Origin of the sequence: Nocardia sp. NBC_01009, from assembly GCF_045208035.1 — a bacterium.
GTDB lineage: Bacteria > Actinomycetota > Actinomycetes > Mycobacteriales > Mycobacteriaceae > Nocardia.
In genome coordinates this window covers 1,083,906-1,199,248 of record NZ_CP108695.1, presented here as the reverse complement: position 1 = coordinate 1,199,248, position 115,343 = coordinate 1,083,906, and the positions used below count along the sequence as shown (strand labels likewise).

At 67.6% G+C, this 115,343-nt stretch carries 84 protein-coding genes and 3 tRNA genes (2 of these 87 cut by a window edge); 62 read left to right on the top strand and 25 right to left on the bottom strand.

The genetic code is table 11. The features are described 5' to 3' along the window. On the bottom strand, nucleotides 1-1,680 hold the 5' end (the start) of the coding sequence (gene gltB, locus OHA42_RS05365; protein ID WP_406235063.1) for a glutamate synthase large subunit. 2,973 nt of this gene lie to the left of the window's left edge; only the first 1,680 of its 4,653 coding nucleotides appear in the window; its start codon is at nucleotides 1,678-1,680; its stop codon lies beyond the left edge, outside the window. Nucleotides 1,681-2,437: 757 nt separating this feature from the next. Next, the gene (gene aroQ, locus OHA42_RS05360) at nucleotides 2,438-3,043 is read right to left on the bottom strand and encodes a gamma subclass chorismate mutase AroQ (RefSeq protein WP_406235061.1); all 606 of its coding nucleotides are present in this window, start codon (nucleotides 3,041-3,043) and stop codon (nucleotides 2,438-2,440) included. Between the two features lie 480 nt (nucleotides 3,044-3,523). Between aroQ and OHA42_RS05355 the strand changes: the two genes are divergently transcribed. After that, entirely contained in the window at nucleotides 3,524-5,320 is a 1,797-nt protein-coding gene (locus OHA42_RS05355) for a DUF4407 domain-containing protein (protein ID WP_406235059.1), read from the top strand. A gap of 346 nt (nucleotides 5,321-5,666) precedes the next feature. On the opposite strand, the gene OHA42_RS05350 is transcribed toward OHA42_RS05355, so the two are convergent. Continuing rightward, a complete protein-coding gene (locus OHA42_RS05350) occupies nucleotides 5,667-7,217 on the bottom strand; it encodes an MFS transporter (protein ID WP_406235057.1) in 1,551 nt (516 codons plus the stop codon). An 86-nt stretch (nucleotides 7,218-7,303) separates the two neighbouring features. Between OHA42_RS05350 and OHA42_RS05345 the strand changes: the two genes are divergently transcribed. The 5 genes from OHA42_RS05345 to OHA42_RS05325 all read left to right on the top strand — a co-directional run bounded on the left by OHA42_RS05345 (nucleotide 7,304) and on the right by OHA42_RS05325 (nucleotide 12,517). Then, nucleotides 7,304-7,849, top strand: a complete 546-nt coding sequence (locus OHA42_RS05345; RefSeq protein WP_406235056.1) for a TetR/AcrR family transcriptional regulator — start codon at nucleotides 7,304-7,306, stop codon at nucleotides 7,847-7,849. 60 nt (nucleotides 7,850-7,909) lie between these two features. Beyond that, entirely contained in the window at nucleotides 7,910-8,776 is an 867-nt protein-coding gene (locus OHA42_RS05340; RefSeq protein WP_406235054.1) for a hypothetical protein, read from the top strand. Beyond that, nucleotides 8,773-9,858 carry a DUF4129 domain-containing protein gene (locus tag OHA42_RS05335; protein WP_406235052.1) on the top strand — a complete coding sequence of 362 codons (1,086 nt, stop codon included), beginning with the start codon at nucleotides 8,773-8,775 and terminating at the stop codon, nucleotides 9,856-9,858. Before OHA42_RS05340 ends, OHA42_RS05335 begins: the two co-directional genes overlap by 4 nt. Nucleotides 9,859-10,213: 355 nt before the next feature. Further along, a complete protein-coding gene (locus tag OHA42_RS05330) occupies nucleotides 10,214-11,200 on the top strand; it encodes an AAA family ATPase (protein WP_406235050.1) in 987 nt (328 codons plus the stop codon). A 3-nt stretch (nucleotides 11,201-11,203) separates the two neighbouring features. Further along, nucleotides 11,204-12,517, top strand: a complete 1,314-nt coding sequence (locus tag OHA42_RS05325) for a DUF58 domain-containing protein (RefSeq protein WP_406235048.1) — start codon at nucleotides 11,204-11,206, stop codon at nucleotides 12,515-12,517. 18 nt (nucleotides 12,518-12,535) lie between these two features. On the opposite strand, the gene OHA42_RS05320 is transcribed toward OHA42_RS05325, so the two are convergent. Next, complete coding sequence (locus tag OHA42_RS05320; RefSeq protein WP_406235046.1) at nucleotides 12,536-13,330, bottom strand: RDD family protein; 795 nt, start codon at nucleotides 13,328-13,330, stop codon at nucleotides 12,536-12,538. A gap of 42 nt (nucleotides 13,331-13,372) precedes the next feature. Here OHA42_RS05320 and OHA42_RS05315 point away from each other — a divergent pair, with 42 nt between their 5' ends. Continuing rightward, nucleotides 13,373-14,380, top strand: coding sequence for a stage II sporulation protein M (locus OHA42_RS05315; protein WP_406235044.1), 1,008 nt, complete (start codon nucleotides 13,373-13,375; stop codon nucleotides 14,378-14,380). Between the two features lie 766 nt (nucleotides 14,381-15,146). Here the strand turns inward: OHA42_RS05315 and OHA42_RS05310 are convergent. Then, nucleotides 15,147-17,312, bottom strand: coding sequence for an MMPL family transporter (locus OHA42_RS05310; protein WP_406235042.1), 2,166 nt, complete (start codon nucleotides 17,310-17,312; stop codon nucleotides 15,147-15,149). A 91-nt stretch (nucleotides 17,313-17,403) separates the two neighbouring features. Here OHA42_RS05310 and OHA42_RS05305 point away from each other — a divergent pair, with 91 nt between their 5' ends. Beyond that, entirely contained in the window at nucleotides 17,404-18,048 is a 645-nt protein-coding gene (locus OHA42_RS05305) for a WHG domain-containing protein (RefSeq protein ID WP_406235040.1), read from the top strand. Nucleotides 18,049-18,429: 381 nt separating this feature from the next. Here OHA42_RS05305 and OHA42_RS05300 read toward each other — a convergent pair whose 3' ends face one another. Next, nucleotides 18,430-19,842 (bottom strand): hypothetical protein, encoded by a 1,413-nt coding sequence (locus OHA42_RS05300; RefSeq protein ID WP_406235038.1) that lies wholly within the window; start codon nucleotides 19,840-19,842, stop codon nucleotides 18,430-18,432. A 118-nt stretch (nucleotides 19,843-19,960) separates the two neighbouring features. On the opposite strand from OHA42_RS05300, the gene OHA42_RS05295 reads away from it, so the two are divergent. After that, nucleotides 19,961-20,599: a methyltransferase domain-containing protein gene (locus OHA42_RS05295; protein WP_406235036.1), complete on the top strand. Its 639-nt coding sequence runs from the start codon at nucleotides 19,961-19,963 to the stop codon at nucleotides 20,597-20,599. A 3-nt stretch (nucleotides 20,600-20,602) separates the two neighbouring features. Here the strand turns inward: OHA42_RS05295 and OHA42_RS05290 are convergent, their stop codons facing one another. Continuing rightward, the gene (locus tag OHA42_RS05290) at nucleotides 20,603-21,370 is read right to left on the bottom strand and encodes an SDR family NAD(P)-dependent oxidoreductase (RefSeq protein ID WP_406235035.1); all 768 of its coding nucleotides are present in this window, start codon (nucleotides 21,368-21,370) and stop codon (nucleotides 20,603-20,605) included. 93 nt (nucleotides 21,371-21,463) lie between these two features. On the opposite strand from OHA42_RS05290, the gene OHA42_RS05285 reads away from it, so the two are divergent. The 3 genes from OHA42_RS05285 (at nucleotide 21,464) to OHA42_RS05275 (ending at nucleotide 24,253) form a co-directional block, all read left to right on the top strand. After that, the gene (locus OHA42_RS05285) at nucleotides 21,464-22,663 is read left to right on the top strand and encodes an NADH:flavin oxidoreductase (protein WP_406235034.1); all 1,200 of its coding nucleotides are present in this window, start codon (nucleotides 21,464-21,466) and stop codon (nucleotides 22,661-22,663) included. Between the two features lie 166 nt (nucleotides 22,664-22,829). Continuing rightward, nucleotides 22,830-23,315: a hypothetical protein gene (locus tag OHA42_RS05280; RefSeq protein ID WP_406235032.1), complete on the top strand. Its 486-nt coding sequence runs from the start codon at nucleotides 22,830-22,832 to the stop codon at nucleotides 23,313-23,315. A gap of 641 nt (nucleotides 23,316-23,956) precedes the next feature. Beyond that, complete coding sequence (locus tag OHA42_RS05275; protein ID WP_406235031.1) at nucleotides 23,957-24,253, top strand: hypothetical protein; 297 nt, start codon at nucleotides 23,957-23,959, stop codon at nucleotides 24,251-24,253. A gap of 25 nt (nucleotides 24,254-24,278) precedes the next feature. On the opposite strand, the gene OHA42_RS05270 is transcribed toward OHA42_RS05275, so the two are convergent. From OHA42_RS05270 to OHA42_RS05245, 6 genes are all read right to left on the bottom strand, one after another. Further along, nucleotides 24,279-25,859 carry an MFS transporter gene (locus tag OHA42_RS05270; protein ID WP_406235029.1) on the bottom strand — a complete coding sequence of 527 codons (1,581 nt, stop codon included), beginning with the start codon at nucleotides 25,857-25,859 and terminating at the stop codon, nucleotides 24,279-24,281. An 8-nt stretch (nucleotides 25,860-25,867) separates the two neighbouring features. Next, complete coding sequence (locus OHA42_RS05265; protein ID WP_406235028.1) at nucleotides 25,868-36,697, bottom strand: type I polyketide synthase; 10,830 nt, start codon at nucleotides 36,695-36,697, stop codon at nucleotides 25,868-25,870. Beyond that, complete coding sequence (locus OHA42_RS05260; RefSeq protein ID WP_406235027.1) at nucleotides 36,694-47,562, bottom strand: type I polyketide synthase; 10,869 nt, start codon at nucleotides 47,560-47,562, stop codon at nucleotides 36,694-36,696. Before OHA42_RS05260 ends, OHA42_RS05265 begins: the two co-directional genes overlap by 4 nt. Beyond that, the gene (locus OHA42_RS05255) at nucleotides 47,559-62,279 is read right to left on the bottom strand and encodes an SDR family NAD(P)-dependent oxidoreductase (protein ID WP_406235026.1); all 14,721 of its coding nucleotides are present in this window, start codon (nucleotides 62,277-62,279) and stop codon (nucleotides 47,559-47,561) included. Before OHA42_RS05255 ends, OHA42_RS05260 begins: the two co-directional genes overlap by 4 nt. A gap of 57 nt (nucleotides 62,280-62,336) precedes the next feature. Beyond that, nucleotides 62,337-68,522 (bottom strand): type I polyketide synthase, encoded by a 6,186-nt coding sequence (locus OHA42_RS05250; protein ID WP_406235024.1) that lies wholly within the window; start codon nucleotides 68,520-68,522, stop codon nucleotides 62,337-62,339. 1,274 nt (nucleotides 68,523-69,796) lie between these two features. Next, nucleotides 69,797-69,879, bottom strand: a tRNA-Leu gene (locus OHA42_RS05245). Nucleotides 69,880-70,107: 228 nt separating this feature from the next. Here OHA42_RS05245 and OHA42_RS05240 point away from each other — a divergent pair. The 8 genes from OHA42_RS05240 (at nucleotide 70,108) to OHA42_RS05205 (ending at nucleotide 80,653) form a co-directional block, all read left to right on the top strand. Beyond that, a complete protein-coding gene (locus tag OHA42_RS05240) occupies nucleotides 70,108-71,526 on the top strand; it encodes an FhaA domain-containing protein (protein ID WP_328407805.1) in 1,419 nt (472 codons plus the stop codon). Nucleotides 71,527-71,727: 201 nt separating this feature from the next. After that, nucleotides 71,728-72,195 carry an FHA domain-containing protein gene (locus OHA42_RS05235; RefSeq protein ID WP_364904974.1) on the top strand — a complete coding sequence of 156 codons (468 nt, stop codon included), beginning with the start codon at nucleotides 71,728-71,730 and terminating at the stop codon, nucleotides 72,193-72,195. Beyond that, nucleotides 72,192-73,697, top strand: a complete 1,506-nt coding sequence (locus tag OHA42_RS05230; RefSeq protein WP_406235021.1) for a PP2C family protein-serine/threonine phosphatase — start codon at nucleotides 72,192-72,194, stop codon at nucleotides 73,695-73,697. The genes OHA42_RS05235 and OHA42_RS05230 overlap by 4 nt, the downstream gene beginning before the upstream one ends. Further along, on the top strand, nucleotides 73,697-75,187 hold the full coding sequence (locus OHA42_RS05225; protein WP_406235019.1) for an FtsW/RodA/SpoVE family cell cycle protein: 1,491 nt from the start codon (nucleotides 73,697-73,699) through the stop codon (nucleotides 75,185-75,187). The genes OHA42_RS05230 and OHA42_RS05225 overlap by 1 nt, the downstream gene beginning before the upstream one ends. Further along, nucleotides 75,184-76,650, top strand: coding sequence for a peptidoglycan D,D-transpeptidase FtsI family protein (locus tag OHA42_RS05220; protein WP_406235018.1), 1,467 nt, complete (start codon nucleotides 75,184-75,186; stop codon nucleotides 76,648-76,650). The genes OHA42_RS05225 and OHA42_RS05220 overlap by 4 nt, the downstream gene beginning before the upstream one ends. Before the next feature lie 37 nt (nucleotides 76,651-76,687). Continuing rightward, entirely contained in the window at nucleotides 76,688-78,211 is a 1,524-nt protein-coding gene (locus tag OHA42_RS05215) for a protein kinase domain-containing protein (RefSeq protein ID WP_406235016.1), read from the top strand. Then, entirely contained in the window at nucleotides 78,208-80,112 is a 1,905-nt protein-coding gene (pknB, locus tag OHA42_RS05210; RefSeq protein WP_406235014.1) for a Stk1 family PASTA domain-containing Ser/Thr kinase, read from the top strand. The genes OHA42_RS05215 and pknB overlap by 4 nt, the downstream gene beginning before the upstream one ends. 121 nt (nucleotides 80,113-80,233) lie before the next feature. Beyond that, nucleotides 80,234-80,653, top strand: a complete 420-nt coding sequence (locus OHA42_RS05205; protein WP_379062422.1) for a CBS domain-containing protein — start codon at nucleotides 80,234-80,236, stop codon at nucleotides 80,651-80,653. 4 nt (nucleotides 80,654-80,657) lie between these two features. Here OHA42_RS05205 and OHA42_RS05200 read toward each other — a convergent pair whose 3' ends face one another. Genes OHA42_RS05200 through OHA42_RS05190 form a run of 3 tightly spaced genes read right to left on the bottom strand, consistent with a single transcriptional unit; the run spans nucleotide 80,658 to nucleotide 82,467 of the window. Then, entirely contained in the window at nucleotides 80,658-81,128 is a 471-nt protein-coding gene (locus OHA42_RS05200; RefSeq protein WP_406235011.1) for a deaminase, read from the bottom strand. Beyond that, nucleotides 81,128-81,826 carry a RibD family protein gene (locus tag OHA42_RS05195; RefSeq protein ID WP_406235009.1) on the bottom strand — a complete coding sequence of 233 codons (699 nt, stop codon included), beginning with the start codon at nucleotides 81,824-81,826 and terminating at the stop codon, nucleotides 81,128-81,130. Before OHA42_RS05195 ends, OHA42_RS05200 begins: the two co-directional genes overlap by 1 nt. Beyond that, nucleotides 81,823-82,467: an aminodeoxychorismate/anthranilate synthase component II gene (locus tag OHA42_RS05190; RefSeq protein WP_406235007.1), complete on the bottom strand. Its 645-nt coding sequence runs from the start codon at nucleotides 82,465-82,467 to the stop codon at nucleotides 81,823-81,825. The genes OHA42_RS05195 and OHA42_RS05190 overlap by 4 nt, the downstream gene beginning before the upstream one ends. Before the next feature lie 205 nt (nucleotides 82,468-82,672). Between OHA42_RS05190 and crgA the strand changes: the two genes are divergently transcribed. Both crgA and OHA42_RS05180 read left to right on the top strand, forming a co-directional pair. Then, entirely contained in the window at nucleotides 82,673-82,936 is a 264-nt protein-coding gene (crgA, locus tag OHA42_RS05185) for a cell division protein CrgA (RefSeq protein ID WP_328407784.1), read from the top strand. Nucleotides 82,937-83,035: 99 nt separating this feature from the next. Beyond that, the gene (locus OHA42_RS05180) at nucleotides 83,036-83,509 is read left to right on the top strand and encodes a PH domain-containing protein (protein WP_406239100.1); all 474 of its coding nucleotides are present in this window, start codon (nucleotides 83,036-83,038) and stop codon (nucleotides 83,507-83,509) included. A 54-nt stretch (nucleotides 83,510-83,563) separates the two neighbouring features. Here the strand turns inward: OHA42_RS05180 and OHA42_RS05175 are convergent, their stop codons facing one another. Both OHA42_RS05175 and OHA42_RS05170 read right to left on the bottom strand, forming a co-directional pair. After that, complete coding sequence (locus OHA42_RS05175; RefSeq protein ID WP_406235004.1) at nucleotides 83,564-84,436, bottom strand: rhomboid family intramembrane serine protease; 873 nt, start codon at nucleotides 84,434-84,436, stop codon at nucleotides 83,564-83,566. Between the two features lie 4 nt (nucleotides 84,437-84,440). Then, a complete protein-coding gene (locus OHA42_RS05170) occupies nucleotides 84,441-84,968 on the bottom strand; it encodes a peptidylprolyl isomerase (protein WP_406235002.1) in 528 nt (175 codons plus the stop codon). A gap of 212 nt (nucleotides 84,969-85,180) precedes the next feature. Between OHA42_RS05170 and OHA42_RS05165 the strand changes: the two genes are divergently transcribed. Beyond that, nucleotides 85,181-85,393: a hypothetical protein gene (locus OHA42_RS05165; RefSeq protein WP_406235000.1), complete on the top strand. Its 213-nt coding sequence runs from the start codon at nucleotides 85,181-85,183 to the stop codon at nucleotides 85,391-85,393. 13 nt (nucleotides 85,394-85,406) lie between these two features. Here the strand turns inward: OHA42_RS05165 and OHA42_RS05160 are convergent, their stop codons facing one another. The 3 genes from OHA42_RS05160 to OHA42_RS05150 form a co-directional block, all read right to left on the bottom strand. Beyond that, nucleotides 85,407-86,225: an ABC transporter permease gene (locus OHA42_RS05160; RefSeq protein ID WP_406239099.1), complete on the bottom strand. Its 819-nt coding sequence runs from the start codon at nucleotides 86,223-86,225 to the stop codon at nucleotides 85,407-85,409. Between the two features lie 35 nt (nucleotides 86,226-86,260). After that, the gene (locus tag OHA42_RS05155; protein WP_406234998.1) at nucleotides 86,261-87,280 is read right to left on the bottom strand and encodes an ATP-binding cassette domain-containing protein; all 1,020 of its coding nucleotides are present in this window, start codon (nucleotides 87,278-87,280) and stop codon (nucleotides 86,261-86,263) included. 889 nt (nucleotides 87,281-88,169) lie between these two features. Further along, nucleotides 88,170-89,108, bottom strand: coding sequence for an acyl-CoA dehydrogenase family protein (locus OHA42_RS05150; protein ID WP_406234996.1), 939 nt, complete (start codon nucleotides 89,106-89,108; stop codon nucleotides 88,170-88,172). 135 nt (nucleotides 89,109-89,243) lie between these two features. Here OHA42_RS05150 and OHA42_RS05145 point away from each other — a divergent pair, with 135 nt between their 5' ends. After that, nucleotides 89,244-89,954, top strand: a complete 711-nt coding sequence (locus OHA42_RS05145) for a YoaK family protein (protein WP_406234994.1) — start codon at nucleotides 89,244-89,246, stop codon at nucleotides 89,952-89,954. A 359-nt stretch (nucleotides 89,955-90,313) separates the two neighbouring features. Here OHA42_RS05145 and OHA42_RS05140 read toward each other — a convergent pair whose 3' ends face one another. Next, on the bottom strand, nucleotides 90,314-90,421 hold the full coding sequence (locus OHA42_RS05140; protein ID WP_328407771.1) for a DLW-39 family protein: 108 nt from the start codon (nucleotides 90,419-90,421) through the stop codon (nucleotides 90,314-90,316). 481 nt (nucleotides 90,422-90,902) lie between these two features. Between OHA42_RS05140 and OHA42_RS05135 the strand changes: the two genes are divergently transcribed. From OHA42_RS05135 to OHA42_RS05125, 3 genes are all read left to right on the top strand, one after another. Continuing rightward, nucleotides 90,903-90,975, top strand: a tRNA-Ala gene (locus tag OHA42_RS05135). Between the two features lie 115 nt (nucleotides 90,976-91,090). Further along, nucleotides 91,091-92,527 (top strand): tyrosine-type recombinase/integrase, encoded by a 1,437-nt coding sequence (locus OHA42_RS05130; RefSeq protein ID WP_406234992.1) that lies wholly within the window; start codon nucleotides 91,091-91,093, stop codon nucleotides 92,525-92,527. 43 nt (nucleotides 92,528-92,570) lie between these two features. Further along, a complete protein-coding gene (locus tag OHA42_RS05125) occupies nucleotides 92,571-93,383 on the top strand; it encodes a hypothetical protein (protein ID WP_406234990.1) in 813 nt (270 codons plus the stop codon). Between the two features lie 21 nt (nucleotides 93,384-93,404). Here the strand turns inward: OHA42_RS05125 and OHA42_RS05120 are convergent, their stop codons facing one another. After that, nucleotides 93,405-94,172, bottom strand: coding sequence for a helix-turn-helix domain-containing protein (locus tag OHA42_RS05120; RefSeq protein ID WP_406234988.1), 768 nt, complete (start codon nucleotides 94,170-94,172; stop codon nucleotides 93,405-93,407). A gap of 220 nt (nucleotides 94,173-94,392) precedes the next feature. Beyond that, complete coding sequence (locus OHA42_RS05115; RefSeq protein ID WP_406234986.1) at nucleotides 94,393-95,268, bottom strand: SDR family oxidoreductase; 876 nt, start codon at nucleotides 95,266-95,268, stop codon at nucleotides 94,393-94,395. Nucleotides 95,269-95,484: 216 nt separating this feature from the next. Between OHA42_RS05115 and OHA42_RS05110 the strand changes: the two genes are divergently transcribed. Beyond that, nucleotides 95,485-95,649, top strand: a complete 165-nt coding sequence (locus OHA42_RS05110) for a hypothetical protein (RefSeq protein ID WP_406234985.1) — start codon at nucleotides 95,485-95,487, stop codon at nucleotides 95,647-95,649. Here the strand turns inward: OHA42_RS05110 and OHA42_RS05105 are convergent. Next, nucleotides 95,617-95,928, bottom strand: a complete 312-nt coding sequence (locus tag OHA42_RS05105; RefSeq protein WP_406234983.1) for a helix-turn-helix domain-containing protein — start codon at nucleotides 95,926-95,928, stop codon at nucleotides 95,617-95,619. The genes OHA42_RS05110 and OHA42_RS05105 overlap by 33 nt on opposite strands. A 152-nt stretch (nucleotides 95,929-96,080) precedes the next feature. On the opposite strand from OHA42_RS05105, the gene OHA42_RS05100 reads away from it, so the two are divergent. From OHA42_RS05100 to OHA42_RS04935, 34 genes are all read left to right on the top strand, one after another. After that, the gene (locus tag OHA42_RS05100) at nucleotides 96,081-96,308 is read left to right on the top strand and encodes a hypothetical protein (RefSeq protein WP_406234982.1); all 228 of its coding nucleotides are present in this window, start codon (nucleotides 96,081-96,083) and stop codon (nucleotides 96,306-96,308) included. After that, nucleotides 96,305-96,607, top strand: a complete 303-nt coding sequence (locus tag OHA42_RS05095) for a hypothetical protein (protein WP_406234980.1) — start codon at nucleotides 96,305-96,307, stop codon at nucleotides 96,605-96,607. The genes OHA42_RS05100 and OHA42_RS05095 overlap by 4 nt, the downstream gene beginning before the upstream one ends. Before the next feature lie 131 nt (nucleotides 96,608-96,738). Beyond that, on the top strand, nucleotides 96,739-96,993 hold the full coding sequence (locus tag OHA42_RS05090; protein ID WP_406234978.1) for a hypothetical protein: 255 nt from the start codon (nucleotides 96,739-96,741) through the stop codon (nucleotides 96,991-96,993). Continuing rightward, nucleotides 96,990-97,130 (top strand): hypothetical protein, encoded by a 141-nt coding sequence (locus OHA42_RS05085; RefSeq protein ID WP_406234976.1) that lies wholly within the window; start codon nucleotides 96,990-96,992, stop codon nucleotides 97,128-97,130. Before OHA42_RS05090 ends, OHA42_RS05085 begins: the two co-directional genes overlap by 4 nt. A 250-nt stretch (nucleotides 97,131-97,380) precedes the next feature. Beyond that, entirely contained in the window at nucleotides 97,381-97,824 is a 444-nt protein-coding gene (locus OHA42_RS05080) for a hypothetical protein (protein ID WP_406234974.1), read from the top strand. Continuing rightward, entirely contained in the window at nucleotides 97,821-98,090 is a 270-nt protein-coding gene (locus OHA42_RS05075) for a hypothetical protein (RefSeq protein ID WP_406234972.1), read from the top strand. Before OHA42_RS05080 ends, OHA42_RS05075 begins: the two co-directional genes overlap by 4 nt. Next, nucleotides 98,090-98,575: a hypothetical protein gene (locus tag OHA42_RS05070; RefSeq protein WP_406234970.1), complete on the top strand. Its 486-nt coding sequence runs from the start codon at nucleotides 98,090-98,092 to the stop codon at nucleotides 98,573-98,575. The genes OHA42_RS05075 and OHA42_RS05070 overlap by 1 nt, the downstream gene beginning before the upstream one ends. Continuing rightward, nucleotides 98,572-99,411 carry a PD-(D/E)XK nuclease-like domain-containing protein gene (locus OHA42_RS05065; protein WP_406234968.1) on the top strand — a complete coding sequence of 280 codons (840 nt, stop codon included), beginning with the start codon at nucleotides 98,572-98,574 and terminating at the stop codon, nucleotides 99,409-99,411. The genes OHA42_RS05070 and OHA42_RS05065 overlap by 4 nt, the downstream gene beginning before the upstream one ends. After that, the gene (locus OHA42_RS05060; protein ID WP_406234966.1) at nucleotides 99,408-100,484 is read left to right on the top strand and encodes a hypothetical protein; all 1,077 of its coding nucleotides are present in this window, start codon (nucleotides 99,408-99,410) and stop codon (nucleotides 100,482-100,484) included. Before OHA42_RS05065 ends, OHA42_RS05060 begins: the two co-directional genes overlap by 4 nt. Before the next feature lie 122 nt (nucleotides 100,485-100,606). After that, complete coding sequence (locus OHA42_RS05055; protein WP_406234964.1) at nucleotides 100,607-100,903, top strand: hypothetical protein; 297 nt, start codon at nucleotides 100,607-100,609, stop codon at nucleotides 100,901-100,903. Further along, the gene (locus OHA42_RS05050; protein WP_406234962.1) at nucleotides 100,900-101,166 is read left to right on the top strand and encodes a hypothetical protein; all 267 of its coding nucleotides are present in this window, start codon (nucleotides 100,900-100,902) and stop codon (nucleotides 101,164-101,166) included. The genes OHA42_RS05055 and OHA42_RS05050 overlap by 4 nt, the downstream gene beginning before the upstream one ends. A gap of 89 nt (nucleotides 101,167-101,255) precedes the next feature. Then, on the top strand, nucleotides 101,256-101,627 hold the full coding sequence (locus OHA42_RS05045) for a helix-turn-helix domain-containing protein (protein WP_406234960.1): 372 nt from the start codon (nucleotides 101,256-101,258) through the stop codon (nucleotides 101,625-101,627). A gap of 252 nt (nucleotides 101,628-101,879) precedes the next feature. Continuing rightward, a complete protein-coding gene (locus OHA42_RS05040; protein ID WP_406234958.1) occupies nucleotides 101,880-102,101 on the top strand; it encodes a hypothetical protein in 222 nt (73 codons plus the stop codon). After that, a complete protein-coding gene (locus OHA42_RS05035) occupies nucleotides 102,094-102,348 on the top strand; it encodes a hypothetical protein (protein WP_406234956.1) in 255 nt (84 codons plus the stop codon). The genes OHA42_RS05040 and OHA42_RS05035 overlap by 8 nt, the downstream gene beginning before the upstream one ends. Then, nucleotides 102,345-102,722 (top strand): hypothetical protein, encoded by a 378-nt coding sequence (locus OHA42_RS05030; RefSeq protein ID WP_406234955.1) that lies wholly within the window; start codon nucleotides 102,345-102,347, stop codon nucleotides 102,720-102,722. The genes OHA42_RS05035 and OHA42_RS05030 overlap by 4 nt, the downstream gene beginning before the upstream one ends. Nucleotides 102,723-102,724: 2 nt before the next feature. Beyond that, complete coding sequence (locus OHA42_RS05025; protein WP_406234954.1) at nucleotides 102,725-103,084, top strand: hypothetical protein; 360 nt, start codon at nucleotides 102,725-102,727, stop codon at nucleotides 103,082-103,084. Further along, a complete protein-coding gene (locus OHA42_RS05020; protein ID WP_406234953.1) occupies nucleotides 103,081-104,142 on the top strand; it encodes a hypothetical protein in 1,062 nt (353 codons plus the stop codon). The genes OHA42_RS05025 and OHA42_RS05020 overlap by 4 nt, the downstream gene beginning before the upstream one ends. A gap of 99 nt (nucleotides 104,143-104,241) precedes the next feature. Then, nucleotides 104,242-104,314: transfer RNA gene (locus OHA42_RS05015), tRNA-Met, on the top strand. Between the two features lie 254 nt (nucleotides 104,315-104,568). Continuing rightward, nucleotides 104,569-104,733, top strand: a complete 165-nt coding sequence (locus tag OHA42_RS05010) for a hypothetical protein (RefSeq protein WP_406234951.1) — start codon at nucleotides 104,569-104,571, stop codon at nucleotides 104,731-104,733. A gap of 4 nt (nucleotides 104,734-104,737) precedes the next feature. Further along, nucleotides 104,738-105,067, top strand: coding sequence for an HNH endonuclease (locus OHA42_RS05005; protein WP_406234950.1), 330 nt, complete (start codon nucleotides 104,738-104,740; stop codon nucleotides 105,065-105,067). A gap of 59 nt (nucleotides 105,068-105,126) precedes the next feature. Further along, nucleotides 105,127-105,528: a hypothetical protein gene (locus OHA42_RS05000; RefSeq protein WP_406234948.1), complete on the top strand. Its 402-nt coding sequence runs from the start codon at nucleotides 105,127-105,129 to the stop codon at nucleotides 105,526-105,528. After that, entirely contained in the window at nucleotides 105,506-107,257 is a 1,752-nt protein-coding gene (locus tag OHA42_RS04995) for a terminase (protein WP_406234946.1), read from the top strand. The genes OHA42_RS05000 and OHA42_RS04995 overlap by 23 nt, the downstream gene beginning before the upstream one ends. Next, entirely contained in the window at nucleotides 107,254-108,723 is a 1,470-nt protein-coding gene (locus tag OHA42_RS04990; protein WP_406234945.1) for a phage portal protein, read from the top strand. The genes OHA42_RS04995 and OHA42_RS04990 overlap by 4 nt, the downstream gene beginning before the upstream one ends. Continuing rightward, nucleotides 108,720-110,297, top strand: a complete 1,578-nt coding sequence (locus OHA42_RS04985; protein ID WP_406234943.1) for a hypothetical protein — start codon at nucleotides 108,720-108,722, stop codon at nucleotides 110,295-110,297. The genes OHA42_RS04990 and OHA42_RS04985 overlap by 4 nt, the downstream gene beginning before the upstream one ends. Next, the gene (locus OHA42_RS04980) at nucleotides 110,294-110,509 is read left to right on the top strand and encodes a hypothetical protein (RefSeq protein ID WP_406234942.1); all 216 of its coding nucleotides are present in this window, start codon (nucleotides 110,294-110,296) and stop codon (nucleotides 110,507-110,509) included. Before OHA42_RS04985 ends, OHA42_RS04980 begins: the two co-directional genes overlap by 4 nt. Before the next feature lie 96 nt (nucleotides 110,510-110,605). Next, entirely contained in the window at nucleotides 110,606-111,280 is a 675-nt protein-coding gene (locus OHA42_RS04975; protein ID WP_406234940.1) for a hypothetical protein, read from the top strand. Between the two features lie 9 nt (nucleotides 111,281-111,289). Continuing rightward, the gene (locus OHA42_RS04970) at nucleotides 111,290-112,510 is read left to right on the top strand and encodes a DUF5309 family protein (protein WP_406234938.1); all 1,221 of its coding nucleotides are present in this window, start codon (nucleotides 111,290-111,292) and stop codon (nucleotides 112,508-112,510) included. 18 nt (nucleotides 112,511-112,528) lie between these two features. Then, nucleotides 112,529-112,963 (top strand): hypothetical protein, encoded by a 435-nt coding sequence (locus tag OHA42_RS04965; protein ID WP_406234937.1) that lies wholly within the window; start codon nucleotides 112,529-112,531, stop codon nucleotides 112,961-112,963. Beyond that, nucleotides 112,960-113,265: a hypothetical protein gene (locus OHA42_RS04960; RefSeq protein WP_406234935.1), complete on the top strand. Its 306-nt coding sequence runs from the start codon at nucleotides 112,960-112,962 to the stop codon at nucleotides 113,263-113,265. The genes OHA42_RS04965 and OHA42_RS04960 overlap by 4 nt, the downstream gene beginning before the upstream one ends. Nucleotides 113,266-113,267: 2 nt before the next feature. Beyond that, a complete protein-coding gene (locus OHA42_RS04955; protein WP_406234933.1) occupies nucleotides 113,268-113,516 on the top strand; it encodes a hypothetical protein in 249 nt (82 codons plus the stop codon). Next, the gene (locus OHA42_RS04950; RefSeq protein WP_406234931.1) at nucleotides 113,513-113,923 is read left to right on the top strand and encodes a hypothetical protein; all 411 of its coding nucleotides are present in this window, start codon (nucleotides 113,513-113,515) and stop codon (nucleotides 113,921-113,923) included. Before OHA42_RS04955 ends, OHA42_RS04950 begins: the two co-directional genes overlap by 4 nt. Before the next feature lie 67 nt (nucleotides 113,924-113,990). Further along, the gene (locus tag OHA42_RS04945; RefSeq protein ID WP_406234929.1) at nucleotides 113,991-114,806 is read left to right on the top strand and encodes a hypothetical protein; all 816 of its coding nucleotides are present in this window, start codon (nucleotides 113,991-113,993) and stop codon (nucleotides 114,804-114,806) included. Nucleotides 114,807-114,883: 77 nt separating this feature from the next. After that, nucleotides 114,884-115,243, top strand: a complete 360-nt coding sequence (locus OHA42_RS04940; protein ID WP_406234927.1) for a hypothetical protein — start codon at nucleotides 114,884-114,886, stop codon at nucleotides 115,241-115,243. After that, a protein-coding gene (locus OHA42_RS04935; RefSeq protein WP_406234926.1) for a hypothetical protein crosses the window boundary here: on the top strand, nucleotides 115,240-115,343 show its 5' end (the start). The gene runs 256 nt beyond the window's last position; 104 of the gene's 360 nt are visible here — the first part of the coding sequence; its start codon is at nucleotides 115,240-115,242; its stop codon lies beyond the right edge, outside the window. The genes OHA42_RS04940 and OHA42_RS04935 overlap by 4 nt, the downstream gene beginning before the upstream one ends.

The following is a 115,343-nucleotide window of genomic DNA, read 5'->3' as shown; positions in this document are numbered from 1 at the left end:
GATGGCCCGGCGCAGGCTGGTGACGACTTCCTCGCGGATCGCGTCCAGCGGTGGGTTGGTGACCTGCGCGAACAGCTGCGAGAAGTAGTCGAACAGCAGTCGCGGCCGCGACGAGAGCACCGCGATCGGAGTGTCGGTGCCCATCGAGCCGAGCGCTTCGAGACCGGTCTTCGCCATGGGCGAGATCAGCAGGTTCAGCTCTTCGTTGGTGTATCCGAAGATCTGCTGCCGGATCAGCACGCGGTCGTGCGACATGTGCACGTGCGGGCGGTCGGGCAGGTCGGCAAGCTTGGTCACGCCCGCGTCGAGCCACTGCTGGTACGGGTGCTCGACGGCCAGCTGCGACTTGAGCTCCTCGTCGCCGACGATGCGGCCCTGCGAGGTGTCGACAAGGAACATGCGGCCGGGCTGCAGCCGGACCTTCTTGACCACCTTCGCCGGATCGATGTCGAGGACACCGACCTCGGAGGCCATCACGACGAGGCCGTCGTCGGTGACCCAGATGCGGCTGGGGCGCAGACCGTTGCGGTCGAGCACGGCGCCGACGACGGTGCCGTCGGAGAAGCACACCGATGCGGGGCCGTCCCACGGCTCCATCAGCATCGAGTGGTAGCGGTAGAAGGCCCGACGCTGCGGGTCCATCGTCTCGTTGCGTTCCCAGGCTTCGGGAATCATCATCAAGACCGCGTGGGGCAGGCTGCGGCCGCCGAGGTGCAGCAGTTCCAGCACCTCGTCGAAGCGGGCCGTATCGCTTGCCCCGGGCGTACAGACCGGGAAGATCTTCTCGAGCCGGTTGTTGCCCGCCTCGTTGGTGCCGAACACCTCGGAGCGCAGCAGCGCCTCGCGGGCCCGCATCCAGTTCTCGTTACCGGTGACGGTGTTGATCTCACCGTTGTGCGCGACCCGACGGAACGGGTGCGCCAGCGGCCACGACGGGAAGGTGTTGGTGGAGAACCTGGAGTGCACGATGCCGAGGGCGGACTCCATCCGGTCGTCCTGCAGGTCCAGGTAGAAGGCGCGCAGCTGCGGCGTGGTGAACATGCCCTTGTAGACGAAGGTCTGCCCGGACAGGCTCGGGAAGTACACCGACTCCTTGCCGACCGCGCCTTCGCCTGCACCCGCCTTGCCGAGCTCGTGCTCCACCCGCTTGCGCACGACGTAAGCGCGGCGCTCGAGATCCATGCCCGACAACTGCGCGGCCGCACCCTTCGGAGAGCCGATGAAGATCTGCCGGAAGGTGGGCATGGCGTCGCGGGCCAGGGCGCCGAGGGTGGACTCGTCGGTGGGCACATCGCGCCAGCCGAGGACCGCGAGGCCCTCGGACTCGACGATCCGTTCCAGGCCGTAGGCGGCCTTGGTCGCCTCCCGGCGGGCCTGCGGCAGGAAGGCAATACCGGTGGCGTAGGAGCCCTCCGGCGGCAACTCGAAATCGACCACGGCGCGGAAGAACCGGTCCGGAATCTGGATCAGGATGCCTGCACCGTCACCACTATTGGGTTCGGCGCCTGCGGCACCACGGTGCTCCAGGTTCAACAGAGCCGTAATAGCCTTGTCGACGATGTCGCGGCTGCGGCGGCCGTACATGTCGACGACGAATGCGACACCACAGGCGTCGTGTTCGTTCGCCGGGTCATAGAGCCCGATGGGTCCAGGGGACCTGTGGCCAGGAAGTTGCGTCATGCCTCTGCCTTCAAGAAAGTCGGCCTCGATGAGGTTGGCCTGCGTGAAAAACGGCCTTTCGTCGAATGCCTCCGTCAAGACTGCGCCCGTACGTTCCGGATCCAGCCGCGCTGATGGTCCGGCGTGCAGTCACGTCTCCAGTTGTCCACCCGCTGGTGTTACGTAGTGGGTGCTCGGCGGTAACGGAACGCTGACGAGTTCCTTACCTCCGTGCGGGTGCTCGCCCGCTAGGCTGAGCACCGGCGTGAGGTGCCCGAGCGGGCAATCGTGGCCGAACATTCTGTGTTCGACGTAAGAGCAAACGATAAGTCAGGTCCAGGGCCCAACCAACCAAGGTTGCACTAATAACCAGGTCTAGCTGGGCTTCTTCATTGGGGTCCTCCACGTGTGCGCGTTGTCCAGTGTAAAGCAGCGAACCTGGCGGGATCGATCCCCTGGCACCGAGTGCCAGGGGACGACACCCGGCGGGTCAGACCTGGCCCATAGCGCAGCTCGCACTGCCAGAACCGGCCCTCACCTGCATCGAAGATGATTTCCCCTGCTCCGCAGCGGGCAAACCATCTTGTCGGCGGCTAACTCGACAAGCGACCCGGTGAGACATTTCCGACAGGGTCATGACAAGCACAGAACCCGATCCGACCGTCCGGACTCTTTTGCTTTTTGTGGTTTTCAGCACATTTCCAGCAATCATTCCGAAGTGCTTTACGCCACACGGCGACACCGAAGCATCAGCGCGGCAGCGAAACCCGTCCGCGGGCTATGGCGCGCAGAGGGTGGCGACGGCGCGAATCAGGGCGGCCTGGTGCAGCGCGTCGGCACGCCCCGAGGTCAGGACACCGAAAACGCTGGGAGCAAGCCTTTCCATGCAGTCGGGCGCGGTCAGCTCGTCGCGCTGTGCGGCCAACTGCTCGACGATGTCCACGTTGAGCCGATCGATCCGCGGGCGCACCTTCGACAGATCCGGTGGGGCCGCAGGCGCCGCCGCAGGATCGAATCGCCAGCGTGCGACCAGTCCGCGCTGGACGATCTTGCTGGCCTCGATCTGGCCGGAAAACACCTGCCTGATCCAGTTTTCGGGTAGGTCGCGCCCGGCGCCGAGGCGGGCCATATCGTCGTAGACCTGGGCCTCGCGGCCCGGATCATCGATCGGCGGCTCTGTTCCGAGCTGCTGCGCTGTCGCCCACTTCGCCGCAGCGACCGCATCGGCGGTGTCGAGCCGATCGGCCACCAACTCGACGAGCCCGTGCAGTGACCCGGTGCGCGGCTCGACAGGCGACGCAAGAGCGCTAGCGGGAACCAGCACGACCAGCGCCACCGACAGCAGGACCAGCAGTCCCGACCTCCACGCTCGGAAACGAATCACCGTGCCAGGTTAAGCGGCTGCCCCGCCTCGCTCGGCCCGGCGCGACCGGCGACGGACTTCGTCGGCAGTGCCAACAAGCGGCCACCTCACCTCCGCTCGATTCGGCGCGACCAGCGACAAACTCCGCCCGGCAGTGCCAACAGGCGGCTGCTTCACCCCCGCTCGGCCCGGCGCGACCAGCGACAAACTCCGCCCGGCAGTGCCAACAAGCGGCTGCCTCACCGCCGCTCGATTCGGCGCGAGCGGCGACGAACTCCTTCCACGGCGTGCCACCAGGCAGTCGATCCGCTCGGTTCGACTGCGCCGGGAGCATTTCCGCTCGTGGGGAGGCATCCGGCAACCGAATCTTTGTGAACCTGAACACATCCGCAGGACCGTGCTCGGTGTGTCGGGCCGTGGCCTGTCACGCTGTGACAACGAATCTGTGACAGTTTCGCCAAGCTCGCCACAATGACTGGGACGTAGAGGATGTGAGATCCCATGACGGTCACCGGCATGGTCGCCTGGCTCGGCGGAGGTCTCGAGCGGACGCAGGATGCGACAGCACCCGGCACCGAACTCGATGACCGGCATGAGCACGCAAGTTACGCCGTCACCGGTGCTGTCGTGCTGCTGTTCGCGACGGTGTCCGGCGCGATAGCGACGCTCGCTCTCGCCGCGGCCGACACCTGGCCGTTGCTCGCCATCGTTGCCGCGGCCCTCGTCGTCGCGTTGCTGGCCGGCGCGGTCGCTCGCGCGCTCGCCACCCCACGCCCCGGTGGCACACCGGACCGGCTCGGAGTGATCGCGCGGATCGCCGTAGCGGTATTGGTCGGCGGATTGGTTGCCGAGTTGGCTGCGATCGTCGTTTTCGGTGGTTCCGTCGATCGGCTCTTGGATGAGAAGGCCCAGCGCTCGGTCGCCTCGGCTCCTGCGGTGGTGGCCGCCAACGCCGAGCTGGATCGCGCCCGCGCCGACCGGACCTCGCTGGATCAGACGATCACCAAGGCGCAAACCGACATCGATCACGCACTTGTCATTGCGCGGTGTGAATTCAACCCGAGCCCGGAGTGCCCCCGGACCCGTATCACCGGGGTGCCCGGCCGCGGACCCGAAGCACAGACCGCCAACGACATGCTCGCGGATGCCCGCAAGCAGCTGACGGCGGCACAGGACCGGGTGCCCCCGCTCGACCAGCGCATCGCCGACGACCAAAAGACCGTCCGCGCAGCCGAATCCACCGCTTTCACCGACGCTGACCGCGGCCTCGGCGCGCGCTGGCAGGCCATGAACGAATACACCGGCCACAACGCGGGCGCACTGCCACTTCGGGTGCTGACGATCGTGGCCTTGATTTTCCTGGCATTGCTGCCGCTGATCCTTCGGTGGTGGCGCGGCGAAACCTCCATCGACCGTCGCCTCGCCGCCCAGACTGTGCAGGACCGCGCCGAGCGCGCCGCCGACGCCGAGATCGCCGTCAAACGCGCCGAGGTGCGGACCGAGGCAGCCGCCCTGCGCGCCGAACACGAACTCACCGCGGCGCGACTGGCCGTCGAGGCGGACGCCGCGATCGATCGGGAACGCCAGCGCACCCACATCATCGCCGCTATCGGTGGGCTCGAGCTCGGCATCACCGAGCCGCCGCGCCGCCGCGAACTACCAGCCGCACCGGCTGGCGACCGAGAGGACACCTCCGTGTCTCACGCGACACCGAACCTGCCCGCCACCGTGACAGTGGGCGCACTCGCACCGGCGACCACCACAGCCGCATCGACCCCTGCCGTCGCAGCCCCCACCCCGGCCACTCCCAAAGGCGGCGGCCTCGAACTCCCCATCATCGGCACGGTGCCCTTCTCCGACACGGCGGCCCGTTTCATCCGCCCCCTCGTCCCCGCCTTCGTCGCCAATGCGATCGACTCCGCAACCAACCCGTTGCGCACCGCCCGCCAGGCCTTCGAGGAGGTCGAGGAAATCACCTTCACCCTCCGGCGTACCCGCAAGGTCACCGTCGACTCCCAGGACTCGCACGCACCAGCGATGAACGCCGCCCCCGTCGGCTACCAACTGCCCCCTGGTTCACCCCAGTGGCAGGCCCAGCAGATCGCCTCCACCGTCGTCGACGCGGACTACCAGCAGCAGTACGCGAGCCCGAACGACCCGCGCTATTACTCCGCACTGCCGCCCACCGGTGCGCACGGCTACGGCCTGCCCGCAGCACACACCCACAGCGAGTTGCCCGCACGACACACCCCTGAACTCCCCGGCCGCCCCCAACGCGAACTCCCACCCGGCCACTGACCCCCCACCCCGTCCTGATCCCCTCCCTCGACACCCCACCCGCCGAGCTCCGCACCACCCAATCGAGCGCAGTGAAATGGTTGCTCAGATCCCTCTCGGTAGCCACCATTTCTCTCACCGACCCGGCCGAACACCTCGTGTAGCAACCCGACGCCCACCAGACGGAGTGCCCGGTTGCCACACAGGTGGTGGGCCGGGCGGGGTCCGGGGCCGACACGGGGTGTGGATCGACACGGGTGTGGCGGCCGTCGAGATCGGGGCGGTATCGGATTCAGCGCGATCGTGGTGTGCGCCGACAGCTATCCGCCGCAGCCGGGTGCATGCCCGACAGTGGCGTGCGGCGCACCTACGACCGGACCCGCAGCCGGAACGCCACCGCCGCGGCGAGGAGCATCACCGCCGAAGTGCCGATGGCCGCGATGTGGATGCCCGACACGAACGCCTCGTGCACCGAGGTCAGGAACTCGGCACCGACGGATTCTGGTAATCCGCGCGCTACTTCTGTGGCACCGCCCAAGGATTCGGACGCGGTTTTCGCATGCTCGGCAGGGATCAGCGACAGCTCCAGGCCGTTGCGGAATACCGCCATGACCACGCTGCCGAGCACCGCAACGCCCAGCGCGATGCCGGTCTCGTACGCCGTTTCCGAGACCGCCGCCGCCGCACCGGCTCGCGCCGCAGGCGCGGAGCTGACCACCAGATCCGACGAGATCGTCAGCGAGACACCGACACCGGCGCCGGTGAACAGGAAGGCGACGATGAATGTCACGTTGCTCGTCGCATCGGCACCGAGTAGCAGGAATAGTGCCGAACCCATAGCCGCAACCAGCAGCGAACCACTGAGCACCAGGCCGGGCCGCAGATACCGCACCAACCATGCGGACCCGAGCGCCGCGATCACGTTGGCCGCAAGACCGGGCAACAGCAGCAGGCCCGCCTCCAAGGGCGAGTGGCCGAGCACGAGTTGCAGGTACTGCGAGGCGAAGAACAGCTCGCCGGCCAGCGCGAACACCGAAAGCAGGCTGGTGAGCACCGCGATGCGAAACCTCGGCAATGCAAACAGCTTCAGATCGATCATCGGGTGCTCGAGACCGCACTGCCGATGCACGAACAACACACCGGCGAGCACGCCGATCGCACCGATGCCGACCATTCCCAGGCTGGGACCGTGGGCAGCGCTCTCCTTGACCGCGTACACCACCGGCACCAGGGCCAGCATGGACAGCACGGCACTCGGCAGGTCGAACCGGCCGGGGTTCGGATCACGGGATTCCGGAAGGAGGACCGGGCCGAGCACCAGCAGTGCCAGCATGACCGGCAGGTTCACCAGGAACACCGAGCCCCACCAGTAGTGCTCGAGCAGCCAGCCGCCCAATAGCGGACCTGCCGCCGCGCCACCGCCTGCCATCGCACTCCAGACCGCGATGGCGACCGTGCGCTGGCGCGGATCGAGGAACATCGAGCGGATCAAACCCAGCGTTGCGGGCATCAGGGTCGCACCGGCGACACCTTGCAGCACGCGGGCGGCGATGAGCATCTCGGGCGAAACCGACCACGCCGCGATCGCCGACGCGACCGCGAAGCCGACGCCACCCATCAGCAGCAGCCGGCGCCGCCCGATCCGGTCACCGAGGTTGCCCATCACCACCAGCAGACCGGCGAGGACGAACGAATACACGTCGATGATCCACAGCAGCTGCGGTGTGGTCGGCGTCAGATCGGCGCTGATCGCGGGCACCGCGAGGTCGAGCACCGTGGCGTCGACGGCGAGCAGCAGCAGCGCGAGTGCGAGCACGGCGAGGCCGGCCCAGTCGCGGGTGGTGGCGCGGGGCGGGGCGGTGGTCCCCGTCGCCGGCCCGAAATCGTTCCGGGTGTCCTTCGTGGTCTGTGTGCTCATCGACTTTCCCGACTCTCGTCGCGGCTTCTTACCGTCCAGACGGTACAGTAAATCTACATTACCGTCCAGTCGGTATAGTCATCCGAGTGACGGCAACCACCCGCGACCGCATCCTGGACGCGCTCGAAACCCTGCTGCTGGAAAAGGGCATGTCCCAGGTGACGCTGGAGAGCGTCGCCGCGACCGCAGGCGTCTCCAAAGGCGGCCTGCTCTACCACTTCAAGAGCAAGGACGCCCTACTCGCCGGCCTGGTCAGACGCCTCGGCGAACGCGCGGAACAGCACCTCGGCGACGCCGTCGCGCACGGCACCTCGGTCGCCGAGTGGTACCTGCAGACCCCGAACCCCGACGACACCGCGGAAGCGGTGGAACTCGAGGTCTACCGATCCATGCTTGCGACCATGCGCACCATCGATGCCAGCTCAGGCCCGGACACCGACGAGGTGCAGCAGGCACTCACCGACATGCTGAACGCCTGGTCGACCGGCCTCGACGAGGAAATCGACGACCCGGTGCGCGCCGACATCGTCCGGCTGGTCGGCGACGGCGTGTACCTGCGGGCACTGCTCGGTTTGCCGCCCATCGAGCCGCAGCGGTACCGGGCCGTCGTGGATCGCCTACTCGAACGCTGAGCGGAGAGGTTCCCGCTCTGCTACCGGCGAAGCCGCCCGGCACGCTCTAGACTCGGCCCCGTGCAACCAGCCGCCGAGCAGGCCGGTGCCGTCGGGGCGGGAGATCATCCATCACCAGGGTCACCTGGGCCGACGGTGCCGATCCGTCCACTGCGCTTTCGTGAACTGCTCGACGAGCCGTTCGCGCTGATCCAGGCGAACATCGTCGTACTGGCCTGCTCGACGGTGGTCGGATTGGTCGTCGCCGAGCTGATCGTTGTCGCGATCACCGCTGGCGTGTCGCACCTGACGCACGGCTCCGACCAGGGCACCCGATGGGCTGCGATCCTGTCGACGGCGGCCTGCGCCTGGTTGCTGCGGTTCGTGCTGCGCGGGCTGACCGTCGCCATCGGGCTTGCCAGTGTCGCCGGATCCCCGATCGGGTGGCGCACCGCGCTGCGCAGGACGGCGACCGTCGGCACGCCCCTGCTGGTGTTCCACGTGCTGTTCACGCTGGTCGGGGTGAGCGTGCTGGCGCTGGGCAGCATTCTTGTCGTCACCTTCCCGCTCGGGCTGCTGTGGCTCGGTTATCTGCGGGCCCAGCGGTTCGTCGCGGTGCCGGTGATGTTCGTCGAGCGGGCCTCGCATGCCACGGCGGTGGCGCGTTCGCAACTGCTCGTCGCCGGAGCGGAGTGGCCGACCGCGGGGCTGTGGCTGTGCCAGCGCGGCCTGATGGTGCTGCTGGCCGTGCCGCTGCTCGGCATCCCGTGGTTCCTCTCGGATTTCTCGGGCACGCACCGCTGGCAGGTCATCGTGCTCACCACCTCGGCGGTGCTGTTGATCGTCGCCTTCGGTGAGGTCGTCGAGGCGGCGACACGCGTGGTGTCGTATGTGGATCGGCGTTGCCGCCGTGAGGGACTCGATATTCGGGTGCCGGAGGCACGATGACCGACGCCGAGCACCCAACCGACAACCTCACCCCCGAGACCTGGCCTCCGGTGCACGAGCCGGCGGCCCCACCGCCGCCTCGGCTCGGCGCGGCCGCGCATCATCGCGCCGCCGCCGAGTCGGCCGCCGAGCACCGTGACTTCGATGCCGCGCTGCGCGAACGCTTCCGCGCCGTGCTGCGCGGGCTCGAGCAGGGCGGCCTACTCGAGGTACGTCGCTCGCGCACTGCACGGGAGACCGCCGACGACGCCACCACCGTGCTACCGCTCGAGGCCGCGACCGAACTCCATCCCGCCGCTTACAGTTTCGACGAAATCGTCTACGGCGGCAGGCACGCCACCGAAGATGAATACCGCAGCCTCGAATATGCCGACCGATACTCCGGCGCCGCGCCGCCGCCCGCACCGGAACCTGCCGAAGTGGCGGTCACCGAAAAACCGCCGCGAACGCGCAGGCAACGGCCCCCACTGCCGGAACTGCTTCGCAGCCCGAAGTTCTGGGTTGGTCTCGCGGGCGTGGTCGTACTCCTGCTGCTGCTCTACGCGATGTTGAACGCCTGTGGTGCGCCGGACCCCCAGACACCGCAGAAACCGCCGCGGATGCCGCCGCCGACGGACTACCCCGACAGCCCGGACATCGACGCACCCGGTGCCGGCGCAGGCCAGGATTCCATCTTCAGCCGACTACCTGGACCGGTCGCCTTCGGCGGACTCCAGTTCCTGATCGCCGCAGCGCTATTGGTGTGGTGGCGGGCCCGCCGCCGCGGCGCGCTCGTCGGTGAGCCGCGGCCGGTCGAGGTCGCGGCGAACGAACTGCTCGCCGGGCAGGCCGCGCTGTATCGCCGATCCAAGGACTACGAACATGTCGCGTCGAAGCTGCGCGCGGCGACCCTGCGCCGCATCCGCCCGCACCTCGGCGCCACCGCCGAAACTACTCCGGACCGACTGATCGCCGCAGTCAGCACGCGCATCGGCGCAGACCCGAGCATGGTCGGCTCGACCCTGTATGGTCCGGTGCCCGACACGGACACCTTGCATCTTGTTGCCGCACAACTCGAATGGATCGAGGCGGAGGTCGGATGAGGCATCATCACCCAACGCTCGTCCACCTGGTGGGGTCACCGGATCACCCGCGCGACACCGGAGGGTGGAGGAGACATCACCACCCAGCGCCTATCCGGGTAGTCGGGTTACGGAATCACCCACACGACGCCGGAGGGCGGACGAGACATCACCACCCAGCGCCTATCCGGGTAGTCGGGTTACGGAATCACCCACACGACGCCGGAGGGCGGACGAGACATCACCACCCAGCGCCCATCCGCGCGGCCGGGCTACGGAATCACCCACACGACACCGGAGGGTGGATGGGGCATCGTCGCCGAGCGCTCATACCGCCGATGGGGTGCGGTAACCCCGGCACGACACAGGAGGTCGGATGACCAGCATGACCAACACCAACCACACCCCCACCGCCGAAGAGGCGGGTGCTGCCTTCGCCGCGTTGCGCGCCGAGATCGGTAAAGCGGTGGTCGGCAATGACACCGCGATCATGTACCTGGTTCTCGCGCTGCTGTGCCGCGGCCACGTGCTGTTGGAAGGTGTTCCCGGCGTGGCGAAAACGCTGCTGGTTCGGGCGTTGGCGACGGCGTTGGACCTCGAGCATGCCCGCGTCCAGTTCACACCGGACCTGATGCCCGCCGACGTCACCGGCTCGCAGATCTACGACCCGCACTCGGCGGAGTTCACCTTCCGGCACGGGCCGGTGTTCACCAATCTGCTGCTTGCCGACGAAATCAACCGCACCCCGCCGAAGACGCAGTCGGCGCTGCTGGAATCCATGGAGGAGCGCCAGGTCTCGGTCGACGGCAAGCCACGGCCGCTGCCCGATCCGTTCGTGGTGGTCGCCACCCAGAACCCCATCGAGCAGGAGGGCACCTACCCGTTGCCGGAGGCGCAGCTGGACCGGTTCCTGTTCAAGGTCGACATCCAATTGCCCGGTCGCGATGACGAATTCCGCATCCTGCAGCGGCACGCCGCCGGATTCGATCCGCGCGATCTGGCCGCCGCCGGGCTGCGGCCGGTCGCGGGACCGGCGCATATCGCCGCAGGCCGGGCCGCGGTCTCGCACGTCACCATCAGCCCGGAGGTGCTCGCCTACACCGTGGACATCTGCCGGGCCACCCGCACTTCGCCCGCCGTCCAGCACGGTGCGTCCACGCGCGGCGCCACCGCCCTGATGGCGGCCGCGCGCGCGTTCGCCTGGCTCAACGGGCGCGGCTTCGTGACGCCCGACGACGTGAAATCGGTGGCGGTTGCGGTGCTGCGACACCGCCTGCACCTGCGACCCGAGGCGGAGCTGGACGGGGTGACGACCGAGGGCGTGATGTCGTCGCTGCTGCTGTCGGTCCCGGTCCCGGTGTAGCTCGTGGTCGTCACCGGTCGGCTGGCCGCCGCGGGCGCGGTGGTCGCGCTGTTCGTCGTCTTCGTCATGCCGACCTGGCTCGGGGTGGCCTTGATGACGAGTGCGCTTGCCGCCGCTGTGCTCGTCGATCTGGGCTCGGTCGCGCGCCCGCGCGACCTCACTCTCAGCAGAGCACCGCTGACCGTCGTCCGCCTCGGCCGCAGCACCGAGGTGGAGCTCGTCGTGCTCAACAGCGGAACCCGCACCGTGCGCGGCACCCTGTGGGACGACTGGCCCGGCAGCGCACGCGCCGTACACCGCGCGCACCGACTGGATCTGACGCACAACACTCGGACGCGCGTGCACACCACGCTCACGCCGACCTACCGCGGCGATCGAGCGGCGGGCCCGGTCACGCTGCGTCTGATCGGCCCGTTGGGCGTCGCGGGCCGGCAGACCCGGCGCAGCGTGCCCGCGCGGGTGCGCGCGCTGCCGCCGTTCCGCAGCGAACGCCTGATGCAGTCGAAAGTGAAACGGCTGCAACATCTCGAGGGTCGCAATGTCGCGAACCTGCGCGGCCAGGGCACCGAGTTCGACTCGTTCCGTGAGTACGTCCCGGGCGACGACGTGCGGTCCATCGACTGGAGCGCCACCGCACGAGCTACCGACGTGCTGGTGCGCACCTGGCGTCCGGAACGCAACCGGCACATGCTGATGCTGCTCGACACCGGTCGCATCAGTGCCGGCCGGGTCGGCAGTCCTGGGCACATCGACGACGGCACCCGACTGGACGCGAGCATCGAGGCCGCCCTACTGCTCGGCGGGCTGGCCGCCGCGGCGGGCGATTCGGTGGATCTGCTCGCCTTCGACAGGAAGGTCCGGGCGGAGGTTCGCGGTGTCGGTGGAAAAGGGTTGCAGCTGAAGCTGATGCACGCGATGGCGGGCATCAGCCCCGCCCTGGTCGACACCGACAGCGCGGGAATGGTCCGCGCGACCATCCAACGCACCCGCCGCCGCAGCCTGGTGGTCTGGTTCACCAGCCTCGACGGCGCCGCGGTGCAGGAGAACCTGCTTCCGGTGCTGCCCGTGCTCGCCCAACGGCACCGGGTCTTGATCGTCTCCGTCACCGACCCTGAGATCGCCGCGGCCGCCGCGCGCCGCGACACCAGCGCCGACCTCTACCTCGCCGCCACCGCGGAGACCATCCTCGCCGAGCGCGCGCTGGTGCAGGACTCGCTGCGCCGCAGGGGAATCGCGGTCGTCTCCGCGCCCCCGGACCGCCTGCCGGAGGCCTTGGCCGACGAGTACCTCGAACTGAAGCAATCCGGAACTATGTGAGCGCCGCAGCGGTAGACATCAACCGCGGATAGCGACCATGGTGAACGGTGAGACAGCCGCCGGTGCGGCAGGCAGTGCCCGGCGTTGGCGTTCGGCAATCACCGCGCCGAGCACCTGCACCGGCGGATAACCCAGGGGCGGCCGAATCTGCAGCCGCTCGCAGAGCGCACTGACAAGTGCCTGGCCGAGATTCGCCTGCACGGCCGGAGTGAGCGTGCGGACCCGTGTCAGGTATTGACGCACCGAGAGTGCGAGATCCTCGGGGAGGCCGGAGAGGTCGAGCTGTCCGGCCCAGCCTGCGAGCCAGGGCGGGGCGGTGGCGAGCGCGGGCCGCGGCAGGCTCGTCTGGGCATGCACCACAACGGTTCCGGCGAGCACGTCACCGATGCGGCGCGCGTTCGGAGAACACATCGAGGTGAGCACCGCGATGGCGCCGAAACCGCCGAGGACCCAGAAATCGACGATGCCGCCCGCAAGGCCGCGGGTGAGCGCATGCCGGAAATCGATCGGTCCGCCGTCGGCGCGCACCACCCGCAGGCCGATCATCACCTTGCCGACCGTGCGCCCGTGCATCAGGGTTTCGCAGGCAACCGGGTAGCCGATGAGCACCCCGACGATCGCCACCAGCACCGCCACATCCATCCACGCCGAGTCCGCGCCCGCGGCGGCCAGCACTGCGGCGGCCGCGAACAACAGCGAGCAACCCAGCGCGAACTGCACCACGACGTCGATGAGGAAAGCAGTCGCTCTGGTGGGGATTCGTGCGATCGGCAGCTCGAGCGCGACCGCTTCGCCGGTAGTGAATTCAGCCATGTCGAATAGCATTCTTCCGACCAGTGGTGAGGGAGGCAACCAATGGACGTCGACGCGTACAGCTACACCCACCGTCGGTCCTGGGACCGGTTGGACTATCTGGCCCGACGCCGATCGCTGAGCGGCGCCGAGGCGGACGAGCTCGTTGCGCTGTACCGGCGGACCTCACAGCAGCTGGCTCGGTTGCAGTCGCACAGTCCCGACCCCGAACTCATCGCCGGGCTCAGCGCATTGCTGGCGCGGGCGCGCGGCAAGGTGCTCGGCACCAAGGCCGATACCTGGGCGGAGATCGGCAGGTTCTGCACCCACCGGTTCCCTGCGGCGGTCTATCGGGCCTGGCCGTGGTGGGTGAGCGTCGCGGCGGTGTTCCTTGTGGTGTCGGGCGGGCTCGCGGTGTGGGTACAAGGGTCCGGTGCGGCGCACAACCTACTCGGGCTCCCTGACAACACCGACGCACTCACCGAACCGGGCGGCAAGTTCGAGACCTACTACTCGGAGCATCCGCAGGGTGCGTTCGCCGCGCAGGTGTGGACGAACAACGCGTGGGTGTCGGCGATCGCGTTGTTCACCGGTGTGCTGATCCTGCCTGCGGTGTACCTGCTGTTCATGAACGCGCTCAATGTGGGTGTCAGCGCCGGGCTCATGGCCGAGGCAGGCAGGCTCGACTCGTTCTTCGGGTTCATCCTGCCGCACGGGATGCTCGAGCTGACCGCGGTTTTCGTGGCGGGCGGGGCGGGATTGAAGCTGGGCTGGACGCTGATCGATCCGGGTCGGGCCAGCAGGCTCGAGGCGGTGGCGCGGCAGGGACGAGCCACCGCGGTGATCGCGCTCGGCTTGGTCGGTGTCCTGCTGGTGTCCGGCTTCCTGGAGGGTTTCGTCACACCGAGCCCGCTGCCGGCGTCGGCGCGCATCGCGATCGGGTTCGTCGCCGAAGTCTTGTTCCTGGTCTATGTGTTCGGCGCGGGTCGGCGCGCGGCGCTCGAGCAGGAGGTGGTAGTGGTGGGGAACCCTGCCGAGGATCGCTGGCAGACAACGCCGAGCACACGGTGAGTGAAATGACTCCGGGCAATCGGTAGCAACGATGCGCTACAGCCTGGTTTTCGACTCCCCCATTTGAGTTCCGCTGGCCGCAGCGAGTCCAGCTCAGCTGCGGCCAGCGTTACCGTCAACTGTACACAATCGTTATCCGCACGCAACCCTCCACGCCGAGGTCGAGCGTATAAAGCAGCACGCCAGCAAACCCATGTGGGCGCATGGTTTTTCACTACTCCAGCTAACCCATGGCGGCACTGCGGGCGCCGAGTTACCGGCCCACAAAGGATCTCTGCCACGCGATACCGCGCGGCGATCCTTAACCACCGCGCGGCGCATCAAACATTCTCCGAACGATTAGCTGGAGCCATTCAATAGATCTCTCCATGGTCGCCAGACATGCGTCACCACCTGCGTGTTTAGTGGCCACTAATGGAGATAGCTGGACAGTGGATGAACAGAAAGCGACTCAAGGTTTGTTTAATGCGTAATAAACAAGATATGTGCCATGAGGTGCCGCACGTAGGTATACCGATGGCCCGTCAAGATCAGAAATAACCAGTTGCGCAAAGGTGGTTGCTCATGCCATCGGCTCCGCGGCCATCAGCAGCGCGACCGCAACTATGTAGCCGTGTGTGATCTTCGCCTCATCACCTCCGAGAACGCGCTCGAATCAAGCGAAATCCGCACAGTGGCAGATGTTTCACCGCGCTGCCGACAACACCCGGGAATGCGTCGGACGGCCCCCGCGCACCGAGCGCGAGGGCCGTCCGACGAACCTCGGTCAGGCCTCGGCGAGACCGACCCGAGCGTGCACCAACCGCATCGGCCGCGGGGCGTACCAGGCGGCCCGGCCGAGCAGGCGCATCGCTACCGGCACCAGCACGCCACGCACCAGCGTCGCGTCGATCAGAATCGCCAAACCCGCACCGAGTCCGAAGAACTGGATGAACCGGACATCACTGGTGGTGAAGGCGAGGAAGCTGATCGAGATCAGCGCCGCGGCGGTGGTGACGAGCCTGCCGGTCCTGGCCAAGCCCTCGACGACCGCGTCACCCGCGGACACGCCATGGTCGCGCAACTCCTTGATCCGGCTGATCACGAACACCTCGTAGTCCATCGACAGGCCGAAGGTGATGCAGAACAACAGCAGCAACATCGACACGTCCAGTGGCGCGGGTGTGAAACCGATCAGGCCGGACAGGTGGCCGTCCTGGAAGATGAACACCATCAGGCCGAGGGTCGCGGCCAGGCTCAGCACGTTCGACAGCAGGGCGCGCAGCGGCTGCACGATGCTGCCGGTGAACAGGAACAGCAGCACGAAGGTCGTCAGCACGATCCAGCCGATCGCGATGGGCAGCTTCGACCCGATCGAGGCGAGGCTGTCGCGCAGCTCGGCGGCCTGCCCGCCGACCAAGGCGCTCGCCCCGGCCGGGCTCGGCACCTCGCGCACCTTGTCGACCAGCTCACGAGCGGCGCTCGAGTTGAGGTCCAGGTCGGTGAGCACGGCCAACCGCTGCGCCTCGGGACGGGCGAACCTGGCATCGGCGGGTGAGGTCGCGGACTGTGCGCCGCGCACGAAAGTGCCCGCGCTGGAATCGACCTGTGTGACGTGCTCCACCAGTGACAGGGTGCGCGCGTAGTCCGCAAGCGGGCCTGCGGCCACCCCGGCCGTCGTGACCACCGACAGCGCGTTGGCGTCGCCGCCGCCGAAATCGTCGCGCATCGCATCACCGACCTGCCGCACCTCGGCGCTGGTGGGCAGCACCCGATCGTCGGGGGTGCCGAACTGCACATTCAGCAGCGGCGCCGCGGCAAGCAGCAGCACCGCAACCACCGGAACGCCGGCCAGCGCCGGCCTGCGCATCGCGAAACCGGCGACGCCTGCCCAGAACGGCGTCGCGTCACCACGGATCCCGCGGACGCCGGGCACCCGCCAGGCATCGGTGCGTGCACCGAGCACCACGAGCAGCGCGGGCAACACGACTACCGCGGCCAGTGCGGAGATGCCCACGACACCGATCCCGCCGTAGGCGAACGAGCGCAGGAAGTACTGCGGGAAGATCACCAGGGCCGAGAGTGCCGCGACCACCGTCGCCGCGCTGAACACGATGGTGCGGCCGGCCGTCGATACCGCCGCGACCACCGCGTCGGACGGCTCCGCGCCTGCCGCGCGCCGTTCCCGGAATCGGCTGACCATCAGCAATCCGTAGTCGACCGCGAGCCCGAGTCCGAGGCCGGTGGTGAGGTTCACCGCGTAGATCGACACATCGGTGACCGAGCCCAGGATCGCGAGTTCGGCGAAGGTACCCAGAATGGCGATTCCGCCGACGACCAGGGTGAGCAGCGCGGCGATCACATTGCCGAAGGCGAGCACCAGCAGTGCCAGGATCAAAGGCACTGCAACGGCTTCCGCGAGACCGAGATCCTTGCCGATCTGCTCGGTGATCGAATGGAAGATCGCGGAGCTGCCGCCGATGCGAATCTGCGCGACCGGGCCGTCGGCACGGTAGTCCTCGACGATCGCCTCGGCGTCCTTCTCCTTGTCGGCGGCGGCCTTGGCCGAACTGCCCGCAAGGATGACGGCCGCGGTTCCGTCGGCGGACCGCATCGCAGGCGATCCGGTCTCCCAATACGAGACGACATTGGTGAGCCTGCTGTCGGCCGCGAGTCGGTGCACCAGGTCCCGGCCGAGATCGGCGACACCGGTGTCGTCGACGGTGCCGGTCTTCGCGCCGATCAGGAAGACGTAGTCGGTGTCCGCACCGAACTTATCCGCCAATCGGCTCGTTGCGGCGCTGGACTGCGCGTGCGGATCCTCCTGCCCTCCTGGCTGCATTTTGCTGAACGCGGTTGCGCCGACCACACCGCCCGCGAGCAGCGCGAATACGCCGACGACGAGTATCCAGCGGGCGTGGCGGACGGTGAATCTGCCGAGTCTTTCGAACATGTCGGGCCTCCCCGATCGAGAATGTTTACGGTCGCAAACTTGATGGGTGTTAACTTGCCACGGGATGTGTGCGGGTGTCAACATCGAAAGGATGACGAACTCGGAATCAGCGACCAAGCGCGGCCACCGCGAAGGCCCGTACCACCACGGCGACCTGCGCAACGCGCTCGCGCGCGCCGCCGCCGAGCTCGCGGAAACCGGCGGGCCGGAGGCGGTGACCGTGCGCGCGGCCGCCCGGCTGGTCGGTGTCACGCCGACCGCGGCCTACCGCCACTTCACCAATCACGAACAACTGCTCGGCGCGGCGCAGGCCGAGGCACAGCAGAGCTTGTTCGGGGCGATGTCCACCGGTGTGCAATCCCTTGGCCCCGAGGCACACGCGATCTTGCGCCTGAATGCGGTCGGCCGCGGGTATATCGCCTTCGCCAGAGCGGAACCCGGGTTGTTCCGCACCGCCTTCTGCGAAACCGGCCCCGTCGACGGAGCACCGGAAGACTCGCCTGCGTTCACCCTGTTGTCCGCACTGCTCGACGAGCTCGTCGAGATCGGCTACATGAATCCGGCACACCGCCCCGATGCCGACATCGCGGCGTGGGCAATGGTGCACGGACTTGCCGCACTGATGGTCGAAGGGCCCATCCGCGGCCTGGACGACGCCGCACGAGAACAGGCCATCACCCACACCCTCGCCATCATCCAGCGTGGACTCGCCACCGGCCCGAACGCCTCCGGCTGATCCCCTGCACGATCGGGTATCGGAGCGAGCTCGAAGGCCGGCGGGCCGGGCTACTGCGAAATCTCCTATCGCACAGGCTGTGCAGACTCAGCACGGCACAGCCTGTGCAGACTCGTGACGCCCGGTGCGCGGCCGAACGTCACTGCCGCGCATTCGAGCCCACAATCTGGGCGTGTATCCACAAGCACTGCACTGAGCGGTCCACACACTCGACAACCACTCACAGGTGTCACGCAGGTATGCACAGGGCCTGTGGAAAGTCTCAATCATCGGTCGAGACCAAAAGTGTTGTGCCGCACTATCCACAGGCACGTCCACCGGGAACGATTCACAGGGTGCCGGCCGTGGATCCTCAGCATCGAATGGCCGTGCGGCGGCGTGTCAACGGATGCGCAGTATCCCGGTGATCGTGCCCTGCAGGACCTCGCCACCATGGGTGACCAGCGGCGATGTCTGCAGCGGGTCGTCGACGGCGGTACCGGGCAGCGGCCTGCTCGAGGTGACGGAGCCGGTGTCCGGATCGATGACTGTGAAGGCGTAACCGTCCAGCGGCGTCGTGGTGTCGAGACCGATTCGCGTCACTGTGTATATCGCACTGTCGACTGTGGATAGATGCGGAACGGCGGCGCTGCGCACCGTGTTCTCCCAGACCGTGTGGCACCCCGCGTCGTCGACGTCGACGCGAGTCATACCGCCGATGAACGGCGCGGTGGCCGGAACCGCCTGGCCCGCACCCTCGGGGACAGCGGGATACGGATAGCCAAAGGTGCTGGCGACAAACAGCGAGCGGCCGATGCCGATCGGTGAATTCTCGCTGCCTGCACCGCCCTTCGTGAGCACCGGCTGTGTGCACACCAACTGGCCGCTGCCCGAACGGAAGACCAGCGCATTGACCCGGCCGTCGGCGTTGTCCACAATCGTCAGGAAATCGGCGCCGGTGTTCGGACCGAAATAGGTAGGCGTGGAACCGGTTCCCCAGCTGAGCTGGCCGGGCTTGCGCGCCCGGCCGCGATCGTAGGCCGCACGCCAGAGCACCTCGGGTCGTCCCGCCGCGGCCCGCAATTCATAGAGGGCGTGCGTGGTCGCGACGGCGATGCGCCCGCTCGGTGCCGCGGAAATGCTGTTGGCGACCTGCTCGCCCGCGGGCAGCGCGACGACCGCCGCCCGACCCGTGGGCGCAACCAGTCCGACCAGGCCCTTGCCGGTAGCAAACCAGACATTGCCGGACCAATCCGGAACGAGCCCGGTGACGTTGTCGCCGACCGGAATTGCCGAGGAGAGATCGGTCGACGACTCGACCGCGAGCCGCCACCCGCCTGCCGCATCACGGGTGTGGGCGACGCGCAGCAACGTGCGGTTCCCGTCCACGACCACCAGCCGGTCGGCGTTGTCCAGGTAGGCGTAGACGCCGCCGAGCAGACTGCCCTTGGCCAAGGTGAGCGAAGCCAGCGAGGTACCGAGTGGTGCACCACCGGCCGGATCGAGCAGGTGTAGGACCGGAGCTTGTCCCGCGATCGCGGTGCACAGCGCGACCACGAGTCCGTCCGAGCCCTGCAGCAGCGTCGGACACGCCGCCGCAAGCGGATAAACGCCCACCGACACGTTGCCGGGTCCAGGGCCTGCCAAAGGTGTCGCGTCCGACGAGCCGGCGTCACCGTGCATGGTCGCGGTGCCGAGCGGCCCGAGATGCGGGTTGGGCGGCGCCAGCGGACCCCACTGCCCCGCCGCGTCGGCGGTGCTCGCGGGCACGAGCGCTAGTGCGCAGGCGGCCAGGAGAATCAGCGGTGATCGCATCCGGTCATCCTTCCGTTCCACAGCGTGGCCTTCGATCGAATCCGATCCGGCGTGGCAGCAACAGTATTCGAGACGCCGATGATCCAAATAGCGCCGTAGCGGTGGCGACGATGGCGCCATGAATGGAGTCCGGGCGCGACTGCTGTCCACCCTCGCCGGTCAGCTCGGCAACCCACACGGCGTGCTCGGCAAGGGCGTCGCCTTCATCCTCAACCGCGGCAACCGCCGTGCCATCGCCGGTGCGATCGACGCCGCGGCGATCACGCCGGGCAGTACCGTCGCGGACATCGGCTTCGGCGGCGGAGCGGGGCTCTCGTTGCTGCTGGAACGGGTCGGCGCCATGGGAACCGTGCACGGCATCGAGATCTCCGATGACATGCTGACACGAGCCCGCTCTGCCCATGCCCGCGAAATCGACTCGGGCCGAATGCATCTCGCCGAGGGTTCGCTGGCCGCCCTCCCGCTGGCCGACGACAGCCTCGACGCCTCGATCACGGTCAACACCCTCTACTTCGTGCCCGACCTGGACGCCGCCTGCGCCGAACTCGCCCGCGTCGACCGGGCGGGCGGCCACCTCGTGATCGGCATCGGCGCTGCCGACGCCATGGCAAAAATACCGTTCACCGCCTACGGATTCACGTTGCGGCCGGTGCCCGAGGTGATCGACGCGCTGGAACGCGCCGGGTGTTCCGTTACGCACCACGAGCTGCCCAACCCGCCGATCCCACACCACCTACTGGTCGCCACGCCCGCGTAGGGACTACATCAAAGCCCCGCCGTCGATGCGGATCTCGGTCCCGGTCATGTAGCGGCCGTCATCGGAGGCGACCATGGCGACCACGCCCGCAATATCGTCCGGGGTCCCGAGCGCGCCACCGTTGAGCCAGCCGGTCAACCGCGCGAACAGACTCGGGTCGAAACCCTCCGGCTGATCCCGAATGGATTTCGTGGTGATACCGCTGGTGATGCCCGCGGGCACGATATTGACAGCGCGCAGCCCCTGCTTGGCGTACTCCAGCGCGATGGCGTGGGTGAATGCATTGACTCCGCCCTTGGAGGCGGCGTAGGCAGCAAGGTAGGGCGCGGCGCTGAAGGCCGCAGTAGAGGACAGATTCACGACGACGCCGTGCCCGGTTTCCACGAGCGCGGGCAGCGCGCTCTGGGTCATCAGGAAGGTTCCGGTGAGGTTCACCGAGATCACCTGATTCCACACTTCCAACGGCATTTCATCGGTGCGGGCGGGCCGCAGGATGCCCGCGGCGTTCACCAGCACATCGAGACCACCGAGAAATTCGAGCGCCGAGCTCGTCGCGGTGCGCACCGACTCGGGATCGGCGACGTTCACCTGCACAGTCCGCAGCCGGTCGGCGGCATCGCCTGCCTTCGCCGCGGTGGCCTCCAGGCCGGGCTGGTCGATGTCGGCGGCGACCAACTGCGCCCCCTCGTCGAGCAGCCGCAGGGCAATGCCCTGACCGATGCCCGATCCCGCTCCGGTGACCAATACTCGACGGCCCTCGTATCTACGCATGCCAAAAATTAGAACAGGTTCTCATAGGGAGTCAATATGTTCGCGCTGCGCATTTCGGTGCCACAGAACTGCAACACGTTCTAGCCTGGACTCATGTCGTCGGCAACCCGCGATGCATTCCAACCCGCCATGCTCGGGCCGGTCCAGCTGCGCAACCGCATCATCAAGGCCGCGACGTTCGAGGGACGCACACCGGACGCGCTGGTCACCGACGATCTCATCGAGTTTCACCGCAGAGTCGCCGCGGGCGGCGCGGCACTGACCACCGTCGCCTACTGCGCTGTGGCGCCGGAGGGCCGCACCGATCGTCATCAGATCTGGATGCGCGCCGACGCCGTGCCCGGACTGCAACGACTCACCGACGCGGTACACGCCGAGGGCGGTGCGGTCTCCGCACAGCTCGGCCACGCGGGCCCGGTCGCCAACGCGGCTTCCAACCGCGCACCGGCGCTGGCGCCCAGCAGACAGCTCAGCCCCATCAGCATGCGCGTCACGCATGCGGCGACCGAGACCGATATCCGGCGCATCATCGCCGCACACGCCGAGTCTGCGAGGCTCGCGGTGCGTGCCGGATTCGACGCCGTGGAGCTACATTTCGGCCACAACTATCTGATCAGCGCCTTCCTCAGCCCGGCGCTGAACAAACGCTCCGACTCCTACGGCGGCACCCTGGCCAACCGTGCGCGCCTGGCCAGGCAGACCGCCGAGGCGGTGCGCAACGAGGTCGGCAACGAGATCGCGGTGCTCGCGAAGTTCAATATGGACGACGGCGTGCGCGGCGGGTTCGGCATCGAGGAAAGCCGCACCGTCGCACAGTGGCTGGCCGAGGACGGAAACCTCGACGCTCTCGAACTCACCGTCGGCAGCTCGCTGCGCAATCCCATGTACCTGTTCCGCGGCGACGTCCCCTTGCGCGAGTTCGCCGCCCAATTCCCGCAACCGCAGCGCTTGGGAATTCGCCTGATCGGGCGGAAATTCCTGCGCACCTATCCCTACCGCGACGCCTACCTCCTCGACGAGGCGGCACGCTTCCGCGCCGACCTCGACCTCCCACTGATCCTGCTCGGCGGCATCGCCTCCCGCGCGGCGATCGACACCGCCATGGCACACGGTTTCGACTTCGTCGCCATGGCGCGCGCACTGCTCTACGACCCCGAACTGATCAATCGGATGCGTGCCGACGAGATATCGGTCTCGCCGTGTACGCACTGCAACCAGTGCATGCCGACGATCTATCAGGGCACTCGCTGCGTGCTGACCACCCCGGCGGCCGATCCCGCACACACCGCGTAACCAGCACCGAAAGCCGTGTCAGCGCGCTGTCAGCACCGGTCGGCATCGTCCCTCTCATCGACAACGCCACTGCGGTTCATCGCCACAGTGACAGCACATCCGATGAGGAGAACAAACCATGTACGTCTTCGCCGCCGTCTTGCAACTGCTGATCGCCCTCGCATTCGTGAGCATCCCGCTGGTGCGCCACCGCTACGGCGCCGCCGCGAAAACCGCCGCCGAGGCGGAACTGCAGCGGCAGGGCATTCCCGCGTCGGTGCTGAAGGAGAACAACCTCAGCTTCGACGCCAGCGGCCACGAGACGATCGTCCCCGCGACCGTCGCCCTGATCATGACGGTCCTCGCCGCCCTCCAGCTGACCGGCAACCACTGGGGCCAGACCCTGTCCTGGATCTTCCAGCCGCTGGTGCTCGTCGGCAACGTGCTCATCATCTACAGCAATCTGACCGCCGCGAAGTCCGTTCAGGCCGCTTTCGCTCGCAAGGGCGACCCGATGCTGGCGCGCATCGACGCGACCGCCCTGCTGAAGGCCGCGGAAAGCGGCTTCCCGCGCTGGGTGATGCCCATCCTCCAGAACATTCGCCACGCCGTGGTGATGGGTGGTTCGATCCTCATCCTCATCCTCATCCTCATCGCACTCGTCGTCGCCTGAGACCCGGTTCCCGGTATCGGGACGAGCGAATACACGAAAAACGCGGAGGCCGGTGTGGCCGGCTCGGTGCGCAGCGCCGACAGTGACAGGGCGCGCAGCAGACACAACCAACCGATACCGCCGAGCACCATCCGCAGGTAGTTCAGATTGGTCCACAAGGTGACGAAGGATTCGACATGTTCGGGCGTCCAGTCAGCGCCACCGGACTGGAACATCAGCATCTGCGGAACGAAGTAGGCGTAGCTGAACACCGCGTAGCAGGTCATCGCCGCCGCACCGGCGATCCACCAGCGCCGGGCCGCCGTGGGCGTCCGGCTGGCAATGACGAGGTTCACGAGGGCGAGCAGCGCGACCACTGGTGAAACAAACGGCCAGAATGCGCGCCCCGCCCGCTTCATACCGGACTCCTCCATCGCCGTGAGCGTCTGCTCGGGGGGCACGTCGGCCCACAAAGGAACGATGCCGAGCTTCTCGTACCATCCCGCTCCGAACTGGATCCCCACGAAAATCACCAGCAACCAGAGGGGGATCGCCCGCTTCGTCGTCATGCAGATACTCGTCGATGCGAGTGAACGCGCGCTCAAGCGATACTGCACTACCGCGAACATCTGGCCGAGGTCGTCGGTATCAGCCAGGCGGCCATGATCGACCCCGCGTTCGCGGCGCGCTGGCGCGAAATCCACAGCAGCGCAAATACGCTCATCGCTCGCGATATCCGCGCGGCCCAGGCCGCGGACTACTGTCCCGGGCTCGATCCCGAGATCGCCGCATCGGCATTGACCGCCATGATCGAACAGTTCTGCCTCACCTGGCAGCACCAGAACGACAGTCCTCACATCGAGCCCACCGACGAGGCCGCCGTCGAGACCCTGTGGCAATTGTGGGGCCACGCGGTGTATTGGACCGACCCGCTTCCGGTGAGCACATCCGACGAGTGACGCCCGGTCGACCGGCACATCCGTCCTATGCGGTGTCGACTTCCGAAGTCGTTGGGGCCGTGGCGGTCTCGAATGTGCCGGGTTGCCGGCGGACGAATATCGCGACCGGGACCGCGGTGATCAGCAGCGCGACGCCGGCGACGGTGAGGGCGAGATGGGTGGCGTCGGTGAACGCGTGCTGGATGGCGTTGTGGACCGGTCCGGCGACGGCGGGAGGGAGGGCAGAGCTGTGCTCGCCCGCTGCGGCGGCGGACACGACGGCGTCGGTGAGCGGCCGAGGCAGGTCGGCAGCACGGAGTTCGTCGCGGAGGTTGTCGGCGAACCGCGTCGTCAGGATGGTGCCCAGAACGCTGGCACCCAGTACATTGCCGACCTGGCGGAACAAGTTGACCGTGGCGCTGGCCATACCTGCCTGGTGTGGTGCGACGCTGTTGACCGCCGCCGCGGTAGCGGGTGCGATGAGCATGCCGCTGCCGATACCGGCGAGCAGTAGTCCGGGCCAGATCCGGCCGAACCCGGTACCGGGTGGACTGGCGAGGAGCGCGAAGATGCCGGCGGCCATGACGACGAGGCCGAGTGTGAGCATCGTCGTGAACCCGATGCGATGCACGATACGGGCGGCGACGGCGCTGATGAGGACGAAGGGGCCGAACATCACCAGGAGCCGCACGGCGGCGGCAAGGACCGTAGTTCCCTGCACGTGCTGCAGGTAGAGCACGGTGACCAGCGCGGTGCCGGTGAATCCCAGCAGGGTGACCGCGGCCGTGCCCATCACGGCGCTGAAGGATCCGGACCGGAAGAGCTTCAGGTCCAGCATGGGATCGGGATGGCGGGCTTCGTACCGGATGAACGCCAGCAGTGACACGGCCAGCACAGCGTAGGCACACAGGATGCGGACCTCGGTGTATCCCAGTGAGCCGCCTTCGATCACCGCATAGGTCAGTGCCGCGATGGCGAGGGTGCCCAGCACCATCCCGACGGGATCGAGTGCCCGGGTGGGGAGTCTGCTCTCGGGAATCAGTGTCACCGCGCCGAGAAGGGCAACCACACCGAGTACGACATTGATCAGGTAGATCGCATGCCAGGAGAACGCACCCACCAGCACCCCCGCTCCCAGCGGACCGATCGCCAGGCCGATTCCGGAACTTCCGGCCCAGATACTAACGGCCTCGGTGCGTTCGCGCATATCGGTGAAGGTGTGGCTGATGATGGCCAGGCTGGTGGGCAACACCATCGCGCCGCCGATTCCCATGATGGCCTGGGCGGCAATCAACACGACCGTGTTGTGCGCGGCGAATGCCACAGCACTGCCCGCCGCGAAGACGGCCGCGCCGGTGGCGAAGATCAGCCGCCGGCCGATGAGATCCCCGACGGTCCCGCTGCCGAGCACCAGACTGGCCACGACCAGGCTGTAGGCACTGGCGACCCAGACGGCCATCGACGACGAGGGGTGCAGATCGGCCTGGATGGTGGCGAGCCCTCCGAGCGTGGAGGAGACATTGACGAAAGCCATCATCGGGCCGATGCACACCACGGCCAGGATCCACCACCGACCACGGGACGTTGCGTCGTGATCGGCGGATGTGGTCACCTCATTACGTGTCACGGCATTCCTCACTGAGTCGAAATCTGCTGGTCGATGAGTGCGAAGAGTTCGTCGGCACTGGCCGCCTCGACGGCGGCGCGATCGCTTCCGTCCGAGGATTCGCCGTCGTGGAGTGCTTCGGCCAGCAGCGAGCGGATCCGCTCGGCCAGACGTGCCTTGTCCCGATCCGACGTCATGGTCGCGAACAGCGATTGCAGCGAGTCGATCTGGTCGTCGACCGCCGATGTGGTCGATGTGGCCGCCCACCGCGACCCCAGCAGCTTCGCTACCGCGGCGGCGGTCGGGTAATCGAATACCAGGGTCGACGGTAGTTTCATCGCTGTCTCCTCGGCGAGCCGGTTCCGCAGCTCGACACCCCCGAGCGAATCGAATCCCAGTTCGTTGAACGGGATTTCGGGATCGACGGCCGCGGCCGACGGATGTCCCAGAACCGCCGCGGCGAGTTCCCGCACGAGTTCGAGTATCAGCTCATCTCGCTGATCCTCCGGCGCGGCGGCCACCCGTGCGGCGAACCGGCCGGTGCTGCCGCCCGGCACTCGACGCGCTCGAGCGGGTACCAGGCTCTCGAGCACCTCGGGCAACAGCCCGGTCCGGGCTTGCGCCGCCAGTGCCGCCCTGTCGAATTCGACACAGGCGGCCACCGGTTCGTTCGAGGCGATCGCGGCGTCGAACAGTGCGGTCCCGTCGTCGATGCCGAGCACCTTGATGCCCAGTCGTTCCCACCGCGTCAGCGCGGCTCGGTCCATCGCGCCGGTCATACCGACGTCTTGGTTCCACGGTCCCCACGCCAGCGAGAGCGCGGGCAGCCTCTGGGCGCGGCGGGCGAGTGCGAGTCCGTCGAGGAACGAGTTCGCCGCCGCGTAGTTGCCCTGTCCGGGTGCACCGAATGTCGATGCGACGGAAGAGAACATGATGAAGGCCGACAGGTCGTGTCCCCGGGTCAGCTCGTCCAGGTGCAGGGCACCGTCGACCTTGGGCGCGAGTACACGGTCGATCTGCCCGGCGGTCAGTTTCTCGAGCGTGGCGTCGTCGACCACACCCGCGGAATGGATCACCGCCGTCAATCGATGTTCGGGCGCGATCGAATCGAGCACCGCAGCGACATCGGCGCGATCACCGACATCGCATGCGGCAACACGCGTTTCGGCTCCCAGGGCGGTCAATTCGGCCACCAGGTCCGCGACGCCCGGGGCGGCTTCGCCCCGGCGCGACACCAGCAGCAGGTGCTCGACACCGTGCGTCACCACCAGATGCCTGGCCAGGACCGCACCCAGACCACTGGTGCCGCCGGTGATCAATACCGTGCCGTGCCCGAACATCGCACCCCGGTCGAGCGACTGCGGTTCGTCGGTGACCGCACCGCCGGACAGTCGCGGTACGAACATCTGCGAGTCGCGGACCGTTGTCTGTCCCCGATCCGATTCGACGGCAGTGCGCACAACATCGGCGTCCACCATGCCGTCGTGATCAAGTAGCGCAATCCGGCCGGGATGTTCGGACTGTGCGGTGCGAACCATGCCTGCCACCGCGGCGGCGGCCACATCGACCGGCTCGTCCGCCACGGCCGTCGCACCGCGGGTCACCACCACCAGACGAGCATCGGCCAGCCGCTCGTTCGACAACCACGACCGCAGCATCGTCCAGACCGTGTGAACCGAAGCCCGCACCTCGGCGGCACGTGCGCCGGAGGACGCGGTAGCGACCCCGTCGGCGAGCGCGTAGACGACCAGATCCGGAATCTCCTCGGCCGCAGCCAATTCCGCGATGTCACGATAATGCCGGTCGATCCCGGACACCCTCGCCGACCCGACTGTAGCCATGACGGCGGCGGTGGTGGCGGCAGCCCGATCCGCGCGAACCCATCGCAGGTGCAGCGGCGCCGCACGGCGAGCCGAGCTCGCGGTCAAGGCCCGGACATCGACCGGGCGCGCGGTCACGGCATCGATTGTCAGCACGACCGAACCGGTGTCGTCGACGACCACCATTCTGATCTGCCCGCTGCCGTCGCGGACCACCCGCACCCGCACCGCCCCGGCACCGGAACGCCACAGCCGCACTCCGGCGAACGAGAACGGCAACGGCACCTGCCCGGCGGCCAGGTCGTCGGACAGGCCGTCGATCGCCACGTGCAGACAGGCGTCGAGCAGTGCCGGATGCACGGCGAACGCCGAGGCCGAACCGCTCACCGAGTCGTCGAGTGAGACTTCGGCGAAGGTCTGCTCGCCGCGAGTCCACACCGCGGTCACACCCTGGAATACCGGGCCGTACTCGAAACCGCGCTGCGCCAATCGATCGTAGAAGGACGCATCGCTCGACGGCACCGCACCGGCCGGGGGCCAGCTCCGCTCGTCCCACACCGGGGCGACGCCGGCGGCAGCGGTCAGCACACCCCTCGCGTGCAGCACCCACGGATGCTCCGCGGCCGAGTCCCCCTCGGCGGCGGGGCGGGAGTAGATCGCGAAGGCGCGCCGTCCCTCCTCATCGGGTGCGGCGACACTCAACTGCAGATCGACCTCGATGCCGTCGGCCAGTACCAGTGGGGATTCGAGTAGCAGTTCCTCGATGACCTCCACCCGCAGTCGTACGCCCGCGCTCAACGCCAATTCCGCGAACGCCGTCCCGGGCAACAACACCGAACCGAATACCGCGTGGTCGGCGATCCACGGATGCGTCCGCAGCGACAACCGCCCGGTGAACAACCACTCGTCTCGGCCCGCTACCGGCACCGCATTCGCCAACAGCGGATGCCCGAATGTTCCGGTCACGACTCCTGCCTGTGGCTGCACCCAATAGCGCCGATGCTGGAACGCGTAGGTCGGCAATGCCACCCGATCCATGCCACGCCCGGCGAACACCAGCGGCATATCCGGCTCCAGCCCCGCCGCGTGCGCTTGCGCGAGGAGGGTGACGAACCCGACCGTCTCGTCGATCGTCCGACGCGACGACGCCGCCACCAGCATCGACTTCGTCTCCGCTCGCGGATGCTCGGCCAAACACTCGGCGGTCATCGCAACGAGCACCGCGTCCGGGCCGACCTCCACGAACCTGCGCACACCGGCACCGACCAGGGTGTCCACACCGGGAGCGAATCGCACGCAACCACGAACCTGCGCGACCCAGTACTCCGGATCGCACACCTGCACACTCACCTGCGCGCCCGACACATTCGACACGATCGGCAACAACGGCTCCCGATACGTCAAACCCTGTGCCACAGCGCGGAATTCGTCCAGCATGGGCTCCATCAACGCCGAATGGAACGCATGCGAGACCCGCAACCGCGTGGTCTTTCTCCCCTCTTCCGACAGCCGTCGCGCGATATCGTCGATCACATCCGCGTCCCCTGACAGCACCACCGATTCCGGACCATTCACGGCCGCCAGCGACACGTGGTCGCCGAATTCGCCGAGCACGCGCATCGCCTCGTCCTCCGGCACGGCCACCGCCAGCATCGCCCCGTCGGCCGGCAACGCCCCCATCAACCGGCCCCGCGCCGCCACCAGCGCGCACGCGTCCTCGAGCGACCACACGCCCGCCACGAACGCCGCCGCCAGTTCACCGATCGAATGTCCCGCAACGACATCCGGCGACAGGTCGAACGATTCCAGCAGCCGGAACATGGCCACCTCGAACGCGAACAACGCCGGTTGGGTGAACTCCGTCCGATCCAGCATCTGCCCCGGATCGGCGAACATGACGTCCTTCAGCGACCCACCGAGCCGGCTGTCGAACTCGGCGCACACCTCGTCCAGCGCGGCCGCGAACATCGGAAACGCCTGATACAGGCCCGAACCCATCCCTGGCCGCTGCGCTCCCTGACCGGTGAACAGGAATGCGGTTCTCCCCGAACCCGCCACGCCGTCGACCACCCCCGGCAGCGGCGAATCCGATGCCAGCGCGGCCAGGCCCGCGAGCAACTCCTCCCGATCGCGCCCGACGACGGCGCCCCGCCGGTCGAGCCGTGCTCGCGTGTCCACCAACGAGCGTGCTACCGACCACAGATCGATATCCGGGCGGTCGGCCAACCATGTCCGCAACCGGTCCGCCTGTCCCCGCAGTCCCTGCTCCGACTTCGCCGACAGCATCAGTGGCACCACGGAAACATCGGCGACGGAAGGGCTTTGCCGCACATCGGGATCACCGCCGTGCTCCGATACGCCGGCCGGTGACGGCGCATCCGGCGCTTCCTCGACAATGACATGTGCGTTGGTTCCGCTGATCCCGAACGACGATACGCCCGCACGCCGCACCCGGTCGCCGGTCAGCCACGGCTCGGGCTCGGTCAACACCCGCACCGACCCAGCCGACCAATCCACGTGCGGCGACAAGGCGTCCACATGCAGTGTCTTCGGCAACACCTGATGCCGCAGCGCCTGCACCACCTTGATCACACCGCCCACACCCGCGGCCGCCTGTGTATGGCCGATATTCGACTTGAGTGCGCCGATACGCAACGGCCGGTCCGACCGCTCCTGTCCGTAGGCGGCGATCAATGCCTGTGCCTCGATGGGGTCGCCCAATGCCGTCCCCGTCCCGTGCGCCTCCACCACGTCCACGTCCTGCGCACGCACACCGGCATCGGCCAGCGCCGCCGCGATCACGCGCTCCTGCGACGGACCCCTCGGCGCTGTCAGGCCATTGCTCGCGCCGTCCTGATTGACAGCGCTGCCACGGACCACCGCGAGGATGTTGTGCCCCAGCCGCCGCGCATCCGACAGTCGTTCCAGCACCAGCACGCCCGCGCCCTCCGACCAGGCCACACCATCGGCGGCCGCCGAGAACGCTTTGGACCGGCCATCGGGAGCCAGACCGCGCTGCCGGGAGAACTCCACGAACACCGTCGGAGTGGCCATCACCGTGGCACCGCCCACCAGCGCGAGGGAGCTTTCCCCCTGGCGCAGAGCCCGGCACGCCAGATGCAGTGCCACCAGCGATGACGAGCACGCCGTATCCACCGTCATCGCCGGACCTTCCAGCCCCAGCGAATAGGCGACCCGGCCGGACACCACACTGCTCGCGGCGCCGGTGGCGACATAGCCTTCCACCTCGGGCCCACCCAGGCGGGTCAGGGCGTCGTAGTCCTGGTACATCACGCCGGTGTAGACACCGGTGTCGCTGCCCCGCAAGGAGGTCGGGGCGATCCCCGCATGTTCCAATGCCTCCCACGACACCTCGAGCAGCAACCGCTGCTGGGGATCCATCGCGATCGCCTCACGCGGGCCGATTCCGAAGAAGCCCGCGTCGAATTCGGCCGCGTTCATCAGGAAGCCGCCCTCACGGGCGTAGGACGTGCCGGGATGGTCGGGGTCCGGATGGAACAGCTGGGCCGTGTCCCAACCGCGATCCGGCGGAAACTCGCTGATGGCGTCCGCGCCGGAGAACACCAGATCCCACAGGTCGTCCGCGGATTCGACGCCGCCGGGATAGCGGCACGCCATTCCGACGATCGCGATCGGCTCGTCGGCTCGCACCCGGCGCGTGGTCTTGCGCTGCTTCGGCGTGGACGAGTCCCCCATCCGGGACCCGATGAAGGCGGCCACCGCCCGGGTGGTGGGGTGGTCGAAGACGAGGGTGGACGGCAACCGCAGGCCGGTGTTCGTGGTGAGCCGGTTGCGGAACTCGACCGCGCCCAGCGAATCGAAACCCATTGCGCTGAAGGGCTTCTCGATATCGACCAGATCACCCGCGGCATATCCCAGCACTGCGGCGACCTGGCCACGGACGAATTCGAGTACCGCCGCATCGCGAGCATCCGGTGCCAGCGACGCCAGCCGCCGCGCCAGGTCGCCACCTCCGGCCGCGCGGCGCGCGGACGGCACCAGCGACCGCAACATCGAGGGCAGCATTCCCGACCCGGCAGCGACGGCCAATGCCGCCGTGTCCAGGTCGACCGCGGCGACGAACGGAGCTCCGGCGCCACCGGCCAGATCGAACAATTCGAGACCGTCGGATTCCGACAGCGGGCGAGAACCCGTGCGCGACAACCGGTCCAGGTCCGCATCGGTCAGCTCGGCCGCCATTCCGCTGCGCCCGCCCCATGGCCCCCAGGCCACCGACACCGCCGGCAGGCCCGCATTGACGCGGCGGAGCGCCAATGCGTCCAGTACCGAATTGGCCGCCGCATAGTTGCCTTGTCCCGACGATCCGACCACCGCGGCAACGGAGGAGAACAGGACGAACGCCGACAGATCGGAGGTGAGCTCGTGCAGATGCAGTGCCGCATCGACTTTCGGTGCGAGCACGCGGTCGACCTGCTCGGCGGTGAGGGTGTCGACGGTGCCGTCGGCCAGCACGCCGGCGGCGTGGATGACCGCGGTCAGCGCGGGGCCGTCGGAGATGTCGTCGAGCAGCGCTGCCACGGCGGCGCGATCGCTCACATCACAGGCCGTCACCCGGGTCCGGGCCCCGAGTTCGGCCAGTTCGGCCACCAGTTCGGCGACACCCTCGGCCCGCTCACCGCGCCGCGACACCAGCACCAGTTCGCGCACCCCGTGCCTGCCGGCCAGATGCCGCGCCACCAGCGCGCCCAGCCCGCCGGTGCCACCGGTGATCAGCACCGCACCCGGGCCGAGATCGATGGTTCGCGCGGCGGCCGGATCGCGGCGGGTCAGCCGCGGCGCCAGCAGCGCACCCGCGCGCAGCGCCAGCTGCTTCTCGTCGGTGGCCATGGCCGCCGAGATCAGTTCCGGGGTCACCGCGCTGTCATCGTCGATGTCCAGCAGCACGATCCGGCCGGGATTCTCCGACTGCGCGCTCCGGAGCAGACCCCAGACGGCCGCGGCGGCCAAATCGGGGTCTTCGCCGGGCAACCCCGCACCATTGCGCGTCACCACCACGAGTCGGGCGTCGGCAGTGGGCAGGCGCAGCCAGGATCGCACCGAGGCCAGCACCGCGTGCACGCGATCTCGCACAATGGCCGCAGCCGACCGGGAACCGGCCTCGCTGTCCGCAGCGCGGCGGTCGGGACCATCGGCGAACCACACCAGCACATCCGGAGCGTCGCCGGTGTCGCCGGTCTCGGCAGCCAGGTCCGGGTAGGTCCGTGCGAATCCGGGCACGGCCACCCCGGCGATCAGCAGGCCGTCCACTTCATGGGACGCGTCGCCGGAGCCGACTCGACTCCATTGCACGTCGTAGAGCCCGCGGTCGGCAATCGATCGATCACCGCGCAGCGCCTGGCTGTTCACCGGGCGCGCCCGCAGCGATTCGACGGTCAGTACCGGAGCGCCGGTGTCGTCACCCAGTTCCAGCCGCATACTGTCGCCGACGCGCCGGATGCGCACCTGTGCGGCGGTCGCCCCCGGGCGATACAACCGGACGCCGCCGAACGAGAACGGCAGCGGCACCTGTCCGGGCGGCAGATCCGCGGCCAGATCCTGCACCCCGGCATGCAACGCGGCGTCGAGCAGCGCGGGATGGATGCCGAATCGGCCACCGTCCACGCCGACTTCGGCGGGCAACCGCACATCGGCCACCATGTCACCGCCGCCATCGCGCCAGACGCGGCGCGCCCCCTGGAATGCGGAGCCGTAATCGAATCCGCGCGCGGCCAGCCCGTCGTAGAGGACGTCGCCGGGGATCGCGTCGTCCTCCGGGTTGTCGTCGACCTCGTAGGCCGGACCCTCCATTTTCCCGCCGGGGACGAGAATGCCACGCGCATGGGTTGTTCCACTCGCGCCCGCCGATTGTTCGCCGACGATCCGGGACGCCACGACGAATCGCCTGCGCCCCTCGTTATCGGATTCTTCGACCGCGATCTGCACGTCGACCTCGGTCCGCTCGCCGAAACGCAGCGGCGCCTCCAGCACCAGCTCGTCGACGACCTCGACACCCAGCCGAGCGCCGACCGCCAGGGCCAGCTCCACGAAACCTGTTCCCGGGAGCAGAATCTCGCCGAAGACGGTGTGATCGGCGATCCACGGATGCGACGCCACCGACAGCCGACCGGTGAACAGCCATTCGTCCCTGCCCGCCACCACGATCGACCCGCCGAGCATGGGGTGGTCGACCACCGTCACACCGGCGCGGCCGACATCGCCCCGCACGGCGGTGGGTGCGATCCAATGGCGCTGATGCTGGAATGCATAGGTCGGCAAGAGAATTCGACGCGATTCCCGGCCCGCGAACAAGGGGCTCCAGTCCAAGTCCAGTCCCGCAGCGTGCGCGGCGGCCAGGAATGTGGTGAACTGCGCGACTTCCGCACAACCACGCCGGGCGGCAGCGGCCACCACGGTCCGCCCCTCGGTCCCGGGTTCCTCGGCAAGGCATTGCCGTGTCATCGCGGCCAGGACGGCGTCCGGGCCGACCTCCAGGAACCGCCGGGCCCCGGTCGCGGCCAGCGCGCGCACGCCGGGCTCGAACCGCACGGCCGCACGGACCTGGCGCACCCAATACTCCGGATCGGTCAGCTCCCGCTCCACCACAGCGCCGGTCACGTTCGACACCACCGGAACGGTCGGCTGATGATAGGTCAATCCCGCTGCCACCGAGCGGAATTCGTCGAGCATCGGATCCATCCGGGCGGAATGGAAGGCGTGGCTGACCCGCAGCCTGCTGGTCTTGCGCCCCCGCTCGGCGAGCAGCCGTTGGACGTCGTCGACCGCCTCCGCGTCGCCGGACAGCACCACGGCCGCCGGTCCATTCACCGCGGCGACCGACAGCCGATCGGCGTATCCGGCCACCAGCTCGATCGCCTCGTCTTCGGTGACAGCCGCCGCCAGCATCGCACCGCCGCCGGGCAGGGCGCCCATCAGTCGCCCCCGCGCCGCCACCAGCGCGCACGCGTCCGCCAGCGACCACACCCCCGCCACATACGCCGCCACCAGCTCGCCGATGGAGTGACCGAGCAGCACATCCGGTGTCACACCGAACGATTCGACCAGCCGGTAGGCCGCCACCTCGTACGCGAACAACGCGGGCTGGGTGAATTCCGTCCGATTCAGCAGGGCCGCACCGGCATCACCGTCGGCGGCGAACATCACGTCCTTCAGCGCTCGTCCCAGCAACGGGTCGAGTTCGGCGCATACCTCGTCCAGCGCGGCCGCGAACACGGGGAACGCCGCGTACAGTTCCCGGCCCATTCCGGGTTGCTGCGCGCCCTGGCCGGTGAACAGGAACGCCGTGCGTCCCGCGCCCACGACGCCATCGACCACGCCCTCCGACGAGGCACCGTCGGCAAGGGCCGCAAGTCCCGCCAGCAGTGCCTCCCGGTCACGGCCCACGATCGCTGCGCGCCGGTCCAACAGCGCCCGCGACGTGATCAGCGAATGGGCCACATCCCATACATCCGCATCGGGTTCACCGATTAGCCACTGCCACAGCCGATCCGCCTGCGCGCGCAGGCCGGGTTCGGATTTCGCCGACAGGAGCCACGCGACGACATCGGAGTTCGTATTCGGCGTAATCGTTTCGGCCGCTACCTGTTCCGGAGCAGCCCCGGCGACCGGTTCGGCGGTAGCCTCCTCGATGATCACGTGCGCGTTGGTGCCGCTGGCCCCGAAGGACGAGACACCCGCACGGCGCACCCGCTCACCCGCGGGCCACGGCTGCGCCTCGGTCAGCAGGCGCACAGTGCCCGCCGACCAATCCACATGTGGCGTAGGCGCATCCACATGCAATGTCATCGGCAACATCTCGTGCCGCAGCGCCTGAACCATCTTGATCACACCGCCCACCCCCGCCGCGGCGGACGTGTGACCGATATTCGACTTGAGCGAACCCACATATAACGGCCCGTGTTCACGCCGCGCGCCGTACACGCCGATCAGCGCGCGCGCTTCGATCGGATCCCCGAGCATCGTGCCGGTCCCGTGCGCCTCCACCACGTCGATGTCGCCGGGTTCCAGTCCGGCATTGGCCAATGCCTGTGCGATGACACGCTCCTGCGACGGGCCGTTCGGTGCGGTCAGCCCCTTGCTCGCGCCGTCCTGATTGAGCGCGCTGCCGCGAATGACCGCCAAGACGTTGTGCCCCAGGCGTTGCGCATCCGACAGGCGTTCGACGACCAGCATGCCGATACCTTCGGAAAATCCGGTCCCGTCCGCGGCGGCCGCGAATGCCTTGCATCGGGCATCGGTGGCGAGCCCGTGCTGGCGGGCGAATGCGATCAGATGGGACGGATCCGACATCACCGTGACACCGCCCGCCAGGGCCAGCGATGTTTCGCCGTTGCGCAGCGCCTGGCACGCGAGATGCAGGGCCACCAGCGACGACGAGCACACGGTGTCGATCGACATCGCGGGCCCCTTGAAGCCGAATGTGTAAGCGACCCGGCCGGATACGACGGAGTTCCCCGCACCGAGATAGGCGTGGCCTTCCGCCTCGGCGGTCAGTGTCGGGGAGCCGACCCGAGGTCCGTAGTACTGGTGGAAAACGCCGGTGAAGACACCGGTATCGCTGCCGCGCAGCGACATCGGGTCGATGCCCGCGTACTCCAGCGCTTCCCAGGACGCCTCCAGTGCCAAACGCTGCTGGGGATCCATCATCGCGGCTTCCCGCAGGCCGATCCCGAAGAATCCCGCGTCGAAATCGCCTGCCGAATACAGGAATCCGCCTTTACGGGTATTGGTCGTGCCGGGAACGTCCGGATCCGGATTGTAGAGTTTCTCCAGATCCCAGCCCCGGTCGGTCGGGAACTCGCCGATGGCGTCGACGCCGGAGGCCACCAGGTCCCACAGTTGCGCGGGCGATTCGACGCCGCCGGGATAGCGGCAGCTCATCCCGACGATCGCGATCGGTTCCCGCGCACGCTCCTCCAGGTCCTGGATGCGCTTGTTGGCGGCGCGCAGGTCCCTGGCGAATCGCCGCAGGGACTGGGTGAGCCGTTCCTCATTGCTCATGATCGACCGAACTCCTCGTCAAGCAGATCCAATAGTTCGCTGCCGGAATGCTCGGCAAGGTCATCGTCGAATTCCTCGTCCTGCCATCGATCGCCGAAGTGCGACCGGAGGCGGTCGCCGATACCGAGCAGTGCGGTAGCGGCGGCGGGGTCGTCACCGGCCGCGGCGAGAGCCTGTTCGACCATCGCCTCCAGCCGGGCGATATCGACGGGTGCGGAAACGGCGGCCGGTGGGGCCGCGGGTGACGCCGAGATCAGCTGTTCGTACAGATATCGGGACAGTTCGACCGGGGTCGGGTAGTCGAACACCATCGTCGAGGACAACCGCAGACCGGTGCTCTTCGACAGCCGGTTGCGCATATCCACACCGGCCAGCGAATCGAAGCCGAGCTCGTCGAATCCCTTGTCGGCCCGAATATCCCCCGCCGAGGAATGCCCCAGTACCGCGGCAGCCTGCTCGAGGACCAGGTCCAGAACCGCGCGATCCCGCTCGGCCTCCGGTAGCCGATCCAGTACCAGACCCTGCGATGGTCTTTCCTCCGCGGCGGCGGACCGAGAAGGCAGGGCGATTTTTCGCAGGACCGGGGGAACCGTTGCCATATGTGCTTCCCGCCGAAGGGCATTGACGTCGAGACGGAACGGCATGAGCGCGGATACGCCCGCCGGGGTCGATCCGATCCCCACGGCGGTATCGAACAGCCGAAGGCCGTCCGCCGGCGCCAGCGGATGCACGCCGAGGCGGGCCATGCGTGCGGCACCCACGTGATCCAGGGTGCCGCCCATACCGCCCGATCCGGCCGCGGTGTGCTCCCACAGACCCCAGGCCAGCGCCACAGCGGGCAGCCCTTCGGCGCTGCGCCGCGCGGCCAACGCGTCCAGGAAACTGTTGGCGGCAACGTAATTGGCCTGTCCTGCGGCGCCGATGACAGCGGCCATCGACGAGAACAGCACGAAGGCCGAGAGATCAGCGTTCCGCGTCGACTCGTGCAGATTCCATGCCGCGTCGACCTTCGGCGCGAGCACGCGGTCCAGCTGTTCGACGGTGAGCGTCGCGATCGTCGCATCGTCGAGCACACCCGCGGTATGAACCACGGCAGTCAAAGGCTGTTCGGCCGGTATCGAATCGAGCAGTGCCCGCAACGCGGACCGGTCCGCGACATCGCAGGCCGCGATGCGCGCGTTCGCTCCGAGCTCGCACAGGTGCGCCGCCAATTCCGTTGCGCCTGTGGCTCGCTCGCCACTGCGGGACACCAGGAGCAGGTGCCGGACACCGTGCTCGGCAACCAGGTGACGGGCCACCATCGCGCCCAGACCACCGGTACCCCCGGTGATCAGCACGGTGCCGGAGCCGAATGCCGGTCTCGCGCCGGCGATCACCTCCGAGTGCCGAAGCCGCGGCACCAGCATCGTGTCCGCGCGAACGGCCACCTGCGGCTCGTCGGACGCCAGTGCCGACAACACGGTGTCGACCGACAGCGGAACGGACGTGGACTGCCGGTCGAGCAAGACGATCCGGCCGGGATACTCGGACTGCGCACTGCGAACCAGGCCCGCCACCGTGGCCGCCGCGAGATCCGGTGTCTCGCCGGGCAGCCCGAGGCCGTTGTGGGTGACGACGACCAACCGCGACCGCTCCGACGGATCCTTGTCCAGCCACCCCTGCAGCAGGTGTAGTGCCGACCGGGCCCGCTCATGTGCGGCGACGGTGACATCCTCGTTTCGCGCTGCCGCGTCCGACCACACCAGCACAGCGGGCATCGCACGATCCGACGTCAGACTGTCGAGGTCCGGATAGCGTTCCCGCACACCGGCAATCGAAGCCGACCCCAGTGCGATGACCTCGTCGGTCACCGGCACGTCGGGTGCAGGGTGAACCTCCGCCCATTCCATTTCGTACACCCCGGCGTCACCGGCGAGCGGGCGGCGGAACTGGGTGAGGTCATAGGGCCGCATCACGATCTCGTCGAAGGAGACCACCGGGTTGCCGTCGCCGTCCACCGCCGCCACGGCGAGCACGTCCTCACCTTTCGCCACGGCGATCACCCGCAACGGACCCGGCCTGCGGACGTCGTGGAATCGGGCGCCGCCCCACCGGAACAGCAGCATGCCGCGGCTCGGGTCGGAGCTGGGCTCCGGCCACACCAGACGGGCCATCCCCGCATGCGCGATGACGTCGATCAGGCCCGGATGCAGCAGGAAACCGTCCGTTTCGACGGCCGGATCCAGCGCAACCTCGCTGAACACGGCGTCGCCACGCTGCCACGCGCGTTCGATGCCGCGGAAGGAGGGACCGTATTCGAGTCCCGACACGGCTTCGATATGCGCGGGTACCCATTCCGGGTCGATCGGGTCCGCATCCGACGGCGGCCACGGCTGCGCCCGAAGACGTTCCAGCAGCGGCTCCGCCGCCGGCCGGTCACCGGTCAGAATGCCGCTGGCGTTGCGTACCCACTCTCCCTCACCGACGCGGTAGTGCACCGTGCAGTGCCTGCGGCCCGTATCGTCGGCCTGGTCGACGAGCACCTGCAGATCGATGTCGGCGCCGTCCTCGGGCGGGAAGATCGGGGCCTCCAGCGTGAGCTCGTCCACCCCGGCGCAGCCGAACCGCGGTCCCGCCGCACACAACATCTCCACCAGCGTCGTGCTCGATACGACCATCACGCCGTAGCTCACGTGATCCGCGAGCCACGGATGGGTCCGGGGCGAGAGCCGCCCGGTGAGCATCCATTCGTCCTTGCCCGCGACCTGCACCACACCGGTCAGCACCGGGTGACCCGATACTCCCTGCGACGCCCCACCGGCAACCGGTTGCAGCCAGTACCGCCGATGCTGGAATGCATAGGTGGGCAACGGCACCCGCGATACCGGACGATCCGCATACAGCGGCGTCCAATCCACACCGGCACCCGCCACATGCGCTTGTGCCAATGCGGACACCAATTGCAACGGCTCGCCGACCGAACGCCGGGCAACCGCGACCACCGTCGATGCGGCCTCCACGTCCGGAATCTCGGCGAGACACTGCCGGGCCATCGCGGACAACACGGCATCCGGCCCGATCTCCACGAACCGCCGCACCCCGGCCTCGGCCACGGTGGCGATCCCGGGCGCGAACCGCACACAACCGCGCACCTGTTCGACCCAGTAACCCGGATCGGTCACCTCGGCACCGGCCACGGCGCCGCTGATGTTCGACACGATCGGGATCTTCGGCGGGTGGTAGGTCACACTGTCGGCCACCAGCCGGAACTCGGCGAGCACGGGATCCATTCGCGCCGAATGGAATGCGTGGCTCACCCGCAACCGGTTGGTCTTGCGTCCGCGTCCGGTGAGTACACGCTCGATCGCGTCGATGGCGTCCGCGTCTCCGGACAGCACCACCGACGACGGGCCGTTGACCGCCGCGATCGAGACCCTGCTGCCGTATTCGGCGACGATATCCGTCGCGTCGGTCTCCGTGATGGCCACTGCCAGCATCGCTCCGCCCTCGGGCAGAGCTCCCATCAACCGACCGCGGGCAGCCACCAGACGGCAGGCATCGGGCAGCGACCACACCCCCGCCACATACGCGGCGGCCAGCTCACCGATCGAGTGCCCGATGAGCATGTCCGCGGCGATACCGAACGACTCCAGCAACCGCGACAGCGCCACCTCGAACGCGAACAACGCGGGCTGGGTGAATTCGGTGCGGTGCAGCAGTCCCTCGGTGTCATCGAACATCACCGCGAGCAGCCCGGGCGCGGAATCCGCTCCCGGATCACGCGTCAGGAGAGCATCGAACTGGGCACACACCTCGTCCAGCACCTGCGCGAACACCGGGAACGCCGCATAGAGGTCCTTACCCATCCCCGCACGCTGCGCACCCTGTCCCGTGAACAGCCACGCGGTCTTCCCCGTCGCCGCGACGCCCTCGACGGCACCGGAAGACACCTTGCCCGCCGCCAGATCCGCCAGACCGGAAAGGATCTCGTCGCGCCCCGTCCCGACGACCGCGCCCCGGAATTCCATATGGGAGCGGAAGGCGCTCAGCGAGTATGCGGCATCGGCGATCTCTCGCCCGGGTCCGGCCACCAACCACTGCAGGAGCCGATCCGCCTGCGCCCGCAACCCTGCCTCGGATTTGGCCGATACCAGCAACGGCAACGGCAGGTCTGCCGGAGTTCCGTTGGGTGCCACCGGGATTCGTTGCGACGGCGCTTCCTCCAGGATCGCATGCGCATTGGTGCCGCTGACACCGAACGACGACACGCCCGCGCGGCGAACACGCCCGTTGCGTGGCCACCGCTGCGGCTCGGTCAGCAACTCCACACCGCCGGCCGACCAATCCACATGCGGGCTGGGCACATCCACGTGCAGCGTCATCGGCAGAGTCTCGTTCCGCAACGCCTGCACCATCTTGATCACTCCGGCCACGCCTGCGGCGGCCGAGGTGTGCCCGATATTCGACTTCAGCGAGCCGATCCGCAGCGGCGCTCCCGGCCGATCCTGACCGTAGGCGGCGATCAATGCCTGCGCCTCCATCGGATCACCCAGTGTCGTCCCGGTGCCGTGCGCCTCCACCGCATCGATGTCGGCGGGCCGCAACCCGGCGTTTGCCAGGGCCGCCGCGATCACCCGCTCCTGCGACGGCCCATTCGGCGCGGACAGACCGTTCGACGCGCCGTCCTGATTGATCGCCGTCCCCCGCACCACGGCAAGAACGTTGTGGCCGAGGCGGCGGGCATCCGACAGCCGTTCCAGCACCAGTATTCCGACGCCCTCGGAGAACGCGACACCATCGGCCGCGGCGGAAAACGATTTGCACCGCCCGTCCGGGGACAGACCACGCTGCCGTGCGAAATCGACGGAGAGATAGGGATCGGCGTAGATCGTCGCGCCGCCCGACAACGCCAGCGATGCCTCACCCTGCCGCAGCGCCTGACAGGCCAGATGCAGCGACACCAACGACGACGAACACGCCGTATCCACGGTGACCGACGGCCCTTCCAGGCCGAACACATACGACAGCCGGCCCGAGATCACGCTGCCCTGGGCTCCGGTGAGCCGGTAGCCCTCGAACTCGGGAGTCACCCGGTTGAAATAGCCCGAGAAGCACGCACCCACGAATACCCCGGCATCGGTGCCACGCAGCGAAACCGGATCGATCCCGGCATCCTCCAGGGCCTCCCACGATGCCTCGAGCAACTGCCGCTGCTGCGGGTCCATCGCCGTCGCTTCCCGCGGGCCGATCCCGAAGAATCCGGCGTCGAAATCCGCTGCGTCGTCGAGGAATCCGGCGCGGCGGGCGTATACGGTCCCGGGTTTGTCCGGATCCTCGTCGAACAAACGGTCCAGATCCCAGCCGCGGTCCGATGGGTACGCACTGGTCGCATCGATCCCCGAGGCCACCAGATCCCACAGTTCGTCCGGCGATTTCACCCCACCCGGGAACCGGCATCCCATGCCCACGATCGCGATCGGCTCATCCGCCGGTGTTCGGCGCGCGACCTTCTTGCCCGGTCCGCCCGTCGTCTTCGGCTCGTGCCTCGACAGCACGTGTTTCGCCACCGCGGCGGGAGTCGGATGATCGAACACCAGGGTCGACGCCAACCGCAACCCCGTGACCTCGGCCAACCGGTTGCGGAACTCCACCGCACCCAGCGAATCGAAACCGATCTCGTCGAAAGGTTGATCGGGCCGGATATCGGCCGCCGAATCGTGTCCCAGCACGGCCGCGGCCTGCCCCAGCACCATCTCCAGCACCACGTCGCCGCGCTGCGCGTGCGGCACCCGCGCCAACCGCTCACCCAGCGAACCCGCCGCGAAACTCGCCTCCGACCGGCTCGCGGCCGGCAGCGGACGCCGCACGAACCCGCTCAGCACCGCGGGGATCCCCACGGGATCCGAGACGCGGCGCAGCACACTCTGGTCGAACCGCAGCGGAGCCAGCCGCCCATCGTCGCTCGCGACCGCGAGAGCGGCATCGAAAAGGCGCACACCGTCGGCATTCTCGAGTTGCCCGAGCCCCCACCGGCCCAACCGCGCCAACGCCGCACCGTCCACCTCGCCGGCCATCCCGCTGCCGGAGTGCCACGGTCCCCACGCCAGCGATATGGCGGGCAACCCCGCGGCTCGACGCAGGCGGACCAGGCCATCCAGGAATCCGTTCGCCGCGGCGTAATTGCCCTGTCCGGCCGAACCCAGCACTCCCGCGATCGAGGAGAACACCACGAATGCCGACAGATCTCGGCCGCGCGTCCACTCGTCCAGGTACCACGCTCCGTCGACCTTCGGCGCCAGCACCCGATCCACCTGCTCGGCGGTCAGCGATTGGAGGGTGCCATCGTCGACAACCCCGGCCATATGCACCACGGCGGTCACGCCACCATCGGAGTCCATGGCGTCCAACAGGTTCCGCACCGCGTCACGATCGGTGACGTCGCAGGCCACGACGCGCGCGTCGGCGCCGGCCCGCGCCAATTCGGCGACCAGCTCGTCCGCGCCGGGCGCCTGCGGGCCGCGCCGGGAGGTCAGCACCAGCCTGCGCACACCGTGCTCGGTGACCAGGTGCCGGGCGAACTCCGCGCCCAGACCACCTGTGCCACCGGTGATCAGCACCGTCCCCGCACCTGACCACGGCGACAGGGGATTGTCTTTCCGAACCTCGGTGCCGGTGCGGGTCAGCCGGGGAACCAGAATCCTGGTGTCGCGCACCGCGACCTGCGGCTCACCCGAGGCCAGCACGGCCGCGATCCGATCGGCGTCCACCGCTTCGGCCGGGTCTTCGTCGAGGAGTATGAACCGCCCCGGATTCTCCGTCTGTGCGCTGCGGACCAACCCACACACCGCGGCGGCTGCCACATCCACGGCAGCGTCCTCGCCGGGAAGACCGACACCACCCGTGGTCACCACCACCAGCGAGGCATCCGACAGGCGTTCTTCGGCGAGCCATGTCCCGAGCACGGCCAGTGTGCTGTGCACCCGTGCCCGCACCACACCCGGATCGTCGACGACCTCTCCGGCGATCGCCGGACGCCAGACGACGATATCCGGAACATGTTCCGCGGCAACGATATCGGCAATGGACCTGTGTGATGCCGCGATTCCCGGCACCACCGTGTCCGCGAGGACGGCCGACGCCGGCATAGAGCCTGGGACCGGAGGCGGGGCCGTGCTCTTCCAGCCCACCCGATACAGACCGGCGTCCTGATCATCGGACAGACCGCGCCGGAACTCCTCGACGTCGTACGGACGCAGCAGCACCGAATCAACCGATACGATCGGCCTGCCCTCCGGATCGACTGCCGCGACCGACACCGTATCCGCGCCGGTCTTCTCCGAGATGATCCGCAGGGCTGTCACTTCCGCGGGCATCGGCCGGTGGAGACGCGCACCGCCCCACCGGAACAGCAGCCAACCGGTATTCGGATCGGACTCCGCGAAACGGAATATGGATTGCGAGAGTCCGGCATGCATCACCAGCTCCAACAGCGCCGGATGCAGGTCGTGGTGACCGGATTCCGATACCGCGTCGGTATTCAGCGTCGCCTCGGAAAAGACCGTGTCGCCACGCTGCCACACCGCATTCACGCCGATGAACGCCGGACCGTATCGGAGCCCGGTATCTTTCGCGATCTGCTCGGCAAGTGCCACCCGGTCGACATCGACGAGTTCGGCATCGGCCGGCGGCCACGCCTGCTCACCGAGCCGGGATACCAAGTCCGAGCCGCCATTCCACCGTGGCGCGAGGAAACCGGTCGCATTGCGCACCCATTCGTCGCCGGACGGCCTGCGGTAGAAGAACTCGAACGAACGCCGCCCGGACTCGTCCGCGGCCGCGACCAGGACCTGCACTTCGATCTCGTCGTCACCGGGACGGATCGGCGCCTGCACGATGATCTCCTCGACCACCTCGCAATCGATCCGCCCGCCGGCGGCGAGCAGGAATTCGAGCAGCAACACGCCCGGAACCACCACGACACCATGGGCCATGTGATCGGCGATCCACGGATGCGTACGCACCGAGAACCGGCCGGTGAACAGCCACTCGTCGGTCCCGGCCACGCCGACCACACCGGTCAGGATCGGATGATCCGCCGACGCCGCCGCATCGGCACTGGGCTGCAACCAGAACCGGCGACGCTGAAATCCGTAGGTCGGCAAAGCGACCCGGCGCACCGCTCGCCCCGCGAACAGCGACGCCCATTCCACCCGCGCACCCGCGACGTGGATCTGCGCCAGTGCGGTGACGAACTGCGAGACCTCGTCGACGGATCGGCGCGCCGCCGCCACGATCCGCGACACCGATTCGACCTCGGCATTCTCCGCCACGGTCGCACGCGTCATCGCCGCCAGCACCGCATCCGGGCCCACCTCCACGAATCGCCGCGCACCCGCCGAGACGAGGGTGTCCACTCCCGGAGCGAACCGCACACACGCCCGCACCTGCCGAACCCAATACTCCGGGTCGGTCACCGCGTCCCCGGCGAGCTCTCCGGTTTCGTTCGACACGATCGCGAGGCGCGGCGATCGATACGCGATACTTCTTGCCACCGAACGGAATTCAGCCAGCATCGGCTCCATGAGGGCAGAGTGGAAAGCGTGGGAAACGTCGAGCCGGTTGGTCTTGACGCCGGTACCCGACAACGCGGACTCGATCGCCTCGATGGCCTCCAGGTCCCCGGACAACACTGCCGAGGAGGGGGCGTTCACGGCCGCGATCGAGACTCTTCCGGCATGCTCGGCGATCAGTTCGGCGGCCCGCTCCTCCCCGACGGCGACGGCCAGCATCGCGCCGCCTTCGGGCAGCGCGCCCATCAGCCTGCCGCGCGCGGCGACCAGAGCGCAGGCGTCCTGCAACGACCACACCCCGGCCACATACGCGGCGACCAGTTCACCGATGGAATGCCCGAGCAGCACATCCGGGGCGATACCGAAGGATTCGAGCAGCCGGAACATCGCCACCTCGAAGGCGAACAACGCCGGCTGGGTGTTTTCGGTGCGCGCCAGCACCTCGGCGGAGTCGCCGAACATCAGGTCTTTCAGCCGCCGTCCCGACGCGAGGTCGAACTGTGCGCACACCTCGTCCAACGCCGCCGCGAACACCGGAAAGGCCGTGTACAGGCTCTTGCCCATACTCGCGCGCTGAGCGCCCTGGCCGGTGAACAGGAAAGCGGTTGTGCCCGCACCCGTGTGGCCTTCGATCGCGCCGAGCGAACCGGCCGCGAGATCGGCCAGACCGGCGAGCAGTTCCTCCCGGTCACGCCCCACCGCCACACCGCGCCAGTCCAGCAGCGTCCGGGAGGTCGCCAGCGAATGCGCCACATCCCAGGCATCCGCATCGGGGTCGTCGAGCAACCACTGTCGCAGCCGGTTCGCCTGGGTTCGCAGCGCTGCCTCGGATTTGGCCGAGATCATCAGCGCGACGACATCCGACGCCACGGGCTCGGCCGCGACGACCCGCTCGGATTCACCTGCCGACTCGGCGGCCTCCGGATCGGCAGGGGCTTCTTCCAGGATCACGTGAGCGTTGGTGCCGCTAATTCCGAACGACGACACACCCGCACGCCGCACCTGCCCGCTCGCGGGCCACGGCTCGGCCTCCGTCAGCAACCGCATCGTGCCCGCGGACCAATCCACGTGCGGCGTGGGCGCATCCACATGCAGCGTCTTCGGCAGCACACCGTGGCGCATCGCTTCGACCATCTTGATCACACCGGCGACACCCGCGGCGGCATTGGTATGACCGATATTCGACTTGAGCGACCCCAAACGCAGCGGCCCACGCTCACCCCGCGCACCGTAGACCGACATCAGCGCACCCGCCTCGATCGGATCACCCAGCTTGGTGCCCGTCCCGTGCGCCTCCACCACGTCCACATCCGACGGTGCGAGGCCCGCATTCGCCAGCGCCGCCGCGATCACCCGTTCCTGCGCCGGACCGTTCGGCGCGGTCAGCCCCTTGCTCGCACCGTCCTGGTTGATCGCCGTCCCGCGCACCAGCGCGAGCACGTCGTGACCCAATCGCCGTGCGTCCGAGAGCCGTTCGACGACCAGGATCCCGAGCCCCTCCGAGAGACCGGTCCCGTCCGCGGCTGCCGCGAACGCCTTGCATCGCGCATCCGCCGACAGCGCTCCCTGACGCGCGAAGGCGATCAGATGGGACGGGTCCGACATCACGGTCACACCGCTCACCAGAGCCAGCGACGTCTCGCCCCGCCGCAGCGCCTGGCACGCCAGATGCAAGGCCACCAGCGACGACGAGCACGCGGTGTCCACGGACAACGTGGGGCCCTTGAAACCGAACAGGTAGGAGACCCGGCCGGACAGCACACAGCTCGACACGCCCAGAACGGCATGACCCTCGGCCTCCGCCGTCAGCGCCGGGGAGCCGATGCGAGGGCCGTAGTTCTGGTGGAAGACACCGGCGAAGACGCCGGTGTCGCTGCCTCGCAACGACTTCGGGTCGATGCCCGCATCCTCGAGAGCTTCCCAGGAAGCCTCCAGCGTCAGACGCTGTTGTGGATCCATCGAGGCGGCCTCGCGTGGGCCGATCCCGAAGAAGCCCGCATCGAATTCGGGCGCCGAATGGATGAACCCGCCCTCGCGCGTATAGATCGTCCCGGGCACACCGGGATCGGGGTCGAAGAGTGTGTCCAGATCCCACCCGCGGTCGACGGGAAAGCCGCCGACCGCGTCGGCACCGGAGGCCACCAGATCCCACAACTGCGCGGGAGATTCCACGCCGCCGGGAAAGCGGCAGCTCATCCCGACGATCGCGATCGGCTCGCGCGCACCCTCTTCCAGTTCCTGGATGCGCTTGTTGGCGGTTCGCAGGTCCCCGGTGACTTTGCGCAGATACCGGGTGAGCTTTTCCTCGTTGCTCATGAGCGACCGAACTCCTCATCAATCAGGTCGAAAAGCTCGTCGGGGGAATGTGTGGCGAGGTCGGCGTATTCGTCCTCATCGCCGCGCCACCTCCCGCCCAGGTGGGACCGAAGCCGGTCGCCGATACCGAGCAGTGCGGTGACCGTGGCGTCGTCGTCTCCCGCCGCGGCCAGGACCCGATCGACCATCGCCGCCAGATGGGCGATGTCGTCGGATGTAGTGCCGGCCGCAGCCGGCGAGACGGCCATCGCCGGGAGCAATCGCTCGTACAGATAGCCGGCCAGTTCGGGGGCGGTCGGGTAGTCGAAGACGAGCGTCACCGGAATCTGGAGGCCGGTGGCTTTCGACAGCCGGTTGCGAAGCTCCACACCCGACAGCGAGTCGAGCCCGATCTCGTCGAATCCCTTGTCCGGCTCGATATCTGTGGCCGACGAGTAGCCCAGTACGGCCGCCACCTGTTCGAGAACGAAGTCCACGACGGCCTGCTCCCGTTCGGCTTCCGGTATCAGGCCCAGCTCGAAGCCGCGCGAGCGCTTGTCGCTCACCGTATTCCGCTCCGAATGTCGCACCAGACCCCGCAATATCGCGGGGACCGGGTCGGGCAGCGCGGTCCGGTCGAACCGCGCGGCAACCAGCGCCGACTCCTGATCCACCAGTGCCGCGTCGAACAGCGCCAGCCCGTCCTGTTCGCCCAGCGCGACGATTCCCTCCCGGCGCAACCGGGCCAGGTCGGCCTCGCCGAGAGCATCGGTCAGCCCGCTGCGCTGTTGCCACAGCCCCCATGCCACCGATGTCGCGGGCAGACCGCTCAGGTGCCGGTGGTGTGCCAGCGCATCGAGGAACACGTTGGCGGCGGCGTAATTCGCTTGTCCCCGAGTGCCGATCACGCCCGCGACCGAGGAATAGAGCACGAACTGCGACAGATCCAGATTCTCGGTCGCCTCGTGCAGATTCCATGCCGCGTCGACCTTCGGGCGCAGCGTCGTCGCGAGCTGCTGCGGTGTCATGTCGGCGAGCAGACCGTCGGCCAGCGCACCCGCCGTGTGGACGACGCCGGTGAGCGGGTGCTCCGGTGCAATACTCGCCAGCAGCTTGTCGAGCGCCTCCCGGTCGGCCACATCGCAGGCGACCACGTCCACCTGTGCGCCCAGCGCCGTCAATTCCTCCGCCAGGCCGGCGGCACCGTCGGCGGCGGGACCGCGCCTGCTCGCGAGCACCAGCCGCCGCACACCGTGCTCGACGACGAGATGGCGGGCCGCCATCGCACCCAGAACACCGGTACCGCCGGTGATCAGCACGGTGCCGTCGGGGCGCAGCGGGGTCGGAATGGTGAGCACGTTGCGGCCGATATGCTTGCCCTCGCCCACGAACCGGAACGCCTCCGGCGCCTGCCGCAGATCCCATCCGGTGATCGGAGGCGGTGCCAGTACCCCTGTATCGATCAATTCGACCAGGGCACTCATGATCTCGCGCAATCGATCGAGCCCGATCTCGTCGAGATGGAAGTAGCGGTAGTGCACGCCCGGGTGCTGCTCGGCGACCTCGCCGGGATCGCGCCGATCGGTCGCCACCATCTCGAGGAAGCGGCCACCGCGCGGCAGCAATCTCAGTGAGGCGTCGACGAATTCGCCTTCCAGCGAATCGAGCACGATGTCTGCACCACTGCCGCCGGTGACCTCGAGGAACTTCCGCTCGAAGTCGAGGGTGCGCGAGTCACTGATGACCGCATCGTCGAATCCCATGCCGCGCAGCACATCCCATTTGGAACGGTCGGCGGTGACCAGCAGCCGCAGACCGAGATGACGCGCCAGTTGCACAGCGGCCGTGCCGACACCGCCGGTGGCGACATGCAACAGCAACGTCTCCCCCGGCCGGGCGTCGGCGAGATCGACGAGGCTGTAGTACGCGGTAACGAACACCACGGGCACGGCGGCCGCCTGTGCGAACGACCATCCCCGCGGTATCGGAGCCAGCCGCCTGCTGTCGGTCACAACGACCGAACCGATGCCCTCGATCATCCCGAAGACCCTGTCGCCGATGGCGAATTCGGTGACGTCCGGCCCCACCTCCAGCACCACGCCCGCACCCTCCATACCGATGGTGGCGTTCGGGTTCGGATACATACCCAAGGTGATCAGTGCGTCCCGGAAGTTGACGCCCGAGGCGCGCAGACCCACCCGAACCTGACCGGGCCCGAGCTCCTGCACGGCAGTGCGGGTTTCGACCAGAGCGAAGTTGTCACCGGTCAAGGAGCCCTTGCCGAGCTGACGCAACGCCCACGCCGGGGCCCGCAGCGCGTCACCGCCGCCCACCACGTCGCCGCGGTCGGATGTCAACCGCGGCACGTAGGGAATGCCGGCGCGCACCGCGACCTGGGGCTCGTCCGCCGAGGCCAAGGCCGTGGCAACGGCGTCGCGACAGTCGTCCCAGCGGTCCACGTCCACAACGGTGATCCGGTCGGGGTGCTCGTTCTGTCCGCTGCGCAGCAGGCCCCAGACCGCCGCGCCGACGAGATCCACGGGCTCGCCCGCGGCCGTCGCGACCGCACCTCGGGTGACCACGACGATGCGCTGATCCTGGGCCAGCAGCTCCTTGCCGCGCGCCACGACCTCGGCCAGTCGACTCTGCACCGCATCGGGCACGTCCGTGTTCGCTGCCGCCGTGGCGCCGCTCACGAGACCATCGAGTCGAATCACGGTCGCGGGCCGGCAGTCCACGGTCACGGTCTCGCCGTCGTCCGTGCTCGCCCACCGCGTGGCCGCGGCCACGTCGTCCGGATTCGGCGCGGGCAACGGAACCCAGCGCAGACGGTAGGTACCGTCCGGCGCCGCGGCGCCCACCGCGTCGATCTGGATCGGACGCAGGGTCAACGCCGCGATCTCGGCGATCGGTGCGCCCTGAGAGTCGGTGAGCGTGAGGGTGATTCGCTGGTCCTGCGGGTCGGTCCCGGCCGGCGCCACTCGAACCCGGGCCGACGCGGCACCGACCGCGTCCACGGTCACGTTCTCCCACGAATAGGGCACGAGGATCTCACCGGGCGCGGCAGGCGCACTCATCCCACCGAGGCCGATCGTGTGCAGTGCCGCGTCCAGCAGTGCCGGATGCACCCCGAACCGATCCGCCGACTGTGCCTGCTCCGGCAGCGCGACCTCCGCGAAGAGTTCGTCGCCACGGCGCCACAAAGCGGTCAGCCCCTGGAACATCGCCCCGTAGTCGTAGCCGCGCTCGGCCAACTCGGCGTACGCATCGCCGATGTGTACCGGCAGCGCTCCGACGGGCGGCCAGCTCGCCGCATCGGCCCCGACCGGTTCGGGAGCTGAAAGCGGCGAGGCGACAACGGTTCCCGTGGCATGGCGTACCCATTCCGAGCGCGGTGCGCCGGACGATCCCGGGCCGCCGCGGTCCGATTCGCCGTCGCTCTGCGGGCGCGAATACACCGATACGGCTCGTGCTCCCGCATCATCGGGTGCGGCCGTCATCACCCGCAGTTCAACGGCGCCATCGGCCGGTAGGATCAGAGGCGCGGCCACAACCAGCTCGGCCAGCCGGGGACAGCCGACCATCGTCCCGGCATGCAACGCCAATTCGACGAAGGCCGTCCCCGGCAGCAGGGCCGCTCCGTTGATCGCGTGATCGGCCAGCCACGGGTGATCCGCCAGCGACAGGCGCCCGGTCAACACCACCGCTTCGGAGTCCGGCATCCAGACCGCCGCACCCAGCAGCGGATGCTTCGCCTCGCCCAGCCCCGACTGGTACACATCCCGGGCGGCGCTCGGCTGCAACCAGTACCGCTTGTGCTGGAAGGCGTACGTCGGCAGATTCACCCGAGCGACGGGTCGGAGCGTACCGAGCGCCCGTGTCACGACCGGAGCCAACGCGTCGGCCGCCACGTCGACGCCGGCACAGTAGGCCTGCGCCAACGCGGTGGTGACCTGCAGCGGATCGCCCTGATCACGCTTCAGCGTGCTCAGCACGGCCACCCGATCGGCCCGACCCAGCTCGCCCGCCGTCGCCTCGATCCCCATCGTCAGCACCGGATGCGGGCTTACCTCGATAAAGGCATTCGTCCCCGCACGCTGCAACGCCGCCACCGACTCCGCGAACCTGACCTGTTCACGCAGCCCCCGATACCAATACCCGGCGTCCAGCTCGGCGGTGTCCATGAAATCCGCTGTCACAGTCGAGAAGAACGGCACCGAACCCGAAACCGGCCCAACCGATTCCAGCTCCGCCAGCACCCGGTCGCGAACGGCCTCCACCGCCGCCGAATGCGAGGCGTAATCCACCGGAATCCGCTTGGCCCACACACCATCGGCCGCACACCCCGCCAGGAATTCCTCGAGAGCCGCCACTTCACCGGAAACCACGATCTGGCCCGGACCGTTGACCGCTGCCACCGACAGCCGGCCGCCGAAACCCGCCAACCGCTCGGCAACCACCTCGGCGGCCGCGCTCACCGAGGCCATACCGCCGTGACCCGCAAGGTCTTGTGCCACAACGAGAGAACGAAGCGCGACGACCCGGGCGCCATCCGACAGCGACAGCCCGCCCGCGACCACAGCCGCCGCGATCTCCCCCTGCGAATGCCCCACCACCACCGACGGCTCCACACCCGCCGCACGCCACACCCGCGCCAACGACACCATCACCGCAAACAACACCGGCTGAACAACATCCACCCGATCCAACGACCCAGCCCCAGGCTCACCCCGCAACACCGCGGTCAAAGACCAACCCACAAACGGCGCCAACGCCGCCTCACACTCCGCCACCGACTCCGCAAACACCCCACCCCCAGCCAACAACCCCGCACCCATCCCCACCCACTGACTCCCCTGCCCCGGAAAAACAAACGCCACCCGACGCGGCACCACACGACCCGACACCACCTCGACGGGCCCTTCGGGCAACGGTGCCTCCGACTCGATCAATCCGGCCAGGCCCGCCATCAATCCGTCGCGATCGCGACCGACAACCGCACCGCGCCACTCCAACTGCGACCGGTGACGCAGCAATGAATGCGCCACATCCGCCGCGTCGGTATCCGGGTGCGTGCGCAACCACTGCTCGAGCCGAACAGCCTGCTGCCGCAATGCCTCCGGACTCACCGCCGACAACATCCACGACATGGCATCCGAATCGGCTGGACCCGAATCTTCTGCGGCAATGGGAGATTCGGCGCGAGTCGGGAGCGGCGCCTCCTCCAGGATGGCGTGGGCGTTGGTGCCGCTGACACCGAATGACGACACGCCCGCGCGACGAGCACGCCCGTTGCGCGGCCACGGCCGCGACTCGGTCAGCAACTCCACCTCGCCGGCCGACCAGTCCACCTTCGGGCTCGGCTCGTCCACGTGCAGGGTTTTCGGCAGCGTCTCGTACCGCAACGCCAGCACCATCTTCATGACACCGCCCACACCCGCCGCGGCCGTGGTGTGCCCGATATTCGACTTCAACGACCCGAGCCACAGCGGCCCACTCGATCGCCCCTGCCCGTAGGTTGCGATCAGGGCCTGCGCCTCGATCGGATCACCCAGCGGCGTTCCCGTCCCGTGTGCTTCCGCCGCATCGATATCGGTCGGCTCCAGCCCCGCGTTCGCCAACGCCGTGGTGATCACCCGCTCCTGCGAAGGACCATTCGGCGCCGACAAACCGTTACTCGCCCCGTCCTGGTTGATCGCGCTGCCCCGGACCACCGCCAGCACGGGGTGACCCGCGCGCTGCGCGTCCGACAGGCGCTCGAGCACGAGCATGCCGACGCCCTCGGAGAATGCCGTCCCATCTGCCGTGGCAGCGAACGACTTGCAACGACCCTCACGCGATATGCCGCGCTGCCTTGCGAAATCGACGGAGAGATAGGGGTCGGCGTAGATGGTCGCACCGCCCGTCAAGGCCAGCGAGGTCTCTCCCTGCCGCAGCGCCTGACAGGCCAGATGCAAGGCGACCAGCGACGAGGAGCACGCGGTGTCCACGGTGACCGAAGGTCCTTCGATACCGAAGACATACGACAGCCGTCCCGACGTCACACTGCCCTGCGTGCCGGTGAGCCGATGGCCCTCGAACTCGGGGGTGACCCGGTTGAAATAGCCCGAGTAGCACGCCCCCACGAACACGCCGGCATCGGTGCCGCGCAACGTGACCGGGTCGATTCCCGCGTTTTCCAATGCCTCCCAGGACGATTCGAGCAAATGACGCTGCTGCGGGTCCATCGCCGATGCCTCGCGCGGACTGATTCCGAAGAAGCCGGCATCGAAATCACCGGCGCCGTCTAGGAATCCGGCACGACGGCTGTACACGGTGCCCGGCTTGTCCGGGTCCTCGTCGAACAGCCGCTCCAGATCCCATCCGCGATCCGACGGGTACTCACTGGTCGCGTCGATTCCCCCGGCGAGAAGGTCCCACAACTCATCCGGCGACGTCACACCGCCGGGGAACCGGCAGCCCATCCCCACGATGGCAATCGGCTCGTCGGTCCGGGTCCGGCGGGCCACCTTCTTGGCCGGTTCGCTCGCGGCTTTCGGCTCCACCTTCGACAACACCAGTTTCGCCACCGCCGCGGGGGTCGGATAATCGAACACCAGAGTCGACGGCAGCTGAATACCGGTGGCCTTGTTCAGCCGGTTCCGGAATTCCACGCCACCCAGCGAATCGAAACCGATCTCGTCGAAGCGCCGATCGGGCCGGATGTCGGCCGCCGAATCATGTCCCAGCACCGCCGCCGCCTGCGCCAGCACCACCTCCGACACCACGTCGGCACGCCGGGCCTCGGGCACCTGGGCCAACCGCTCGGCCAGCGCACCGGCCGCGGGCTTTCCCGCAGCCTTCGCCGGGCGCATCGAACGCGGTACGAAACCACGCAAAACGGCCGGAACCGCATCGGGATCCGACACGCGCCGCAATACGCTCGGGTCGAACCGGATCGCGGCCGGACGCTCCTGCGAACCGGCGACCGCTTCGTCGAACAACCGCAGGCCCTCGGCATCACCGAGCCGGCCCAGCCCCAGCCGCTCCCATCGTGCGAGTGCGGTGCTGTCCAGTTCCCCGGTCATGCCGCTGCCGGCGTTCCACGGCCCCCATGCCAGCGACACCGCAGCCGATCCCGCCGCGCGGCGCCGCTGCACCAGACCGTCCAGGAAAGCGTTGGCCGCAGCGTAATTGCCCTGCCCGGCCGAACCCAGCACCCCCGCCATCGACGAGAAGACCACGAACGCCGACATATCGCGGTCACGAGTCAGCTCGTCCAGATACCACGCCCCGTATACCTTCGGCGCCAGCACCCGGTCCACCTGTTCACTGGTCAGCGACTCCACGGTGCCGTCGTCGACAACACCCGCCGTATGCACCACCGCAGTCACACCGCCGTCGGAATCCATGGCGTCCAACAGGTTTCGCACCGCGTCACGGTCGCCGACGTCACACGCGACCACGCGGGCGTCGGCGCCCGCCCGGCCCAGCTCGGCGACGAGCTCGGACGCCCCCGGCGCCTCGGGACCCCGCCGCGACGACAGCACCAACCTGCGCACGCCGTGTTCGGCGACCAGGTGCCGGGCGAACAACGCACCGAGACCACCGGTACCACCGGTGATCAAGACCGCGCCGTCGCCGAAAGCCGGCGCCGCGCCGGTGTCGCGCACCTCGTCGGCCTTCGATGTCCGGGTGAGCCTGGGCACCAGAACTCCCGCACCCCGCACCGCGGCCTGCGGCTCACCCGAGGCCAGCACCGCCGCGATCCGGTCGACGCCCGACCGCTCGGCCGGATCCTCGTCGAGGAGAACGAACCGCCCCGGATTCTCCGACTGCGCACTGCGGACCAACCCCCACGCCGCGGCCGCCACCACATCCGGCACCTCGCCGGGCAGCCCCGCCCCACCGGTGGTGAGCAGCACCATCCGGACCTCGGACAGTCGCTCCTCGGCAAGCCAGGATTTCACCGTGGCCAGCGTGCTGTGCACCCCGGCCCGCACCACTGCCGGACCATCCGCCGCCTGTTCCGGGACGCGCCACACCACGACTTCCGGAAGCCGTTCCGCCGCAACGAGTTCGGCGACGGAAGTGAATGACACGCCGATCCCGGGTACCGCCGAATCCGCGAGCACGGCCATCGACGGCGCCGGCGATCCGGCCGACGCTGCCGTGGCAGGCTCCCAGCGCACCTCGTACAGACCGGCCGCGCCCTCGGACAAGCCGCGCCGGAATTCCTTGGCGTCGTTGCGACGCATCATGACGGCGTCGATCGACAGGATCGGATTGCCGTTCGTATCGACAGCCGCGACGGCGATGGTGTTCACTCCGGCTTTCACCGCCATGACCCGCAGCTCCGTCACCTCCGTGGGCACCGGCGCGTGAAAACGCGCACCGCCCCACTGGAACAGCAACCACCCGGAATCGGGGTCGGGCTCCGCGGCCCGGAAAACCAAGCGGGACAGCCCGGCATGCACGACCAGCTCCATCAAGGCCGGATGCACACCGTGCCCGGACTCCGGTGCCGCGTCGGTGTCCAGCACGACCTCCGAGAAGACCGTGTCGCCACGCTGCCATACCGCCGGCACACCGATGAACGCCGGACCGTACTCGAGTCCGGTGTCCTCGGTGATCTGCGCCGGAAGCGTCAGCCGATCCACGTCCACGCGTTCGGCATCGGCCGGTGGCCACTCCTGGTCCCGCAGCTGCGACACCAACGCCGAATCGTCGGCCGGCTCCGCCGCGAACACGCCCGTGGCGTTGCGCACCCACTCCTCATCGGAGGCATTCCGATAGAAGAATTCGAACGAACGCCGCCCGGACTCATCGGCCGACTGCACCAGCACCTGCACATCGACCGCGTCCGCACCGGGCCGGATCGGCGCCTGCACCATGACTTCCTCGACCACCTCGCACCCGATCCCGCGACCGGCGGCGAGCAGGAACTCGAGCAACAGCACGCCCGGCACCACCACGACGCCGTAGGCCATGTGGTCGGCGATCCATGGATGCGTGCGCAACGAGAACCGGCCGGTGAACAACCATTCGTCGGTATCGGCGAGCTCGGTCACACCCGTCAGAATCGGATGACCTCCCGAGTCGCCTGCTGCCGCTTCGACAGGCTGCAGCCAGTACCGCCGATGCTGGAAGGCGTAGCTGGGCAACGAAACCCGCTGTGCACCGCGACCGGCCGACAGCGGGCGCAAGTCCACACTCATACCTGCCACATGGGCCTGTGCCAGCGCGGACACGAATTGCGTCGGCTCGTCGGCCGCACGCCGGGCCGCGGCGACCACCGTCGATGTGGCCTCCACATCCGGGATCTCGGCCAGGCACTGTCGAGTCATCGCGGACAACACGGCATCGGGGCCGATCTCCACGAACCGCCGCACCCCGGCCGCTACCGCGGTCTCGATACCCGGTGCGAACCGGACACAGCCACGCACCTGGTCGACCCAGTAACCCGGATCGGTCACCTCGGCGCCGGCCAGGGCACCCGACACATTCGACACGATCGGAACGGCCGGCTCGTGATAGGTCAATCCCATTGCCACACTGCGGAATTCATCGAGCATCGGCTCGATCAACGCCGAGTGGAACGCATGACTGACCCGCAACCGGGAGGTCTTGACTCCCTCGCCGGCCAGCTTGTCCTCGATCTCGGCTATCGCCGTGGCGTCACCGGACAGCACCACCGACGACGGACCGTTCACCGCGCCCATCGATACCCGGCCCTGGAACTCGGTCAGCATCCCGGCTGCCCGATCCTCGGGTACCGCCACCGCGAGCATCGCCCCATCCTCGGGCAGCGCGCCCATCAGCCGCCCGCGTGCCACCACCAGGGCGCACGCATCCGCCAGCGACCACACCCCCGTCACACAGGCGGCCACCAACTCGCCGATCGAATGCCCGATCAGCACATCCGGCGCCATACCGAAGGACTCCACCAACCGGAACAGCGCCACCTCGAAGGCGAACAGCGCGGGCTGGGTGAACTCCGTGAGGTCCAGCAGCGCCGCGTTCTCCCTATCGAACATCAGGTCTTTCAGCGACCGGCCGAGCAGCGGATCGATCTGGGCGCACACCTGGTCCAATGCCGACGCGAACACCGGAAACGCGCCGTACAACTGCGCGCCCATCCCGGCTCGCTGCGCACCCTGACCGGTGAACAGGAACGCCGTCTTCCCCGGGATGACCTGCCCCTCGAGGACCGACGACGACGCCTCGCCCGAGGCGAGAGCGGCGAGACCGGCCAGCACCTGTTCCCGGTCGCGGCCCACGACCACGCCGCGCCGATCGAAGTGTCCGCGTGTCTCGACCGAGGAATACGCGATATCGGCGACACCGGCATCGGGCCGGTCGATCATCCACTGCCGCAGCCGATCCGCCTGTGCGCGCAACGCCTCGTCGGACTTGGCCGACACCAGCACAGGAACCACATCGGTCGCCACCGCGGCGGCGTCTTCGTCCGGCGACGGCAGAACCGCCGGCGCTTCCTCGAGAATCACATGCGCGTTGGTGCCGCTGATCCCGAACGAAGACACACCCGCACGCCGCACCCGATCGGAGACGGGCCAGGGCTCGGCCTCGGTCAGCAATCGCACCGACCCTGCCGACCAATCCACGTGCGGCGTCGGCGCATCCACATGCAGCGTTCGCGGCAGAGTTTCGTGCCGCAGGGCGGCCACCATCTTGATGACACCACCGATACCGGCCGCGGCGACCGCGTGACCGATATTCGACTTCACCGACCCGATCCGCAAGGGCTCCGACCGGTCCTGCCCGTAGGTGGCGATCAATGCCTGCGCCTCGATCGGATCACCCAATGCCGTTCCGGTGCCATGGGCTTCGACCGCGTCCACATCCGATGCCCGGAGCCCGGCATTGGCCAGCGCCTGCGCGATCACACGCTCCTGCGATGGACCGTTCGGCGCGGTCAGGCCATTGCTCGCACCGTCCTGATTGATCGCGCTGCCGCGCACCACGCCGAGAATGTCGTGCCCCAGCCGCTGTGCGTCCGACAGCCGCTCGACCACGAGCACCCCCACGCCCTCGGACCACGTCACGCCGTCGGCCGCGGCGGCGAACGCCTTGGATCGCCCATCCGGCGCCAGCCCCCGCTGTCGCGCGAAATCCACGTACAGACTCGGACTCGCCGACACACTCACACCGCCCGCCAGCGCCAGCGATGCTTCCCCCTGACGCAATGCCTGGCACGCCAGGTGCAACGCGACCAGCGACGACGAACACGCGGTATCGACCGTGACCGCCGGGCCTTGCAGACCGAAAACATAAGAGACACGGCCGGATACCACGCTGTGTGATGTCCCGGTCAGCCGGAAACCTTCGTATTCACCGACGACCCCGGGCGAGTACCCCGACGAGCAGGCGCCGACGTAGACGCCGGTATCGCTGCCGCGCAGCGACGCGGGGTCGATACCCGCGTCCTCGAGCGCCTCCCAGGAGACCTCCAGCATCAGCCGCTGCTGCGGATCCATCGCCGCCGCCTCGCGCGGGCCCACGCCGAAGAAGCTCCCATCGAAACCGCCGGCGTCATCGAGGAAGCCGCCCTCCCGGGTGTACACGGTCCCCGGCTTATCCGGGTCCGCATCGAACAACCGCTCCAGATCCCAGCCCCGATCCGATGGGAACGGCGCGATCACGTCCCGTCCCGCCGCGACGAGTTCCCAGAGATCCTCGGCCGATCCGACACCACCCGGGAAACGGCAGCCGATACCGACGATGGCGATCGGCTCATCGGAGACGGCCCGGTGAGTCACTCGTGGCACAACGGGATCGATCCCTTCCAGATGTGCACGCACCAGCCGCGCCACCGCCATCGGCGTCGGGTGGTCGAAGATCAGGGTCGCAGGCAACGGCACACCGGTGGCCGATGCCAGGTTGCTCCGAAGCTGTTGTCCGCTCACCGAATCGAACCCGGCGGCGGTGAACGGCAGATCGGGTGCGATGGCATCGGCCGAATCATGGCCGAGCACCGCCGCGGCCTGTTCGGCCACGACCCCGAGCACGAGCGCGTCGCGGTCACGCTCGGCCGCGGCGAACAACCGCGGCGCCAGCGGGCCCTCCACCACGGCACGCCTGCTTCGAACCGGGGACGCGGCGCGCTGCGGAGCCGGAAGCGGCTCCACGCCATCCAGCGTCCAGCACTGCCGCCGCTGGAACGCATACGTCGGCAGTTCCACCCGCTGTGCCGGTGGGGCCAGCAGTTCCGGTGCTACATCGATACCCACGCAGTAGGCATGTGCCAAGGCCGCGGCGAACTGCTGTCGGCCGCCGTGGTCGCGCCGCAGCGTGCCGACGACCGCGACCCGGTCCGCCAGCCCCATCGAATCCGCCGTCAGCTCGATCGCCGTCGACACCACAGGATGCGGGCTCGTCTCCACGAACGCATTCGTCCCCGAGTCCAGTAACGTCTCGATCGCGTCGGCGAAGCGCACCTGCTCACGCAGCCCCCGATACCAATACCCGGCGTCCAGCTCGGCGGTGTCCATGAAATCCGCTGTCACAGTCGAGAAGAACGGCACCGAACCCGAAACCGGCACAACCGATTCCAGCTCCGCCAGCACCCGGTCGCGAACGGTCTCCACCGCCGCCGAATGCGAGGCGTAATCCACCGGAATCCGCTTGGCCCACACACCATCGGCCGCACACCCCGCCAGGAATTCCTCGAGAGCCGCCACTTCACCGGAAACCACGATCTGGCCCGGACCGTTGACCGCTGCCACCGACAGCCGGCCGCCGAAACCCGCCAACCGCTCGGCAACCACCTCCGCCGTAGAACCGATCGACGCCATACCACCCGAACCCGCCAGCACCTCGGCGACGGCACGCGACCGCACCGCCACGATGCGCGCGCCATCCGACAGCGACAGCCCGCCCGCGACCACAGCCGCCGCGATCTCCCCCTGCGAATGCCCCACCACCACCGACGGCTCCACACCCGCCGCACGCCACACCCGCGCCAACGACACCATCACCGCAAACAACACCGGCTGAACAACATCCACCCGATCCAACGACCCAGCCCCAGGCTCACCCCGCAACACCGCGGTCAAAGACCAACCCACAAACGGCGCCAACGCCGCCTCACACTCCGCCACCGACTCCGCAAACACCCCACCCCCAGCCAACAACCCCGCACCCATCCCCACCCACTGACTCCCCTGCCCCGGAAAAACAAACGCCACCCGACGCGGCACCACACGACCCGACACCACGGCAGCCTCTTCCGAGGTCTGCGCCGCCGGATCGGCCAGTGCGGCCAGCGCGACACCCATCGCGTCGGCGTCGTGTCCGATCACCGCGCCCCGCCAGTCCAACGCCGTGCGCGAATGGATGAGCGAATACGCCACATCGGCGGCATCACCGGCCGGATCTCCGGCCAGCCACTCCTGCAATCGAACAGCCTGCTGCCGCAACGCTTCCGGGCTCTGCCCGGACAACACCCAGGTCACCGGGCGGTCGGCGGCGGCCACACCCGCATCACCCGCGACCGGCGCCGGCGCCTCCTCCAGAATCACATGTGCGTTCGTGCCACCCATTCCGAACGACGACACGCCCGCCCGGCACTGTGCCGCGCCCGGCCAGTGCTCCGTCGCGGTCTGCACCCGCAATCGCAGCGCTTCGAGTGGAATCTGCGGATTGGCGGTGTGAAAGTTCAAGCTGGGCGCCAGTTCCCGATGCCACAGGCTCAGCACGGTCTTAATCAGGCCGGCGATCCCGGCGGCACCCTCCAGATGCCCGATATTCGTCTTGACCGAACCGACGGCCAGCGGTGCGCTCCCGGACCGCCCGGCGCCATAGATCTCGCCGAGGGCCCGCGCTTCCACCGGATCGCCCGCGGGTGTACCGGTTCCGTGCAACTCCACATAATCCACCGACGCGGGTTCCACATCGGCGGCCGCCAGCGCGGCCCTGATCACCGCGGTCTGCGCGGACACACTGGGCGCGCTCAGCACTTGACGCTCGTTGCCGCTGTTGATAGCACTGCCGCGGATCACCGCGTAGACCCGGTCACCATCGGCGACCGCGCGCGCCAGCGGCTTGAGTACGACGATGCCGCCGCCTTCGCCGCGAACCGTGCCGTCCGCACGTTCATCGAAGGTGTAGCACCGTCCCGACGGTGAGTGCGCGCCGAACTGCTCGTAGCGCTCACCACCCAGCGGCGACAGGATAAGATTCAGCCCGCCCGCCAAGGCCACATCACACTCGCCGCCGCGCAACGATTCACACGCCAGGTGCACCGCGACCAGCGACGAGGACTGCCCGCTGTCCACCACGATGCTCGGACCGGTGAACCCGTAGTAATTCGAAATCCGGTTGGCGGCGACGCCGCGCCCGACGCCCGACAACGAATGCCTGCCGACGCCGGGCTTACCCCTCGACGCCTCGATTTCGGCGAAATCGGTTCCGGTGCTGCCCAGGAACACTCCCGCGCGGGCACCGTCGCGATCGCGGTAGCCCGCGTCTTCGAGGGCCTCCCAGCTCAGCTCGAGACCGAGCAGCTGCTGCGGATCGATCGCACGCGCCTCATTCGGCGCCACCCCGAAGAAGTCGGCGTCGAATTCCGATGCCGAAGCCAGGAATCCGGCCTTCTCCTCGATTCGCGGGCGGTCTGCGGGAGCGGAGCCGATAGCCTCGCGCCCATCGCGCAGCAACCGCCAGAAGCTCTCGAGATCGGAAGCGCCGGGCATCCGGCACGACATTCCGACAATGGCGATCTCATTCGCGTCGACCATGATTCCTCTATCTCGCCTTATTCGATTCCAAGCATGCGTTTTTCGCGATCACGCGGTTCATCGGTTGCCCACGACGTCGCTCGCAATCGAGTGGATCCATCGCCGAATCCCCTCTGCCGCAGCCGGTGCCGCGTCTTCGATGAGGGAGAAGTGGTCGGCGGATATGTGGATCGTGTCGCCGCGGTGCTGCCAATCCGGCACCGGCGCAGCAATATCGAGGCCCGGTAGCCCGACAGTGGCTCGCAGATTCAGCGTGGGCGCGGCAATGGACCGCGTGCCGCGCTCGCCGAAGATCCGCACATAATTGCCCATGGCGACCAGTGCGTGGTCGTCGATATCGATCAGTTCGTGACCGCGATCGAGCACCAGGCCGAGCGCGCCGGCGAAAACGGTGCCGATGAGGTCTTCACCATCCGGCGAATAGGTGTCGAGCATCGCGACACCGACCGGGCCACGACCACGCTCGTCGAGCCGTTCGGCGAGCGCGTGCGCGACCGCTCCGCCGATCGAGTACCCGACGAGTACGAACGGATGCTCGCCCGTGGCGTTTTCGGTGACAACGGCAAGGTGGTCGAGAAGCGCGCCCCAGGTCGGCGGCATCGGTTCACCGACTCGGGTCCCCGGCAGTGGCAACGCGGACACACCGAATTCGGCGCCGAGTTCGCGCGCCAAGCGGCCGAACTGGTGCGGTCCGTTGCCGACCAGGAACGACGGGATGCAGATCAGGTTGGGTCCGGCGCCGGCGCGCGACAGCAGCATGGGCGCCGAGGGGCCATTCGCGGCGGCCGGCTCATCGAAAGCGACGCTCAGTCTGGCACTTTCGATCAACAGCGGCATCGCCTCGGTCGCGTCCCCGCGCCGATGCGCCGCCATCACCAGCTCCGTCAACCGGCCACGTACTCCCGATGCGGCGGGCGGCGGCTCGTGCCGAACCTCGACGGCCCCCATCCGCGACCGCAGCAGCTCCGCGACCGCGGCGGCGGTCGGATGCTCGAACACCAGCGTCGACGGCAGAGACAGACCCGTGATGGCGACGAGCCTGTTACGGAACTCGACGCCGCCCAACGAGTCGAATCCGAGTTCAGCGAACGGCACATCCGCGGCCACCGCGGCGGCCGACTTGTGTCCGAGGACGACGGCGGCCAGCGAACGTATCTCCTGGAGGATGACCTCGTAGTGATCGTCCTCAGGCAGCATCTCCAAACGCTGTGCCAGCGAGCCGCGTTCGCTGCCGGGCTGCGCTGCAACGGGCGCGCGCACGATCTCGCGCAGCACCGGCGGCAGCACGCCGGAGCGAGCGAGCGATGCGAGCGCGTCCCTATCGAGCGACGCGGTCATCAGCAGCGAGTGGCCGGTGGCCAGCGCCTTGTCGAACATCGCCAATCCCGGCTCGGGGGTGATGGGTAGCAGCCCGAGCCGGGTGCGAATACGGCGGGCTATGTCCTCGGTATCTTCCCGATCGAGCACGCCTGCCATACCGAGCGTCCACAGCCCCCACGCCAGCGAGTGCGCGGGCAGGCCGGTTTCGCGACGACGATGCGCGAGTGCGTCGAGGAAACGGTTCGCGGCCGCGTAGTTGCCCTGGCCCTGACCACCGAGTAGCGGGGCGGCGGAGGAAAACAGCACGAACGCCGACAGGTCGTGATCCCGGGTGAGTTCATGCAGATGCAGTGCCGCATCGACTTTCGGCCGCATGACGCGGTCGATCTGCTCGGTGGTCAGCGTCTCGACGGTGCCGTCGTCGAGTACGCCGGCGGTGTGGATCACGGCGGTCAGCGGGTGTTGCTCCGAGATGGTCCGCAGCAGATCTCGCAGCGCATCTCGGTCGGCGACGTCGCAGGCGGCCACCCGGACCTGCGCACCCGCGGCCTCGAGATCGCCGACCAGATCCGCGGCGCCGGGGGCATCCGGTCCCCGCCGGGAAACCAGCAGCAGGCTCCGAACGCCATGTGCCGCAACCAGATGTCGCGCCGTCAGCGCACCTAGACCTCCGGTGCCACCGGTGATCAGAACCGTCCCGCCGCCGAACGAGACCGGTGCCGCATCCGGCGCGGCGGCCCGTATCAGCCTGGGTACCAGTAGCGTGTTGTCACGCGCTGCCACCTGCGGCTCACCGAGATCCGCGGCTCGCACCACCGTGCCGGATGTCACCGCGGTGGCGTCGTCGTGGTCGATCTGGACGACCCGGCCGGGATGTTCCGACTGCGCACACGCGATCAGACCGGATACCGCCGCTGCCGCAGGATCACACAATTCGCCCGGTATTTCCGCGGCGTTGCGGGTCACGACGACCAGCGTGGATTTCTCGGATCGTTCGTCGGCGATCCAGTCCCGGACCATCGTCAGCGCCGCATCGACTCGCAGCCGGGCCACCTGGGCGGCATCACCCGTCGCGGGGACGTCGTCACAGTGCCAGACGACGATCTCGGGTACGGACGGCATTGCGAGCAGAGCGTCCAGATCCGTGTGTGCCTCGACGCCCGGCATCGTCGTGGAGCCCAATACCGCTACAGCACAACGATTCACGGAGGTCGAGGTGGATGCCGGAGTCCACCGGAGGGTGTAGAGCGGGTGCGAGGTTGCGCGATCACGGCGCAGGGTGCGGGCATCGACCGGGCGCGCGACGAGGGTGTCGACGGCCACTACAGGTCGACCGTGCGTGTCGGCGGCATCTACTCGGATGGTGTCGTGGGTGCGGGCGACACGCACCCGCAGGGCCGTGGCTTCCTCCCGGTAGACGCGCACTCCGGCGAACGAGAGCGGCAAGGGCACCCGTCCGTCGCCGGTATCGGCGAGACGGTCGATCGCGGTGTGGAAAGCGGCGTCCAGCAAGGCCGGGTGCACCCGGAACCGCCGCGCGTCCGCGTTCTCGGGCAACGACAGCTCAGCGAACACCTCGGCACCGCGCATCCACGCGGCGCGCACACCCCGGAATGCCGGGCCGTACCCGAAACCCATGTCCGCCAACCGCTCGTACAGCCGCGCCGAGTCCACCGGTTCGGCGCCCGCGGGCGGCCACACCCGTCCGTCCCACACCGCGTTCGCCGCGCCGGCCACGGGCGCCAGCACCCCTGTCGCGTGCGCGACCCACTCCGCGCCGTCGGAATGCTCACCGGACACCCTGGAGTGCACGGCGAACCGACGCCTGCCCGCGCCATCGGCGGGCTCGACACCGAGCTGAATATCGACCGCGGTGTCGTCCGGCAGCAGCAGCGGCGCTTCCAGCAGCAGTTCCTCGACGACCTCGGCGCCGAGCCGAGTGCCGGCGGTCAACGCCAGTTCCACGAATCCGGTCCCAGGCAGCAACACCGAGCCGAAGACCGCGTGATCGGCGAGCCACGGGTGGGTCCGCAACGACATCCGTCCGGTGAACAGCCATTCGTCCCTGCCCGCCACGGAGACGACGCCGGTCAGGATCGGATGATCCGACGACACCGCGGAGGCATCGGCGGCGAGCGGCTCCAACCAGAACCGCTGACGCTGAAATGCGTACGTGGGCAACGACACCCGGTGCAGCGGACGGCCCGCGAAGATCGGCTGCCAGTCCACCTCGGCGCCGCAGGCGTGCAGCTGCCCCAGCATCGTCACGCACTGCGTCACTTCGTCGACCGAACGCCGCGCCCCGGCGGCAACCATCGCCCCCGCCTCGACCTCCGGATATTCGGCCAGGCACTGGCGAGTCATGGATGCCAGCACCGCATCCGGGCCCACCTCCACGAATCGCCGCACCCCGGCCGCGACGAGGGCATCGACGCCGGGCGCGAATCGCACGCCGCCGCGTACCTGCTGCACCCAGTACTCCGGATCGGTCACCTCGGCACCGGCGACACCGCCGGAGATGTTCGACACCACCGGAACGGTCGGCGATCGATATGTCAGACCCGCTGCCACGGAACGGAATTCGTCGAGCATCGGCTCCATCAACGCCGAATGGAACGCGTGACCGACCCGCAATCGCGATGTCCGCACGCCCGCGTCGGACAGCTCGCGCTCCGCCGCTTCGACGAGGTCGGCAGCGCCGGACAGCACCACCGACGAAGGGCCGTTCACAGCCGCGACCGATAACCGATCACCATGTACCGCAACGAGTTCGAGCGCTTCCTTTTCGGTCAGGGCGGCCGCGAGCATCGCACCGCCCGCCGGCAACGCACCCATCAAGCGGCCCCGCGCCGCCACCAGCGCACACGCGTCCGCCAGCGACCACACCCCCGCGACGTAGGCGGCCGTCAGCTCGCCGATCGAATGTCCGGCCAGCACATCCGCGGTCACGCCGAACGACCCCATCAACCGGAACAACGCCACCTCGAACGCGAACAACGCGGGCTGCGTCCACTCCGTCCGATCCAGTGCGACATCGGCCGCGCCGACCCCCGGCGGCCGTGTCGCAGCGCTGCCGGAGAACATCACCTCCCGCAACGACCCGCCGAGATGGGGATCGAACTCGGCGCAGACCTCGTCCAACGCCGTCGCGAAAACCGGGAAGGCCGCATAGAGCTCCGCCCCCATCCCCACCCGCTGAGCTCCCTGCCCAGTGAACAGGAATGCCGTCCCACCCGCGACGGACTCACCGGCCGCCGAGGATCCCGACGCCAGGTCCGCCAACTCCGACGCCAGTTGTTCGCGATCGCGACCCACTACCACGGCGCGCCGGTCCCATTGCGTCCTGTTCTCGATCAGCGACGACGCCACACTCCACAGGTTCGCATCCGGATTGTCGAGCAGCCACTGCCGCAACCGATCCGCCTGGGCGCGCAGCGCCGCATCGGACTTGGCCGATACCAGCAACGGCAGCACATCCGCCGCGGCAGCGGGGGTCGCGGCGGTCTCCTCGACCGGCGAAGGGACGGACGCGGGCGCTTCCTCCACGATCAAATGAGCGTTGGTGCCGCTGATCCCGAACGAGGACACCCCGGCCCGCCGCACCCGCTCACCCGCGAGCCAGGGCTCCGCCTCGGTCAGCAATCGCACCGATCCCGCCGACCAATCCACATGCGGCGACGGCTCACCCACGTGCAGCGTCCTGGGCAGCATTCCGTGCCGTAACGCCTGCACGACCTTGATCACCCCGCCCACGCCCGCGGCCGCTTGCGAATGCCCGATATTCGACTTCAGCGACCCGAGCCGCAATGGCGTGCCGCGACGCTGTCCGTACGCGGAGATCAACGCCTGTGACTCGATCGGATCACCCAGCGGCGTTCCCGTCCCGTGCGCCTCCACCACATCCACATCCGCCGGCTCGAGTCCGGCAGCTGCCAGCGCGGACGCGATCACCCGCTCCTGCGACGGACCGTTCGGCGCGGTCAAACCATTGCTCGCACCATCCTGATTCACCGCCGATCCGCGAATGACGGCCAGAATTTCGTGCCCGGATCGCCGCGCGTCCGACAACCGTTCCAGCACCAGCACGCCCACGCCCTCGGACCAGCCCACCCCGTCCGCGCCGGCCGAGAACGACTTGCACCGCCCATCACGCGACAAGCCCCGTTGCCGCGAAAACTCCACGAACAGCGACGGTGTCGACATCACGGTCACACCGCCGGCCAGCACCAGGGACGTCTCCCGGCGGCGCAGTGCCTGGGCGGCCAGATGGATCGCCACCAGCGACGACGAGCACGCCGTGTCGACCGTCAGCGCCGCACCTTCCAGCCCCAGCGTGTAGGCCACTCGCCCCGACACCACACTGCTCACCGATCCGGTGCCCGCGTGCCCCTCCGCTGCCGGGCCGGCGGCCTTGGCCGTGTGCTCGTAGTCGGTGTACATCACTCCGGCGATCACGCCGGTGTCGCTGCCTCGCAGCGAGGTCGGGTCGATACCGGCGTCTTCCAGGGCTTCCCACGAGGCCTCCAGAAACAACCGCTGCTGCGGATCCATCGCCGCCGCCTCACGCGGGCCGATGCCGAAGAACCCCGCATCGAAATCACCGGCGCCGGAAAGAAAACCGCCCTCGCGCGTATACACCTTCCCGAACCGGTCCGGATCGGGATCGAACAATCCCGCCACATCCCAGCCCCGGTCGGCCGGGAATTCCCCGATCGCGTCCGAGCCGGAGGCGACCAGATCCCACAGTTGCTCCGGCGACTCAACACCGCCCGGATACCGGCAGCTCATGCCCACGATCGCAATGGGCTCGACGCTCTGCTCCCGCAGTCGGGTGAGCTCGTCGCGACTCGACATGAGCTCCACGGTGACCTTTTTGAGGTACTCCAACATCCGGTCGGACGAGTCACCAGTGTTTGTGTCCACGTTCACATCCAGGGGTAGATCGGGGTTGCCGAAGACGCCGGAAGAATTCCGGCGCTATCGGCCAGGGGATACCGACGCCGTCGTCGAGCTTCGAGTGGCGGAGCGGTGATTCGGCGAATCGGCGGCAGACGGCCGGTGGCGTTACGGCTGAATCCAGCCGTCGTGACTGCCCTCGGCAACGTCGGGCGGGGGCGAAGCGACGGATCCGCCCGCAGACCGCCTGCGGTACCGGTCCCCGTCCGAGCATGCGGGCACCGATTCCCCGCCGCTCCATGACGTGCGAAAGTTCGCCGAGGCCGATCGGCACGAACTGGACGTTCGCTTTTTTCCGGCACACAGTGCCGCCCTCGCTATGTCCCTCATCGACATACCCTCACACTCCCGACGCCAGCCGACTCGCAAAATGTCGCCGACCGTCGGTGGATGTTGTCGCTGGTTATCGAGACGTAGTCCATGGGGACGTTCCTTTTCACCAGAGTGAAAGACGTCTCGGCAACGTCATGGGAATTACCCGGCTTCACATCTGCGGCCAGTACTTCGCCCGCCCAGAAGGCGAAATCAGTGCTCATCAAAATCTCTCTCCGCCAAGCAAACTCCAGGACATGCGTCCGCGGGCCTGCTGAGAGTTAGCCTGCCAGTCGGATCGCTTCCTCGCAACAGATGTACCGCCCTTCGATGTGCCGCCCTTCGGCGGTACGTCGAGTCAGTGTCGAATCGACCACCGTCGCATGAACGATCGTCAACATAGGCAACGGCCAGGGAGGCTTCATAGCGGAAAAACATCAGATTCTTCGTGATCACCGCGTTACTAGTCATGTCAACCATCATTGATCTGCGGATTATGTTGCGCAGCTACGTTTCTCATTCTCCAGTCGCGGCGGTCCGCCGAGGTTCACACTCGTCGAGGTCGACACCCCCAGACTGGAATGCATTCGCCGAATGTTCGCGACGTGGTGGTAACAATGATCCGGCGGCGCCCCGACCAACCGATACAAAACTGCGACCATAGAATCCCCAACGATGGGAAGTCCGCCCACGAACGACGGCTTCCCCGGTCCCGCCCCAGCGCTATCGCCCACCATGTCGGCCGATCTTCGACGTCGTCGAGCAAGCGCGACGATTCCCGCTCATCCATAGGAGTCACGTCTCGGGTGAGCACCCGGATCGACAGGTCCGGACTCCCCAGCACGGGGAGTCCGTCCACACCCTCGAACAACAAAAAAGCCGCAGTCCCGGAGATGCTCTCCGAACTACGGCTTCCTGTACTACATCTGTGGGCGAAGGGGGACTTGAACCCCCACGTCCCGAAGGACACTGGCACCTGAAGCCAGCGCGTCTGCCATTCCGCCACTCGCCCGAGCGACTGGGAGACAGTATCACGCAGATATGCGGGACACGAAATCGGCGCCCGGCGGCCTTTGTGCGCAGGCCGGGCAACCACGGGGAACCCGCCGGGGGTTTCCAAGAGTTACAGGTGTGGAGGATCGTGGATATCATGCAATGAACGTGGTCGACACACGACACGCCATGCCTGCGTGTCGTTGTTATCAATCAGAACAGGACGCTCAACCGAAGGGAGGCCGAGATGGGCATCGTTTCACGGTTCGAGCGTCGTCTGCAGGGCGCCGTCGATGATGCGTTCGCCAGGGCTTTCGGCGGCAGTGTCGTGCCGCAGGAAGTAGAGGCGGCGCTGCAACGCGAAGCCACCGATCACGTCCAGGATCTGGGCGGCGGCCACCAGTTGGCGGCCAACAATTATGTGATCACGATCAACCCGTCCGATTACGAGCAACTCGTCGCGGATCATGAGCTCACGACCCGCGCGTTCGCCAAACACCTGCAGGACTACATCCGCGAGCAAGGCTGGCAGACCTACGGCGAAGTACACGTGGCGTTCGAGGCATCACCTACGCTGCACACCGGACAGTTCAGGGCGAGCGGCCGGGTCGATCCCGACGTCGGTCGTCGAGCCACACCAGCTCACAGCCCCGAGCCCACGCCACAACGACCTGCAAACCCGCAACCAGGAGCTGGCCCCATGACGCAGAACTCAGGCTACGACCCCAGCCGTGAGCCCGCGGAGTCCGATCCACGCAACCGCGGGTACGCACCACCACCCGCAGGGCGGGGCGGTCCGCAAAACGGTGCGTACCGCGAGGAGTACGGCCGTGGTGGCGCGCCGTATCCGGGCGGCTCCGACTACCAGGCGCCGGACTCCCAGCAGGGGTACAGCGACTACCAGAACGGCTACGACTACCAGGGCGGCCAGGCCGGCTACGGCCAGCAGAGCCAGCCCGGTTACCAGGAGCCGGGCTACGGGCAGCAGGGCTACGCCGACCGCGGTGGCTACGGCCAGCAGGGTGGTGGCTACGCCGAACCCGACTACGGCCAGCAGGGCTACCAGGAGCCGGGTTACGGCCAGCCCGGCTACGGCCAGCAAAGCTATGGCGAGCCCGGTTACGGGCAGCAGGGCTACGGTCAGCCCGGCTACGGCGAACAGGGTTACGCCGAGCCGGGTTATGGGCAGCCGCAGGGCTATGGCCAGCAGCCGGCCTACGGTGAACAGGGTTACGCCGAACCCGGCTACGCCGAGCCGGGCTACGCCGCGCCCGACGAGCAGGGCGGCTACGGCCAGGCCTACTCGCAACAGCCCGGCTACGCCGCGCAACCCGGCTACGCCGCACCCGCCTACAGCGGGGGCGCGCCAGCCGGTTCGGGCTACTCGGCAACTCTTCAGCTCGATGACGGCAGCGGACGCACCTACCAGCTCCGTGAGGGCAGCAACATCATCGGCCGCGGCCAAGACGCCCACTTCCGCCTGCCCGACACCGGTGTATCGCGCAGGCACATCGAGGTCCGCTGGGACGGCGCGACCGCGATGCTTTCGGATCTGGGATCCACCAACGGCACCCTCGTCAATGGTTCCCCGGTGCAGGATTGGCAGCTCGCCGACGGAGATGTCATCCGTGCTGGGCATTCCGAGATCCTGATCCGTATCGTCTGATCCTGTAAGTTCGCGATGCGGGTCACGACATGGCCATCAGGGATTCTGCGGTCGTATCGTGATCGGAATCGGCTGACGGCCCTATGATGCTGCGAACACACGCGCGGCACCAGAACCGGGGCCGGCAAGACCAGCAAGCCGGCGGGGGCGCTCCAGCACCTACGGCACCGACGTACACGGTCGAACAGGAGGTGGAACGCCGTGCAGGGATTGATCTTGCAATTGACCCGTGCGGGGTTCCTGCTGCTGCTATGGCTGTTCGTGTGGGCGGTACTGCGGACCTTGCGCAGCGACATCTACGCGGCATCCGGCATACGGATCCAGCCCAGGGCCGCACGCGGTTCCGCGGTGCTGCCTTCCTTCAGCCGAGGCCAGAAGGGCGCCAAATATCTTGTGGTGACTCAAGGTTCACTCGCCGGCACCCGCATCTCGCTCAGCACCCAACCGGTGCTGATCGGGCGGGCGGACGATTCCACGCTGGTACTCACAGATGATTACGCCTCCACCAGACACGCGCGGTTGTCTCCGCGCGGTGACGACTGGTACGTCGAGGATCTCGGCTCGACGAACGGCACCTACCTCGACCGCGCGAAAGTCACTACCGCAGTCCGAGTTCCACTCGGAACTCCCGTCCGTGTCGGCAAAACAGTGATCGAGCTGCGATCGTGACACTTGTTCTCCGCTACGCAGCACGTAGCGACCGCGGTCTTGTCCGAGGCAACAACGAGGACTCCGTCTACGCGGGCGCACGCCTGCTCGCACTGGCCGACGGCATGGGTGGCCATGCCGCGGGCGAGGTGGCCTCCCAGTTGATGATCGCCGCACTGGCGCATCTCGACGACGACGAGCCCGGCGACGACCTCCTCGGCAAGCTCGACGCAGCCACCCACGAGGGCAATGCCGCGATCGCCGACCACGTCGAGGAAGAGCCCGAACTCGATGGCATGGGCACCACGCTCACCGCAATCCTGTTCGCGGGCAAGAAACTCGGCCTCGTCCACATCGGCGACTCCCGCGCGTACCTATTGCGCGGTGGCGAGCTGACCCAGATCACCAGAGACGACACGTTCGTCCAGTCACTGGTCGACGAGGGCCGGATCACCGCCGAGCAGGCGCACACCCATCCGCAACGCTCACTGATCATGCGTGCCCTCACCGGCAACGAGATCGAGCCGACGCTGATCATGCGCGAGGCTCGCGCCGGTGATCGCTATCTGCTGTGCTCCGACGGCCTGTCCGACGTGGTCAGCGACGAGACGATCGCCAACACCATGCGCGAGGGCAGCCAGGACGAATGTGCCGACCGGCTCATCGAGCTGGCCTTGCGCAGTGGCGGGCCGGACAACGTGACCGTCGTCGTCGCCGATGTCATCGATCTCGACTACGGGCAGAGCCATCCCATCGTCGCGGGCGCCGCCTCCGGTCAGGACGAGGACACCCCGCCGCCGAACACCGCGGCAGGCCGGGCGGCCGCCATGCGTCCGCCGCGCGCGGCGCCACGGCGTGCCGCGGCAGCGCCGGAGCCGCCCGCGAAGGGCAAGTCGCACAGGCTGCGCTGGATCGTGCTCGCGATCGCCCTGGTGGTGGCCGTATTCGTCGGTCTGCTGGTCGGCTACAAGATGATTCGCAGCAACTATTACGTTGCCGCGGACAACGGCCAAGTGGTGATCCTGCGCGGGCTGCCCGGTTCGGTGCTCGGGTATTCGATCCACGAGGTCGATCTGGTCGGCTGCGTCAAATCCTCCGGTGAACTCACCCTGGAGCAGCCCGGCCAAGATCTGCCCCCTGGCTGCCGGGTGCTGAAGGCCGCCGATCTCAAGTCCACCGGGCGCACCCAAGTGGACCGTGGCCTGCCGCCGACTTCACTGGACAAGGCCAAGGACCAGATGAAGGTCCTCGCACAGGACGAGCTGCTGCCGCCGTGCCCGGTCCGTGAGCAGGCCCCGCAGCCAGGAGTTGTGCCACCCGTGGCGCCGCCGCCGGCCTCGACCGGCGGCCCGGCGCCCACCCCGAGTGAGAACCCGCCGCCGCCCGCGGGGACCGAACCGAATCCGGGTGAAACCAGGGGTACCGACGTCAAGACGCCGACCAAGTCGGAGCCGACGGCGCCGACGTCGACTGCGGCGGCGAACCCCCAGATCGCGGGGGAGACCTGCCGGGTGACGGACTGATGTCCGCACCGGCACCGCCGACCGCTGGGGCTTTTCCCAGTCCCCCCGGCGGCTTCGCACCCGCGCCGCCGCCATCCACCCGACGCAACGTCGAATTGCTCTTACTGGCCGTGGCGGGGGTCATCACGACCGCAGCCCTGTTTCTGGTCGAAGCCAGCCAGGAGCAGTCGGTCACCTGGGATATCGCCAAATACGGGCTGGCGTTCTTCGCGCTGTTCGCGGTCGCGCATCTTGCGGTGCGCCGCTTCGCGCCGTTCGCCGACCCACTGCTACTACCGATCGTCGCCCTGCTCAACGGCCTCGGATTGGTGTTGATCCATCGCCTCGATCTCGCCGACGCGCAGACCGCCGAATACAACTCCTCGGCGATCCCCTCCCCCGACGCCAACCAGCAGATCATGTGGACCGGCCTCGGGATGGTGGTGTTCATCGCGCTGTTGATCGTGCTGCGCGACTACCGCACGCTGGCCCGCTACAACTACACCCTAGGTCTGTTGGGCCTTGTCGCGCTGGCGATTCCGGCATTGCTGCCAGGAGCGTATTCGGAGACCAACGGCGCCAAGATCTGGATCAGATTGCCGGGATTCAGTGTGCAGCCGGGTGAATTCGCGAAGATCCTGCTCATCATCTTCTTCGCCTCGGTACTGGTGGCCAAGCGCGATCTGTTCACCGCGGCCGGGCGGCATTTCCTCGGCATGGAATTCCCGCGCGGGCGCGACCTCGGTCCGATCCTGGTGGTCTGGATCGTCTGCATCTGCGTGCTGGTCTTCGAAAAGGACCTCGGCACTTCGTTGTTGATCTTCAGCACCGTGCTGGTGATGCTCTACATCGCCACCGAACGCGTCGGCTGGCTCGTCATCGGCGGCGGCCTGCTCGCGGTGGGATTCTTCTTCGCCTACCAGGCCTTCGGCCATGTGCGAGTGCGCACGCACACCTGGCTGGATCCGTTCGCGGACTACAGCAACACCGGCTACCAGATTTCGCAGTCGCTGTTCGGGCTCGCGACCGGTGGCCTCGCGGGCACCGGCCTCGGCAGCGGCCGGCCCTCGCAGGTGCCCTTCGCCAAGACCGACTTCATCATCACCACCATCGGTGAGGAGCTCGGTCTGATCGGGCTCGCCGCGGTGCTGCTGCTGTTTCTGGTATTCATCGTGCGAGGCCTGCGCACCGCACTCGCCGTCCGCGACAGCTTCGGCAAGCTGCTGGCCGCCGGCCTGTCGTTCACCATCGCGATCCAGGTGTTCGTCGTGGTCGGCGGCGTCACCAAGCTCATTCCGCTGACCGGCCTCACCACCCCGTTCATGTCCTACGGCGGTTCGTCGCTGCTGGCCAACTACGCGCTGCTCGCGTTGCTGATCAAGGTTTCCGACGCCGCACGCGCCCCCGCACCGGCCCGCAAGAAGGAGCCTGCGCCGATCGCGGACGCGCCGACGGAGCTGCTGCGCAAGTCCGCCGAAGCGGGCCGATCGGAAGCGAGGCCCCAGGAATGAACACGCCCCTACGGCGGGTCGCGATGGCGGTGATGTTGATGATCGTCGCGCTGCTGATCAATGCCACCTACGTGCAGGTCATCAAGGCCGACGACTACCGGAGCGACCCACGTAACTCCCGGGTGCTGTTGGACGAGTACGCCCGCCAGCGCGGGCAGATCTCGGCGCGTGGCACGGTGCTCGCCAACTCGGTCGCCACCGAGGACCGCTACAAGTACCTGCGCACCTATCCCGAAGACCCGCAGGCGTACGCGCCGGTCACCGGCTTCTACTCGATGCAGTACGGCAGCACCGGCCTGGAACGCGCCGAGGACTCGGTGCTCAACGGTTCCGACAGCCAACTGTTCGGGCGCCGCCTGATCGACATGATCTCCGGTCGCGATCCGCGCGGCGGCAACGTGCTCACCACGTTGAATCCGGCGATGCAGAAGGTCGCCTACGACCAGCTGACCAGCAAGGGCTACACCGGTTCGGTAGTGGCAATCGAGCCGAGCACCGGCAAAGTTCTCACGATGGTCTCCACACCCAGCTACGATCCCAACCTGCTGTCCGGGCACGACGGTGCCAGTGGCACCAAGGAATGGGAGATGCTGAGCACCGACCCACGTCAGCCGATGCTCAATCGCGCTGTCTCGCAGACCTATCCGCCTGGATCCACCTTCAAGGTGGTCGTCACCGCGGCCGCACTGGCCAATAGAACGGCGACCCCGGAGGATCAATTCACCGCGGCGCCCAACATCACCCTGCCTGGCACCACCACCACGCTGGAGAACTACAACGGCTCCACCTGCGGCGGCGGCCCGACCGCGTCGCTGTACGACGCATTCCGGTTGTCCTGCAACACCGCGTTCGTCGAACTCGGACTCAAGGTCGGGGCCGCGAACCTCAAGGACGAGGCGGCCGCCTTCGGGATCGGTGCACACCGCGGCATCCCGATCCCGGTCGCCGAGAGCACCGTCGGGACGATCTCGGACAACGCGGCACTCGGCCAGAGCAGCATCGGACAACGCGACGTCGCGCTCACGCCGTTGGACAACGCGGTCATCGCGGCAACCATCGCCAACGGCGGCGTCCGGATGGAGCCGCAGCTGATCGAACAACTGCAAGGCCCGGACCTGAGCGAGCTGTCCAAGCCCAAGCCCGTCTCGGTGGGCCAAGCCGTCAGCGCCCAGGTAGCGTCGACGCTGACCAACCTGATGGTGGCCTCGGAGCAGAACACCGCCGGCGGCGGCCAGTCCCGGTACCAGATCGCTTCCAAGACCGGCACGGCCGAGCACGGTAGCAATCCGCGCAGCACCCCACCGCACGCCTGGTACATCGCGTTCGCCCCCGCGCAGAACCCGAAAATCGCCATCGCGGTCATCGTGGAGAACGGCGGAGACCGGGCGCTGGCCGCCACCGGTGGCTCGGTAGCCGCGCCCGTCGCGCGTGCAGTGCTGGATGCCGGACTGCGAGGCAGCTGAAGGATATGAACGTGCGAGTGAATGTACGGGGGCCCCGATGCTGAACAACGGCGCGATGATCGCCGACCGGTACCGGCTGCAACGCCTGATTGCCACGGGCGGAATGGGTCAGGTCTGGGAGGCGCTCGACACGCGCTTGGATCGCCGGGTGGCCGTCAAGGTGCTCAAGTCGGAGTTCTCCGCCGACCCCACCTTTCGGCACCGGTTCCGCACCGAGGCGAAGACCACCGCCCAGCTGAATCATCCTGGTATCGCCGGAATCTACGACTACGGCGAGACCTTGGACCCCAGTGGCGGCGAGACCGCCTACCTGGTGATGGAACTGGTCCAGGGCGAACCGCTCAACACGGTGCTCAACCGGCTCGGCAGGCTCTCGGTCGTCCAGGGTCTGGACATGCTGGAGCAGACCGGCCGCGCACTGGAGGTCGCGCACCAGGCCGGCGTCGTGCACCGCGATGTGAAGCCGGGCAATATCCTGGTGACGCCGACCGGTCAGGTGAAGATCACCGACTTCGGCATCGCCAAGGCGGTCGATGCCTCCCCCGTGACCAAGACCGGCATGGTGATGGGCACGGCGCAGTACATCGCGCCGGAGCAGGCGGTCGGCGAGGACGCCACCTCCGCGAGCGACGTGTACTCCCTCGGTGTTGTCGGTTACGAGGCGCTGGCCGGCCAGCGGCCCTTCACCGGCGATGGCGCGATCACCGTCGCGATGAAGCATGTGCGCGATACCCCGCCGCCCATGCCCGCGGATCTGCCCGCCAACGTGCGTGAACTCATCGAGATCACGATGGCCAAGGAGCCGGGACGCCGGTACGCACGCGGCGGCGAGTTCGCCGACGCTGTCGCCGCCGTCCGCGCCGGACGCCGGCCACCATCGCCGAGCGGCGCCGCATCGGGTGCGGGACCGCTCACCACGGGCGCGACCCGGGTGCTACCGCCCGGCCCGACGGTGATGCTGCCGTCCGGGCAGCACAGCTACGACAACGGCCCGGCGGTTCGCTATTCGACCCCGAGTCAGCCCGTGGGCGCGGCACACGCAGCAGCACCGGCGACCGTGCTGAGTTCGACGGCGGCGGGTCCCGCGACACCACCGGGCAACGGCCAGCGGTTCACCTCGACGCAGAAGTGGCTCGGCGGGCTCGGTATCGGTGCGCTGATCCTCGGCGGCGTCGTCACCTACCTGCTGTTCGGCGGCGACACCAATCCGAACACGGTGAAGCCCGTGACCACGACGGTGGTGCCGACTACGGTGCCACTGCCACCACCGCCACCACCAGTCACTACGACACCGAAGCCGGTGGAGCCGCCACCGACGCAGCAGCCGACAACGGTGCCGCCGACGACAACGGAACCGCCGACCACCACCACAGAACCGCCGACCACGACGCCCGCACCGAGCACCACGGCGCCGAGCACGACAAAACCACCGAAGACAACAGCGCCAACCACCACCAGGTCGCGCTTCCCCACGCTCGCCCCACCATTTCCGGATAGTCCCGGTGCCCGAGGACCCTCGGGCACCCTCGGCGCAGCCCCTCCTCCGCAAGGACAGCCATGACGACCCCAAAGAACCTCTCCTCGCGCTACGAGCTTGGCGAGATCATCGGGTTCGGCGGCATGTCCGAGGTGCACAAGGCCCGCGATCTGCGGCTGAGCCGCGACGTGGCGATCAAGGTGCTGCGCGCGGACCTCGCCCGTGACCCCACGTTCTATCTGCGCTTCAAGCGGGAAGCGCAGAACGCGGCCGCGTTGAATCATCCGGCGATCGTTGCGGTGTACGACACCGGCGAGGCCGAGGTCGACGGTGGGCCGCTGCCGTACATCGTGATGGAGTACGTCGACGGCGACACGCTGCGCGATATCGTGCGCGGCAAGGGCCCGATGCCACCGCGCCGGGCCATGGAGGTCGTCGCCGACGTCTGTGCGGCACTGGATTTCAGCCACAAGGCCGGGATCGTGCACCGGGACATGAAGCCGGCCAACATCATGATCAATCGCGCAGGCGCGGTGAAGGTGATGGACTTCGGCATCGCCCGCGCGATCGCCGACGCCGCCAACCCGATGACCCAGACCGCGGCGGTCATCGGCACCGCGCAATATCTTTCACCCGAGCAGGCGCGTGGCGAGACCGTCGACGCCCGCTCCGACGTGTATTCCGTCGGCTGTGTGCTGTTCGAGATCCTCACCGGCGAACCGCCTTTCACGGGTGACTCGCCGGTCGCGGTGGCCTACCAGCATGTGCGCGAGGATCCGCGGCTGCCTTCGCATGTGCACTCCGGGGTGCCCCGCGAGCTGGACTCCGTTGTGCTCAAGGCGATGAGCAAAAATCCGGCCAACCGGTACCAGACCGCCGCCGAGATGCGCGGCGACCTGATCCGGGTGCTCGGTGGGCAGAAGCCGAGCGCGCCGATGGTGATGACCGACGAGGACCGCACCACGATCCTCGGCGCCAACGAACCGCCGCCGCGCACCTTCCGCACCGTCGAGCGCAACGACGACACCGCCGAGCAGGAACCGGCGGAGCCATCGGACCCGCGTCGCAACATCTACATAGCGGTCGGCGCCGCCGCCGCGGTCGCGGTGGCCTTCGCCCTGTTCTGGGTGCTGATCGGGCCGGGAAGCAAGCCGGATCAGATTGCGGTGCCCGATCTTTCGAGCAAGTCGCAACAGCAAGCCCAGGAGACGCTGCAGAAGCTCGGCTTCACCGTGGCCATCCAGCAGAAGCCGGACAGCAAGGTCGCCACCGGTAATGTCATCTCGACCCAGCCGCTCGGCGGTTCCCGGGTGGCCGAGGGCAGCACCATCACCGTTCAGATCTCCACCGGGCCGGCCCAGGTGCAGGTGCCGAGGCTGACAGGACTCAATCAGCAGCAGGCTGAGCAGAAGCTCAATTCCATCGGATTGCAGCTCAGTCCCGACGTGCAACGCAAGGCCTCGAGTAGTACCGAGAAGGACACGGTCATCGACCAGAACACGTCGCCGGGTTCCAAGGTCGACGTGGGTTCGCCCGTCATCATCACCATCGGCACGGGCCCGGAAGCGGTACGGGTACCCAACGTCCTCGGCCAATCGATCGACATCGCACAGCCGAACATCGAGGGCAATGGCTTCAAGGTAGTCGTGCAAGAGGTTCAGTCATCGAAGCCCAAGGGCGAGGTGATCGGGACCTTCCCGGCAGGTGGCAGCACCGCCGACAAGGGCTCCGCGGTGACCGTGCAGATCTCCACCGGTGACCAGATCACCATGCCGTCGCTGATCGGCCTGACCCCCGCCGCGGCGCTGGATAGATTGCGCCAAGCCGGTTGGACCGGAACCGTGGGCCAGATCAATCAGTCCACCCAGGGCACTTTCGACACCAGCAGTGTGGGCCGCATCCTCGGCCAGCAGCCCGCGGCCGGTTCCTCGATCGCGAAGAACGGCACGGTCGCGATCAGCACCGGAGTCCTCGGACCGCCCTGATAACGAGCTCGCCCGGATAACCCGAAAACACAAACCGGTCGGTGTTGTCCGGGCGAGAATGAGGCTGCTTCATCCCATCAGCTGCTCCATCCAAGGACGCTGCATACGAGGAGGTAGCCCAATGACCACTGCCAGGGACATCATGAAGCCCGGGGCCCAGTGGATCTCCAAGGACGACACCGTCGGCAAGGCCGCCCGGATCATGGCCGAACTCGGGGTCGGGTCTCTGGTGATCGCAGGTGAGAACGAGCGGATGTGCGGGATCATCACCGACCGCGACATCGTCGTGAAATGCATCGCTCAGGGCAGGCCGCCTGCCACCACCCGAGCCGAAGAGCTGTGCGAATCGACGCCGCGCTGGATCGACGCCGACGCCGATATCGATGAGGTGCTCGACGAAATGGAGAGCCACCGAATCAAGCGGATGCCGGTGATCGAGCGCAAGCGCCTCGTCGGCATGATCAGCGAAGCCGACCTGGCCAGGCACCTCGACGACAACCAGCTCGGCGAGTTCGTGACAGCCGTCTACGGCAGGCCCTGACCCGCTAGCGCAAATCCAGGTGCCGATTCATCGACATGGCCGCCTCGGCCAGGTCGGGCAGCTCGAGCACCTCGACGCCGTGCTGCCGTAATTTCTCCACACCGACACAGTTGGTGACGAAGGTCGTCGGTTCCCGCCAGGCGATGACAACGCGGGGCACCCGGGCCGCCAGGATTCTGTCGGTGCACGGCAGCCGTGTCGGGGTGGCGCGCTGGGAACAGGGTTCCAGCGTGCTGTAGATCGTCGCCGTGGCCAGCCGGGGATCATCCGCGTCGAGCTTGCCGAACGCGGACTCCTCGGCGTGGACCTTGGCATCGGTCTCCCTGGAGTACCCGGTAGCGATCTCCGCGCCGTCGACCACGATGACCGCGCCGACCGAGAAGGCGGTGTCGCTGGGTGGGCACATTCGGGCCAGTTCGATTGCCCGGTGCATGAACTGGCGGTCCTGTTCGTGCGCGTGGGGAGCTTTCGTCATCACCGGTCCTGCGTGATGTCGGTGGTCGCCTTGGGGAGATAGATGAGCAGGGCGATGTCGCCGATCCTGGCGATATCGGCCAGCTGCATCCGCCGGCGCGGAGCGCCCGGATATGCGGCGGGGTTGAGGAAGCGGGGCGCGGCCTGGTCGCCGACGAGAATCGGCGCGATGGCCATGTGCAGCTCGTCCGCGAGGTCGGCCGCGAGGAATGCGGTGTGGATTCGGGTGCCGCCCTCCACCATGAGGCGGGCGATACCGCGGCGACCGAGATCATCGAGCAGCGCGCCGAGATCAATATCGGCGCCGAGGACGGCCACCTCGGCGAGACCGCGCAACCTGTCACCGAGCCGCGTCGCGCCGGCCTCGGTGGTGTAGACGAGTTTGTCCCCGCCGTGGTGCCAGAACTTCAGCTCGGGGTCCAGATCGCCGCTCGCGGTGACGGTGATTTTGAGCGGATACTCGGGCTTGCCCGCGGCCGCGATCCGTTCGGCCCGCCGGTCCGGGTCGTTGACGAGCAGGCGTGGATTGTCGCGGCGCAGCGTTTCGGCGCCGATCAGGATGGCGTCGGATTCCGCGCGCACCTGATCGACCCGATCGAAGTCGGCGTCGTCCGAGAGCCGCAATCGCTCGGGGCCGGCGTCATCGATGTAGCCGTCGACGCTGACCGCGACCGAAAGCAGGACATATGGCCGCGTCACTGGGACACCAAGGACGCGACCTCCGCCTCGAGAATCTCCACCAGGCCCTCGGGAGGACGTTGGCCACAGACCTCGAGCCAGTTCGCCAGCATCCGATGCCCACCCTGGGTCAGCACCGATTCGGGATGGAACTGCACGCCGTGGATCGGCAGCGTGCGGTGCCGCATGGCCATCACTATCCCGCTCTCGGTGCGACCGATCACCTCGATCTCGTCGGGGATCGTTGCTTCGAGGACGGTGAGTGAGTGATACCTGGTCGCGGTGAACGGGTCGGGCAGGCCCGCGAGCACCCCGACGCCGAGGTGGAATACCGAACTGGTCTTTCCGTGCAGCAACTCCGGCGCGCGGGTGACGGTGGCGCCGAACGCTTCCCCGATCGCCTGATGGCCGAGGCACACTCCGAGCAGTGGGGTGAGCTGGCGCGCGCAGGCGTGTACCAGGTCGATGCTCGCGCCCGCGCGGTCCGGCGAGCCGGGGCCGGGGCTGATCAAAATGCCGTCGTATTCGGCCGCGACGGCGTCCACATCGGCCAATTGCGGGTCGTCGTTGCGCCAGACAACGGCCTCGACGCCAAGCTGGCCGAGGTACTGCACCAGGTTGAATACGAAGCTGTCGTAATTGTCGACGACCAATACACGCATGAGATCGAGATTACGTGGCCGTATGGCAGAGCGTCGCATCCATTACCAGTTGGGATAGCCTAGAGGCACACCGGAGGGGACTTCAGCCTCGCCCGGACCGGTCCCGGCTGACCCCGGATCGGACGTCGCGGCGGGTGGTGCTCGACCCAACTCCACTGTCGCTTGTCCTGCCGGTACCGACCTGCACGCCGAACACGAGGACGTCATGCCCAAGTCGAAGGTCCGTAAGAAGACCGACTATACGATCAACCCTGCCAGCCGGACGCCGGTGAAGGTGAAGGCCGGGCCGTCCCCGGTCTGGTACGTCGCCATCATGCTCGGCTTCATGCTCGCCGGGCTGGTGTGGCTGCTCGTCTACTACCTGGCAAACGACAAGATCGGCTGGATGGCCGATCTCGGCGCCTGGAACTTCCTGATCGGCTTCGGCCTCATGGTCGTCGGTCTGATCATGACCATGCGGTGGCGCTGAGGTTTCGCGCGCTCGAACCCCGGATTACAGACGTGTCATTCATTCACACCTGTGGATGACCCTGTGGACAACTCGAGGAACGATTGGGGAAAGCGGCTCATGCATCCCGAAAGTCCACAGTCCGGGACACCTGACCCACGCATCGCCTGGACCACTCCCACCCCCGCCCTGATCGCGGTCACGGTGGGCGGCGTGGTCTTGGCGGGCGCCGCGGTCCTGGCCGATGAGGCCGCGAGCAGGCTGCTCATCGGACTGGCCGCGGTGGGACTGCTCGTGCTTGCCGGGCTCGGCTTCCGCCAGCGACCACGGCTCTCGGTGACCCCGGGTCCGCAGCCGCGCCTTGTGGTGCGCAGCCTGGTCGGCCCAACCGAATACACCCGCGATCAGATCGTGCGTGCCCGCGTGGTCAGCTATCGCCGTCTCGGCCGCAAAACGCCCATGCTGGAGATCGACGTGCAGCACGACGGTGCCGAGCGGCTGCTGATCTTCGGCCGTTGGGATCTCGGCGCGAGCCCCGTGGACGTCTTCGACACGCTGGTCGAACACGGGCTTGCGCAGCCGACCGCTTACTAGCAGCGCTGCCGCTAGCAGCGCCGTTTCACGTGAAGCCGGACAGTGCGGGGCCCGTCAGGCGGCGAGCGATGCCGCTACAACACCGGTCACCGACAGCGCGGCGACTGCGAGCGCGGCGATCGCCAGCCAGCCGATGAGGCCCGCGGTCTCCTGTGACTTCGCGCGCAGCCAAGCCGGGAGGAACAGGATGCCGAGTGTCGCAAGGGTGCCCGCGCTCAGACCGCCGAGGTGGCCCCACATGGAGATGCCGGGCAGCGAGAAGCTGATGAAGATGTTGATGCCGATAAGGATCAACATCTGATTGGGGTTCTGCCGCAATCGGATCAGGATCACCGTGATCGCACCGAACAGGCCGTACACCGCACCGGACGCACCGGCTGTCGCACTGTTCTGCGCGAGAACCATCACGGCCGCGGACCCACCGAGCAGCGAGACGAGATAGACCGCGAGATAGCGCAGCCGTCCGAGCACCAGCTCAGCATCCCGGCCGACCACATACAGCGCGAACATGTTGAGCATCAGATGGATCGGGCCGTAATGCAGGAACCCCGATCCGATCACGCGCACCCAGTCACCGTCGGCGACGAGGTGCGGAACCAGTACCCAGCGCCGGAACAGCTGAGACCCGTTGTAGTTGTCCACCAGGCTGCGCGACTGGGCCGCGGTCACCGCGAACACCAGCACGTTCACCGCGATCAGCGCATAGGTGACGTAAGGGATCGGTTTCTGTGCGGCGGGCGCACCGGCGACTGTCCGCACTTGGGGCACATCGCGCTGCTCCTGGCGCAGGCAGTCGACGCAGTGCTGGCCGACGGCGGCGGGTCGCAGACATTCGGGGCAAGCGGGCCGCCCACAACGCGTGCAGGCCAGGCCCGTCGGGCGATCGGGGTGGCGGACACAGGTCGGTGCGGGCGGCTGAGCGTTCATCGGTCTATTCGATCGTGATCTTCGAGATTTCGACAGGTTCCTTCGGACGGTCGTTGCGATCGGTCGGCGTGGTGGCGATGGCATCGACGACCTTGCGCGAATCCGGATCGACGACCTCGCCGAAGATCGTGTGCTTGCGGTTCAGATGCGGCTGCGGGCCTACGGTGATGAAGAACTGCGACCCGTTGGTCGCCGGTCCCGCGTTGGCCATCGCCAACAGGTAGCCGCGGTCGAAGCGCAGTTCCGGGTGGAATTCGTCACCGAATTCGTAGCCGGGTCCGCCGCGACCGGTGCCGGTCGGGTCGCCGCCCTGGATCATGAAGCCGTCCATCACCCGGTGGAAGACCGCGCCGTCGTAGAACGGTCCGGAGGTACCACCGCTCGCGTTCTCCGTCGTGTACTCGGCAGTGCCGTCGGCGAGGCCGACGAAGTTCCGCACCGTCTTCGGAGCATGGTTGCCGAAGAGCGAGATCTTGATATCACCGTGGTTGGTGTGCAGCGTCGCAACAGCGGTCTGATTCGGTGAGGTCACGCCGCCCATCGTGCCACGCTCGGGCGCCTGCGCAGGGAACCGGGCTCCGCGTCTTTTGCCGATCTGCAAGTGCGCCGAACGTTCCGCGGCGGCCGGCGGTTGAATGCGGGGCCGATCTCTGGGCGTACCTGGTGAGTTACCCAAGTATCACCGAGACCAGTCGTCATCTTTGCAATTCTGCGCGAATCGCGGGGTTGTGCCAGAGTGGTCGAATGACCTTGGGGCGCCTTCACGTATCTGCACGTACTCGTAACCGGCTATTGGTCGCGGCCCTTGTCGCACTGGCGGGTGGCGTGGCCTGGCTGGTGCGCAGCAAGCGACCGCAGGCCCAGGAGCCCGCCCCGGCACCGCCGCGGATCGGATACTCCCGCAATGGCTCCGCGCCGACTCCCCTGGCGGAAGCCGGCGCGGACAACGGTCGCTGATCTCGACTTTCGGTCAGCGGCTCACGGTCCGCTTGTACTGACGCAGAGCCAGCGGGATGAACACGAGCAGGATGATCACCACCCAGGCCAGCGTCGTCACCACCGGATGCTGCATCGACCAGGCGTCCGATTGCGGCGCCATCGGGCTGGTGTTGCCATACAGTTCGCGAGTGGCCTGGGTGACCGCGGACACCGGATTCCATTCGGCGAATACCCGCAGCACCGTCGGCAGGTTCTCCAACGGCACGAATGTGTTGGCGAGAAATGTCAGCGGGAAAATCACCATGAAGCTGGCGTTGTTGAACACCTCCGGCGCCCGGACCAGCAGTCCGACGACGGCCATGATCCACGACACCGCATAGGCGAACAGCAGTAACAGCACGTACGCCAGCACCGCGTCGAGGAACGACCCGCGGATCCGCCAGCCGACGACAAGACCGGTCAGCGACATCACCACGAGGCTGACCACGTTGATCACCACATCGCTGAGCGTCCGGCCGACCAGCACCGCCGACGGCGCCATCGGCAGCGACCGGAATCGGTCGATGATGCCCTTCTGCATATCCTCGGCAAGACCGGCTCCGGTGAAGGTCGCGCCGAACACCACGCTCTGCGCGAAGATGCCCGCGATCAAGAACTCCCGATAGCCGCCCGACATGCCGGGCACCTCGATGGCCGACCCGAAAATGTAGGCGAACAGCAACACGAACATGATCGGCGATAGCGTCGAGAAGATCAGCACATCGGGCACGCGCTTGATCTTGATGACATTGCGTTTGGCGATGGTCACGCTGTCGCTGAAGACGATCGATAGTCGTTCACCGAGGGGCATCGAGATGCTGGGGTCGGGCGCCGTTGTCGCCGCGGTCATCGGATCTTTCCTTCCGTCGCTTCGAGCCGGTCCTCGCGCTGACCTGATGCGACGGGACCGTCGCCGTTGGTCAACTCCTCGGCCTCGTGCCCGGTGAGGGTCAGGAAGACGTCGTCGAGCGAGGGACGCCGCAGGCCGACATCGTGGATCTGCACGTTGTGCTGGGTCAGCAAGCCGATGGCGTCGACGAGCGCCTGCGAGCCGTCGCTGACCGGAACGGTGATCCGGCGCAAGCCGGGCTCGAGATGGATCTCGCCGTCGGCGAGACCCTGCAGCGCCTGCTGCGCGGTCGCGAGGTTGTCGGCATGATCGACGGTGAGCTCGATGCGGTCGCCGCCGACCAGGGTCTTCAGCTCGTCCGCGGTGCCGCGAGCGATGACCTTGCCATGGTCGATCACCGCGATGGCGTCGGCCAGCCGGTCGGCCTCCTCCATGTACTGCGTGGTGAGCAGCAATGTGGTTCCGCCTGCGACCAATTCCTCGATGACATCCCAGAGGTCGAGACGCGCCCGGGGATCCAGGCCGGTGGTGGGCTCGTCGAGGAACAACACCGGCGGATTCGCCACCAGCGCGCCAGCCAGGTCGAGCCTGCGCCGCATACCGCCCGAGTAACCCTTGACGGGCCGATCTGCCGCGTCGGTGAGTCGGAATCGATCGAGTAGTTCGCGAGCGCGCTCCTTACTGCGCTGCACGCCCATGTGATAGAGACGTCCCACCATTTCCAGATTCTCGAAGCCGGTGAGATATTCGTCGACGGCCGCATACTGACCCGACGTTCCGATTCGCGACCGCAACGCTTGCGGATTGCGCAGTACGTCTATGCCTGCGACGGTCGCGTGGCCCGCATCCGGTATCAGCAGCGTGGTGAGCACTCGGACCGCAGTGGTCTTACCTGCACCATTGGGTCCGAGCAGTGCGGTCACGGTGCCCTCCGGCACCGATAGGTCGAGGCCATCGAGGGCGACCAGCCGGCCGTAGCGTTTGACCAGACCCTCGGCGACTATTGCGTCGGGCATGATTCTCCTGACGTTCGTGAGTTGTCGATGTCGGATTTCTGATGACGCCGGCCTGCGGTGCCGAGTCGAATTCGCTGAACCGGTAACCGACTGATACTCGAGTCAGTATTGCCGTGGGCACCGACAATTTCATCCGATTTGCCGACAGCTCGGTCGAACCGAGTCGGGCCGGAGAAAAAAGAAGAGGCCGCATCCCGGCCAAGGCGGTGCTCGGGGGTGCCGGATCGGGATGCGACCGGTTCGATCATCCCGCCCGTCTCGTTGCTCGATCGCGCGTAGCCCACTACCCGATTCGGCCGTGCGCAGTACTCGTCTCGGCGCGGATCCGCCGGCGTGGAACGTAGGAGCCGGGCCGGCGGTCGGTCATGGTATTCGGCTGTTTTCCCACCACTACGGCAGGCTTCGATTCGCACGAACACATGTTCGCATCGGGGTACGACATACTCTTGTCGCCGCGAGTGCCGGGCCGCCCCGTTTTCCCGCTGCCGCGACACGCGGCTCATCCGCCGCGACACTGCCCCGGAACGTCCTGGGCGCGCGATCCATGACACACGGAGACCGGTCGGAATGTTTTCTGAAGGCGCACCGAAATGGCGGATCAGCGCCCACGGCAGCAACGTAATTTCCTGTACAACAACAGTTTTGGCAAACAGTAAGCCATCGCCTACCCGGGGCCGATCGACACCCTCCGGTCGGGCGCTCAGCCCGCATTCCGCAGCCGTATAAGCCAACCCCAAAAATCTTGGAAAGTGGCGATCCCCACGCACCCAGAATCACGGATCATCGCGTAGGATCATTCTCGTCGGCCCCTCCCCCCCGGGCCGACCTTACGCGGGCCTCGGCTAACTCCCCCCCTTCGCCGAGGCCCGCTCCCCATTTCTGGGCCAGGTCAGCTCGCTGAGCTGTGGTGTTCCGCCTCGGCGGCCAGCGAACGCCAGGCAGCCGTCAACCGTTGCGCCCGTACCCTTCCGGCCGTCGCAAGCAGCGGGCGATCGCGCTCCCAGCGCGCCATGACGACCGGGGCCGCGCTCTCCCACAGCGGTTCCAGTTCCGCCAACAGCCGGTCGAGAAGTTCGAACGTGCCGCCGAGTGCGACGTGGACGCCGGGCGAACTGGGCCGGTCGATATCGAGACCGCGCACGGCAGCTACCGCGGCAAGCAGCCGCTGCACCACCGGCTGCGGCCATCTGGACTCGCGGGCGACCCGGATCAGCCAGCCGAGCGCTGCGGCAAGCACATGAATGTCCTCGATGGTCCGGAACGGTTTGAGGTAGTCCAGGTAGCCGTCCCCCGGCAGCATCCGCGCCGCGGCGTCGGTGAATGTCACTGTGGCGTGCGGAATCTCGGGGGCGAACGGGACGGCGGGCAGGTTCGTCACCCGCACACCGGGCTCGTCCGCATCCACCAGCACCGCGTGCAGGCGGTTGCGGCCGTCCGGCGATTCACCCGAACTGCCGATCACCACCAGCCGCTGCGCCATGATGCCGAGCGTCGTGAACGTCTTGGTGCCATGCACCGACCAGCGGCCGTCGGTCTCTACGAGCGCCGTACGGATCGCCGATGGATGCGCGCCACCCGACTCGGTCGCCGACACCGCGACCAGTTCGTCGGCGGGCAGGTCGGCGATCAGTGTCCGCAACGCCTCCTGATAACCCGACAGGAACGCGAAACCAAGACGGTCGGCGCCGAACCCGCCCGCGATCGCCACATCCACTGGCGTGGCGAACCGAGGTGCGACCGCTCGATGCCTGGACCACGCATCCGCGATGGTGTCGATGGGCGCCGGATCGACGGCTTCGGTCAGCAGGTAGTCGAGCACTGAATCCACGCCTGCACGGTACCCCCGGGTCGAACGCTCTCGGCAGGGCCACATCTCAGCAAATCGCCCGGCGGTGCACCGGACTATTCACAGGATCAGCAGGTATCACTGAGTGGCCCGACCGCTTCGAAAGGAGCTCGACCTGTGCCCGAACTGGACGAAGACCGTAGAAGAGCGCTCTACGATGCCAAAGCCAGACTGTCGTGGGTGCTCGCCGGGCTGGCCGGACTGATCGGAGCGGCGGCATTCATGCACACCGCCGGCTACTTCGTCACCTTCATGACAGGCAACACCGAGCGCGCGGTTCTCGGCTACTTCCACCACGAGCCCGACATGGCGGTCGCGGCGGCCCTGCTACTGGTGTCTTTCCTGTCCGGCGTGGTGGTCTCCTCCTGGTGCCGCAGGCGCTATTGGTCCGGTCATCCGCACGGCCCGACCCTGCTCACCACCGCGAGCCTCGCCACGGCCTCGATCGCCGATATATGGATCTACCAGGCGCTGGATACCGACAAGATCGACCTCGTCCCGATCCTGTTCGTAGCCTTCGGTGTCGGCGCGCTCAACACCTCGTTCGTCAAGAACGACGAAGTATCGATTCCGCTGAGCTACGTCACCGGCACGCTCGTCAAAATGGGACAGGGCATCGAACGCCACATCAGCGGCGGCACCTACGCCGACTGGCTCGACTACTTCCTGCTCTACCTGGCCTTCGCCCTGGGCGGACTGCTCGGCGGTCTGTTCAGCCTCGTTGTCGCAGGCTGGGCGATGCTGATCACCGCCACCTTCGTCTGCCTCATCGTCACCTGCTACACCTACCTGCACCTGGACCGCCACGGACCGCCGAAGGAAACGTGACGGCCCGAAACAAAGGCGGCGCCCACGGCGGCCGGCGCACACAACACCGCACAAACAACTGGTCACCACATGCGGGAAAGAAAGCGGCACAAACGGATTCGGCTCATCTATCAAATGGCGGCGATAGAAGTCTCCACTGGATCGGTTAGGCAACGTCCCACATAGCAACGATGCATGCTCCCAACAACGACACGATGAGTGACACCAACAACGGCGCGATGAGAAACGCCGACAACGACACGCCAAAAGGCGAGCGCTCTGCTAGAGCGCTCGCCTTTGGTTGTCGAGTCTGGTGTCCGAACCCTGACTCTGGCCGTTTTGCCGATCGAGCTGAGGGCTCGGTGATCGGTTACCCGCGATCAGCGAGTGGTCACCTCTTTCCACAGGTCTGCATCGTCCCGCTTCCGCAGCTTGGTGATTCCGATGAGAACCGCGACCACAACACCGACCGTCAGAAGAAGTTTCATGGCTCCCAGCGTACTGCGGTGTTCAGGGTGGGCCCAGGAGACGTTGCGCCGGGGACGGCCGGACCGGCGTGACCGCGACTGGTCAGCTGGTGCGAATGACCAACCCCGGTGATCCCTCGGCACCGTGCTGATCGAGAAACACAGGCAGGGGGCCGCAGCTGCCGTCGAGAGGTGCGCTCTGGGTGACGATGGCGCTGTTGATGCCGACTCCCTTGGTGCCTGCGAAGATCGGTAAACGGCCGGGCGGCCGCCATCCATTCGGGCGCGCCACCGCAACGCTCAACGCCCGCGCCGGCGACCGCGGCACAGACGAATACACCAAGCCACCGAAATCATCCCGACCTGCACATATACTGAGCGTGTCAGGTATATCACTCGACAAACCCGCCGTCCGGCGGCTGGCTGTTTTGACGCTGCGAACAGTTGGCAGGTAACGTTTCGAGGGCGCATTCATGGAGTGCGTGCCGCAATGAGCGGTGAAGGGGCCTTAGCTCAATTGGCAGAGCACTGCCTTTGCAAGGCAGGGGTTAGGGGTTCGATTCCCCTAGGCTCCACGGTAAAGACGCAGGTCAGAGGCAAGATTTACGATCTTGCCCCACCTGCGTCCACACTCCGGTCCACAAACCAGAATCTGAGGGGATTCGGCGTCGCGACCCATAAGGCGCGAACATGTCCACAACCCCCCGCATCCGCACTCGCAAAGACGGCACCGCCTACAGCCAGGTCCGCTATCGCGTCGACCGTGACGGCCGCACCCTCCAAACCTCACGGAGTTTCGACGACCACCAGGCAGCCATTCGCTGGGCGCGGCTGCTCGATCGCGTCGGCCCGATCGAGGCCGAGCGCATCCTCGCAGCACAACTCGCCGCGGCCGACGAGCCGCTCGTGCTGCTCGTCGACTACCTCCGCACCTACGTCGCCCGCCTCACCGGCATCGAGGAGGAAACCCGCCGCCGCTACGGGCGATTCATCGACCTGGATATCGAGCCCTTCTTCACCGACAGCCTGCCGATCGATCTGCTGACCCAAGACACTGACGCGGCGTGGGTGGTGTGGCTCGAGCAGGAGCGCGGCAACAGCCCGAAGACGATCAGCAACAAGCACGGTTTTCTCAGCGCGGCCATGGCGGCAGCGGCCCGGCAGCGGCCGACGCCGTTAATCCCGTTCAATCCGTGCACCGAGACCCGGCTGCCTCGCGTGTACGGTGCCGAGCTCGATTTCTTTACCCCCGACGAGTACGAGTTTTTCGAGCAGCTGCTTGCGCCGCGCTGGCGGCCGCAGTGTGAGTTCGCGATCATGTCCATGGCACGGCCCAGCGAGCAGGCCGCGCTCGACGTGCGCGATATCGACCGGGCAACCGGTGCCGTCCGAATCACCAAGGCGTACAAGTACGCCAACGGCAAGCTCAAGCTCGGTAAGCCCAAATCAGCGCGTGGCGTGCGGACTTCGTACGTTCCGCTCGAGACCGTCGCGCGGTTGGATCTCGACCGGGCGCGCAATGCCCGGCTGTTCTGCACCTCTACCGGTGGTCCGATCACCGTCACGTACTTGTACAAGAAGGCGTTCCTACCGGCATTGAAGCGGTTGCGGGCGCTCGCCGAGGGCGATTTCAGCCCGTTCTCCAAGCGCGCGCATTGGGAGGGCGAAGCCCCCGAGGTGCTGCTCGCCAAGTACGGGCACCTGATCGAGGTCATGCTCGAAAAGCGGCTCACCCCGTACACCCTTCGGCATACGGGGATTTCGTGGCGCCTCCAGGACGGCGAGCCGATTTGGGTGGTGTCACGTGATGCCGGGCACGAGTCGATTACCACCACCGACAAGCGATACGGCCACATCTCCGCCGAGGCGAGCGCGGCCTCGGCGCGCACCGTCGCGGGCAGGCTCCCGCAACTGCGGCACCAAGTCGTCGACATGGAACGCGCGCGCCGCCGACGCGACGTGCGTAACGGGTTACTCGGCGAGATCTGCGAGGTGGCCGGCGGATACGAGGCGATCTGGATGGACGCCCGCGGCATCGTGTCCTCGGCAGTCTTCGCCGAGTACGACCAGGCGGTCGAGCACGTCGCCCGCAACGAGGCAGGCGAGCCGTTGCTCGCCGCCGCGTGAATTCATTTCATTACATCGGCACTCCGACATGAAACGAAATCCCATGGCTGCCACCGAAACACTGTGCCCGTTCCCCATCAATACCGATCGTGCGTGCGGCCGGACCGTTGCCCAGCGGTCCGGCCCTGGCCGTCCGCGTACTTACTGCGACGACCCGAAACACAACGCCGTGAACCGGCTGCGAGCCGATCGGCGTCTCGCGGCGCGCGTGCAGAGCGACGTGTCCGACCGGCCGGTGTCCTCGGCGATGTCGGCGCTCGTCGCCACGCTCGACCGCGCCGCGGATCTCAAGGCGCAGCTACTCGCCGAACTCGCCGACGCCGAGCAGTTCGCCGCCGACGTGACCGACCCGGAACTCATTGCGCTCGAGTTGGAATCGGTGCGGCGCGACGCCGATGCCCGAGTCGCGCAGGCACTCGCCGCGCAGGCCGCTGCCGAGCACGAGGCCGCCCTCGCCCGGCGAGAACGTGACGAGGCGCGAGCGGAGCGAGATGAGGCGCTCAAGCTGCAAGAGATCGCCATCGAGGCTGCATACGAGGCGATAGAGGCCCGCGACAAGGCCGCCGACGCCGTGACGCGGATGCGCGCGGACTGCGATCGGCAGATAGCGAGCGTGACCGCGGTCGCCGACGCCGAACTCGCTGGTGTGCACGCCGAGCGCAAGCGACTCTCGGCCGTCGCCGACAAGGCGCTGAACGAGGTGCGCGAGCTGGGCGCCGAACTCGCCACGGTGCATGAGGATCACCGGCAACTTGTCACCGCACTGACCGAGCAGCGCGCACGGCACCTGTCACGAGTGCCCACTACATCGCCGAGGCATCGACGGCGCACCGGACGGACGAGCCGAGCGGCGTAGATCTCAGGAACGCCGCAGGTTTCAGTCGAGCTCGGATGCTTGCAATCGCAAGACCAGCTCATCCCAAGCCTTCGGCGGGTACTTGAATGTCTTTGCTGTGATGGTGCGTCTTTCCCACTCACCGGTGTCGGGGTTCATCAGAATAATCGTCTGATCGAAGATATCGGCGTCGCTGGATTTGACCTTGGACATCTCGTCGAACTCGGACCCTGGTGCGGCCCGGCAGGCCGCGATGATTTCATCGATGCGTGACTGGGGTACCCGATCGGGAGCGACGGTCAAGAACGCATCGACCATGACTCCCGCACGCTGGCGCCAGTTTTGGATGACTTCCTTGGCCCGAGGGTCGGTGACAACCCACACGAGCAGGTTCGGTCGAACGTCACCTGTAGGCGTGGGAGACGGGATGCCGGGGAACACATCCAGGAAACGTTGGTTCGCGGCATAGAGATCGAAACCCGGGTCGTGGAAGCAGGCCGGGTCCGACATGCGATCCAAGCCGAGCTGGTCGGTCCTCGTCGGGATCGGCGATAGTTCCCAGTCCATCTGGTTCAGGTACTGGGGGTGAGCTACAGCAAGGAATTTGGCCTGCCGCCATCGGGGGACCTTGAACGCGCGGAAGAAGGTTTGGAGTGTCTCTGGGGACGGCGGATGGGCCTTACGCTCCAACAGATATATCAGCTGCTTCGACATGTTGAGCTTCTCGGCGGCGTCTTTGCGCGTCAACCCGCTTGCCTCGCGTTCGTTTCGAAACATCCTGGCGAATAGGGATGGGGTGTCCTTATCCACGGGCAGTGCCTCCTGACGACTCTCCGTCAGTCTGGTGAGACACGAGCCAATCCCCGTTGTCGACCCAAGCCCACTGGCGCTGGCGGCGTTGCTTCCGAGTTGCGGTGGTAGGCGGATCACCCTAGTCCAGGAAAATCGACCAGTAGTAGACCGTTACGATCTTGATGCCAAATGGAACCGAATTATGCAGTGGCAGCACCCCTTTCCTGCTGGTAGTCCGCTACAGATCGACGAACAGGTCGGGGGTGAGCGGCAGAGTGCCAGGGACTGCCCGGTATTGATCGAGGTCGGTGACTCCGTCAGCCACCAGAACCTCTTCGTCCAAGGCCAGATTTCCGGTGTAAGAGGCGGCGGGCCGCGTGAGGACGAGAAGTGCCGCGTCTGCCATGACGAACGGGTCGCGTGAGGTGGCGACGCCCTCTGCACCCCCGAGCGCGCTCTGATTCCGCACCGCCGCAGTGTTGATGGTGGTGCTCGGCCACAGCGAGTTGACGGCAATGCCGTACGGCGCGACCTCTTGAGCGAGGCCGATGGTGTACACACTGGTGCTGTATTTGCTGATCGCGTATGCGGAGAACCGCCCGATGTCTTTTGACGCCAGGTTCAGCGGCGGCGACAGGTTCAGTATGTGCGGGTTGCGTCCCGCCGTCGCCGACTCGCGCAGCGCGGGGAGGCACAGAGTCGACAGCAAAACGGTTCCCCGGCAATTGATGTCCTGCATGTAGTCGAATTGCTGCATGGTGATGTGCTCAGCAGACTGCGTCTGGATCACTGCGGCGTTGTTCACCACCATGTCGATACCGCCCCAGCGGCTCACGGTCGCCTCGACCGCATCGGCGATGGCGCGATCGTCACGGACGTCAGCAACGATCGGCATCACATGGCCGCCAGCTGCTTCCGCTTCCGCTGCCGCCGTGTGGATTGTGCCGGGCAACTTGGGGTGCGGTTCGGCGGTTCGGGCGATCATCGTGACGTTGGCGCCCTCGGCCCCAAGCCGGATCGCGATCGCTCGGCCGATGCCGCGACTCGCGCCAGTGATGACCACCGTTTTGCCATCAAGCGCCCCTAAACCCGGGCCGGGCTTCTGAATGCTCACAGTGTCCCCATCAGGCTCGGGTGTCAACGTGCTTGTCGCAGACTAGCTCTCACCGATGGCCGCCGGGGGGCTGTCGAGTCTCAAAGATTGTGAGAGCGCGAATTGTTGACAGCGATCAAACCGAGCCCGAATGTTGGATACCAGTACCAGAATCAAGAGAACCAAGCACGGCGGAGGCGGTCGGGGCAACCGCGCGGCGTAGAGCGGAGATTGCCCATGAGTGAGAACGACCGCACGACGGGGTCAGGGTTGGTGCGGATTGTGGACGAAATCGCGGGCGATCGAGACTCGACCCCGGTCTCGCGGGTGGTTGCCGAGATCCGTAGACGCGGACTCGATCCGGCCGAGTTACTCGATGCCGACTTTCTGATCCGCGGCTGACGTCAGGGCACCCGGGGTGACTCCGAACGCTCGGGCGATCCTGTAGAGCTGTTTCATCGTCGCCGGTTTTTCGGCGCCCTCGATGCGCTGAAGGGTCTTCGCGTTCATCCCCACCTGACTGGCGAGAGCTAGGCGGCTCAACTTTCGTATCACTCGCTCGGTGCGTATCACGTCGCCGAGCGCGATGTCGTACTCATGCTCGAGAGCGTCGTCGGCCGACTCGTCGACGGCGTCCTCGTCGTCGACCCCGGGAGTCGGATCGGCGGCAGATGTGTCCATACAGTCCAGTATTAGGACTGTTTTGGGACCATAGCAACCCCCTAATTGTCTTCGGCCATTTGTTCGAATAGTTGCCACAAGTGGACTAAAAACGGACCGAGTTGGACTGTTTATGGTTGAACTTGGACTGTTTTAGGACTATCTTCGGCCTCATGGACCCCATCAACCTGGCAACCGCGGAAGCGGTTCGGGATGCGATTCATACCGCGCGTACCACGCAGGCGGCTGTGAAACGGGGGGCTCGCATCCCACATAGCAACTGGCAGCGGCGCATGTCCGGCCGCTCGTCTTTCAAGATCGCCGAGCTACAGCGCATCGCCCGCTTGCTCGGCGTTAGCCTCGGCGAACTCTGCGACGACGCCGCCGGACGGGTCTCATGACCACCCCCGCAGAGGCAGAGACCGAGACATTCGACCTCGCATATGCCGCACAGAAGTCGGGCGCACCCTCAGCCGACTGGATCCGTCGCAAGCTCAACGCCAACGCATTCCGAGGACGGCGCGCGGGCCGCGAGTGGCGCATGACCGAGAGCGATATCGCCGGACTCGTCGCATGGATGGCGCGCGGTCCCGAGGTCGCCGCCGAGACGAACGCCGCCACCGAGACCTCTACCCAGCTCGATCATTCGGGCCTCACTCCCACTAGTCGCCGCCGCCTCGAGCAGCGCCGCACCCACTGAGCCCCTCGGCGCGGTGGTGCACGACGCCGACGCTGCGCCGAGGTTCGCGCACCCCGGAGAGGGACCGCCGGGTGACCCCCTCACACCTGAGCTTTCCGGAGTGCGCACCACCTTCAACCAGGGAGAACCAAATGCCAATCCCATGCACATACAAGGACGGCGCGCCTGTGTCGGTCGTCGAGGCAGACATGATCATGCGCGCATTGGGCTTCACTTCCGCGCGTGCGGCGGAGGAGATCATCGGCGCCGGAGAGCGGCGGCGTGCAGCGCGCGGCATCGTCACAACCGCGTCGATACTCGGCCGCCAGATCACGCAAGAGAACCTGTCGAGAATCCACCGCGAGGCACGACAGAACGTTCTCGCCCGCAACGCAGGTGCGGCATGAACTCGCCCGTGCTCCACATTCCACACGCGGACCGCCACACAGCCGGCCTGCTCACTGATATCGGCCGTGTAGTGCTCGTGCTGGCGTTCGGTGTCGGCTGGTTCGCGCTCATGGTGTGGATGATGGCGCCGCTGTGAACGCCTGGCTGTATCTGATCGTCGCGTTCGGCAGCTGGTTCGTCAGCGGCTTCGTCGTCGGCGCGCTGCTAATGGGCGGGCGACCACGGTCGCATCACCGCCCCGAATCGTCCCCCGGCACCGACCCGGGGACCTCGACGCCCGGCGCAGGCGGATCTGACCCCGCTCCGGGTGTCGCACCAACTCAGTAATCGACGTACCGCCGAGGGTCTAGCTCGGCGGTACGTCCCAAACGAACGGATCGTATCCGATGACATCAATCTATAAGTTCCGCATCGGTGAGCGGGTACGCCTGCGCACCACCGGCGAAGACCTGAAGGTCGCGAAGTACGCAGGCAGCTTGGACCGCCCCCGCCTGGTCTGCACCGCCGCAGATCCCGATTCGGACTGGCGTATCTGCGCACCCGAAGACCTCGAGGCTGTGGCCTACGACCCGACAGCCGAACCTGGCACGCCGCCAGTGAATCTGGCACCGGCCGCCGCGCTGGCCACGCTGGCGCAAGAGATGGACTTCATGGGCCATCACGAGTGGGCCGAGCAGGCTCGCGCCATCGTCCCCTATTTCGGTTACCTCGTCGTCGCCGTTGACACGGCCCGCGCCGAGGCGACCATGCTCGCCGCGTACGCACCCGGCGTCCAGGTCGAGGCACGCACCACCGGCGACCGACTGCTGACCGTGGTGGGTGAGCAGTGATCTGGCTGATGTACCTGGCAGTGCTCGGCGTGATCGGTGTGGGCGAAGCCCTCGGCATCGGTCGGTCGGTCGGGCCTTCGCGTGACTGCCCGTTCTGTCGCGGCACCGGGTGCGCACGGTGCGGCTGGTCCGGAGAGGTCGACTCTCGCGAGATCGACCGTGCCACCGACGAATACGACGATGCCCCGTTGCGGCCTGGCGCCGACTCTGATCCCGACGACGGGCACGACCTCACCGTCGACCGCCAGAACGGGGTGTCGCTCTGATGCCCGGCGACGAGATCAACGTCGACTTTGACGTACACGACATCGACGAGGAGCAGCTTGCCGCAGCGCGGCGCACAGTGTGCCGCAGGGCAATCGAGGCGACCGAGGACAAGGACGAGCAGCGGGCCGACGCATCACGCCTACTCGCGATGCTCGGTTTGATCGACAGCGCGACCGGCAACGGCGCGTGCTCAGGATGCAAGCGCCGGTTCTCCAGCACCGGCCGTCTCGGCACCGTCAAGCGCAAACGAGACGGCCGGTGCGCGAACTGCTACGACCAGCGGCACGCCGATGTGGTCGAGACCGGCGACGCTCAGGACCACATCGCGGTGCTGCGCGCCGCTGGAATGCGGCTGCGCGAGATCGCGGACGCGGCAACCATCTCGCTCGGTGTCCTGTTCGCGGTGCGGACCAACGGCCACGCGAATGCCGATGTCGTGGCGCGCATCATGGCGATCCCTGTGCCGGACTCGGATGCGGCATGACCGCCCCGACCGAGCGCGGCGTGTACTCCGGCGTCCCCGAGGCCGTTTACCACGGCGACCCGAACTCGATTTCGTCGAGCCAGGGCCGCCGCCTGCTCGAAATCACTCCGGCCGAGTGGAAGTGGGAGCAGGACCACCCGGCGGCGCGCGTGCCGACCGAGTCGCAGGAGCTCGGCACCGCCGTGCATACCGAGGTGCTCGGCGTCGGCGCGCCGTACGTCGTCGTTGATGCGCCGAACTGGAAGAAACCCGCAGACCAGGTTCGCCGCAAGACGATCAGGGCACGCGGCGAGGTGCCACTGCTGCCGCCGCAAGCGGAAATGGTGCGCACGATGGCAGCGAACGTGCGCAACGACCCCGACGCCGGGCCGCTGTTCGCCAGTGGCGCACCGGAACTCAGCGGGTATGCGCCCGATCCGAAGACCGGCGTCATGCTGCGCGCCCGTACCGACTGGCTGCGCGAGGTAGGCCGAGGCCGCCGCGTCGGCGTCGACCTCAAGACCGCCGAGTCGGCCGACCCGGGCGAGTTCGGCGTGGAGGCGGCCCGGTGGGGCTATCACGTCCAACAACCCTGGTACGAGGACGTTTTCGAGCTGGCCGAGCTGCCGCTGTCGGCGTGGCTGTGGGTCGTCGTCTCCAAGCGCCCGCCGCACTTGGTCACGGTGTGCGAGCTGTCAGCCCGAGCGGTCGACCTCGGCCGCTCTATCGCCCGCGACGCGATCGACCTGTACGCGCGGTGCCGCGACACGAACACATGGCCGGGCCACGGGCGCGGCATCCACCAAATCGACCTCCCTGCATGGGAATACAAGAAACAGGAGTACGCCAGATCATGACGACCGAACTCGACGTCATCCGCGACAGCGCGCCCGCACTGTCGGCGACCCCCGACCCGATCGACAACCTGATGCGGTACGCGCAGGCCATCGAGGTGGCGTACGAATTCGCCGGCAAGCTGTGCCGCACCTCGCTGGTACCGAAGGCATACCAGGGCAAGCCCGCCGACGCCGCAGTCGCGATCCTGCACGGTGCCGAGTTGGGCCTGAATCCGCTGCAGGCGCTCAGCAACGTGTTTTCGGGACCGAGCGGACCGACCTTGTACGCCAAGACCATGGTCGCCTTGCTCAGGGCGAAGGGCTACAAGTTCAAGACCGTCGAGTCCGGACCGGCCAAGGTCACAGTCTCAGGTTGGTGGCCCGGCGACGATCCGGAAACGAGCACTTGGACGATAGAGCGCGCTATCGAGGCTGGATACGTCCCGCAGATCGACCCGAAGACCGGCGAGTTCGCACGGAACAAGTGGGACAAGCTCATCGGCAACGAGAAGTACCTGACGCAGCCCGAAGAAATGCTGTGGGCGAAGGCTGCGGCGACCGTGTGCCGCCGCCTCGCCCCCGATGTGCTGCTGGGTATCTCGCACACCGCCGAGGACGCAGAGAGCGAGCCCGCGCCCGACCCGGTGCGCGTGCAATCCGAGCGAGTCTCGGCCGCCGACGTGCTCGGCGAGCCCCCGGCTGACGAGCAGCCCCCGACCGACGAGCAGCCATCGGCGACGGTCGTCGAGTGGTCGGCCGCCCCCTCGGAATCGAGCGAGGTCCCTGTCGACGCCGAGGAAGTGCCCTCGGATTCGGGCGAGAAACCGGACACCGCGCAGGCCAGCGGGCCCGAGGCGCCCGGCGAGCCGCCGTCAACGCGTATCCAGCAGAAGAAAATCGCACGGCTGCTCACCGAGGACGGCGTCGAGTCCGACGCCGACAAGCTGCTCGCCATCGGCACATTCCTCGGGCGTGAGATCGGCTCGGCGAACGACATCACCCGCGCCGAGGCAATCCGGCTGCTCGACTACCTCGAGCGCGACCCCGCGACCGAGGACCAGGCCCCCGCCGACACCGAAGGCGGTGACCGATGAGCTGCCGCCGCGGCTGCCCTGAGGGCGAGTGCTACTGCGCCGAACCGACCTACGCCCTGATGAACGACGTGTGCAGCGGTTGCGGCGGCCACGGCGAATGCTACTGCGGAGAGGACTGACCGATGCCCGACCACCGTATCGCCGCGCTCAAGGCGCTCGGCTACATCCCCCAGGCCAAGGACGAACTTCGACACGCCGCGCTCGCCAGTGAGGCCACCGCTCACGCGCTGCTCGCGGTCGCGGCCCGCCTCGGCGAGGTGGTCGAGCAGCAGTGCCTCGCCAACGTCATTGCGGCGATAGGTGCCGTTCGCTCGGGCAGCACGGGACTCGTCAACTGGGACGACGCCAAGGCCGCCGAGACCTACGTCCGCGCCCATATCGGCGACATCGTCAACCCCGACCCGAACGGGGACACGTGAGCGACGACGTAGTGGTCGGGCCCTGGCCCGGCAGCAACCGCTACGGGGTAACGCCGGGGCGGCCCAAGCCTCGGCGTCCCATCCCGAACAGATATCGAGTCGGCAAGCACGGCCCGGTCCAGCTCATGGACTGCCGCGAGTGTCGGCGGCCGTTCACGCCCGACGCCGAGGTACCGCGCGACCGGCTGTGCGCCGACTGCCGTACGGCGCAGGAGGAAGCGGCACCCATGTTGAACCTGACAGGACCGGAGCCCGAAGCGTGACGACCATGACCAGGCGGCCAATGAGCACCGGTCACCCACCGACCGAGGACGGGCGGCAGTGAGCGAGCATGAAAGGTGGTGGGTACGTAGTGGATTCGATCACGGGCGCCTCGGTGCGCGAGTTGGTGCCGGTCGATCGGTTCGAGTGGGAACGGATTGTGCGACGGGTCGAGATGCCGTCGACGGCGAAGTTCCTCGGGCTCACGATGGCGACGTACGCCGAGGCGGACGGGTCGCGAATCTGGCCGGGCGTCGACCGGTTGGCGGCCGTGATGTGCGTATCCGTACCGACCGTGAAACGGAATCTCGCGGTGCTGCGAAAGCTCGGGCTAGTCGAGGTACATCGGCGCGGCCGACGCTCGGGTCTGGCCGACGAGTACCGGCTCACGATGCCCTCGGACATCCTCGATTTGCCGATGCTCGACCCGTCCGACACCCCCAGTTCTGCGGATCACGAGTGATCTCTAGAAACCTGTGGACAACTCAATGCACAGGTGTGGATAACCCGGTTCTACAGATCACCCGTGATCCCGAGAACCGCAGGGCGAAAACAGTTCTAGGGATCATCTGGACACGTTCTAGGGATCATCTGAGCCCGTTCTACGGATCACCCATGATCCCCCACCAACCCATACCAACCACTACCAAGAACAACCCGCGTGGCTGGCTTGTGAACGCAACTCACCACCGCATCCACAGGCGGGGGTGAATCCATGCCACTCGATCGCACCGTCGAGCCCGTCGACGATTCCGCACCGTGGCATAGCCCGGACTGCCGCGACGGATGGCTCGGCTACGACCGCCAGGGCCGCCTGATTCCGTGCCTGGTCTGCCGTGACCACCTCATCAACCGATCAACCATCAACGACTTCGCCGAACGCGAGCCATCCGCACTCGCCCGCGCCGCCATCGAAAGGGACAACCGCAATGCCTGAACTCGCCGAGTACGTCACCAACACCGGCACCGTGCGTCCTGGCCAGCTCTACCGCGATGCACGCCCGACCAACGTGCGAACGTTGCGCGTCGACAGCATCGACGAGCTTGAAATCGCGTGCACGGTGATCCGGCAGGAATACGAGGGCGAGGTCACCACACCGAACCGCGTTACCAAGATGACAGCACGACGGCTCACCGGCCGCGCGTTCGTGCTGATCGGCAGCGTCGGCGAGGCCGAGCTGTGACCCGCTCAAGGGCAAGCGCGAAAGCCGCTGGCACACGACACGAGTCGGCGACTGCTGCCTACCTCGCCGAGCAGCTCGACGACGACCGAATCGAGCGCCGAGCGCGCAACGGAGCGAAGGACCGCGGCGACATCGCGGGCGTTCGCGCACCAGGCGGCGGCCGAATCGTGCTCGAGTGCAAGGACTACGGCGGCCGCATCGAAGCTGGGCCGTGGCTCAAGGAAGCAGAGGTCGAGCGCGGCAACGACGACGCGCTCGCCGGGCTCGTCATCGCGAAGCGACGCGGCATCACCGACCCCGGCTCGCAGTTCGTGCTCATGACCGTTCGCGACCTCGTCGCGATCTTGTCCGGCAACCGGCCCGAGGAGGCGTGACCGTGACCGATGCCGACTTGTGGGTGCTCCCAGCATGGACAAACCCGTTCATGCCGCTGGTCGACGAACCGACGCTCGACCCGTGGGCGAGCCCGGGCCGGGTGAGCGTGGCGCCCGAGCCGACTCACGGCGACCGGCTCACCTGGGGCGCAGCAGCGTTCGCCGCGCTCAACCCCGGTCACCCGGTCTACCGGCTCACTGTGCGCGATCGGCTGTGGTGCTACCTCGCGGGGCAGGCCGGGGCGCTCTGGTCGCTGCCGCCGAACCCGCTCGAAACTCCCGAGTGGCTCCGCCGTCAACGACTCCGCACGCTCGAGCTCGTCGCCGACGACCCGGCGCTACGCCTGTCGAGGCGCCGATGAGCACGCCGTGCGGGATCTGCACGCGCCTCGTCGGCGACGGACTACCGATGTGCGAGGTCTGCGGCCGGACACTCGTCGAGGCCCTGCTCGCCGTGCCGAGCCTGCTCGCGGACCTCGAAACCGCGCGCACCGGGCAGGCCCGCATCGCCGAGGGACGCGCCGGCGGACGCTCGGCCGAGGCGCCGCTACCGATCAAGGACACGAGCAGCGAGTACCGCGGCCGAGGTGTGCGCCTGCTCGGCGAACGCGACGCCGTCGCACTGTCGACCGCGCTGCACGGGTGGGCGCGTGTGCTCGCCGACCACCTCGGCGCCGAGGTGCCGATCGAGTCGCGCTCGCTCGCCGTCCTGGCCGCCAACGCCCGGCACACCGGCGGCTCGGCCGAGGCCCCGGCCATCGTGCACGAGCGCCGCCTACGCGACGGCGAGCGCGTCCGCGATTCTCATGTCGCGCGACGCACGGCAGCCCACCTCATCACGCCGGTACAGGAAGACGAGCGCCTCGCCGTCTGGCTTGCGAGCCATCCGCATGAGCTACGCCTGCTCGAGGCGGCCGAGCAGGCGTACCACGACATCGTGAACGCCACCGGCGGACTACGCCGCGCGATCGACCGCCCCGCCGATCAGCGGTACCTCGGCCGGTGCCCCGTAGTGCTCGACGACGGCGACCCGTGCGCGGCAAACCTGTGGGCCGAACCCGATGCCACGTGGGCACGGTGCCCGCGGTGCCACGTACAGCATGAGGTCGCCCGAATCGAGGCCGCCGCGACCGAGGCGGCTCGAGAGATGCTGTGCACGATGCCCGAGCTGCTGCACGCTTGCGCGGCCGTCGGCTCGCCGATCGCGCGCCGCACCGGTTACCGGTGGGCCACCGAGGGCCGGCTCGCGCGTCGCGCGTGGCTCATCCGCACCCGGGCCAGTGTGCGCATCACCGACCGGCACGAGGACGGCGCGGTGCCTGTTTACCGCGTAGGCGACGCCCTCGAGCTGGCGCGCCGCGAGGTCGCCGAGCACCTCGCCGCCGCGCCGACCGGCCGTGCAAGATCGAAAACGCCCTGAGCTGGTGCTATCCTCGGTGGCACCTCCAAACCGCTACTGACGACCCGACCCCTGAGTCGATCCGGTAGCGGTTTTTTCATGCCCTGAGCAGGGGCGCGACGCGGCGTAGAGCAGCGGTAGCTCGTCGGCCTCATAAGCCCGAAGGTCGCCGGTTCGAATCCGGCCGCCGCCACGATCGGATCCGATCACCTCACCCCCGATGAAGGAGTCAGCCGATGCTGTCCACCATCCTGCCCACCCTGTCCGCCGCCGGATCCGCCGCCGTCGGTGCTGTCGATTGGGGTGACGTGCTCACCGCCGTCATCCGGTCCATCTTCTGATGACCCCGTTCGACGGGCTCGTCCTGCTGTTCGCGTGCTGGCGGCATCACCCGATCCGCACACTCGAACAGCCCGCCGAGTTCACTGCGCCGATGCTGGCGTTGTCATGGTGAAGATCACCGGCCGCGACGGCTCGGTCTGGCACATCACTGCCGGGCCGTCCGGCCACTGCGGCGTCCGTCTCGGCCGCCGCCGTCACATGCCCGATTGGCTCGACGCTGTGCTGCTGCGCGTGGCACAGTTCATCGCTCGTATCGCCGGCATTCGCTGAGCTGATGGCCTGGTCCCGCGAGCCTGGGCGATATCGCGGAGTGCCGCAGCCGCAGGCCGAGCGGATCCGGCGCCGCGACGACTGGACATGCCAGAAGTGCGGCAAGGCCGGTTACGAGGTCGACCACATCAAGCCGGTCTCAGCGCGCGGGACCGACGACGACGCGAATCTGTGGGTGCTGTGCACAGATTGCCACCAGACCAAGACCGCGGCCGAGGCAGCGGCGGGCCGAGCTCGACGCAGCCGACGCCGACCGATCAAGCCGCATCCGGGGCTCAGGCAGACCGGGGCGGTACCCCCTCCCCCCTGGCCCCAGCCCGGGCGGTTGGCATAGCGACCAGGGCCGACTACGGGTTTGAGGGCCGCGGGGCCCAGCGGTAGGAGGTGACTCGTATGCCTGGACCGGCGCCTAAGCGCAATGCTCGTCGCACGAATGCCCGCCCCGATTGGCGGTCGCTGCCCGCCGAAGGACGCAGCGGCCCGCCACCGAAGTGGCCGACCGGCCGGTCGACCGCGGCGCAGCGGGAGATCTGGGAATCGCTGTGGTCGACTCCCCAAGCTGTCGCCTGGGAGTCGCTCGGCTGGACGCGGGTAGTTGCCCGGTACGCGCAGGTGCTCGCCCGCTGCGATAGCCCGAAAGCGCCGGCGTCGATCCTGGCCGAGGCTCGCCAGCTCGAGGACCGGCTCGGCCTGTCGCCGATGTCGATGCGCCGCTTGCAGTGGGAGATCACCGAGGCGCCGCGCAGCGAACGGGACGCACAGGTGACCAGCATTGCCGACTACCGCAATCTCTGAACTGCCGCCCGGCTATCGGCTGGATCCGGTCACCGGCGCGTGGCTCACGATCCCGTGGCCCACCGACCCGGATGAGAAAGCGGCGTTGATCGCGTCGTCGCTGGGTCCGTCGCTGATCGACTGGGCCGAGTGGCGCACTGACGAACCAGGCTTGACCGACTACCTGACCGGCGAGCGCTGGCGGTTCACCGACGGACAAAAGCGGTTCCTGATCCTCTGGTACGCCTACGACGAGCGTGGCCGGTGGCGGTACCGGTCCGGAGTGAAGCGCGGCGCGAAAGGTACCGGCAAGGATCCGTTCGGCGCCGCGATGTGCGATATCGAACTCGTCGGACGGTCCCAACTCGTGCGGGATGCCGAGACGGGCCGATGGACCGGCCAGCGACACATGTTGCCGCTGGTACAGATCGCGTCGAACTCCGAAGCGCAGTCGAAAGACATGCTGCGCATCGCAAACGCGTTGTTCAACAGCGAGGCCCGCGACTACTACGGCATCGATTGCGGCGAGACTCGAACCATCCTGCGCGACGGCGGGCGGCTAGAAGTCCTGACCGCGTCGGAGAAGTCGAGCGAGGGCGACCCGGCGACGTTCATCGCGTTGAACGAGTCGCACCATATGACCGAGAGCAGCGGCGGCCACAACGTCGCCCAGGTCGCGCGACGCAACGTCGCGAAATCGCCTGCCGCGCTACAGGCCCGCGTATGCGAGTTCACCAACGCGCATCGCGAGGGCATGGACTCGGTCGCCGAACGCTCGTGCGAGGCGTGGCAGCACCAAGTTTCGGGTCGCGTGCGCAAGGTCGACATCCTGTACGACAGCATCGAGGCCGACCCGGCAACCGACCTCGCCGACTACGACCAGCTCATGCGGGCTCTCGAACAGGCGTACCAGGATGCGCCGTGGGCCGACCTCGAGCGGCTGGCCGACGAGATCCAGACCGACACCCGCACCAGCGAGGCCGACGCAATCCGCTACTACCTCAACGGATTGGCCGCGGCCGAGGATGCTTGGGTCGACCCGCGCAAGTTCGACGCGTTGGCCCGGCTCGACATCGTCGTCGCTGACGGCGAACGCATCGCGATGTTCCTCGACTGCTCGAAGTCGGACGATGCGACTGGGCTTGTGGCGGTCCGATTGTCCGACGGGCATGTGATGACCCTCGGTGTTTGGCAGCGTCCGCACGGTGAGCGCGGTAAGGGATGGCTCGCGCCGCGGCACGAAGTCGATGCGATCGTCCGGCAGGCGTTCGACCGGTATCGGGTGGTGTGGTTCGGTGTCGACCCGAGCCCGGCGCGTGAGGACGAGAACGAATCGTCGTATTGGATGCCGCATATCGATGCATGGCACCGCGATTTCGGCCGAAAGCTGGTGCTGTGGGCGACTCCTGGCGCGAAGGGGCACGCCGTGAAGTTCGATATGCGGCTGTCTCAGCGCGGCGGCGCCGAACGCAACAGAGAGTTCACCGAGCAAGCCGAGCTGGTCGCGAAGGCCATCGACGAGGACGCCGCGATAACCCACGACGGCGACGCGACGCTGCGCAGCCACACCCACAACGCCAAGAAGCGCCCGAACCAGTGGGGCACGAGCTTGGGCAAACAGTCGCGCGATTCCAAGAAGAAAGTCGACCTCGCGGTGTGCATGGTCGGAGCCCAGCTCGGGCGCCGCCTGGTGCTGAACTCCGGCAAGGTCCGCCACTCGGGCGGTAGCGGAAAGGTGGTGATCATGTGACCGACGCCGTTGCGCTCGCCGACCTTCCGCAGATTCCCGACCTGAGCCCCCAGGATCAGAACACCCTCGATTGCCTGATCAGGCAATTCCGGGCGAAGTGGCCGCGCAACGAATTGCGTGCCCGCTATTACGACCACAAGAACGTGCTCAAGGACTTCGGGATCTCGATCCCGCCGCAGCTCAAGGGCGTCGAAACCGTCGTCGGATGGCCCGAGAAGGCGGTCGACGCGCTCGCTCGACGTATCCGGCACGACGGTTTCGTGATCCCCGGCGGTGACGCGGAAAGCCTTGGCATCAACGACATGTGGGCCGCGAACCGCATGGACATCGAGGCGCCGCAGGCACAGACCTCGGCACTCATCCACTCGTGCGCGTTCATCGCAACGACGCTCGGCGATGTGGCATCCGGTGAGCCCGAGGTGCTGATGACGGCGCGATCGGCGTTGTCGGGCACCGGGATATGGGATCCGCGGCGGCGGCGGCTGTCCTCAGCACTGTCGATCGTCGCCTACGACGAGTCGTTCCCGCACGACCATCGCATCACCGAACTCGTGATGTACCTGCCCGACCGCGTGCTGATCATGACCCGAAACAGCCAGGGCAAATGGACCGTCGACACCCGCCCGCACACTCTCGGTCGAGTCCCGGTCGAGCTGCTGGTGTTCCGGCCGCGGCTCGACCGGTCGTTCGGGTCCTCGCGGATCACCCGCGCGGTCATGTCGATCACCGACGAAGCGGTGCGCACCGTTCTGCGTACCGAGGTTTCGGCCGAGTTCTACAGCTCACCGCAGCGATACATGCTCGGCGCCGACCCCGATGCGTTCGTCGACGCCAAGGGGCGCGTGCGTACCGGGTGGGAAGCGATCCTTGGCCACATGCTGGCGATCGGGCGCGACGAGGACGGCAACGTGCCGACCGTCGGGCAGTTCCCGCAGATGACGATGCAACCGCACATCGAGCACATGCGCAGTATCGCAACACGATTCAGCGGAGCGACGAACTTGCCGGTCGGCGCGCTCGGCGTGGTGCAGGACAACCCATCCTCGGCCGAAGCGATCTACGCCGCGAAAGAGGAACTGATCACCGAGGCCGAGTACGCCGGTGACGTGTTCGGCATGGGCTGGACCAACGCCGTCCGTACCGGGTTGATGCTGCGCGACAAGCTGACCGAGGCCCCGCCGGAATGGAACCGGCTGCGCGTGAACTGGCGCGACCCGGCGACCCCGTCGCGGTCGGCCGCCACCGACGCCGTACAGAAGCTCGTGACCGCGTTCCCGTGGCTGGCCGAGTCGCAGGTCGCGCTCGAGCAACTCGGATGGGATGAGACCACTATCGCGCGCGCCATGGCCGACAAGCGGCGATCGTCGGTAACGGCGTTGACGCAGAGGCTCACCGCCGCACAGCAACCGACCCCGGCGCCGCCGGTCGGAACGGAAGCCATCGACACCGGGCAGGCTCAGCCGTGACCACGGTAGCCGAGCGGCAACAGTTGCTCGACGAGCTGAGCAGGCTTGCCGCGCAAGATATTGCGGCGCTGTGGCAGCAAGTCGCGACCGCATCCGACGCCGAGTTCGCACAAATGCTGATCGAAGCGTTCCCGGAATTGGTCGAACCGTACTCGGTGGCCGCGGCCGAGATGGGCGCGGAGTGGTACGCCGAGTCGGCGCCGCCGGACGTGACCTATCAGCCGACATCGTTTCTGCCGGAGGCGGGCGGGTTGTCGACCTCGGCAGAGTGGGCGCTCGGCGCGACCGGTGAGGCCGCGCTCGGGCGTCTGTCCGGGATTGCGCAACGCCAGATTTGGAACGCCAACCGCGACACCATCATCGGCAATTCCGCGGGCGAGCCGGGGTCGACGTGGGCGCGCGTGGCGCGACCTGGCGCGTGTGCGTTCTGCGCCATGCTCGCCACCCGCCACGATGTGTACACCTCGAAAGAGGCCGCGCTCACCGTGGTCGGGCGCGGCACGGAAATGACGCTCGGGGACCGGCGCATTCGGGCCGCGGGCGGAACCCGACGCAGCAACCACCAGTTCGCCGCGGACGGGCGTAGGACTCGCGGCACGCAGAAGCTCGGCGAGAAGTATCACGACTATTGCCATTGCCAGGCCAAAGAGGTTCGGCCGGGCCAGGTCTACACCCCGCCGTCGTATGTCGAGGAGTGGGAAGCCGCCTATATCAAGGCGACCCGCGAGACGCCGAGGGTCGGCAAGTACGGCGCCATCGACACACAAGCCGTGCTCGCCCACATGCGCGCAACGCTGAAAGAGTCCCGCGCCGCATCGACGATCGACGACGTACCGGTGCCCGCCCCGCCCGTCCTGACAGCAACCGCGGCGCCGGAGCTGGAGGCACCCACACCCGCCGCGACCGATGCAGCGGCGACCGCCGCCGAAGTCTCGTCGTCGACGAAGAAGGCACGCAAGGCAGCGCCGTTCGCCGGTCAATCCACAGATGATCTGATGGCCCGGTTTACGGCGAAGATCGAGGCCGGAGAAGTCGACGACGAGTTCGACGCACTTGAGGCGGAGCTGACCCGACGCGATACGCGGGCGCAAGTGGAGCGGGACCGGCGCGCCGCCGCGCGTGACGCGAAAGCGAAAGCGCACGACGACGAGTACGAGCGCCTGATGAACGACGGCGTCGACGACGAGACCGCGATCGAACAGGCATACGGCGTATCCGTGCCCGAGCAGCGCCGCCGCAACGCGCGCTCAACCCTCGCCGGATGGGGTTACGACGGCAAGAGTGTCGACCAGCAAGTTCGGGCGTGGCACCGCGACGAGGCGCATCGTGCCTGGCTGGACGCCGAGGGTTCGACGAACGGCTACATGCTGTCGAAGGCGGGCGAACGTGCAGGGGTCGACCCGCGGGACTTGTGGTCGATGCCCGAGGACCGTGCCCGCAAATACGCCAGCGAAGAACTGCGCGGATGGTGGGATGAGAACGGCCGCGTGACGGCTGCGGAGTTGAAAGCGCAGATGCTCGACCCCGTCGAGCTGGCGCGCATCCAATCGCGTGGACGGGATTACTTGCAGTGAGCGATTACCGCGATGCCTACGCCGCCGGACGCGACGCCTACGACCGCGGCGAGCCTTCCGTGCCGAACCCGCATATGCCGGGTGGCCCCCACGACGGGCACCCGAACCCGGCTCGCGCCGCTGATCTCGACAGCAAGGCCGCCCACCTGGCGCGGCTGTGGCTCGCCGGATGGCAAGCGGGCCGCGACGCCGCCGAATCTTCCCGCACCTAGCGGGACGCACGCCCACGCCTGGCGGTAATCGGGCGGCATTCGTCCCGACCGGCGCGAGGCCGGTCGGAGTTCTCCGCGACGGAGGAAGCACCACCAATGGAAACCACGATTCTGCCTGTCCACCCGACATTCGGAACCGCACTCGGCGTGCGTCGCAACGGCGCACCGATCTGGCCGGTACGCGGCGCATCTCAGGAGGGCGACCCTCCTAGCACCGCCCCGGAACCGACGACCACCCCGCAACCTGCGACGACCGAACCGAAGGCGCCGGCCGAACCGGCGGCCGACGACGGCCTCGGCGACGGCGGAAAGAAGGCGCTCGAGGCCGAACGGCTGGCCCGCAAGGAAGCCGAGAAAGCGCAGAAAGCGGCCGAGGCCAAGGTCAAGACATTCGAGGACGCGCAGAAGTCCGACGCCCAGAAGCAGGCCGAGCGCCTGGCCGAACTCGAGACCGAAGCCGCGACCGCGAAGCACGAGGCTTTGCGGTTCAAATACGCCGCTAAGCACCAGCTTTCGGACGAAGACGCCGAAACGTTCCTCACCGGCGCGGACGAGGCGACCATCGCCAAGCAAGCGGCCAGGCTCGCGGAACTCGTGGCCGGTGGTGCCACACCCAAGCCCCAACCAGGCACCTACGTGCCCGGCGAGGGGCGCACCCCGCAGACTCCGAACCTCGACGAGCAGATCGCCGAGGCACAGAAGAACCGGGACTTCACCCGCGCTATCGCGCTCAAAGAGCAGCGGTCGGCGCAGCAACGACAAGCCCGATAGGAGGCTGAAATGTCCGGAATCACCGGAATCGGCACCACTTTCAACCTGCCGAACTTCCACGGCGAGCTGTACGCGCTCACCCCGGCCGATACTCCGCTGCTGTCCGCGGCGGGCGGTATCGGCGGTGGCGGCCAGACCGACTCGACCGCGTTCGAATGGCAGACCTACGACCTGCGCGACGCCGCGAACCGGCCCCGCCTCGAGGGTGCCGCCGCACCCAACGGCGAGGAACGGGTGCGCGCGAACGTCGAGAACGTCGTGCAGATCTTTCACGAGTCCGTCGAGACCAGCTACACCAAGCAGGCGGCGACCGGCCAGTACAACACCGTGACCGCGGCGCCGTTCATCTCCGCCGCCGGTGAGCCGAATCCAGTTGGTACCGAGCACTCGTGGCAGATCATGCAGTCGCTCAAGCAGATTGCCCGCGACGTGAATTTCGTGTTCTGGCATGGCACCAAGGTCAAGCCGACCACGAACGCGACCGCGCGGCAGACTCAGGGCATCCTCGGTGCGCTCACCTCGAACGCACAGGTCGCCGACTCGTCGAACCCGCTCACCGTGGGCGCGACGGCGGCAACCGACACGATCACCGTGACCCACAACCTCGTGGTGAACGACAAGGTCGTTTTCACCGATGTCGGGGCGTCGACCGCGATCGTGCCGCATCGCGCGTACTGGGTGGTGCAGAACTCGACGACCGCGTCGTTCAAGGTGAGCGCCACCAAGGGCGGTACGCCGATCACCGTCGGCACCGCGACCGTGTCGTTCTACGGCATCAAGGCCGCCACCGTCGTAACCCCCGACGTGATCGGCGCCCTGTTGCAGTCGGTGTTCGACAACGGCGGCATCACCGAGCAGGGCACCGCAACCCTGTTCGTGCCGTCCGGGCAGAAGCGCGCCATCTCCAAGGCATACGCGACCGCCTACTCGAGCACCGCGGGAATCATGGCCGGTACCCGCAACGTCGGCGGTGTCGACATGCAAACCATCGTCACCGATTTCGGCACGCTGAACATCGTTGTCGAGCGCGCCTTGCCCGCCGACGCGATCTCGGTGATCTCCCTTGAGCAGATCGACCCCGTGTTCCTCAACATCCCCGGCAAGGGGGTGCTGTTCGAGGAGGAACTCGCCAAGGTCGGCGCGTCCGACAAGACGCAGATCTACGGCGAGATCGGGCTCAAGTACGGCAACCAGGCCGCGCACGGCGTATTGCGCGGGCTCTACGCCTGACCGGAAGGGGGCCGACTCATGCCATGGGCAACCGCTCAGAACGTCCGTGACCGCTGGATCGGCCCCGGCCCGTTTCCTGCCGACATAACCGACGCGATGCTCGGCGTCCTCGTCGACGATGTCGAGGATTCGATACTTGCCGAGTTCCCCGATATGCAGCAGCGCATCGACGATTACGCGACCCCGCCGACCCCGCCGACCCCGCAGGCGATTCCGCAGGCGCGCGTGGTCAAGGTGGTATGCCGGGTCATCCTGCGCCACGTACGCAATCCAGAAGGGGTGCGGACCAAGTCTGAAGGGCTCGGCCCGTTCCCGATCGCAAATACCTACGGCGGCAACGATCCGGGCACGCTGTACCTGACCGCCGAGGACCGCGAAGAACTCGCCGGGCTGGGCAGTCTGGGAGGCGGACAAAAGGCGTTCACGGTCGACACAATCCCGGTGCGCCCGTGAGCGAGAACGTCACCCGTCACCGCGGCGGGGGGATCGACGGCGACGGCAACCCGCTGCCGTGGGTCGACGCCGCGCTCGCCGTGCGGGCCGTCGCCCCGGGCGCGACCGCCGAGTATGTCGACCGCGGGCGCGACGGCGACCGCGTCGAGTTCTCGATCTATCACATGCCCGAGCTGGACATCACCAACCGCGACGAGGTGACCGTGCGCGGGCGCCGCTGCCGAGTGCAGGTAGAACAGTGGCGGTCACCGTACACCGGCCGAACCGGCACCGTCGTTCTGTGCAGTAGCGGGGAGGGGTAGCCATGGCGCGCATCACTGTGACCCTGAACCACGGCGAGGTCGGTCGCCTGCTGCGCACGGCGTTCGGCGACGACGTGGCGGCGCTCGCGAACCGCGTTGCCACGCAGGCGGGCAAGGGCGCCCGGGTGTACCGGTACACCACCGACCGACAGGCGGCGGCCGTCAGCGTCCCCGCCTACCGGCAGGCCAAGCACGGCGCGCTCACCAAGGCCGCAGCGGCGGCCGGGCTCATCGTGCGCGGGAACCTATGAGCGGGAAGCCCTTCCGCGTCCCCGCCGATCCGGCGCGGGTTGCAAAGGACTACCTCGCGAGCGTGGTTCCCACGCTCGTCGGCCCGCCGGCGCCGACGTTCGGCATGGTCCTGCCGTCGGACTGGACGCCCGCCGCCGCGCCCGCCGTGGTGGTTTTCGATGACTCCGGCCCGATGGCGTGGCCGGTGAGCACCTCGCCGACTCTGCGGATCACCGTGTGGTCGGCCGGGCGGGACCGGTCGCGTCTCATTGCGGGGCGCTGCCTCGGCGTGCTGCTCGCGCACCGCATTCCGGGCATCGCCTCGATCGCCGATCCGACCAGCCTCGTCGAGGACACCGACCCCAATAACACGGGCGTCATGTGCTCGACCACGGTGCGGGCGCTCGCTCGCACTCTCGCGGTCTAACCGCCGCTGTCACCTGCCCCAATTCCCGGGTGGGGAAATCACGAATCCTCACGAAAGGGGATCCCGCATGTCTCTGGAACGCAATCCCGACGCCGTCCAAATCTTCGCTGACGCAGCGATTTTCGTCGGCAAGACGCTGTCGCCGACGATGCCCGCGACCATCGAGGACGAATTCGATGCGACGTGGGACAACCTCGGCATCCTCAACGGCGACGACGGCGTCAAGAACGCACGCGAGTGGGACACCACCGAGCACTTCGGGTGGGGTATCGGGCTCTACAAGAAGGGATACAAGAACTACAAGGAAAACAGGGTTTTCACCTGCTTGGAGTCGAACAACACGACCCGGCGCATCGCGCACCCCGGCTCGTCTGCGACCCAGATCCGCGTGCCACGCCCCGGGAATTTCATCCTCGGGTTCGAGTTCGTCAATGACCTCGGGCTGCCCGAGCGGTTGATCACGGCCCGGCCCTCGACGTGCTGGATTCCGAACCTCGACCGGAACGAGAGCGATCCGACCGGCCACGAGGTGACCGCGGATATCTTCGCGCGCGGTGATGGCCTGCTGTACACGCGGCAGTACACCCCGGTTCACGAGGTGCAGCTCGTCACGATTCAGGGCACCGCGACCGCGGGCAACTTCAAGCTGGGCTACCTCGGCACCCCGACCGGGAACATCGTCTACAACGCCGCGGCCACCGTCGTGCAGGCCGCGCTCGAGGCGATCCTCGGCACCGGCAACGTCGCCGTGACCGGCTCGGCGGGCGGCCCGTGGACGGTCACCCTTCAGGGCGAGTTCGCCGGACAGGCGAATTCGCTGCTGACCGCCGACACGACCGGCCTCACCGGCGCGACCGGCATCAAGGTCGAGGACGCGCCGTAAGACGCGGCCGGGGCGGAGTTCTGGCGTGGTTCGCCGCCCCGGTCGCACCCTCGAATCACGCCAGCAGGGAACCACGCATGTCCCACCCCCACCCTTCGACCGGCGGGCCGGGCGTCTCGCGCCCGCGCCTGCCGACCGAGGACGAGATCCGCGCCGCCGCCGCCGAGCTCGGCCTAGCCGACGAGCACGGCAACTACCGGCAGCGCGACCGCGCCCGGCTCGCGGCAGCCGTACAAGCCGCCCGGCAGGGAGAGGCCGCCGCAACCCCCGGCGGCAGCTCGACCGCGCGCCAACTCGGCGCATTCGCGGGCGAACTGGCCGCCGCCGGTGTCGACGCAACCAACACCGGCCCGCTACTCGCCGAGGTCGGCCGCTATCTGCTCGAGACGCAAGGGTTGCGCCTCGATTCGCAAGGAGAGGAAATCACGCCATCATGACCGCACCCCGTTCCCCGCGTAAGGCGCCCACCAAGCGCGCCACCCCGCACAAGCCCGCCGGTGTCCGCGAGCCACAGGACCACCTCAAGCCCGCCGCGCA

Excerpts from the sequence above, each read along its gene's own strand:
- OHA42_RS05355 (WP_406235059.1), top strand. The coding sequence starts at position 3,524 with ATGACGGTCACCGGCATGGTCGCCTGGCTCGGCGGAGGTCTCGAGCGG.
- OHA42_RS05350 (WP_406235057.1), bottom strand. The coding sequence starts at position 7,217 with ATGAGCACACAGACCACGAAGGACACCCGGAACGATTTCGGGCCGGCG.
- OHA42_RS05335 (WP_406235052.1), top strand. The coding sequence starts at position 8,773 with ATGACCGACGCCGAGCACCCAACCGACAACCTCACCCCCGAGACCTGG.
- OHA42_RS05330 (WP_406235050.1), top strand. The coding sequence starts at position 10,214 with ATGACCAGCATGACCAACACCAACCACACCCCCACCGCCGAAGAGGCG.
- OHA42_RS05320 (WP_406235046.1), bottom strand. The coding sequence starts at position 13,330 with ATGGCTGAATTCACTACCGGCGAAGCGGTCGCGCTCGAGCTGCCGATC.
- OHA42_RS05315 (WP_406235044.1), top strand. The coding sequence starts at position 13,373 with ATGGACGTCGACGCGTACAGCTACACCCACCGTCGGTCCTGGGACCGG.
- OHA42_RS05310 (WP_406235042.1), bottom strand. The coding sequence starts at position 17,312 with ATGTTCGAAAGACTCGGCAGATTCACCGTCCGCCACGCCCGCTGGATA.
- OHA42_RS05305 (WP_406235040.1), top strand. The coding sequence starts at position 17,404 with ATGACGAACTCGGAATCAGCGACCAAGCGCGGCCACCGCGAAGGCCCG.
- OHA42_RS05300 (WP_406235038.1), bottom strand. The coding sequence starts at position 19,842 with ATGCGATCACCGCTGATTCTCCTGGCCGCCTGCGCACTAGCGCTCGTG.
- OHA42_RS05295 (WP_406235036.1), top strand. The coding sequence starts at position 19,961 with ATGAATGGAGTCCGGGCGCGACTGCTGTCCACCCTCGCCGGTCAGCTC.
- OHA42_RS05290 (WP_406235035.1), bottom strand. The coding sequence starts at position 21,370 with ATGCGTAGATACGAGGGCCGTCGAGTATTGGTCACCGGAGCGGGATCG.
- OHA42_RS05285 (WP_406235034.1), top strand. The coding sequence starts at position 21,464 with ATGTCGTCGGCAACCCGCGATGCATTCCAACCCGCCATGCTCGGGCCG.
- OHA42_RS05275 (WP_406235031.1), top strand. The coding sequence starts at position 23,957 with ATGATCGACCCCGCGTTCGCGGCGCGCTGGCGCGAAATCCACAGCAGC.
- OHA42_RS05265 (WP_406235028.1), bottom strand. The coding sequence starts at position 36,697 with ATGAGCAATGAGGAACGGCTCACCCAGTCCCTGCGGCGATTCGCCAGG.
- OHA42_RS05260 (WP_406235027.1), bottom strand. The coding sequence starts at position 47,562 with ATGAGCAACGAGGAAAAGCTCACCCGGTATCTGCGCAAAGTCACCGGG.
- OHA42_RS05255 (WP_406235026.1), bottom strand. The coding sequence starts at position 62,279 with ATGGTCGACGCGAATGAGATCGCCATTGTCGGAATGTCGTGCCGGATG.
- OHA42_RS05240 (WP_328407805.1), top strand. The coding sequence starts at position 70,108 with ATGGGCATCGTTTCACGGTTCGAGCGTCGTCTGCAGGGCGCCGTCGAT.
- OHA42_RS05225 (WP_406235019.1), top strand. The coding sequence starts at position 73,697 with ATGTCCGCACCGGCACCGCCGACCGCTGGGGCTTTTCCCAGTCCCCCC.
- OHA42_RS05220 (WP_406235018.1), top strand. The coding sequence starts at position 75,184 with ATGAACACGCCCCTACGGCGGGTCGCGATGGCGGTGATGTTGATGATC.
- OHA42_RS05215 (WP_406235016.1), top strand. The coding sequence starts at position 76,688 with ATGCTGAACAACGGCGCGATGATCGCCGACCGGTACCGGCTGCAACGC.
- pknB (WP_406235014.1), top strand. The coding sequence starts at position 78,208 with ATGACGACCCCAAAGAACCTCTCCTCGCGCTACGAGCTTGGCGAGATC.
- OHA42_RS05205 (WP_379062422.1), top strand. The coding sequence starts at position 80,234 with ATGACCACTGCCAGGGACATCATGAAGCCCGGGGCCCAGTGGATCTCC.
- OHA42_RS05200 (WP_406235011.1), bottom strand. The coding sequence starts at position 81,128 with ATGACGAAAGCTCCCCACGCGCACGAACAGGACCGCCAGTTCATGCAC.
- OHA42_RS05190 (WP_406235007.1), bottom strand. The coding sequence starts at position 82,467 with ATGCGTGTATTGGTCGTCGACAATTACGACAGCTTCGTATTCAACCTG.
- crgA (WP_328407784.1), top strand. The coding sequence starts at position 82,673 with ATGCCCAAGTCGAAGGTCCGTAAGAAGACCGACTATACGATCAACCCT.
- OHA42_RS05180 (WP_406239100.1), top strand. The coding sequence starts at position 83,036 with ATGCATCCCGAAAGTCCACAGTCCGGGACACCTGACCCACGCATCGCC.
- OHA42_RS05175 (WP_406235004.1), bottom strand. The coding sequence starts at position 84,436 with ATGAACGCTCAGCCGCCCGCACCGACCTGTGTCCGCCACCCCGATCGC.
- OHA42_RS05165 (WP_406235000.1), top strand. The coding sequence starts at position 85,181 with ATGACCTTGGGGCGCCTTCACGTATCTGCACGTACTCGTAACCGGCTA.
- OHA42_RS05160 (WP_406239099.1), bottom strand. The coding sequence starts at position 86,225 with ATGCCCCTCGGTGAACGACTATCGATCGTCTTCAGCGACAGCGTGACC.
- OHA42_RS05155 (WP_406234998.1), bottom strand. The coding sequence starts at position 87,280 with ATGCCCGACGCAATAGTCGCCGAGGGTCTGGTCAAACGCTACGGCCGG.
- OHA42_RS05140 (WP_328407771.1), bottom strand. The coding sequence starts at position 90,421 with ATGAAACTTCTTCTGACGGTCGGTGTTGTGGTCGCGGTTCTCATCGGA.
- OHA42_RS05130 (WP_406234992.1), top strand. The coding sequence starts at position 91,091 with ATGTCCACAACCCCCCGCATCCGCACTCGCAAAGACGGCACCGCCTAC.
- OHA42_RS05125 (WP_406234990.1), top strand. The coding sequence starts at position 92,571 with ATGGCTGCCACCGAAACACTGTGCCCGTTCCCCATCAATACCGATCGT.
- OHA42_RS05110 (WP_406234985.1), top strand. The coding sequence starts at position 95,485 with ATGAGTGAGAACGACCGCACGACGGGGTCAGGGTTGGTGCGGATTGTG.
- OHA42_RS05105 (WP_406234983.1), bottom strand. The coding sequence starts at position 95,928 with ATGGACACATCTGCCGCCGATCCGACTCCCGGGGTCGACGACGAGGAC.
- OHA42_RS05100 (WP_406234982.1), top strand. The coding sequence starts at position 96,081 with ATGGACCCCATCAACCTGGCAACCGCGGAAGCGGTTCGGGATGCGATT.
- OHA42_RS05095 (WP_406234980.1), top strand. The coding sequence starts at position 96,305 with ATGACCACCCCCGCAGAGGCAGAGACCGAGACATTCGACCTCGCATAT.
- OHA42_RS05090 (WP_406234978.1), top strand. The coding sequence starts at position 96,739 with ATGCCAATCCCATGCACATACAAGGACGGCGCGCCTGTGTCGGTCGTC.
- OHA42_RS05085 (WP_406234976.1), top strand. The coding sequence starts at position 96,990 with ATGAACTCGCCCGTGCTCCACATTCCACACGCGGACCGCCACACAGCC.
- OHA42_RS05080 (WP_406234974.1), top strand. The coding sequence starts at position 97,381 with ATGACATCAATCTATAAGTTCCGCATCGGTGAGCGGGTACGCCTGCGC.
- OHA42_RS05070 (WP_406234970.1), top strand. The coding sequence starts at position 98,090 with ATGCCCGGCGACGAGATCAACGTCGACTTTGACGTACACGACATCGAC.
- OHA42_RS05065 (WP_406234968.1), top strand. The coding sequence starts at position 98,572 with ATGACCGCCCCGACCGAGCGCGGCGTGTACTCCGGCGTCCCCGAGGCC.
- OHA42_RS05060 (WP_406234966.1), top strand. The coding sequence starts at position 99,408 with ATGACGACCGAACTCGACGTCATCCGCGACAGCGCGCCCGCACTGTCG.
- OHA42_RS05055 (WP_406234964.1), top strand. The coding sequence starts at position 100,607 with ATGCCCGACCACCGTATCGCCGCGCTCAAGGCGCTCGGCTACATCCCC.
- OHA42_RS05040 (WP_406234958.1), top strand. The coding sequence starts at position 101,880 with ATGCCACTCGATCGCACCGTCGAGCCCGTCGACGATTCCGCACCGTGG.
- OHA42_RS05035 (WP_406234956.1), top strand. The coding sequence starts at position 102,094 with ATGCCTGAACTCGCCGAGTACGTCACCAACACCGGCACCGTGCGTCCT.
- OHA42_RS05020 (WP_406234953.1), top strand. The coding sequence starts at position 103,081 with ATGAGCACGCCGTGCGGGATCTGCACGCGCCTCGTCGGCGACGGACTA.
- OHA42_RS05010 (WP_406234951.1), top strand. The coding sequence starts at position 104,569 with ATGGTGAAGATCACCGGCCGCGACGGCTCGGTCTGGCACATCACTGCC.
- OHA42_RS05005 (WP_406234950.1), top strand. The coding sequence starts at position 104,738 with ATGGCCTGGTCCCGCGAGCCTGGGCGATATCGCGGAGTGCCGCAGCCG.
- OHA42_RS05000 (WP_406234948.1), top strand. The coding sequence starts at position 105,127 with ATGCCTGGACCGGCGCCTAAGCGCAATGCTCGTCGCACGAATGCCCGC.
- OHA42_RS04975 (WP_406234940.1), top strand. The coding sequence starts at position 110,606 with ATGGAAACCACGATTCTGCCTGTCCACCCGACATTCGGAACCGCACTC.
- OHA42_RS04970 (WP_406234938.1), top strand. The coding sequence starts at position 111,290 with ATGTCCGGAATCACCGGAATCGGCACCACTTTCAACCTGCCGAACTTC.
- OHA42_RS04965 (WP_406234937.1), top strand. The coding sequence starts at position 112,529 with ATGCCATGGGCAACCGCTCAGAACGTCCGTGACCGCTGGATCGGCCCC.
- OHA42_RS04955 (WP_406234933.1), top strand. The coding sequence starts at position 113,268 with ATGGCGCGCATCACTGTGACCCTGAACCACGGCGAGGTCGGTCGCCTG.
- OHA42_RS04950 (WP_406234931.1), top strand. The coding sequence starts at position 113,513 with ATGAGCGGGAAGCCCTTCCGCGTCCCCGCCGATCCGGCGCGGGTTGCA.
- OHA42_RS04945 (WP_406234929.1), top strand. The coding sequence starts at position 113,991 with ATGTCTCTGGAACGCAATCCCGACGCCGTCCAAATCTTCGCTGACGCA.
- OHA42_RS04940 (WP_406234927.1), top strand. The coding sequence starts at position 114,884 with ATGTCCCACCCCCACCCTTCGACCGGCGGGCCGGGCGTCTCGCGCCCG.